This window comes from Dactylosporangium sp. NPDC050688 (genome assembly GCF_040654515.1).
Classification (GTDB): domain Bacteria; phylum Actinomycetota; class Actinomycetes; order Mycobacteriales; family Micromonosporaceae; genus Dactylosporangium.
The window spans coordinates 1-115,343 of the sequence record NZ_JBFAIC010000006.1; the positions used below are offsets into that span (position 1 = coordinate 1).

Annotated in this window: 80 protein-coding genes and 2 pseudogenes (1 of these 82 running past the window's edge); 31 read left to right on the plus strand and 51 right to left on the minus strand. The window is 72.7% G+C overall.

Features of this window, described 5'->3' with window-relative positions:
- The coding region (locus tag AB0H83_RS08095; protein WP_360089322.1) for an endo-1,4-beta-xylanase at positions 1-815 on the minus strand (815 nt) is incomplete at its 3' end.
- Positions 816-1,394: 579 nt separating this feature from the next.
- On the opposite strand from AB0H83_RS08095, the gene AB0H83_RS08100 reads away from it, so the two are divergent.
- Both AB0H83_RS08100 and AB0H83_RS08105 read left to right on the plus strand, forming a co-directional pair.
- Positions 1,395-2,267: an RraA family protein gene (locus AB0H83_RS08100; protein WP_360088788.1), complete on the plus strand. Its 873-nt coding sequence runs from the start codon at positions 1,395-1,397 to the stop codon at positions 2,265-2,267.
- 131 nt (positions 2,268-2,398) lie between these two features.
- A complete protein-coding gene (locus AB0H83_RS08105) occupies positions 2,399-3,535 on the plus strand; it encodes a diguanylate cyclase (protein ID WP_360088791.1) in 1,137 nt (378 codons plus the stop codon).
- Between the two features lie 457 nt (positions 3,536-3,992).
- Here AB0H83_RS08105 and AB0H83_RS08110 read toward each other — a convergent pair whose 3' ends face one another.
- Complete coding sequence (locus tag AB0H83_RS08110) at positions 3,993-5,450, minus strand: bifunctional diguanylate cyclase/phosphodiesterase (protein WP_360088794.1); 1,458 nt, start codon at positions 5,448-5,450, stop codon at positions 3,993-3,995.
- Between the two features lie 309 nt (positions 5,451-5,759).
- Between AB0H83_RS08110 and AB0H83_RS08115 the strand changes: the two are divergent.
- Positions 5,760-7,108, plus strand: a pseudogene (locus AB0H83_RS08115) (EAL domain-containing protein).
- A 94-nt stretch (positions 7,109-7,202) separates the two neighbouring features.
- Positions 7,203-8,609: an FAD-dependent oxidoreductase gene (locus AB0H83_RS08120; RefSeq protein WP_360088797.1), complete on the plus strand. Its 1,407-nt coding sequence runs from the start codon at positions 7,203-7,205 to the stop codon at positions 8,607-8,609.
- A gap of 54 nt (positions 8,610-8,663) precedes the next feature.
- Here the strand turns inward: AB0H83_RS08120 and AB0H83_RS08125 are convergent, their stop codons facing one another.
- The 3 genes from AB0H83_RS08125 to AB0H83_RS08135 form a co-directional block, all read right to left on the minus strand.
- A complete protein-coding gene (locus tag AB0H83_RS08125) occupies positions 8,664-9,485 on the minus strand; it encodes an NAD(P)-binding domain-containing protein (protein ID WP_360088800.1) in 822 nt (273 codons plus the stop codon).
- 103 nt (positions 9,486-9,588) lie between these two features.
- Positions 9,589-10,587: an alpha/beta hydrolase gene (locus AB0H83_RS08130; protein ID WP_360088803.1), complete on the minus strand. Its 999-nt coding sequence runs from the start codon at positions 10,585-10,587 to the stop codon at positions 9,589-9,591.
- A complete protein-coding gene (locus tag AB0H83_RS08135; protein WP_360088806.1) occupies positions 10,584-10,931 on the minus strand; it encodes a hypothetical protein in 348 nt (115 codons plus the stop codon). Before AB0H83_RS08135 ends, AB0H83_RS08130 begins: the two co-directional genes overlap by 4 nt.
- A gap of 65 nt (positions 10,932-10,996) precedes the next feature.
- Between AB0H83_RS08135 and AB0H83_RS08140 the strand changes: the two genes are divergently transcribed.
- A complete protein-coding gene (locus tag AB0H83_RS08140; protein ID WP_360088809.1) occupies positions 10,997-11,524 on the plus strand; it encodes a helix-turn-helix domain-containing protein in 528 nt (175 codons plus the stop codon).
- Between the two features lie 62 nt (positions 11,525-11,586).
- Positions 11,587-12,276, plus strand: coding sequence for a GntR family transcriptional regulator (locus AB0H83_RS08145; RefSeq protein WP_360088812.1), 690 nt, complete (start codon positions 11,587-11,589; stop codon positions 12,274-12,276).
- A gap of 296 nt (positions 12,277-12,572) precedes the next feature.
- Here AB0H83_RS08145 and AB0H83_RS08150 read toward each other — a convergent pair whose 3' ends face one another.
- Positions 12,573-13,799 (minus strand): hypothetical protein, encoded by a 1,227-nt coding sequence (locus AB0H83_RS08150; protein WP_360088815.1) that lies wholly within the window; start codon positions 13,797-13,799, stop codon positions 12,573-12,575.
- Positions 13,800-13,858: 59 nt separating this feature from the next.
- Positions 13,859-15,265 (minus strand): glycosyltransferase, encoded by a 1,407-nt coding sequence (locus AB0H83_RS08155; RefSeq protein ID WP_360088818.1) that lies wholly within the window; start codon positions 15,263-15,265, stop codon positions 13,859-13,861.
- Between the two features lie 93 nt (positions 15,266-15,358).
- Between AB0H83_RS08155 and AB0H83_RS08160 the strand changes: the two are divergent.
- From AB0H83_RS08160 to AB0H83_RS08170, 3 genes and pseudogenes are all read left to right on the plus strand, one after another.
- Positions 15,359-15,448 (plus strand): annotated as a pseudogene (locus AB0H83_RS08160) (CxxxxCH/CxxCH domain-containing protein); the annotation flags it as partial.
- Complete coding sequence (locus AB0H83_RS08165; protein WP_360088821.1) at positions 15,445-15,984, plus strand: sigma-70 family RNA polymerase sigma factor; 540 nt, start codon at positions 15,445-15,447, stop codon at positions 15,982-15,984. The pseudogene AB0H83_RS08160 and the gene AB0H83_RS08165, both read left to right, overlap by 4 nt.
- Before the next feature lie 20 nt (positions 15,985-16,004).
- A complete protein-coding gene (locus AB0H83_RS08170; protein WP_360088824.1) occupies positions 16,005-17,084 on the plus strand; it encodes an ATP-binding protein in 1,080 nt (359 codons plus the stop codon).
- Between the two features lie 181 nt (positions 17,085-17,265).
- On the opposite strand, the gene AB0H83_RS08175 is transcribed toward AB0H83_RS08170, so the two are convergent.
- Together AB0H83_RS08175 and AB0H83_RS08180 are read right to left on the minus strand one after the other, a co-directional pair.
- On the minus strand, positions 17,266-19,638 hold the full coding sequence (locus tag AB0H83_RS08175; RefSeq protein ID WP_360088827.1) for a hypothetical protein: 2,373 nt from the start codon (positions 19,636-19,638) through the stop codon (positions 17,266-17,268).
- 4 nt (positions 19,639-19,642) lie between these two features.
- Positions 19,643-20,305 carry a response regulator transcription factor gene (locus AB0H83_RS08180; protein WP_360088830.1) on the minus strand — a complete coding sequence of 221 codons (663 nt, stop codon included), beginning with the start codon at positions 20,303-20,305 and terminating at the stop codon, positions 19,643-19,645.
- Positions 20,306-20,466: 161 nt separating this feature from the next.
- Here AB0H83_RS08180 and AB0H83_RS08185 point away from each other — a divergent pair, with 161 nt between their 5' ends.
- Together AB0H83_RS08185 and AB0H83_RS08190 are read left to right on the plus strand one after the other, a co-directional pair.
- Positions 20,467-22,173 (plus strand): Hsp70 family protein, encoded by a 1,707-nt coding sequence (locus AB0H83_RS08185; protein WP_360088833.1) that lies wholly within the window; start codon positions 20,467-20,469, stop codon positions 22,171-22,173.
- Entirely contained in the window at positions 22,146-22,565 is a 420-nt protein-coding gene (locus AB0H83_RS08190) for a hypothetical protein (protein ID WP_360088836.1), read from the plus strand. Before AB0H83_RS08185 ends, AB0H83_RS08190 begins: the two co-directional genes overlap by 28 nt.
- Here the strand turns inward: AB0H83_RS08190 and AB0H83_RS08195 are convergent.
- The 14 genes from AB0H83_RS08195 to AB0H83_RS08260 form a co-directional block, all read right to left on the minus strand.
- Positions 22,562-38,026, minus strand: coding sequence for a toxin glutamine deamidase domain-containing protein (locus tag AB0H83_RS08195; protein WP_360088839.1), 15,465 nt, complete (start codon positions 38,024-38,026; stop codon positions 22,562-22,564). The two genes, AB0H83_RS08190 and AB0H83_RS08195, sit on opposite strands and share 4 nt — an antisense overlap.
- A 48-nt stretch (positions 38,027-38,074) precedes the next feature.
- Positions 38,075-38,416: a hypothetical protein gene (locus AB0H83_RS08200; RefSeq protein ID WP_360088842.1), complete on the minus strand. Its 342-nt coding sequence runs from the start codon at positions 38,414-38,416 to the stop codon at positions 38,075-38,077.
- 182 nt (positions 38,417-38,598) lie between these two features.
- Positions 38,599-39,012: a YbaB/EbfC family nucleoid-associated protein gene (locus AB0H83_RS08205; protein ID WP_360088845.1), complete on the minus strand. Its 414-nt coding sequence runs from the start codon at positions 39,010-39,012 to the stop codon at positions 38,599-38,601.
- Positions 39,013-39,080: 68 nt separating this feature from the next.
- Complete coding sequence (locus AB0H83_RS08210; RefSeq protein ID WP_360088848.1) at positions 39,081-41,630, minus strand: hypothetical protein; 2,550 nt, start codon at positions 41,628-41,630, stop codon at positions 39,081-39,083.
- Between the two features lie 2 nt (positions 41,631-41,632).
- On the minus strand, positions 41,633-42,010 hold the full coding sequence (locus tag AB0H83_RS08215) for a hypothetical protein (RefSeq protein ID WP_360088851.1): 378 nt from the start codon (positions 42,008-42,010) through the stop codon (positions 41,633-41,635).
- Positions 42,011-42,123: 113 nt separating this feature from the next.
- On the minus strand, positions 42,124-42,411 hold the full coding sequence (locus AB0H83_RS08220) for a WXG100 family type VII secretion target (RefSeq protein WP_360088854.1): 288 nt from the start codon (positions 42,409-42,411) through the stop codon (positions 42,124-42,126).
- A 47-nt stretch (positions 42,412-42,458) separates the two neighbouring features.
- Positions 42,459-42,773, minus strand: coding sequence for a WXG100 family type VII secretion target (locus tag AB0H83_RS08225; protein ID WP_360088857.1), 315 nt, complete (start codon positions 42,771-42,773; stop codon positions 42,459-42,461).
- A gap of 129 nt (positions 42,774-42,902) precedes the next feature.
- A complete protein-coding gene (eccB, locus tag AB0H83_RS08230; protein ID WP_360088860.1) occupies positions 42,903-44,213 on the minus strand; it encodes a type VII secretion protein EccB in 1,311 nt (436 codons plus the stop codon).
- Between the two features lies 1 nt (position 44,214).
- Complete coding sequence (gene eccD / locus AB0H83_RS08235) at positions 44,215-45,591, minus strand: type VII secretion integral membrane protein EccD (protein ID WP_360088863.1); 1,377 nt, start codon at positions 45,589-45,591, stop codon at positions 44,215-44,217.
- Positions 45,592-45,604: 13 nt separating this feature from the next.
- The gene (locus AB0H83_RS08240; RefSeq protein ID WP_360088866.1) at positions 45,605-47,290 is read right to left on the minus strand and encodes a hypothetical protein; all 1,686 of its coding nucleotides are present in this window, start codon (positions 47,288-47,290) and stop codon (positions 45,605-45,607) included.
- On the minus strand, positions 47,290-51,210 hold the full coding sequence (gene eccCa / locus AB0H83_RS08245) for a type VII secretion protein EccCa (RefSeq protein ID WP_360089325.1): 3,921 nt from the start codon (positions 51,208-51,210) through the stop codon (positions 47,290-47,292). Before eccCa ends, AB0H83_RS08240 begins: the two co-directional genes overlap by 1 nt.
- 150 nt (positions 51,211-51,360) lie before the next feature.
- Positions 51,361-54,759, minus strand: coding sequence for an AAA family ATPase (locus AB0H83_RS08250; protein ID WP_360088869.1), 3,399 nt, complete (start codon positions 54,757-54,759; stop codon positions 51,361-51,363).
- A complete protein-coding gene (locus AB0H83_RS08255; RefSeq protein ID WP_360088872.1) occupies positions 54,756-56,879 on the minus strand; it encodes a hypothetical protein in 2,124 nt (707 codons plus the stop codon). Before AB0H83_RS08255 ends, AB0H83_RS08250 begins: the two co-directional genes overlap by 4 nt.
- Positions 56,872-58,068: a hypothetical protein gene (locus AB0H83_RS08260; protein ID WP_360088875.1), complete on the minus strand. Its 1,197-nt coding sequence runs from the start codon at positions 58,066-58,068 to the stop codon at positions 56,872-56,874. Before AB0H83_RS08260 ends, AB0H83_RS08255 begins: the two co-directional genes overlap by 8 nt.
- A 127-nt stretch (positions 58,069-58,195) precedes the next feature.
- Here AB0H83_RS08260 and AB0H83_RS08265 point away from each other — a divergent pair, with 127 nt between their 5' ends.
- Entirely contained in the window at positions 58,196-60,241 is a 2,046-nt protein-coding gene (locus AB0H83_RS08265) for an Hsp70 family protein (RefSeq protein ID WP_360088878.1), read from the plus strand.
- A gap of 90 nt (positions 60,242-60,331) precedes the next feature.
- Here AB0H83_RS08265 and AB0H83_RS08270 read toward each other — a convergent pair whose 3' ends face one another.
- The gene (locus AB0H83_RS08270; protein WP_360088881.1) at positions 60,332-61,525 is read right to left on the minus strand and encodes a uroporphyrinogen-III synthase; all 1,194 of its coding nucleotides are present in this window, start codon (positions 61,523-61,525) and stop codon (positions 60,332-60,334) included.
- A 136-nt stretch (positions 61,526-61,661) separates the two neighbouring features.
- On the opposite strand from AB0H83_RS08270, the gene AB0H83_RS08275 reads away from it, so the two are divergent.
- The 6 genes from AB0H83_RS08275 (at position 61,662) to AB0H83_RS08300 (ending at position 68,063) form a co-directional block, all read left to right on the plus strand.
- Positions 61,662-62,150, plus strand: coding sequence for a TOBE domain-containing protein (locus tag AB0H83_RS08275; protein ID WP_360088884.1), 489 nt, complete (start codon positions 61,662-61,664; stop codon positions 62,148-62,150).
- Positions 62,147-63,478 carry an ABC transporter substrate-binding protein gene (locus tag AB0H83_RS08280; protein WP_360088887.1) on the plus strand — a complete coding sequence of 444 codons (1,332 nt, stop codon included), beginning with the start codon at positions 62,147-62,149 and terminating at the stop codon, positions 63,476-63,478. The genes AB0H83_RS08275 and AB0H83_RS08280 overlap by 4 nt, the downstream gene beginning before the upstream one ends.
- Positions 63,478-64,746 (plus strand): ABC transporter permease subunit, encoded by a 1,269-nt coding sequence (locus tag AB0H83_RS08285; RefSeq protein WP_360088890.1) that lies wholly within the window; start codon positions 63,478-63,480, stop codon positions 64,744-64,746. Before AB0H83_RS08280 ends, AB0H83_RS08285 begins: the two co-directional genes overlap by 1 nt.
- A complete protein-coding gene (locus tag AB0H83_RS08290; RefSeq protein ID WP_360088893.1) occupies positions 64,743-65,660 on the plus strand; it encodes a carbohydrate ABC transporter permease in 918 nt (305 codons plus the stop codon). Before AB0H83_RS08285 ends, AB0H83_RS08290 begins: the two co-directional genes overlap by 4 nt.
- A 92-nt stretch (positions 65,661-65,752) precedes the next feature.
- Positions 65,753-67,447: a maltose alpha-D-glucosyltransferase gene (gene treS, locus AB0H83_RS08295; protein ID WP_360088896.1), complete on the plus strand. Its 1,695-nt coding sequence runs from the start codon at positions 65,753-65,755 to the stop codon at positions 67,445-67,447.
- Positions 67,437-68,063 (plus strand): hypothetical protein, encoded by a 627-nt coding sequence (locus AB0H83_RS08300; RefSeq protein ID WP_360088899.1) that lies wholly within the window; start codon positions 67,437-67,439, stop codon positions 68,061-68,063. The genes treS and AB0H83_RS08300 overlap by 11 nt, the downstream gene beginning before the upstream one ends.
- A gap of 86 nt (positions 68,064-68,149) precedes the next feature.
- Here AB0H83_RS08300 and AB0H83_RS08305 read toward each other — a convergent pair whose 3' ends face one another.
- The 3 genes from AB0H83_RS08305 to AB0H83_RS08315 all read right to left on the minus strand — a co-directional run bounded on the left by AB0H83_RS08305 (position 68,150) and on the right by AB0H83_RS08315 (position 72,001).
- A complete protein-coding gene (locus tag AB0H83_RS08305; RefSeq protein WP_360088902.1) occupies positions 68,150-70,375 on the minus strand; it encodes an ATP-dependent RecD-like DNA helicase in 2,226 nt (741 codons plus the stop codon).
- A gap of 97 nt (positions 70,376-70,472) precedes the next feature.
- A complete protein-coding gene (locus tag AB0H83_RS08310) occupies positions 70,473-71,612 on the minus strand; it encodes a hypothetical protein (protein ID WP_360088905.1) in 1,140 nt (379 codons plus the stop codon).
- Entirely contained in the window at positions 71,612-72,001 is a 390-nt protein-coding gene (locus AB0H83_RS08315) for a hypothetical protein (RefSeq protein ID WP_360088908.1), read from the minus strand. Before AB0H83_RS08315 ends, AB0H83_RS08310 begins: the two co-directional genes overlap by 1 nt.
- 247 nt (positions 72,002-72,248) lie before the next feature.
- On the opposite strand from AB0H83_RS08315, the gene AB0H83_RS08320 reads away from it, so the two are divergent.
- Positions 72,249-73,505: a bifunctional 3,4-dihydroxy-2-butanone-4-phosphate synthase/GTP cyclohydrolase II gene (locus AB0H83_RS08320; protein WP_360088911.1), complete on the plus strand. Its 1,257-nt coding sequence runs from the start codon at positions 72,249-72,251 to the stop codon at positions 73,503-73,505.
- Complete coding sequence (locus AB0H83_RS08325; protein WP_360088914.1) at positions 73,502-74,743, plus strand: CoA transferase; 1,242 nt, start codon at positions 73,502-73,504, stop codon at positions 74,741-74,743. The genes AB0H83_RS08320 and AB0H83_RS08325 overlap by 4 nt, the downstream gene beginning before the upstream one ends.
- A 63-nt stretch (positions 74,744-74,806) precedes the next feature.
- Here AB0H83_RS08325 and AB0H83_RS08330 read toward each other — a convergent pair whose 3' ends face one another.
- The 5 genes from AB0H83_RS08330 to AB0H83_RS08350 all read right to left on the minus strand — a co-directional run bounded on the left by AB0H83_RS08330 (position 74,807) and on the right by AB0H83_RS08350 (position 81,809).
- The gene (locus AB0H83_RS08330) at positions 74,807-75,838 is read right to left on the minus strand and encodes an aldo/keto reductase (RefSeq protein WP_360088917.1); all 1,032 of its coding nucleotides are present in this window, start codon (positions 75,836-75,838) and stop codon (positions 74,807-74,809) included.
- A gap of 29 nt (positions 75,839-75,867) precedes the next feature.
- Entirely contained in the window at positions 75,868-77,010 is a 1,143-nt protein-coding gene (locus AB0H83_RS08335) for a serine hydrolase domain-containing protein (protein ID WP_360088920.1), read from the minus strand.
- On the minus strand, positions 77,007-79,745 hold the full coding sequence (locus AB0H83_RS08340; RefSeq protein ID WP_360088923.1) for a branched-chain amino acid ABC transporter permease/ATP-binding protein: 2,739 nt from the start codon (positions 79,743-79,745) through the stop codon (positions 77,007-77,009). Before AB0H83_RS08340 ends, AB0H83_RS08335 begins: the two co-directional genes overlap by 4 nt.
- Positions 79,746-79,830: 85 nt before the next feature.
- Complete coding sequence (locus AB0H83_RS08345; RefSeq protein WP_360088926.1) at positions 79,831-80,616, minus strand: ATP-binding cassette domain-containing protein; 786 nt, start codon at positions 80,614-80,616, stop codon at positions 79,831-79,833.
- The gene (locus AB0H83_RS08350; RefSeq protein WP_360088929.1) at positions 80,613-81,809 is read right to left on the minus strand and encodes an ABC transporter substrate-binding protein; all 1,197 of its coding nucleotides are present in this window, start codon (positions 81,807-81,809) and stop codon (positions 80,613-80,615) included. Before AB0H83_RS08350 ends, AB0H83_RS08345 begins: the two co-directional genes overlap by 4 nt.
- A gap of 228 nt (positions 81,810-82,037) precedes the next feature.
- On the opposite strand from AB0H83_RS08350, the gene AB0H83_RS08355 reads away from it, so the two are divergent.
- Positions 82,038-83,186 (plus strand): acetyl-CoA C-acetyltransferase, encoded by a 1,149-nt coding sequence (locus AB0H83_RS08355; RefSeq protein ID WP_360088932.1) that lies wholly within the window; start codon positions 82,038-82,040, stop codon positions 83,184-83,186.
- 61 nt (positions 83,187-83,247) lie between these two features.
- On the opposite strand, the gene AB0H83_RS08360 is transcribed toward AB0H83_RS08355, so the two are convergent.
- The 9 genes from AB0H83_RS08360 to AB0H83_RS08400 all read right to left on the minus strand — a co-directional run bounded on the left by AB0H83_RS08360 (position 83,248) and on the right by AB0H83_RS08400 (position 92,058).
- Complete coding sequence (locus AB0H83_RS08360; protein ID WP_360088935.1) at positions 83,248-84,972, minus strand: CocE/NonD family hydrolase; 1,725 nt, start codon at positions 84,970-84,972, stop codon at positions 83,248-83,250.
- A gap of 16 nt (positions 84,973-84,988) precedes the next feature.
- Positions 84,989-85,681, minus strand: coding sequence for an ABC transporter ATP-binding protein (locus tag AB0H83_RS08365; protein WP_360088938.1), 693 nt, complete (start codon positions 85,679-85,681; stop codon positions 84,989-84,991).
- Positions 85,668-86,462, minus strand: coding sequence for an ABC transporter ATP-binding protein (locus AB0H83_RS08370; protein WP_360088941.1), 795 nt, complete (start codon positions 86,460-86,462; stop codon positions 85,668-85,670). Before AB0H83_RS08370 ends, AB0H83_RS08365 begins: the two co-directional genes overlap by 14 nt.
- The gene (locus AB0H83_RS08375) at positions 86,462-87,373 is read right to left on the minus strand and encodes a branched-chain amino acid ABC transporter permease (RefSeq protein ID WP_360088944.1); all 912 of its coding nucleotides are present in this window, start codon (positions 87,371-87,373) and stop codon (positions 86,462-86,464) included. Before AB0H83_RS08375 ends, AB0H83_RS08370 begins: the two co-directional genes overlap by 1 nt.
- On the minus strand, positions 87,366-88,238 hold the full coding sequence (locus AB0H83_RS08380; protein WP_360088947.1) for a branched-chain amino acid ABC transporter permease: 873 nt from the start codon (positions 88,236-88,238) through the stop codon (positions 87,366-87,368). The genes AB0H83_RS08375 and AB0H83_RS08380 overlap by 8 nt, the downstream gene beginning before the upstream one ends.
- 103 nt (positions 88,239-88,341) lie before the next feature.
- Positions 88,342-88,821, minus strand: coding sequence for a VOC family protein (locus AB0H83_RS08385; RefSeq protein WP_360088950.1), 480 nt, complete (start codon positions 88,819-88,821; stop codon positions 88,342-88,344).
- A gap of 269 nt (positions 88,822-89,090) precedes the next feature.
- A complete protein-coding gene (locus AB0H83_RS08390; RefSeq protein ID WP_360088953.1) occupies positions 89,091-90,269 on the minus strand; it encodes an ABC transporter substrate-binding protein in 1,179 nt (392 codons plus the stop codon).
- Between the two features lie 179 nt (positions 90,270-90,448).
- Complete coding sequence (locus AB0H83_RS08395; RefSeq protein WP_360088956.1) at positions 90,449-91,438, minus strand: aldo/keto reductase; 990 nt, start codon at positions 91,436-91,438, stop codon at positions 90,449-90,451.
- Positions 91,439-91,608: 170 nt separating this feature from the next.
- Positions 91,609-92,058: a PPOX class F420-dependent oxidoreductase gene (locus AB0H83_RS08400; RefSeq protein WP_360088959.1), complete on the minus strand. Its 450-nt coding sequence runs from the start codon at positions 92,056-92,058 to the stop codon at positions 91,609-91,611.
- Positions 92,059-92,202: 144 nt separating this feature from the next.
- On the opposite strand from AB0H83_RS08400, the gene AB0H83_RS08405 reads away from it, so the two are divergent.
- From AB0H83_RS08405 to AB0H83_RS08415, 3 genes are all read left to right on the plus strand, one after another.
- Entirely contained in the window at positions 92,203-93,135 is a 933-nt protein-coding gene (locus AB0H83_RS08405) for an alpha/beta fold hydrolase (protein ID WP_360088964.1), read from the plus strand.
- Complete coding sequence (locus AB0H83_RS08410; protein ID WP_360088967.1) at positions 93,132-93,896, plus strand: SDR family oxidoreductase; 765 nt, start codon at positions 93,132-93,134, stop codon at positions 93,894-93,896. Before AB0H83_RS08405 ends, AB0H83_RS08410 begins: the two co-directional genes overlap by 4 nt.
- Before the next feature lie 78 nt (positions 93,897-93,974).
- Positions 93,975-94,910: an NAD(P)-dependent oxidoreductase gene (locus tag AB0H83_RS08415; protein WP_360088970.1), complete on the plus strand. Its 936-nt coding sequence runs from the start codon at positions 93,975-93,977 to the stop codon at positions 94,908-94,910.
- Between the two features lie 66 nt (positions 94,911-94,976).
- Here the strand turns inward: AB0H83_RS08415 and AB0H83_RS08420 are convergent, their stop codons facing one another.
- From AB0H83_RS08420 to AB0H83_RS08430, 3 genes are read right to left on the minus strand one after another with little or no spacing between them, the layout of a single operon-like run.
- Entirely contained in the window at positions 94,977-96,932 is a 1,956-nt protein-coding gene (locus AB0H83_RS08420) for an AMP-binding protein (RefSeq protein WP_360088973.1), read from the minus strand.
- A gap of 36 nt (positions 96,933-96,968) precedes the next feature.
- Complete coding sequence (locus AB0H83_RS08425) at positions 96,969-97,937, minus strand: cyclase family protein (protein ID WP_360088976.1); 969 nt, start codon at positions 97,935-97,937, stop codon at positions 96,969-96,971.
- A gap of 36 nt (positions 97,938-97,973) precedes the next feature.
- The gene (locus AB0H83_RS08430; protein ID WP_360088979.1) at positions 97,974-99,104 is read right to left on the minus strand and encodes an alpha/beta fold hydrolase; all 1,131 of its coding nucleotides are present in this window, start codon (positions 99,102-99,104) and stop codon (positions 97,974-97,976) included.
- A 415-nt stretch (positions 99,105-99,519) separates the two neighbouring features.
- Between AB0H83_RS08430 and AB0H83_RS08435 the strand changes: the two genes are divergently transcribed.
- From AB0H83_RS08435 to AB0H83_RS08455, 5 genes are all read left to right on the plus strand, one after another.
- On the plus strand, positions 99,520-102,363 hold the full coding sequence (locus AB0H83_RS08435; RefSeq protein WP_360088982.1) for a BTAD domain-containing putative transcriptional regulator: 2,844 nt from the start codon (positions 99,520-99,522) through the stop codon (positions 102,361-102,363).
- 127 nt (positions 102,364-102,490) lie between these two features.
- Complete coding sequence (locus AB0H83_RS08440) at positions 102,491-103,318, plus strand: enoyl-CoA hydratase/isomerase family protein (RefSeq protein ID WP_360088985.1); 828 nt, start codon at positions 102,491-102,493, stop codon at positions 103,316-103,318.
- Positions 103,318-104,559 carry an SDR family NAD(P)-dependent oxidoreductase gene (locus AB0H83_RS08445; RefSeq protein ID WP_360088988.1) on the plus strand — a complete coding sequence of 414 codons (1,242 nt, stop codon included), beginning with the start codon at positions 103,318-103,320 and terminating at the stop codon, positions 104,557-104,559. Before AB0H83_RS08440 ends, AB0H83_RS08445 begins: the two co-directional genes overlap by 1 nt.
- A 33-nt stretch (positions 104,560-104,592) precedes the next feature.
- A complete protein-coding gene (locus tag AB0H83_RS08450) occupies positions 104,593-105,057 on the plus strand; it encodes a MaoC family dehydratase N-terminal domain-containing protein (protein ID WP_360088991.1) in 465 nt (154 codons plus the stop codon).
- The gene (locus AB0H83_RS08455; protein ID WP_360088994.1) at positions 105,054-105,452 is read left to right on the plus strand and encodes a MaoC/PaaZ C-terminal domain-containing protein; all 399 of its coding nucleotides are present in this window, start codon (positions 105,054-105,056) and stop codon (positions 105,450-105,452) included. Before AB0H83_RS08450 ends, AB0H83_RS08455 begins: the two co-directional genes overlap by 4 nt.
- Before the next feature lie 55 nt (positions 105,453-105,507).
- Here the strand turns inward: AB0H83_RS08455 and AB0H83_RS08460 are convergent, their stop codons facing one another.
- The 4 genes from AB0H83_RS08460 to AB0H83_RS08475 are packed head-to-tail and all read right to left on the minus strand — an operon-like array spanning position 105,508 to position 110,436.
- Positions 105,508-106,677, minus strand: coding sequence for an acetyl-CoA acetyltransferase (locus tag AB0H83_RS08460; RefSeq protein ID WP_360088997.1), 1,170 nt, complete (start codon positions 106,675-106,677; stop codon positions 105,508-105,510).
- A gap of 48 nt (positions 106,678-106,725) precedes the next feature.
- Positions 106,726-107,967, minus strand: coding sequence for an acyl-CoA dehydrogenase family protein (locus AB0H83_RS08465; protein WP_360089000.1), 1,242 nt, complete (start codon positions 107,965-107,967; stop codon positions 106,726-106,728).
- A complete protein-coding gene (locus AB0H83_RS08470) occupies positions 107,964-109,523 on the minus strand; it encodes an AMP-binding protein (RefSeq protein ID WP_360089003.1) in 1,560 nt (519 codons plus the stop codon). The genes AB0H83_RS08465 and AB0H83_RS08470 overlap by 4 nt, the downstream gene beginning before the upstream one ends.
- Positions 109,524-109,527: 4 nt before the next feature.
- Positions 109,528-110,436, minus strand: coding sequence for an SDR family NAD(P)-dependent oxidoreductase (locus AB0H83_RS08475; RefSeq protein WP_360089328.1), 909 nt, complete (start codon positions 110,434-110,436; stop codon positions 109,528-109,530).
- A 176-nt stretch (positions 110,437-110,612) separates the two neighbouring features.
- On the opposite strand from AB0H83_RS08475, the gene AB0H83_RS08480 reads away from it, so the two are divergent.
- A complete protein-coding gene (locus AB0H83_RS08480; RefSeq protein ID WP_360089006.1) occupies positions 110,613-111,776 on the plus strand; it encodes an acyl-CoA dehydrogenase family protein in 1,164 nt (387 codons plus the stop codon).
- A 166-nt stretch (positions 111,777-111,942) separates the two neighbouring features.
- On the opposite strand, the gene AB0H83_RS08485 is transcribed toward AB0H83_RS08480, so the two are convergent.
- The 3 genes from AB0H83_RS08485 to AB0H83_RS08495 all read right to left on the minus strand — a co-directional run bounded on the left by AB0H83_RS08485 (position 111,943) and on the right by AB0H83_RS08495 (position 114,822).
- Entirely contained in the window at positions 111,943-113,085 is a 1,143-nt protein-coding gene (locus tag AB0H83_RS08485; RefSeq protein ID WP_360089009.1) for an amidohydrolase family protein, read from the minus strand.
- Positions 113,086-113,194: 109 nt separating this feature from the next.
- Positions 113,195-113,674: a flavin reductase family protein gene (locus tag AB0H83_RS08490; RefSeq protein WP_360089012.1), complete on the minus strand. Its 480-nt coding sequence runs from the start codon at positions 113,672-113,674 to the stop codon at positions 113,195-113,197.
- The gene (locus AB0H83_RS08495) at positions 113,671-114,822 is read right to left on the minus strand and encodes an acyl-CoA dehydrogenase family protein (protein WP_360089015.1); all 1,152 of its coding nucleotides are present in this window, start codon (positions 114,820-114,822) and stop codon (positions 113,671-113,673) included. Before AB0H83_RS08495 ends, AB0H83_RS08490 begins: the two co-directional genes overlap by 4 nt.
- A gap of 255 nt (positions 114,823-115,077) precedes the next feature.
- On the opposite strand from AB0H83_RS08495, the gene AB0H83_RS08500 reads away from it, so the two are divergent.
- Positions 115,078-115,343, plus strand: the beginning of a protein-coding gene (locus AB0H83_RS08500) for an AMP-binding protein (RefSeq protein ID WP_360089018.1). The gene runs 1,318 nt beyond the window's last position; only the first 266 of its 1,584 coding nucleotides appear in the window; it begins with the start codon at positions 115,078-115,080; the stop codon falls past the right edge of the window.

Sequence of the window (115,343 nt, forward strand, 5' to 3'; positions counted from 1 at the left end):
CGCGGCACGTTCATGCACGCCTGGGTCAGACCCGCGTACTGCGAGGTGGAGGAGTTGGTGACGTCGACCTCGGTCAGCGCCACGTCCACGCCGAGCGCGGCGAAGCTGGACAGCGTGGTCTGGAAGTTGCCCGGCAGGGAACTACCGCCGGTGAAGTGGGTCTGCAGCCCGACGCAGTCGATCGGCACGCCCCGGGACTTGAAGTCCTGGATCATCCGGTACACGCCCTGCGTCTTGGCATACGACCAGTTCTCGATGTTGTAGTCGTTGTAACACAACTTCACCGACGGGTCGGCGTTGCGCGCGGCGCGGAACGCGGCCTCGATCCAGTCGTTGCCGGTGGCCTGCAGGTTCGACTGGCGGCGGCTGCCGTCCTCGTTGAACGCCTCGTTCACCACATCCCAGTACGCGAGCTTGCCCCGGTAATGACCCATCACACCGTTGATGTGATCGATCATCGCCTGCCGCAGCGTGCTACCACTGATCCCACCCCACCACGACGGCTGCTGCGCGTGCCACGCCAGGGTGTGCCCACGCACCTTCATCCCCCGCTGGGTCGCCCAGTCGTAGATACGGTCACCGGCGCTGAAGTTGAACTGACCCCGCTGCGGCTCGGTCGCATCGGGCTTCATCTCGTTCTCAGCCGTGATCATGTTGAACTCACGACCCGCGATCGTCGTGTACGTCGAATCGCCGAGACGGCCCGCGGCGATCGCCGTGCCGAAATACCGGCCCGACTGCGCCGCCGCCGCGCCCAGCGTGCTGGCCGCCGCGTCCGCCGACGGCATCATCACCGCCGCGACCCCGACCGCCACGACCGCGACCACACCGGCGGTCAGCGCCCTGATGAGGGTGGGTCGTCTCCGCCGGGTCCCGCCACGACGGGTGGGAGGTTCTCCAGCCACCTTCGTCTCCCTTACTTCCGGTAATCAATGCATCGCGTGAGCGCTAACATCCTCAACCGGGCGGTGACCTTGACACGCCGGGGCGGCCGGCATCAGCGAGCGCCTGGCGGAACGTTCGCACCTCGGAGCGCGAGGCTTCCAGAACGGTCCCAAACATTCAAGACAGCCGACACAGACTTCTTCCGGAAAACCGGCCGATATCGTGTCGCTGCCCCATGTTCACCCAGGCCACGCCGCTACCAGGTGCGGCGGAACGAAATGGGAAGCTCCGAAATTTTCAGCCGCGACTCGACGGAGTGGTCATCCATAACAGTTTCTGGACAAGCAAATTTGGCGCCCATTTCCGGGCGCGCGAATGGGTTTCGAAAATGTTGACGCCGGCAGCGTCGCCAATCACAATTCATTCCCGCCCCCGAGCGCATCTCGCAGCACCGGCCCAGCGATGCAGAGGGGTCTCCGCGGTGCCGGGTGGTCGCCTACGATCTGGCCATGTCGCGCGCCTGGAGGGTCACCCTCACCCTCTTCGCCGCCGTCGAGTTCGCCGGCGTGCTGGCGTACCTGTGGCTGCCGATCGCGCCGGTGGCGCTGACCCCGGCCGGCGTCCGCCTGCGGCTCTCCCGGCGCGGCCGGGTCATCCCCTGGGACGACCTGGCGCCGGTGAGTGTGACGACGCGGAGCGAGCTCCCCGGCGGGTACCGTCGCAGGATGATCGATGAGATCCGCCGGCTCGCCGCCGAGGTCGACACCACCGCGCTGTGCGACGTGGCCGAGGACGTCCGGGTCATGTCGCCGGCGCTGCGGTGCCGCTCGGCGAATCCCGTCCTGTGCGGCCCGGCCGTCACGGTCCGGTGCCGCGACGACTTCTTCGGCGTGATCCAGGCGATCGAGCTCGCGCAGGCCGGTGACGTCCTGGTGGTCGACGGCGGCGGCCGGGAGACGGCGCTGGCCGGTGAGCTGTTCGCACGGGTCGCGCTCGGCAAGGGCCTGGCCGGGATCGTCGTCGACGGCGGCTACCGCGACCTGCGGTTCGTGGCCGGCTGCCGGTTGCCGATCTACAGCCGGCACGTCACCCCGAAGGCCGGCACCACGGCGAAGCCCGGCGTCCTCGGCGCCACGGTCAGCTGCGGCGGTGTCCCGGTCGCGCCGGGCGACATCGTCATCGCCGACCACGACGGCATCGTGGTGCTCGACCCGGCCGCCGCCGTCGCCCGGCTCACCGCCGCCGCCCAGGTGATGGCCACCGAGGCGCAGGTCGCGGAGCGCCTCGCCGCCGGCGCCACCCTCGCCGACGTGCTCAACACCGCGGAGCACGCCGACCGCCTGGCCCGCGGCGAGCCGTCCCGCCTGCGCTTCACCTTGTGACGCCCCCGGTGTCAGAGTTCCCGCACCTGATGCCGCCAAGGGCACGGACCGTGCCTGAGCAGTTCCGCCTGTGACGCATCTCGGGTTACGTCGGGGCTCAGGTCAGGGGCCCCACCGCCGAGTACCCTTTTATGGAGATCGACGAGGCACTCGTCCGGATGCGTCGCAACCTGGAGTGGGCCGGCATCATCAGCCGGTCTGCGGCGGTGCTGTGGATCGTCGCCGACCTGGCGTTGGTTCCCTCGGCGGCGGGCAGGTCGATGGCCGTCGGGATCACCGCGGCGTTGGCCGAGGTTCTGATCAACATCCTCGGGGTGTACGCCTTGCGGTCGGTCGGCCGCCGGCGGTACCCCCTCCTCAGCGCCGTCCTGCTCACGCTGGACACGGCCGCGATCATCGCCATGGTGTTCGCCTCGGCGAACGGGCCGGACCCGGTGTTCTGGCCGGTGCTCATCATCCCGATCATCGTCGGCGCATACCGGCACCAGCTGTCCGGCGCGCTGCTGGTGTTCGCGGCCGAGGCGACCGCAGGCGTGCTCCTCTACGTCTTCTCGCCGCAGATCATGGGCCACCGGATGGAGAGCGACCTCGTCAGCATCGCGCCCGCCCTGGAACTCATCGTCGCGCTCATGACCGGCCTGCTGTCCCGGGCGCACCGCAACCATCTCGACCAGCTCGCCGCCGCCCGCGCGGCCCTGCGCGAACAGGCACGAGAACTGCGCGAGCAGGCACTGCACGACCCACTCACCGGCCTCGGCAACCGCCATCTGTTGCACGAGCACGCACGGACGGCGCTGCGCCCCGGCCCGCCGGCCTCGGTGCTGGTGCTCGACCTGGACGGGTTCAAGGAAGTCAACGACACATTCGGCCACGCGGCCGGCGACGAACTGCTGCGGGTCACGGCGGAGCGGCTGCTGGCCGAGGTCCGCGACCAGGATCTGGTGACCCGTCTCGGCGGCGACGAGTTCGTCGTGCTGCTGCACGACACGGACACCCACCGGGCGCGCGAGGTCGCCGCCCGCCTGCGCACCGCCGTGACCGCCGCGATCCAGCTCGTCGCGGGCACCGTGTCGGTCGACGTCAGCATCGGCGTGGCATCGACCCGCGACGGCGACCTGGACGCGCTGATGCGTGTGGCGGACGCCGAGATGTACCGGGTCAAGTCCGCGCACCACCTCCTGCAGGACCCGCTCGGGCCGGCGGCGACCGCGGCCGCTGCCTGGCGTCCTGCGGTGCGAGCCGGCAGTCCGGACCGCAGCTCACACTGAGCGTCACGGTCGCCGGCGACGACATCGAGCTGCTGCAGCTCACCATCGAGGGCCCGGTCGTCGCGGCTGCGACCGGGCCGCCGCCGCGCACCGCAGTCTTCTGCCTGCCCGCCCGCCGAGGATTCAGGGCTGGACCCCACGGTGCGGTGTGCCTGCATACCGCCGTCGTCATGGGCCACATATCCGCAACGCCCTGCGCGCCCACGCCATGGACCGATGGCCCGCGGATGTGGTCCACCCGCCGCGACGCGGTTCGAGCCCACCTGGCCCTGCCGCTGGGCGTTTACGTCACCGCCCGTCGACGCAACCGCGACATCTCCATCGGCGACGGCCGCAGACTGCTGCTCAGCCCAGATGGCCCTCATCAAACGCCGCGGTGGGACGACGGAGCCGGCCGTGTCACCGTGGGCCGGACGTCCGGACGGGTGTGCGGGCACGCCGCTGGAGGCAGCGGACGTCAGCGGCCGCTGGCCGCGCCGGCGCGGGCGTCGAGGACCGCGGTCATCGTCGCGGCCGGCGCGGGCCGGGCGAACAGGTACCCCTGCGCGTAGCGGCACTGCAGGTGCTCGAGCAGCACCGCCTGCTCGGCCGTCTCGACCCCTTCCGCGGTCACCTGCAGATCGAGCTGGTGCCCGAGATCGATGATGGCCCTGGTGAACGCGGTGGCGGCGGGCTCCTGCGTGGTCCCGGCGGCCGGCAGGAGGCTCTTGTCGATCTTCAGGATGTCAACGGGCAGGTGGCGCAGCGACGCCATCGACGAATAGCCGGTGCCGAAGTCGTCGATCGCGATCCGCACGCCGTGCTCGCGCAGGCGGGTCAGGCACCCGCGGACGTCGGCGCTGCCGGTACCGGTGAGCAGCATCGACTCCGTCACCTCCAGGACCAGTGCCGCGCCGGGCAGGCCCGCGGCCGCCAGCGCGTCGAGGACGGTGTGGACGAAGTCGCCGTGCGCCAGCTGCGCGCCGGAGATGTTGACCGTGACCGAGACAGCGTGCCGGTGGTACCAGCCGGCCGTCTCCAGCAGCGCGCGACGCAGCACCCAGGCACCGATGGGCACCATGAGGCCGGTCTCCTCCGCGACCGGGATGAAGGCCGGCGGCGGCACTGCCCGGCCGTCGCGATCGGTCCATCGCAGCAGCGCCTCCACCGCCACGCAGCGGCCGCTGTGCAGCTCGACGATGGGCTGGTAGTGCACCGCGAACGCCTCCGTGGCCAGCGCGTCGCGCAGGCCCGCCACGAGCTGACTGTGCGCCAGCCGCTCGGCGCGCAGCTGCGGGGTGAACAGCCTGGCGGTGTTCTTGCCGGCGTGCTTCGCCGCGTAGAGCGCCAGGTCGGCGTCGCGCAGGACGTCGCCGGCGGTGCTGGCGCCGTCGGTCACGACCACGCCGACGCTGGTGCTGACGTGCAGGAGGCGCTCGCCAGTCGAGTACGGCAGCCGCAGCGCCGTGACCATCCGCTCGGCGAGCCCGGAGGCGGTGACCGGATCGGTGTCCTCGACGAGCACGGCGAACTCGTCGCCGCCGAGCCGGGCCACGGTGCCGGCGGCGGCGACCACGTCCCCGAGCCGCTGGGCGACCTCGACGAGCAGCTGGTCGCCGACCGGGTGCCCGAAGGTGTCGTTGACGTCTTTGAACCCGTCGAGGTCGCACATCAGCAGCCCGACCCCGGCAGGACGCAGGCTGAGCGCCGCCTCGAGGCGCTCGGTCACCAGCGCGCGGTTGCCGAGCCCGGTGAGCGGGTCGTGCAGCGCACGCCGGGTCAGCTCGGCCTGCAGTGTCTGCTGGCGGCGCAGGGCGGCGTCGAGGGCGGCACTGCGGGTGGCGAGTTCGGCCGCCCGGGTCTGGGCCAGCCGGGCCACCAGCACCAGCCGGACGATGAGCAGGACCGACAGGACCGCGACGACGCTGGCCGGCACGAAGCGGTCCGCGGCGCACCCCGGTGACGACGGCGACGACCGCAAGGGCGACCGCGGCGAGGTAACAGCAGCGGCACCTGCCTGTACGCCTCACCGTCGTTCCACCGGCAACTCGGGTATCAGCCACGCCCCGGCGAGTTTGTCTTCCAGCTCGCGCCGCCGGAGGATCTGCCGCGGCTGCGGGCGTGGCTCAGGCAGCCGGACCGTGGCGGGCGGACCGAGCACCGGCTGCGGCATGGAGCCGGGGACTGGGTGTGGGTCGAGACGGTGCTGCACCCGGCAATCCTGACGGAGTTCGACGGCGCACTGGTGCTGTCCTCCCGCGTCATCAACGACCGCAAGCGGCTGGAGAGCGAGCTGCACCACCGGGCGTTCCACGATCCGTTGACCGGTCTGGCCAACCGTTCCATGCTCGACCAGCGGCTCGCCGACGCCCTCGTGGCCGACCGCAGCGGTGGCGTCGGTCTGCTCTTCTGCGACCTGGACGGGTTCAAGGCGGTCAACGACCGCTCCGGACACCAGGTCGGCGACGAGCTGCTGTTGCAGGTGGCTGCCCGCTTCGCCGGCTGCCTGCGCCCCGATGACACCCTCGCGCGCTTCGGCGGTGACGAGTTCGTCTTCGTCCTCGACGACGTCGACGAGCTCGCCGACGTCCTCACCGTCGGGCAACGCGTCCTGCGCGCCCTCGAGGACCCGTTCACCGTCCGGGGCGAGCGGGTGACGATCACGGCAAGTATCGGCGGCGTGCTCGGCGCACCCGGCTTCGCGACCCCGAACGACATGCTGCGCGACGCCGACGCCGCCATGTTCACGGCCAAGGACCGCGGCCGGGGCCGGATCGAGGTGTTCGACGAGGCCGCGTCGCACCGGGCGGTGGACCGGCTGGGCATCCGCTCGGACCTGCCGCACGCCCTGGGCCGCGATGAGCTCTCGGTGCACTACCAGCCGGTGTTCGACCTGGCCACGGGCGTGGTCACCGGTTTCGAGGCATTGCTGCGGTGGACGCATCCCGAGCGGGGCATGATCCCTCCGGACCTGTTCATCCCGATGGCCGAGGAGACCGGGGTGATCAGCGCCATCGGCGAGTGGGTGCTGCGGGAGGCGACGGCACAACTCGCGACGTGGCAACGCCGCATGCCAGGTCGTCCCCTCACGATGAACGTGAACCTGTCGCCGACCAGTTGCGGCAGCCGGATCTCGCCGACCGGATCCTCGACGTGATCCGCCGGGCCGGCGTCGCGCCCGGCGACGTGTGTCTCGAGGTCACCGAGAACGGGTTCGTCCGGTCCGATGTCACCGAGCTCGCCCGGGCCCTGCACACCGCCGGCGTGCAGTTCGCGCTCGACGACTTCGGCACGTCGTACTCGAATCTCGGGCACCTGCGGTACTTCCCGGTCAAGGCGATCAAGATCGACCGGTCGTTCGTCACCGGGCTGACGCCCGAGAACTGTGAGCTGAGCATCGTCAGAGGCATCACCGCGATGGCCGCGGCACTGGGCCTCGACGTGGTCGCCGAGGGCATCGAGGCAGCGGAGCAGCGCGCCGCGCTGGTCAGGCTCGGCTGCTCACACGGGCAGGGCTACCTGCTGAGCCGGCCCGTGCCGGCCGCGGAGGCCGCCCGGCTGCTCGATGAGGCCTCGCCCTTGCCCGCCGCCTGACGGGGGCCGCCCGCACACCGGTCGACGCGCGTCTTGACGCCTCCCCACTTCGGCGAAACACTGTTTCTTTCAGCGAAACAGATGGGGGACACACGTGTGGTCGATCATCGTCGTGGGTGCCGGGCCGGCCGGACTGGCGTGCGCCATCACCGCCGCCGACGCCGGGGCGCGGGTGCTGCTGCTGGAGAAGGCGGGCGACGTGGGCGGTGCCCTGCCGTACTCGGGCGGCCACCTCTCCGCGGGCGGCTTCACGCTGCAGCGGGACCGGGGCATCACCGACGACCCGGAGCGTCACTTCGCCGACATCCACCGCATCAGCCGCGGCACCGGACGCGAGGACCTGACCCGCCGGTCGCTGCACGAACAGCCCGCCGTCCTGGAGTGGCTGTTCGACCACGGCTTCACCCCTGACCCCGGTACCCCCCGCATCGTGTACGGGCATGAGCCGTACCTGACGCCGCGGACCGTCCACGCCGCCGACTCCCCCGGCGGGCCCGCGATCCTGTCCGTGCTCCGTCCGCTCCTGCAGGCCCACCAGGCCGCCGGCCGGGTGGACCTGCGGTGCGGGGTCCTCGTCCGCGACCTGCTCACCACCGGCGGCGCGGTCACCGGCGTGCGGACGGCGGACGGTCAGCGGCTGCACGCGCCGTCGGTCGTCCTGGCCACCGGCGGCTTCGGCTACGCACCGGACCTCTTCGCCGAACTCGAGGGCGCGCCCCTGACCACGTCGGCGGCGCCGACCGCGACCGGCGACGGGCTGGTCATGGCCCGGGCGATCGGCGCCGGCCTGCAGGGGCTCGGTCGCTACATCCCGACGTTCGGCGGTCTGCCACCGGTCGACGGCGACCTGCGGGTGGACTGGACCCATCGGCCGCACCTCGTGGCGCCGGAGCGGCCGCCGTGGGAGATCTACGTCGACCGGGCGGGCCGGCGGTGGGTCGCCGAGGACGAGCCCAGCATCGACCGGAAGGAGCGGCTGCTCACCACCGTCGACCGGATGACCTTCTGGATGGTGTTCGACGCGCGGGCATTGCGCGAGTCGCGGCCGATGGTGCACGGCTGGAGCCCCGACGACCTCGCCGCCGCGTGCGGCCGCCGCCGCGGTGTCCACAGTGGAGCCGACCTGGCGTCGCTCGCCGAACGTGCCGGGATCGACCCGGACGGCCTGCGGGCCACCGTGCGACGCTACAACGACGGCGTGGCCCGGGGCCACGACGCGGACTTCGGCCGCACCCACCTGCCGGCCCCGCTCGCCGAGCCGCCGTTCTACGCGATCGAGAACCATCCCGTCACGCTCATCACCTTCGCCGGTGTCGACGTGGACACCGACCTGCGGGTCCGCCACGCCGCCGGCCGGACGATCCCCGGCCTGTACGCGATCGGCGAGGTCATCGGGTCGGCCGCGGTCAACGGCAACGCGTTCTGCTCCGGCATGTGCCTGACCCCCGCGCTCGCCTTCGGCCGGCTGGTCGCCCGGCACCTCACCGGCGGGAGCCGGTGAGGCCGGCGGTCCCCGTCGCCGCCGCCCGCCGTCCGCCCCCGTCTCAGGGGCGTCTCAGGAGTGCGTGAAGGCGTAGCCCTCGGCGCGCAGCTTCGCCGACGACACCGGCACGACCGGGGTCCTGATCTCGGCACGGTAGGTCAGGTCGGGCCAGCCCTCCGCGGCGCAGATCGCACCGAACACCTCGCGGTTCGTGGGCGGGACGACCGCGTCCGGCACGGCGTTGTACACCCCGGCGAGGCCCGCCTCGACCACCAGCTCCAGCGCGGCGGCCGCGTCCCGGTAGTCGATGCGGTACAGCAGCGCGTCCGGCGCGAACGGCACGCTGCCACCGAGCAGTTCGTGGGCCATCTTCACCCGGGACGGGTAGTCGAGGTCGCGCGGATGCCCGTACACGTCGGGGATGCGCACCACCGCCCCACCCGGCGCGGACAGCACGGCGCGCTCGGCGGAGATGAAGTTGCGCGGCGACGCGTCGTCGTCCTCGGTCAACGGGCTCGACTCGTCGATCACGGCACCGGTGCCGGCCCCGTAGACCGACACGGAACTGGTGAACACCACCCGCGGGTGCACCCGGGCCACGGTCGCCGCCGAGGCGGTGAGCGTGTCGGCATACTCCCGGACCCGGTCGCGGGCGTCGAACGCACGGCTGATCCGGGGACTGACGGTCAGCACGACCGCGTCCGCGTCGCGGGTCGCCCGCTGGACCGCGGCCTCGTCACTGCCGCGCAGCACCGCGACGTCGGCGCAGACCGTGCCCACCTCCGCGACCCGCTCGGCGGACGTGGTGGTCCCGACGACGTGGTGCCCGGCCGCCGACCAGCGCCTGGCCAGCTCCATCCCCACGTTGCCACATCCGATGACGACGTACCGCATCAACGACCCCCTGAGAATGGAAACAGTGTATCCATCTTGGGCGGCGCGGCGGCCCGGGGCAAGGGCCACCCGCGGTTGATGTATCGGCCGCGGGGCTCCACGCTCAGGCGCCCGGGTCGGCCTGCCGGGCCAGCCAGTCGGTGACCCGGGTGATGAGGGCCGGGTCGACGGGCTGGCGGATCTCCTTGCGGTAGGCCCGCAGGGAGGCGGGTCCGGGCTGGACGCGCAGCAGGTGGGACACGTCGGGCGCGAGCCAGGTCTGGACCGGGCCGGGCACGATGGCGGCGATGCGGGTCAGGTCGTCCGGGTTGGCCTGGAGGTCCTTGCTGCCCGTGATGGCCAGCGTCGGGACGGTGAGCCGGGTGAGATCGGTGGCCGGGTCGTGGTCGAGGAACTCGCGCAACCAACGGGCGTTGAGGCGGCTGGCGCCGATGCGGGCGGTGTCGGTGGTGGTCCGCCGGATCCGGTCGTGATTCTTGCGCACGCTGGCGACGAGGTCGACGCGCAGCAGCCGCAGCAGCGCGCGGACCGGCGGGGGGATGGAGGCGGGCAGCATGGTCGCCTGCCACCGCAGCGTGACGTCGCCCGGGGTGGCCGAGCAGGCCAGCAGGACGACACCGCGGGGCGCCGGGCGGTCCGGACCGGCGAGCGCCGAGGCGGCGACCTCCGCGGCCAGGATCGCGCCCTCGCTGTGACCGACCAGGAACACGGCGGCCCGGTCGACCTCCGGCCGGCCGGCCAGCGCGTCGAACGCCGCCGCCGCGTCGGCGGCGTTGTCGTGCAGCCCGACCCGCATCCATCCGTCGGGCCGGTCGGTGCTGCCGTCGCGCCGTAGCCGGGAGGCGGCCACGCCGCGCTTGTCGTACCGCAGGCTGGCGAACCCCGCCGCGGCGAGGGCGCCGGCCAGTTGAGCGGTGACACCGAGGCGCATCCGGCCGTGGTTGCTGTCCCGGTCGACGGGGCCGGACCCGGCGATCAGCAGGACGGCCGGGAAGGGGCCCGGGCCTGCGGGGATGGTGAGGGTGCCGGCGAGGTCCCGGTCCGGGCCCGGGAACCGCACGTCGAGACGCTGGATGCCGGTCCCGGCCGACGCCGTGGTCACGCCGGGTCCTTGAGCCGGGCGGCGAGGTCGGCCGCCTGCGGGGTGGAGACGAGCACGGCGACCCAGCGCTGGTCCCGCAGCGTGACCCGCACGGCCGGCTCGCCGCCACGGACGGCGACGAACTCGCGGCCCTTCCGGGTCCACATCGTCGCCAGCAGGCGCCGCTTGGGGATCTGCAGCCCGGGCGCACGCAGGCCACGCGCGGCGGCATAGCCGTCGGGCAGCAGCTCCACCTCGGTGATTGCGGCGCGGGGCACGCGGACGTCGCCGTGGAGGGCCAGCACGTGCTCGGCGGTGGTCAGTTCAATGGCGAGGAACTCGTTGTCGACGGTAGCGGTGGCCATGACCAATACGTTACCGTTATTGGGAACGTTGTCAACTCTGGAAATGGTCGAGTGCGGAGGACCACATGGCGTCATCGGCGGATCTGTTGCTGCACCCGGTGCGGTTCCGGATCGTGCAGGCGCTGCTCGGGGAGCGCGAGCTGACCACCGCCCAACTGGGTGAGGCGCTGCCGGACATCGCCACCACGACGCTGTACCGCCATGTCGCCATGCTGGTCGACGCGGGGGTCCTGCGCGTGGTGCACGAGCGGCGGGTCCGCGGCAGCGTGGAGCGCACGTACCGGCTCACGGTGGAGGCCGCCTCGGTCGGCGCGGAGGACGCCCGGACGATGAGCGTCGAGGAGCACCGGCAGGCGTTCACCACCTTCGTCGCCGCGGTGCTCGGAGACTTCGACCGGTACCTGACCCGGGACCAGATCGACCTGGGCGCCGATCTCGTCGGGTACCGGCAGGCGGCGCTGCACCTCACCGACGACGAGATGCGGGAGTTTCTGGCCGAGCACCGGGCACTGCTCGCCCGATGGCTCGAAGTGCCGTCGGCGCCTGACCGGACCCGGCGCCTGATCACCAGCATCGTCATGCCCGCCGATTGAACCGCGAGCGACATCGAGGCACGCCATTGATGGTCGGCGGAACACGGTGTGCAATATATTGCATGCCGGTCCCTGAGCGCCTCGGTGTCGTTGCCCGTTCCTTGTTGCGCGACGACGCGTTCCGGGCGATCCGGGACGCGATCGTCGACGGCACCCTGGCCCCCGGTGAGCGGCTCAATGACGGTGATCTCGCGCAGTGGCTCGGCGTCAGCCGCACCCCGGTGCGCGAGGCGCTGGCCCGGCTCGAAGAGGCCGGCCTGGTGCGCACCAAACCCGGCCGCTACACCATGGTCAGTCCGCTGGACCTGCGGGCGCTGCGCGGCGCCCAGTCGGTGACCACCGCGATGCACGAGCTGGCCGTGCGCGAGGCGCTGCCCAACCTGTCCGCCGCCGAGCTGGATGCGATGCGCCAGGCCAACGCCCGGTTCGCGGCGGCGTTGCGGGCCAACGATGTCGACGCGGCCCTCGCCGCCGACGACGAATTCCACGGTGTGACGGTGGCGGCCTCCGCCAATGCGGCGCTGCGATCAGTGCTGGAGCAGTTCACGCCCGCGCTGCGGCGGGTCGAGCGGCTGCGGTTCTCGTCGCTGACCGGCCGCGGCTCGGTTGCCCAGCACGAGCGCATCATCGCGCTGTGCGAGGCCGGCGACGTCGAGGGCGCGGTCGCCGCGACCCGGACCAACTGGCAGACGCTGGCGCACCTGCTGGAGACCGCGGTCGACGAGGACGAGCACGGATCTGACGAGGGCTGACGTGGAGCTCTTCGGCCGCGAGACCGAGCTGGGTCGCATCTCCTCGTTTCTCGAATCGGTGCGGCGTGGCGGTGACGTGCGCCTGGTCCGCGGTGAGCCGGGGTCGGCAAGTCCGCGCTGCTCGCCGCCGCGGCGGAGCTCGCCGCCGCGGACGGGATGCGGGTGCTGCGCGCGTCGGGTTCACAGTTCGAGGCGGACATCAGTTACTCGTTTCTCAACCAGTTGCTGGTTAGCACTCCGGACCGGCACGAGCGGTCCGGAGCAGGTTGTGAGATGGGCCCCACCGGGCCCCGCGCTCAGCGGGTCCTGGTGGGGCGGGACGGTGCGTACCAGGTCATCGAGTCCGGGCCCCGCTCGAACACGTGGACCATGGCCCGGTGCACGGCGATCTCGTCCGGCGGCCCCGCGTCGGGCCAGTTCAGGTGGGCCGCCAGCCGCGGGTCCGGCGCCAGGCCGTACTGCTCCAGGTAGAAGGCCACGGCGTCGCTCCAGACCCAGGTGCCGTCGCTGCGCAGGTGCCGCGGCACCACGGCGCCGGTGTGCGGGGCGAGCACGTCGGTCATGCCGCTGCTGGACCAGACGAGCACAGGCGCGGCGCGCAGTGCCCTGAGCAGCCACAGCCGGGCACCGGGATCCGCGACGACGGGCCGGCTGGGGGCGAACCACGGGATGCCGGCCTCGTCGGCGCCGTCGAACACCGGTGCGACGGCGACCGGCGCCGGCGGGCGGTCCGCCCAGAGCAGCGCGCCACAGCAGCGGGCCAGCGTCTGGTAGTACAGGCGGTGGAGCATGTCCCGGCTGGCCCGGTACACCTCCGCCTGGCCGTTGTGGTCACCCGCGGCGGCCAGCACCGCCCGCACCGCGCCCGCAAGCGCGGGCAGGTGACCGGCGGCCGGCGTCACGGCGAGCACGACGACCCGGACCGGGGCGTGCCAGGCATGGGAGCCGGCCGGCATGCGCCAGGCCCGCCACAGCGCCCGCACCCCGGCGGTGTCCCGGGCGAAGGCAACCAGGGCCCGGTCCACCGGGTCGAGCTCCTCCTCATCGGCGCCGGTCAGGTCCAGTGGGCGCGCCAGCGCCGGGTCCGGCCCGAACCGGGCACGCTTCGAGGCCGGCTTCGGCGCCGACCCCCGGGCGGGCGCGGTGGCGGGCCTCGTGGTGGGCTCTGTGGCGAGGGTCGACTGGAACAGCCACGGCGCCGGGTGCCGCTCGCCGCGGACCTCGTCGAGCGCGGCGGCCAGGGCAGGATCGCCGCCGCCGCCGGGCGCGCCGGTGCGCAGCTCCGCACGCAGCAGGTCGATCTCGTCGTAGGCCAGCGGCAGCGGTTGTGCCAGCGCCTCGAACGCGACCGCCCGCACGGCCTCGCCGCGCAGGCCCGCGGCCAGCCGGTCCCGCGCGGCGGTGAGGACCGGGTCCGGCAGGTGCCCGGCCAGCCGCAGCAGCAGGCTGTGCAGCGCGTCATCGGCCGCCACGCGGCCGTCCGGCGGCACGGGAACGGCCCGCTCGGGTGTCATGTCCGTCATGGGGTCCATCGCGACGCCCGGTCCCCTCCCCCGCCGGCCGAGCCGCGGGTCGTGGACGGCTACTTGTGTCGCCACCACGACTCCCGGGACTCACGGTCGAACGTGCGGAACACGGTGTTGACCTGCCGGCCGTGGGTGACCATGCCGGCGTACCAGGTGCGGGCGACGAAGTTGAACGGGCCCATGTCGATCGGGCCCGCCTCGGCGGCGTGCTGCACGCAGTAGTCGAACACGTCGCGGCAGAAGTCCAGCACGACCTGCCGGCTGCCCCCGGCCAGGCCGGCGTTGAGCAGCTGGGTGCCCCGGTTGGCGGACATGAAACGCAGCAGCGTCTCGCTGCCGCCGTGGTGGTACACCATCCACGGGATGCACAGCGGGGACGGCTCGTCGCCCAGGTAGAGGCGGTCCTCCATCTCCGGGAACGGGTCGCGCAGCATCTCCACGTCGGTGCCGTCGACGCACCACACCCGGTCGATCTCCGGGTGGTCGCGCAGGTACCGCCAGTAGCACAGCCAGCGCTGGAAGTAGGGTGAACCCCCGGCGGCTGCGGGGACACGGACGTGGGTGACCAGATCGGTGTCGGGCTCGTCGAGGCAGTCGTGCAGCACCACGAGCCGGCGCCCGTGCTTGGCCAGCGACGCCCGCAGCTCGGCCAGGTGGGCGTAGTCCGCCGTCCATGCCGCACCGCGCTGCGGGTCCGGCTGTGCGGTCAGATAGGTCGTCAGCACCACGCCGGCCGACGGATCGACCGGACGTTCGCGGAACTCGCGGTACTCGGCCGACGTGCGGCTGGCCTCGTAGCGGGTCTTGAGGTCCCGGATGAGCGTCATGCGCTCCCGGGCCGGCACGCTGGAGGGGACCGTGACGCGTTCGTCGCAGCTGTGGATCAGCTGCTCGCTGCCGACCACGTCGGCGAAGCGGAACGAGGTCAGCCCGGCGTTGTAGATCCGGTTGGACAGGTCCACGTGCTCGTAGCCCCAGCGGCCGTACCGCACGTCGTAGCCGCCGACCTCGTCCAGCACCCGCCGGTGCAGGTAGAGCATGCAGCCGCGCGGGTGCGAGTAGGCCTTGAGCTCGGCGTCGCGGTACAGCTCCACCGAGTCGTACAGGGGCCCGGCCGGCGTGTCGGTGAAGATGTACATCAGGTGCGGCTCTGGGCTGTTGATGTACGGCTGCTCCCACCCCTCGGCGACCGGCCAGCAGTCGTCGTCGAACAGGAACAGGTGGGTGCAGCCCTGCGCGACCAGTTCTTCGAGGCACTTGTTCTTGGCCCGGGCGATACCCACGTTGGTCTCGAACCGGTAGGTCGCCTCCTCCACCGGCTCGTCGCTGGCGTCGTCGACGATCACGATCGCCGCGCCACTCGGCGCGTACTTGCGGATCGCCTCCAGAGCCTGGCGGAAGACCGGACCCCGGTTGTGCGTCGTGATGCCGATACCGACCTCGGGAAAGCTGGCTGCCGTCATGCGCACCTCCTGTCTATCCAACGGTGGGGGGCAGGGCCGGAGTTCACCGCGGCGCCAGACGGTAGGCAAACGGCGCCGCGCCGGTAGGGATAACCCTCACCCAGATGGGGAGAGAACCCCGCGTCAACTGACGGGTGTGCACTGTGTCACACGGCGCACCGGACCGGCATTGTCAAGGCATGACGACGACCGTGCTGCACAACGGCGAAGCCGACCGGGACCAGCGCCTGCGCGACCTGGTGGACAGCTACCGCGAACCACTGATCACGTACGCTCGCCGGCTCACCGGCGGCGACCCGCACCGCGCTGAGGAGGCCGTACAGGAGGCCTTCGTCCGCGCCTGGCGGAACCTGGACAAACTCACCCCCGACAAGGGTCCGGTGCTGGGCTGGCTGCGCCGCGTGGTGCACAACCTGGTCATGGACGGGTACCGCACCCGCAGTGCCCGCCCGACCGAGGTGACGCTCGAACACGCCGCCGAGGTGGCCCTCGACGACCCCGCCGGGAACGTGGACACCCAGGTGCTGGTGGAGCAGATCCTGGGCGAGCTGTGGCCGCAGCACCGCGCCGCGCTCATCGAGGTGTACCTGCACGGGCGCAGCACGGCCGAGATCGGCGCGTCGCTCGGGCTGCCGGTGGGGACCGTCAAGAGCCGGGTGCACTACGCCCTGCGCGCCGCCCGGCGCGTCATGGCCGACCGCGCCCCCTGCCCCGTCTGAACTGCGGCTACAGTGACATGGTGCGCCGTCGCGACCGCGGACCGGACCGGACCGGCGCCGCGACCCGAATGGTCGAGACCGTGTGCGCGCTGCCCGGCCACGCCCCGCCGGAGCGCCGCGGTCAGGCGCTGGCCGAGGCCCTCGCCGAGGCACTCGGCGCCCACGTCAGCCTGACCCTGCAGCTGCCGGCCGGGCTCGACGCGGCGGCCGGGCAGCGGGTGCAGGAATACCGCGCCGGCCGGGCGCCGGCCACGGACCGCACTCCCCCGCCGCCGGCCACGGGTCAGGCGACGCCGGCCGCGATCCGGCTGGAGCACGACGGCCGGGTCCTCGGTGAGGTCCGCGCCGACCCGCCCGCCGCCGCGCAACGGCTCCGGGACTGGTCGGAGCTGCTCGCCGCGACCCGGCTGCTGGTTTCCGAGCTGCACGCGCGGCTGCGCACCGACGACGCCGACCGGCTGATGCGCCGCGGCGCGGGCCAGCTCGCCGACGCCCGGCTGCGGGCGGCCGGGGACATGGAGCGGCAGCGGTACCGCCTCGAACGCGACCTGCACGACGGCGCGCAGCACCACATGGTGGCGCTGCAGATGTCACTGGCGCTGGTCGAGCACCAGCTCGGGGTCGGTGACCGCGACGAGGCCGCCAAGCACCTGCGCCGGCTCAAGGAGCTGCTGGCCAGCACCGAGGAGGTCCTGCACAGCACCGCCACCGGCCTGCTCGCGCTGCCACTGGCCGACCACGGCCTGGTCACCGCGCTGACGGCCAGGCTGGGCACGCTGGACACCGTCACCGTGGACATCGACCCGCTGCTCGTCGGGCGCCGCTACCCGCCCGAGGTGGAGGCGACGGTGTACCTGGCCTGCCTGGAGGCGGTCAGCAACGCACACAAGCACGTGCCCGGCGCCAAGGTGACCCTGACGCTGCGCACGTCGGCGCGGGGGCTGAGCTTCGACGTGACCGACACCGGGCCCGGCTTCGACCTCGGCGGCGTGCAGCCGCTGCGCCAGCTCGCCGACCGGCTGGCCTCCGTCGGCGGCACGCTGACGGTGCGCTCCAGCCCGGCCACGGGCACCCGGGTCAGCGGGTTCGTCGCGATCTGAGACCGCGCCCCCGGTTCCGAGCCCGCAGGTCAGCGGCTCGCCGCGACCTGAGACCACGCTGTCAGCGGGTTCGCCGCGACCTCAAATGACGCCCCGGGTTTCGAGTTCGCAGGTGAGCGGGTTCGCCGCGACCTGAGAGAACGCCCCCGGTTTCGAGCCCGCGGGTCGTGCTTCGGGCGGCTCAGCCGCCGGTCAGGAGCCGCTCGCTGAGGCGCACCAGCGACGCGTACGCACTCCGGCCGGCCGCGCCAGGATCGGGCCGCATCGCCTGGGTGCGCCAGAATGCCAGCGCCCGGCCCGCCGCGCGGATCTGCGCCGCGCCGGCCCCCTCGGCCAGCCCCAGCCGGGCGCACGGGTCGCGGCCGTCCGCGCCAAGCAGCCGCAGGGCGTCGTCGTGCCCGGCTGGCAGCCGGATCCGCCCGCCCCGCAACGCCTCCAACAGGTCCAGCTCAGCAAGCTCGTCCGCGCCGACGGTCGCGGCCTCCACCTCGAGCCGGAGCACCTCGTCGGACCCACCCGCCGCCGCCACGGCCGTCAGTGCCCGCAGTGCCCAGCGTGCCCCCAGCAGCCCGGACCAGCACCGGACCCAACCCTCCAGCGCCGCCTCGACCGGGGCGGCGTCGCCGCCCGCCGGCCAGGCGACCGCCGTGTCACACAGCGCGTCCAGCCGGGGCGGCACGGCCGGACCGGCCGCGTGGGCGCAGATCACCACCGGCGCGAACCCTCCCGCCGCCGTGGAGGTCACCGACCGCAGGGCGCCGAGAAACTCCGACTGGGCCGTGGTCACCATCGCGTCCAGGGCCAGGATCACCACGTCGGGCGGCCCGTCCGGAGCGCTGGACCAGCGCCGCAGCGCCGCGGCCAGCGACGCGTCGACCCGCTGCCGGTGGTGCACCAGCCGCAGCCCCCGCAGCCCCGGCGACGGGCGCTCCAGCAGCGTCCGGTGCCGCTGACCGGCCGTCAACCTGTCCAGGCCGGACCAGCCACGGACCCGGATGCGCCGCCACGGCGGTGCCATGCCGATCGGCTCGACCGTGATCTGCTCGACCGGACCGTACTGGTAGCACAGCGCCGTGCCGCCCGGCTCGGACGCTGCGGCCGGCGCCGCGGTCCGGCCGCACAGCAGGCCCGTCAGCTCCTCCGCCCGGGGTCCGAGCACCGCCACCCGCACCCGGCCGTCCTGCCGGTCCACGGCCGCCCGGACCGCGGGTCCGTCGGCCTGGGTGCCGAGCGCCGACAGCAGCAGCTGGCGCAGCCGCCGTGGCAAGGTGCCCGCCCCGGCCTCGTCCCCGGGGGGCGGCCCGGCGCCGGCCACGACCGCGGAGGGTGCTGCGGTGCCCGCCACCGGCGCGCGGTCGCCGCCCCAGCGCTCCGGCAGCCAGATCTCCACCGTGACCGTCGAGCCGGGGGCGGCGCAGGTCACCATCAGCCGGCCGCCCAGCGCGGCCAGCCGGCGGGTGTCGTCACGCAGGTCGGCGGTGACCTGGTCCGGGTGCGGGCCGGCCCGCTCCAGCCGGATCGTGAGGATGTCGCCGTGGCGGGCCAGCCCGATCATGACCGGCGTGGCGCCGTCGCCCGCGCAGAGCGCCGTCAGGGCCGAGGCGGCGGCCTGGTAGAGGCCCGACTCGACCTCCCAGCCCTGACGCCGGCCGAGGTCACCGTGGAAGGCCACCGGCACGTGCGCCGCCGTGGCCATCTCGGCCAGCGCCGCGGCCACGCCGGAGCTGCGCAGCACCTGCGGGTAGACCCCGCGGACCACGGTGCGGAACTGCTCGATCATCTCGAGCAGGTTGGCGCGGATGGTGGCCACGACGGCGACAGCGGCGGTGTCGCCCGACGCCAGCGCCGACTCCAGCACCGTCGTGTGCGCCACGATCGCCCGCAGCTGCCGGCCCGACGTGGTGGTCACCGCGGCGGCGAGCCGGTCGCGCTCCACGGCCTGCACGGTCGACAGCTCGAGCTGGGTGCTGCTCACCCGCCGCAGCGCCTCGGCGCTCTCGTCCTGGGCCGCCCGGGCCGCGTCGCGGGCGGCGGCCTCGCGCAGCAGCAGGCCCAAGCACACCGCGGTGTCACCGAGCAGGTCGACCTCGGCCGGCCGCAGGCCGGCGCCGTCGCGGCCGACCAGCACCAGCATCCCGCCCCGGGAGCCGGCGACGGGCACCTCGGCGGTCGCGGCGACACCGTCCACACCGGACAGCAGTGCCGGGTCGGCCACACCGTCGCGCCGTGCCCCGGCCCCGACCGGCCGCCAGCCCCGCCACCGGATCGCCGAGCGCCACAGCACCGCGGCGCCGTCCTGAGCCGCGCCCGGCGGCCGCTGCGCACCGTCCGGCGGGTCAGGCAGCCACAGCTCGGCCCCCCGCGCGGCGCACCCCTGGCCGGCGTTGCGCAGCAGCGCCCGGATCACCGGCCGGTAACCGCCGAAGGGATCGTCCTGGCGGCCCGGCGCGTCGCCGGTGCCCGCATCGCCGACCGGCAGCAACTGGGCCAGCAGCTCCAGCGGGCGCGCGACCGATGGTCGGGCACGCTCGACGACGTCGGCGGGCGAGGCCATGCCGTCAGCCGACCCGGTCGGAGCGCAGGTAGGCCAGCACCGCCAGCACCCGCCGGTGGTGCGCGGCCGGCTCGGCGGGCAGGTCCAGCTTGGTGAAGATGCTCGCGATGTACTTCTCCACCGACTTGACCGACACGAACAGCGCCGCGGCGATGCCCGCATTCGAGCGGCCCTCGGCCATGAGCCGAAGCACCTCCCGCTCCCGCTCGTTGAGCTCGGCGAGCGGGCCGGGGGCGGCCGGGCCGGGCCGGTTGACGAGGTTCGCGGCCAGCACCGGCTCGATGACGATCTCGCCGGCGGCGATGCGCACCAGCGTGTCGGCCAGGACCGCCACCCCGGCGACCTGATCCTTGAGCCGGTAGCCGATCCGCTCGGTGCCGACCTCCAGCAGCTGGAACAGGTAGTGCGCCTCGGCATGCTGGGACAGCAGCAGCAGCCCGACCCCGGGGTGGCGCCGGCGGATCCGCGCGGCGGTGTCGAGCCCGCCCTCCGGCCCCGGCGGCATCCGGATGTCCAGGATCGCCACGTCGACGGTGGTTCGCTCGAGCAGCTCGAGCAGCCGGTCGCCGTCCTCGACGCCGCCGACCACGGTGTGGCCCGCCGCGCCCAGGAGCAGCTGTAACCCTTCCCGAAACAGCGCGCCGTCGTCGGCGACCGCGACATCCACGCGCGCCCTCCCTGTCCCGAACCGGCCCACCGACCGGCCCTCGTTTCCGAGATGTTTCTATTGCCGTGCCACGACACCGACGTATCGTGGTGGCGCAGTCATGCCGATTATGGCCTCAATCGGCAATCATACCGGCGCCAGATCAGGTGAAAGGGTTCTGCGTGCACGGAATCGGCATCGATCTGGGGAGCAGCTTCACTGCCGCCGCGAGCCTGCGCAACGGCAGCCTGGACATGATCCGGCTCAGTGGTCAGGCCTTCCTTGTCCCGTCGGTGGCCTACCTGGACGAGGCCACGGGGCTGGTGACCGGTGAGCCGGCCGACCGGCTCAGCGTGCAGGCACCGGCCCGGGCGGCCCGGGAGTTCAAGCGGCGCCTGGGCGATCCCACGCCGATGGTCCTCGCCGGCGCGCCGCACTCGCCCACGGCCCTGATGGCCGCGCTGCTGTCCGATGTGCTCAAGGCGGCCGCCGCCGACGGGCAGCCGCCGCCCGACCGCGTCGTGCTGACCCACCCGGCGGTCTGGGGGCCGTATCGGCGCGAGCAGTTCGCCGGGGTGCTGCCGCTGGCCGGTCTGCCGGCACCGGGGGCCAGCGGGCAGGCTCCGCTGGTCCGGCTGGTCACCGAGCCGGTGGCCGCGGCCACCTACTACTGCACGACCCGGCCGCTGCCGCCCGACGGCCTGCTGGCCGTCTACGATCTGGGCGGCGGCACCTTCGACAGCGCCGTCGTGCGCAACGGACCGGACGGGCTGGAGATCGTCGGCACCCCCGAGGGCATCGAATGGCTCGGCGGGGCGGACTTCGACCAGGCCGTCTACAGCCACGTCGACCAGCGGCTGGACGGGGCACTGTCGGCGCTGGACCCGGCCGACCCGCGCACCGGCCAGATCCTGTCGGCCACGCTGCGCGAGTGCACACTGGCCAAGGAGACGCTGTCGACGCGGGAGTCGGCCGAGGTCACGGTGCCGCTGCCGGGCGGCTCCCGGCAGGTGGAGATCCAGCGCGACACGTTCGAGCGGCTGATCAGCCCGGCGCTGGACACCACGGTGGAGGCGTTCCGGCGCACCCTGAGCACCGCCGGCATCGCCCCACAGGACCTGACCGCGGTCCTGCTGGTCGGCGGTTCGTCGCCGATCCCGCTGGTGTCGCAGAAGCTGCGGGCGACGCTGGGCCGGCCGATCCTGAGCAACACCCACCCCAAGCACGCGGTGGCGCTGGGGGCGGCGATGCTCACGGCGAACGCGCCGGCCCGCCGCACCGCGCAGCACAGCGCGGCAGCGACGGCACGCCCGGCGGCCGAGGCCGCGGCAGCCGCCCTCCCGGTGTCACCGCCGACCCCGTTCTCGCCGCCGGTCCCGACCTCGTCGGCCCCGACCTCGCGGGGCCCGACCTCGCCGGGCCCGGTCTCACCGGCCCCGATCTCGCCGCCGGCCGGCCCCGCACCGAACCGGCCGGCCGCACCGACGGGGCCGGCTGGAAGGCACAAGCCCAGGCGCCGCTGGGGGCGCCGCCTGGTCGTCCTGCTGACGGTCGTGGTCCTGGCCGGGGCCGGGGCCTGGGCCGGGGCCTGGGCCCTGCTGGGCTCGGGCCGGCCGACCCAGTCCTCCATGAGCCTGCACGCCGGCGCCTCGCCGTCGGCCTCGGCCTCGGCCCTGACCTCGGCCTCGGCCCTGACCTCGTCCTCCCCGCAGCCCAGCGGCGGCGACTCGGTCCCGAACATCCCGTCGGCCGGCCGGCCGACAGCCCCCCGGCCGGCTGGCCGCCCGGCCGGCCGACCGGCCCGCCCGTGGTTGCCGCCGGCGGCACCGGCCGGGTCCGGGGCGTGTCCGCCGGACTGTGCGTGGACAGCGACACCAAGCCGGCGATGATGCTCAACGGCACCCCGATGGGCGGGCACGCCTTCGCCCTCGGGTGCGACGGCCGCATGTCCCAGCAGTGGCGCGAAGGCCCACCGCTGGACAAGGACCGGCCCGGCGACCAGGTGTACCGGCTGCTGAACCAGCAGACGGGCTACTGCCTGGACAGCAACCGCGACGGCGCGGTCTACACGCTGCCGTGCCTGAACCCGAACGACTACCAGATGTGGCAACGGGTGGTGGTGGCCACCGGCTCGGGTTCCACACCCGGCACCGTGGCCTACCAGAACCGGGCCACCGGGCTCTGCCTGAGCCTGGAGCCGGCCGGCTCGGCGCTGCGCGCGGCGCCGTGCCCCACCAACGGCAAATGGCCGCCCGCGCTGCAGTTCCAGCGGGTGCCTTAAGGCCGGTCGGGCAGCAGCACGACGTACCAGATGTCCTCGTCTTTGCCGCGGGTTTGCGCCCAGTTGGCCAGCATCGCCATGCTGCCGGCGCGGAGCTGGCCGTTGATCGGCGTGTACCACTGCACGGTGGTGGCGTCGACCACGCCCGCGGCCACAGCCGAGCCGGCGACCACGATCACCCGGGCACCCGCCGGCGGGTCGGGGCGGGTCTGGGTAGGCGGCTGCACGGTGAACCCGGGCAGGGCGCCCAGGTCCGCCATGAGCCGGGCCCGGCCCGCCGGGTCGCGGTCCTTCCAGGTGTCGGCGACCCGGTCGGTGTCGGCCGCGTCAACAGGGTCGAAGGGGTCGTCAGGGTCAAAGGGGTCGGCCTCCCGGTCGGGCCAGCCCATCGGCTTCAGCCCGGCGCCCAGCCGCGCCCGCACGCCCTCCGTCGCGCTGGCCGGGTCCGGCAGGGCAAGCCATGCCCGGGCCAGGTGCGGCTGGAACCGGTTCAGGTGCAGGGCCAGTTCGGCCGCGTTGGTGGCGAAGTCGCTGTGGTTCTCGATCTCGTGGTCCTGCAGGACCTGCAGGCGGTCGGTCAGTTCCTGCGTCCCGTGCCAGGGGCGGAGGTCGTCCCACACCTTCTGGTCCAACCGCTGAATCGCCTCGGACAGGCTTTCCGGGGCGCCGGTGCTGTTGAGCCGGACCACCTCGCCGCCCGGATAGCCCAGGTACGACCGAGGGCGGGGCGAGCCGGACTCGGTCACGCGCATCTCCACCACCGTGTTCAGGGCACCGGCCAGCAGCCCGGCGAGGGACGGACGGCTCAGTCCGATCACCGCCGCCTCGTCGGCCGGCGACTTCTCCGCGACCTTCGGGTCCGGGGCGGTGGACAGCACGAGGCGGGGCGGCAGCGGGGTGCCCGCCCGTTCGCTCAGCCGGCTCGCCAGCACCGGCACCACCGTCGTGGTGTCGTGGCCGGCCCGCGCCAGGTCGGCCAGCAGGCCGTCCAGGTCGACGACCGGCTGGGTCGGCGGCACGGGCGGCGGGTCCGCCAGCAGTACCCGGTCGAGGTCGGCCTGGGCCGCGGCGTGTGCCGCGGCGCGCTCCCGGTATTGCCGATTGCGGACCTCGACGATCCGGTCGGCGGTGTCCGAAGCCACCCTGCTGGCCTCGAACGCCTCGGCGGTCTCCAGCGCCTGCCGGCGCAGGCCGGGCAGCTGCGGGTCGAGCCGGGTGATGAGCGCATTGGCGGCGTCGGTGGCGTCCTGCGAGTCCTTGACGGCCTCACGCGCCTTCGCGTCCGGCGCGCGCAGCTTCTCCACGGCGGCGCGCAGGTCGGCCAGCGCCGCGCGCGGCGGCGAACCGGCGGGTGCCGCTTCGGCGGCGGCGACCTCGGCCTGCGCCTCCGCCAGCGCCTTGCCGGTGCGCTCGGCGGTGGTCTGCAGGCCGGGCAGCACCAGGCGCTCCCGCTTGATGGTCTCCTCCGCGGCGTCCAGCTGATCGATCGCTTGCTCGAGGTCGGCGCGAGCCTGCTGGCTCAGTGCGGCGGCGGTGTCACGCGCCGTCGCGGTCTGGCCCTGGTATGCGGTCGCCGCGTCGAGCTCCGTCCGGGCTGTCTGGAGCTGCTGGGCCGCGGACTGCACCCTTTCCCGCGCGTCCGCGCGGGCGGTGCCGGTCGGGGCGGCGAGCCGACCGCCCAGGTCCTCCGGGCGCAGCCGACGGGCGATGTGGCCGAGCGCGGCGCCACGGGCGCCGGGGATGCCGGCGGCGATGTCGCGGACGATACCGGCCCACGTTTGCCGCTGCGATTCGTCCAGCGTGTCGCGTGCCTGGCGGACGGTCGCCTCGAGCTGCTCGTCGGAGACGGTCACCCCGGCGAGGGTGTTGCCGACGGTACGCAGGATCGCCGCGTCGGCGCTGTCGACCGGGCCGGGCAGGGTGGCGGCGAGGTTGGCGAGGGCGCCGATGGCGGCGGCCTCCCGCAACTCAGGCTGGCTCAGCAACTGGTGCAGGCGCTCCTGGCGGCTGGGCGGCACGGCGCCGGTGAGGTACTGGTATCCGTCCTCGATCCGGTTGTACCGCGCCAGGGTGAGCAGGCCGTTCTGCGCAGCCTTCATGGCGTCGTGTTTCTCCGCCTGGGCGAGGTCAAGCTGCAGGTCGCGGCGGACCGTGTCGGACAGCAGCTCGGCCCGGTTGCTGTCCAGGAACGCGCGGGACTCCCCCCAGTCGGTGAGCGCGGTCCACCGCCCCAGCGTGTCCGGCGCGGCCGGCGCCGGACGGGTGGGCACGGTCGCGGGGGGCGTGGTCGCGGCGGCCGCGACGCGCGGGGCGGCCTCGACCGCGGCGAGCATCTGCGCGAAGCTGTCGGCGGAGTGCCACAGCGGGGCGAGCGCGGCGGCGTCGAGGCCGGAGGCGTCGACCGCAGCGGTCAGCGCCGAGCGTTCCGTTGCGGTGAGGCCGGCCAGGACGCGCTCGTTCTGGTGGAACGCGATCCGCGTCGTCGGGTCGGTGGCGCTGTCGTACAGGGACCGCAGGTCCCTGTACGGGCCGGGAGCGGGCTTGTTCAGCTCGATGCCGAGGTCCCTCAGTGCGTCCGGCCAGTCCTGCGGGTCCGTGACGCCCCAGGTGGCTTCGGCGATCGCCTGGTACCGCGCGACGGGCCCGACGGACGGGTCGAGGATGTCGGCCACGGCGCGCAGCATCCCGGCGTCCCGGGCGGGGCCGGCGGCAGGTACGGTGCCCGCCGCGGGCGGGGCCGTCGGGGCCGGGGCCACCGTGACCAGGGCGGCCATCGCCCGCAGCGCCGCCGGTGTGCGCATGCGCTCGTCGCCGAGCAGCCCGGTCAGCACGTCGTGCCGCTCGTCCGGCGTGGTCGCCTCCAGGTACTGGTACGCCGCGCCGGGCACGTTGGCGCGGATCGCGTCCAGCAGCGGCCGGTGCACGTCGAGGACCGGGTCGCTGTGCCGGTCCGCCTCGTCGGATACGTCCGCGTCGGATACGTCCGCGGGGATCGCGTCCAGCAGCGGCCGGTGCACGCCGCGGAGCGGGTCGCGCGGCGCGTACTCGGCGAGTGCGATCACGTTCGGGTCGGCCTGCAGCGCGTGTCGGTGCTGCTGCGCGAACTGCCGCGACGCGGCCCAGTCCCCGTGGTGCACCAGCCAGCTGCGCAGCACGTCGGGCTCGACGAGCGTGACGGCCTCGGCGTCGGCGTACCGCGCCCGGAACGCCGCAGCGGTCATCGTCTCCTCGTGCGGGGCGCCCTTGCCGGCCTCGGTGGTGGCGTCCTTGCCAGTCTCCTTCTTGGCGTCCTTGCCGGTCTCCGTGGCGTCCTTGCCAGCCTCCTTCTTGGCGTCCTTGCCGGTCTCCGTGGCGTCCTTGCCGGCCTCCTTCTTGGCGTCCTTGCCGGCCTCCTTCTTGGCGTCCTTGCCGGCCTCCGTGGCGCCCGGGGCGGGCTCGGCGGCGCCCTTGCGCGGGTCGTGGACCGTGTAGTCGCCGTTGGGCAGCACCGCCGCCGCGACGGTGCCCTGTGGCCGCACGATCCATAGGTGGCTGCCGGGCAGCGGGTCGGTGGCCGGCAGCCCGGGCAGCGGCCCGGTGCTGGACCAGCCGGGCGGCAGGTCGGCGGCGAGCAGCCGGCGTGCGCGCGCGGCCCGGGAGCCGGGCGGTTGGTTGGTGCCGCGGGCGGTCCCCCGGGCCGGGTCCTTGGCTCGGGGAAGCCCGCCGGGGCGGGACAGGTGGTTACCGATCCAGGTGCGGGCGGCGTCGTCCTCGGCGTTGCGGGACCGCTCCATGCGGTGGCCCAGCTCCTCGTCGAGCTTCGCGGCCGCTTCCATCTGCAGCGGCGTGCCCGCCAGCAGCTCCTCGTAGATCGCCTCCAGCTGCCGCTGGTCGATGCCTGCCGCGAGCGCCTCGTTGCGCCGTTCCGGCGACAACGTCGCCACCACCTCGGCCGAGGTAACCGGGTTGCCCGAGCCGTTGAGGGGGACGACACGACCCTCCGGGTCGATGCGGTACCGCGACACGGTGCCGTCCTCGGCGGTGTGGGTGTAGTCGATGTGGGTGCCGAGCTCGAACGCGACGCCGCGGGCCACGGTCATCGCTTCCTGGTCGAGCAGCAGCACGGCGTGCGGCAGCGGCGGTACGGGCGTGCCGGGCGGCTGCACCCGGGCGATCCGGCCCTGGATGTCGGCGGTCCGCTCCTTGGCCAGCTCCAGGTCCGGCGGGGTGGCGTCCGCCGGTGGCGTCTGCCATTTGAGCAGCTCGGCGAGATCGGCGGCGGCCTGCTGTCCGGGGGTCGCCGAGGTGAGGTGTGCGACCGCCCAGTCGAGCACCAGCTGGTACCGCTGTTGCGCCCGGGCGGTGTCGTTGGCCGTCACCCGCAGTGGCGGGACCGTGTCGTGGTGGTTGCCCAGCTGGTCCCGGATGAGCAGGGCGACGTGCGGGGCGGTCTGTCCGATGTCGAAGTCGCCGGGCTCGACGCGGCGGCCGGCGACGGTCCCGGTGGCGCGGGTGGGCTGCGTGGCCGGGACGGGCGCGGCTGGTCCCACGGCCATCGCGGCCGGGGTGGCCCGCACCAGCAGGGCGTCCAGGTCGGCCGCGTGCGCACGGGGGGCCGGAGCGGGCCAGTGGCCGGCGACGCCGAGGTTCCAGCGCTGCGGCTGGGCGCGCATCTCCTGCCGCAGCTCGTGCACCTCGTCGGCGAGCATCTCCACGTACACGTCGCCGGTGATCCAGCCGGTGCTGGCGGCGTCGGGGCCGAAGCGCTCCGGCCCGATCGGGCCGGTGTGCGGGCCGGGGACGAATGGACTGTGCTCGTGTGGCACGGCGTCCAGCTTGAACCTGCCGCGCAGCCGCACGAGGTACGTGACTCCCTGCATCTTGATGTGCGTCTCGTTGCGCTTGTTGTCCTCGTAGGTGGCGCTGTGGCTCATCGGCGCGGTGCGGTTGGCGCCGGTGCTGAAGTTGCCCTTGGTGGTGGTGTCCTCTTGGGCGCCGACATTGCTCGGCGGCATCTTCCAGTTGGTCGAAAGTTCACCGTCGATGTTGATCCGCCACCGGTTGTGCGACTGGGTGGCCGCGGCACCGATCTGGAACTTGGCGTACCGGCCGGTGCCGGTGCTGTTGACGATCGGGCTGAGAACCTCCAGTGAGTGCAGCGAGGCGCGCAGGCGCATGGCGACGCGGCTGTTGGACGCGCCGGCCGCGAACAGGTGCGAGGCGAGCGAATAACCCTCGGGCACCAGCATGTCCGGCAGGTGGTTGTCCACGTTGAGTCGGGACAGCAGCCCGGGCAGCGCGACGCTGCCACGGTACGTGTCGCTGTCGGCGTTCGAGGTCAGCAGCCCCGCCATGAGCTTGCGGCCGGCCGGGAACAGGTCGTCGACGAGGGCGCCGCTGACGTACACGTCGCCGGGCAGCGGCGGCAGCGGACGCAGGTCCCCCGCGAGCGGGTCGTCGTCCTTGCGGGTCAGGTCCTTCAGCGGCGCCTCGGCCAGCCCTCGCGGGATCTTGAAGTCGAGTTGGGAGTCGATCTCGTGGGTGTCGGACTGCACCACGGACGCCTCGGCGAGCAGGTCAGCCAGCGCCTTGGCGCCCATGGTCAGCTTGGTGGTGAGGTCGGTCGGGGCGGGGCTGCCGGCGGCGGGCGGGGCGACGGTGAGCAGCCCGCCGGCCCAGCTGCCGGCGGAGGCCAGCAGATTGGCCGAGCCGTCCCAGACACTGCTGAGCAACGTGTTCAGCGGGCGGCGGTGCATGTTGAGCCGGCGTACACCGATGGTGATCCGGGCGCCGGTGGTGGCCCGGTAGTGCCCGGTCCAGTCGTAGACGGTCTGCTCGCGGGTGCCCTGCTCGGAGTTCTTCAGGGCGCGGCCGCCCTGCGGCGAGAACGACCCGGAGACATTGCCCGAGATCGGCACGCCGTCCTTGCTGAAGCCGAACTTGGCAGCGGTGATGTTCCAGCCGAGCGCGCGGCTCAGGCTGGAGGCGTAGGCGGCGTAGGCGTGGCCGTAGTTCTCGATGCCGTATTCGGGGACCCAGTCGGTGTACCGGGGCCGGCCTTCAAGGGCGGCGGACACCTTGACCTCGATCACGTCGGCCAACGCGCCGCCCTTGCGGTCGATGAAGTAGAACGTGACGCCGTTGTGCTGGTGCAGCATGTCCGCCAGGGTGATGTTGGCGCGCTGCCCGGCCAGGGTCGCCTGCAGCGACTCCAGGCCGCCGGGCAGCGTGCCGATGAGCTGCCGGCTGGGCGAGAACATCAGCACGCCCCAGGTGCCGTTGGCCCGCTGCCAGTCGCTGGCGGCCGCGCCGAGCAGGCCGGGGGCCACCGTCTCGATCCGCTCGACGACCGCGTCGAGCAGGGTCGTCGTGGGCCGGACAACGCCGTCCGTGGCCGGGCCGGTGAACAGCGTGACCTCGTCCACGCCGGAGTGGCCGAGCGTCCGGTCGCCGGTACGGGTCAGGTACGGGGGCACGGTGAGCTTGCGGTAAGGGTTTTTGGTCGGGTCCAGGACATGGCCGAAGTCGTCCTGGAACTGCCGGCGGTGCTCGGCGTCGAAGACGACGTCGCGGGACTTCCTGTCGTTGTGGCGGGTGGCGAGGGCGTTCGCCCAGCGCCGCAGCTCGTGCTGGACCAGGAACGTGGCCACGTCCGGGGTGCCGGTGCCGATGCGCGCGGTCACCGCCTGCTGCCAGTGGTGCAGCAGCCCGGCCACGGTGTTGCCGGGCAGGGTCAGCTCACCGCCGGCCCAGCGGCCCATGGCGTCGATGAGCTGCGACTCGCTCACCGGCAGCTTGCCGGCGGCGTACTGGGCCAGGGCCTCGGGCTCGGGCAGCAGGAAGATCATGTCCCGGTTGGTCACCGAGGTCGGCGCGGCGGCGCTGTTGCGGCTGAAGATGAAGCCGGTCTGGGTCTTGGTGCCGGTCCGCACGCCGTAGTCGACCTGGGCGTGAAACGCGTACGCCCGGTTGAAGGCGAGCTTGAGCATCTCCAGGCCGCCGACCCGCTTGGTCTCCTCCGCGGCGCTCTCGCTGATCTTGACGTTGACCGACTCCGAGAAGGTGAGCTTGAACAGGTCCTTGCCGTCCTTGGTGAACTTGCGGCCGAACCGGATGTCGGGCAGGTTCACTGTCTTGGAGAACGAGCGGCTGGCGACGTTGGCGGTCTCGGCGAGGTACAGCTCGATGAGGCCGGTGACGTACTTGTCGGGGGTGGCGCCGACGAACCTGGCCCCGCCGATCCGCTCGACCTGGATGGCCGCGGCGGCGTTGGTGTTGGCGAAGAAGCCGGGCTCGATGAGGGTGTCGGTGCTGTATTGCCCGAGCAGGGCCTCCTTGAAATGCGACTGCACGGCGACCGGGTTGGCCAGGCTCTTCAGCGGCCCGGTCATCGGCTGTCCGGTCCCGGTCAGGCTCGGCAGCTGGGCGAGGATGCCGTCGGTCAGGCCGTGCGTGTCGAGGTGGTAGACGACGCCCTGCTGCAGCACGGACGGTGACGTGTCGGTGGTGGCCCGGGCGCTGAACGTCGACGGGTCGCTGTTGAGGGGCAGCAGCGCGGCGTGGACGTTGCCGCGGACGGGCGGCGGGTTGAAGCGCCCGGTGGTGCCGTTGTCGTAGGTCACGGTGAAGCTGAACTCGTACGGCAGGTTGAACAGTCCGACGCGACCCGGGTACTCCAGCAGCTCCGGCCGGTTGACGATGCGGGTGAGCCGGTCGGCGGCGCCGACGGCGCGGCTCAGCGCGGCGCCGGTGAGCCCGATGGACTCCAGCATCTTCACCGCGGCGGGCATGTCGATCCTGAATCCGCCCTCCAGCGACCAGCCCTGGTTGCCGCTGGCGCCCTGGCCGGCGATGCCCAGGGCCATCAGCAGGTTCACCACGTGCAGCTCGTCGGTGAGCCGGTCGAAGTGCACCGAGTTGCCGTCCGGCCCGACCGCGTCGGTGGCCAGGGACCGGGCATGCAGGGTGATCTCGGCGGTGCGCAGGATGCCGTCGCGCCAGCTGTGCACCGTGAACGGCAGGCCGACCTGGCTCTGGGTGGTGAGGAACGACTCGGCGCCGTCGGTGGAGACGAGCTTGTCGACGACGTCCAGGTTGTCGACGGAGGCGTCGATGTCGAGCAGGACGGCGTCCTTCGCGCTCAGCACGACTTTGTCCTTGCCTCGCCGCGCCGCCGCTATCGCCTTATCCATCACGGTGGCGGTGGCGGGCGCGATACGGGCGTGTTTGGGCCCGGACTCGGTGGCGTCCAGCCGCGACCAGATGCGGTCGCCGTCCGGGGGCAGGAACCCGGCGGCGACGAGCTCCCGCGTCAGGTTCGCCTTGAGCTGCGCGACGGCCGCGGGGTCGACGTCGGCGAGGCTCTGGCCGAGGCCGCGGCCCGTGAGGACGTGCTCAGGCAGGAGATTGCGGCCGGTGTCCTCGGGATGCTTGCCGGTGTTGCGCAGCTCCCCGCGGTACGTCTCGTGGTCGACGGTGGCGGTGGTGGGCTTCTTCTTGAACGCGTCGGCGTCGACGCCGAAGCCGAAGTCGAACGCGTCCGGCTCCGACAGCCGCACGACCGCCGAGCCGGCCACGGTGGGGGTTGTTTGGGGCGCCTCCATCGGCTTCTTCGAGGTGGACACGTCGGCGGACAGTTCGAGCTGGACGGTGTGGCCGCCGGTCATACCCGTGTACCGCGACACCACCACGTTCAGCGACGCGTGGGTGGCGCCGCCGCCGTCGTTGTTGTTGAAGCTGACACCGCCCTTGGCGGAGATGCCGAGCTTGGCCTTCTCCTTGAACACGTTGGGGTCGCCGTAGTCGGACGCGAGCGGGAGCTCCGTCCCGCCGCCGAAGCTGACGCCGCTGGACTGCCCGAGCGTGAACTCACCACCGTGGCCGACGATCGCGGTGCGAACCTTCTCGATGTGTGCGGTGTCGCTGGTGCCGCCGACGCGGGTGGTGTCGCCGTGCCGGCGGGCGTGGACCCGGATCTGGGCGGCGGTCTTGCCCTCGTCGTGCAGGGTGAACTTGTAGCCGCGCTCGTCGGCGGTCACCGGCGCCGCTGAGGCCGGGTCCGGCGCCGGCGCTACCGCCTTCGTCTTCCCGCCGCCGGCGCCGGGCCGGCGGTTGACCGCCTCGTCCAGGTGGGTCTCGGTGTTCCAGAGCTTGCGCTGCAGCTCCTGGCGCATGGGACTGCTGACGGCCATGTTGAACCCGTCGTCGCGCAGCCGGGCCACGATGTGGTCGTACAGCTCGGTGACGCCGGTGAGGTTGCTGGCCGAGAACGTCTCCGGCAGCCGGGTCAGGTTGCCGCGGTTCGGCCGGCCGGAGCGGTCCGGGGCGGCCTCGGGCAGTATGGCGGTGACCTGCTCGGCCGGCTCCGCCAGCAGATGGTTGGGAATGGCGACCACGAGCCGGGCCGGCTCGGTGCCCTCCGCCGGCGGGAGCAGCGTCACGGCGTGCCACGGGTCAGTGTCGCCGCGGGTTTGCAGGCGCCAGCCCGGTTCGTAGGAGTAGAACGTGGAGTCGGCGCGGGTGTCCAGCACCCGGCCCTTCTCGGCGTCGAAGAGATGCGCCGAGCGCTGGTCACTCTTGTTGACCGTGAAGTTGAACTTCGGTCCGAAGTGGGCGGTCGGCCCGAGCGGCACGTCGAAGTTGAAATCGCCGCGGACCCGGTTGGCCCGCATGGTGGTGCCTTCGCCCACGCTGCGGGCGCCGGTCTGGAACACCGACTGGATGATCTCGTTGGCGTGGAAGCGTCCGTCGTCGGTGCTCTCGCGGTGCTCGAGGTCGTCCAGAGACGTGCCGGTGGCGACGGTGTCCGACGAACCGGCGGGGTTGTCGACCAGCTGCGGGTCGGTCGGGTCGAGGTGGACCAGGACCTCCATGTCCCCGAGCGAGAACAGGTAGCCGTCGGGGCCGGCGAGCAGCGGGTAGCTGTTGAGCAGCCGCTGCATTGCCAGGTCCCAGGCGTGGGCCGACACGGTGATCCCACGGCGGTCCGCCTCCGCGCGCAGCGCCGCCTCGACCCGGTCGAAGTCGGGCAGGGTGGCCTTCGGGTCGCCGAGGGCCAGGGCCAGCCGGTTCGGCTCGGCCGGCGGCACGAACGGCGTGGCGGACGGCGTGGTGTCGGGGCCGGCGCCGGCCGGGTCGAGGTCCACATGCACGTGCCGGTCCGCCTCGGGTACGCCCGACAGCAGCCGGTCGACGGCGGCGGCGACCGCCGGCGGGACCGCGCCACCGGCGGGCTGGACGACCACCCGGACCCCGCCGGTGGCGGCGAACGCGGCCGGCGGGAGCTTGTCCGGGTCGGTGCCGTACTCGGCGAACAGGACGGCGCCCTGGTGCTCGGTGACGGACCAGCCGGGCATGACGTCGTACCCGCCGTCGTCGCGCCGGCTCAGCACCTCGACGTGCTTCGGCGTCGACGGCCCGGGCACCACGAAGGCCCGGGCGGCGGCGGGGAGGGTCTGCCGGCCGCGGGCGTCGACGGGCACCAGGCCGGCGCCGGCGCCGGCCGGGGCACGGCCGAGCGCACCGACCGGCAGGACGAGTTCGACCGTGCCGCTCAGGTCGCGTTGCAGCGCGGCCGCCGCCGCGGCGGCGCGGGCCGAGACGGTGGCACCGGCACCGGGCGGGTCGGCCGCGAGCTGCACCTGCAGCGCGCCCTCGGTGTCCCCGAGGTGGTCGCGGACAGCACCGGCGACCGCGGCCGGGTCGGCGACCGACTCGTGCACGATGAGCCGGGGGCGGTCCGGATCGGCCAGGTCGCTCCAGTGCAGCTCGGCGGGCGGGGCGGTGTCGCCGGTGTAGGCGAGCACGCCGCCGGGGACGTGCGCCAGCCGCACATCGGCGGGCAGGCCGGTGACCGCGGCCGAGTCGAAGGTGTGCCGGTCGAGGCCGACGCCGGAGGTGAGCAGGCGGGCCGGGGTGCCGGGCGGCATGCCGGTGAAGATCTGGCCGACCTGCTTGCGGATGCCGGGCGGCAGCGGGGTGCCGTGCCAGCCGAGGAACACGGTCGGCTCGGTGAGCTGGCCGGCCTTCTCTGGCAGCAGCTCCTGCACGTCGGCCAGCGCGGTGGCCGGCCCGATCCACAGGTAGCTGCCGCCGTCCCAGACCACCCAGCCGTCGGACAGCTGGTAGACGCCGTCCTTGACCTTGGGCAGGCCGAACGGGGTGGGGGCGTCGACCAGGCCGGGAACGTCCGGCAGGAACAGGTAGCGCTGCGGGCGGGCGTTGAAGAAGGTCACGTTGCCGTCGGCGTCCAGCGGCAGGACCAGCGGGTCGCGTTGGGCGGGTGCGTCGGTGAGCGCCTCCCGGGGCACCGACAGCATGGCCGACTGAGTGTGCGGGTCGAGGACCTCGGTGGTGAGGTCCCGCGCCGCGGCGGCGCTGAGCGGCTGGCTCTCCGGCCAGTGCAGCACGGCCATCGCGGTGTCCTGCGGCCGCATTCCGGCCAGCGCGGCCTTGAGCACGACGGGGTCGGTGACGGTCGGGTCGAGCAGGATGGCGGGGCCGGGGCCGGTCGGGGCCGGCACCCGCGGGCTGATCGTGTTGCCGGCGGCCGCGGCGGTGTGCAGCGTCGTCGCGCCGGCGGCGCGCTGCAGCCGCAGGCCGGTGGGCAGGCCGGCGGCCATCGTCTGTAGCTGCTTGTCGGTGACCGGCGGCGCCGGCGGGGCAGCCGGCGGCTGGTCAGACGGTTTCCCGTCGCCGTGCGGTTTCGCGTCGCTTACCGGCGCTGCTGGCGCGGGCGGGACCGGCGGCGCGGACAGGACCGGCCGGGTGGGTGCCGGGGCGGCGGCGTTGTAGTGGTTGTAGTTGGTCGGGTTGCTTTTCCGGTTGCTCGGCTCGTAGTAGACGCTGACCGGCGCCCCGCCGACCGGCCCAAGCGTGTCGAGCACCTCCGGGCCGCCGGGTCCGGTGCGAAGGATGGTGACCCGGCTGTTGGTGGCATGCGCGAGCAGCGGCACCAGGAACTCGCCGGACGGGTGGCTCCACCGGTTGCCCCAGTTGGCGACGGTCCGCCGGACCTCCGCGTACTCGTCGTCGCCGAGCCGCCGGTCCGACATGGCCGTGGCGCTGACGAGGTAGTCGCCGAGCCGCGCCGGGTCGATCTCCGTCACAGGGAAGCGCGGGCCGTGCCGGTTGATGAATTCGAGCTGCAGTTGCGGCCTTGTAACCGGCGGTCCAGGGGCGGCGACGGCGTCGCGCACGGCCTCGTACCGCTGCCGGATCTGGGACACGGGCAGGAAATCGGCGTCGATGACGTACGGCTGCACGGACTGCCCGGGCGGCGGCGGGTGGGTCTGGTCGGCGGCGAGCTGATCGGCGGCGAGCTGATCGAGGCGCGCCCGCACCTGCTGATCGTCGAGGGTGCGGACCTGCCGCTCGATATCGTCGCGGAAGTGGGCGCGCCGCCGGTTCACCTCGGCCGGCAGCGTGGCACGGTTGGCCGCGAGGTACGTGGCGACGTGTTGCTGCAGCAGCCGGGTGATGCGCCTGACGTACGGGCTGGGGCTGATGGACGGCCGCATGCTCCAGCGCACCCGGTTGGGATCGCTGAGGAACCCGGCCAGGTCGGCGGGCAGGTTCGGGCCGAGCGCCGCCGCGACCTGCGCCGGGTTGCTGGCGATGAACGCGGACAGCACGCAGTAGCCGTCACTGGCGACCGTGAACATCGGCGGGTGCGGCGACGCCGTGTCCAGACCGGTCAGATCCAGACCCGTCAGATCCGTGCTGGTCAGATTCGTGCTGGTCAGATCCGCACCGGCCAGATCCTGGTGTGGCGGTACGGTCGCCGGGGTGTGCGTCGCCGCGGGGGCGACCGGCAGGCCGACCCCGTCGGTGGTGGCGACGAAGCGCAGCCGCACCGGGTTCGCCGGGCCGTGGGCGAGCCCGCCGCGCTGCCCGTCGAGGAACACCACCTTGCCGTCGGCGGTCCGGGTCACGTTGATCACGTGCGAGATGCGGCTGCCCTCGCCGGTCACCACGACGATGCCGCGGGCACCCGGGCCGGCCGCGGCGATCACGTCCCGGACCGCCGCGTAGCTCGCCGCCTCGACCAGCGGCCGGCCGGCGTAGCGTTCCAGCTGCGCGACCGGCAGGTGCCCTTCCGGCGGGACCTGGTGCCCGACACCGGCGGCCAGGGACATGTCGGTGCCGATCGCCGTCAGCACGCAGTTGGTCTCGAAGTCCAGACCGAGGCCGCGGTACGGGTTGACGTCGCCGATCCATTCGAACCGGGTGGGCACCTCCTGCGGCGTCACGTCACCCGGCAGCAGCGTGTCCGCGGCGGCCGTGTTGACCGCCGGGTTCGCGCCACCGGACGCGGCCGGACCGGTCGCGGCGGAGCCTGCCGGGCCGGTCGAGCCGGTCGTGCCGGTGGCGGCCGGGTCGATCGTGCCGAAGGCTGCCCGGTAGCCGTCGGTCCACTCGCGCCGGAAGTCGGCGGCGAGGCGGTCGACGCCGGGCAGCGGTCCGGCGTGCTGCGCGGCAAGCGCGGCGAACTGGGTCTGCGCGGCCTGCGCCGCCTCGCCGAGGTGCTGCTCGAACGTGTTCCGGCCGCCGTTGCCGCCGTTCTGCTGGATGCCCAGCTCGGCCGAGACCCGGGCCATGCGGGCGGGCAGGTCGGCCGTGGCCTGCCGGACCACGTCGACCGCCGCCGGCACCCGCGCCGCCGCGCTCTGGGCCGCCGCGGGCGCGGTCTGCGCCGCCGCCGGCGGGGTCGCGGCCGGCGGGGTCGCGCCGGTCTGCGCTCCCGCGGGCTGGACCGTGGTGGGTGCCGGCGGGACCGTGGACAGCGAGCCGCTGCTGAGGACCGCGTCAATGCCCCGTTCGACGTCCAGCCGGACCTGCTGCGCGACGGTGTCGCGGACCGTCGCCGGCACGGTGACCTTGTCCGATCCGAGGCCGGCGAAGTACTGCCCGACCCGGTGCTCGGCCGCCAGGTCGGCGAGGCCCCGCAGCGCCTGCCGGTCGAACTCCGCCGGCAGGGCCGGCAGGAGCTGCGACGGTGCCACGACGTGGGCGAGCGCCGCGGCGCTGATCGCGGCCGCGGCGCGGTTCCGGACGCCGGCGAGGAACGCGTCGTCGACCCGTGCCGGGGGCACGCCCAGCGCGGTGACCAGCCTGGCCGTGGTCTCGTCGGTCCCGTGGGCCTCGACCCACTGGGCGAACGCCCGCTCGATCGGCACCCGCAGCGGCGCCACCACCTGGGCGCGCTGGGCCGCCTCGGTGAGCAGGCCGCCGTACCGGTCGGTGAGGTCCTGCTGGAACTGCTGCCAGCCAGCGATGCTCGGCGCGGTGGGCGGGGCCCAGGACGGCGCCGGGACCAGCGGCACCGCCCCGGCGGCGTACGCCGGCGGCGGGGACGACGGCGTGGCCGGCGCGACGGCCGGGTAGCTCGGCGGGAGGTCGGCGCCGGTGGTGGTGGTGGTGGTGGTGGTGGTGGATCCGAGGCCCATCGCGTCGTCGTAGGTGGGGGGCAGCACCGGCGCGCCGGTCTCGGTGAAGCCGGTCCCGCCGGGCAGTCGCAGCCGCGGGATCGTCGGGGTGAACCCGAGGCCCTGCGCGCCGCGGCGCCCGTACCCGCCGGCGGTGGTCGCCACGGCGCTGCCGCCCGCCTCGGCGGCGCCCGAAACCGCGTCGCCGTCGGCGTTCTTCGGGTCGTACTTGTGGTCGACCATGAGGCTGGCGCCGATGCCGCCGCCGACCTCCATGGCCACCTCGAACACGGGCGCGACGGTGAACCGGGTGATCAGCTCGCGGTGGGACGCCTTGGCAACGTACCGTTCGAGGCTGACGGCGAACTTGTTGGTCGCCTTGCCGATGAGCGGCCCGGCGATGGTGCTCAGCGCGGCGACGGACAGCCCGTAGAGGGCCTGCTTGCCCACGACGCCCCAGTCGATGCCGTCGCGGATGTGGTCGGCCATCTGCGACAGCTGCGCCAGCAGCGACGATCCGGGCATGAACAGCATCTGCATCGCCGTGCTGCGGGCTGCGATGCGCAGCAGGTTGGAGCGCAGCACCGTCTGGATGATCGTGCGGGTGGTGGCCACCCGCGCGACGGCGTCCCAGGGGGCGAAAAAGGCCTCGGCGGCGGCGATGGCGAGCTCGACCATCATGAAGATGAACATGATGAGCGCCTGGCGGTTGAGGTAGTCCATCTCCACCAGGTAGCCGCGCATCATCTCGGCGGTCTGGTCCTGCAGTTCCGCCACCTGCAGCAGGGCGTGGGGTTCGATGGCGACGAACGGCGCGATCTGGGCGATGAACCGGGCGGCGGTCTGGCCGTCGACGGACGCGGACACCGCCCGGATCACCTGGATCAGCTCGGGCGCGAGCAGGTTGCGCACCCGGTCGGCCAGGGCGCTGAGGGCGGATGCGTCGCTCGCCAGCCGCGGCATGTCGACCGACGTGAGCTTGATCCCGGTGAACGCCCCAATGGCGTCCCTGCTCGACTTGTCCATCGAGATGGTGGACGAGCTGACCGTGACCATCGCCGTACCCCTTTCCTGCCGCCCTGGCGTGCCGTGACCGGTGCGCGCTCAGCCGTGCCGGCCGCCGCTGCCCCAGCCGCCGGCCACGTCGCTGTTGCTGCCCTCGGTGTTGTCGCCGATCTTGCGGACCAGGTCGAGCTTCTCGCCCTCGATGCCCACCGACTCGCCGAGCTCCGCGTAGGACGGCAGGACGTACTTGCCCAGCACCTCGCGCACGGCCCCGCGGGCCTGCAAAGCCAGCTCGTCGTCACCTTCGCAGCCGTCGGCCCAGTGACACTCGGCGATGTCCATCAGCGGCCTCAGGGTCCCGGCCAGGTCGTCACGGAACTGGCCGAGCAGCGGGACCCGCTGCGCCAGCGCGTCGCCGGAAAATTGGATCTGCCCGCTCATGCCGTCACCTCCGCTGCGCTCCGGCGCCGGCCTGAGCCCCACCCTGCGCCCACGATTCGCAACCCTCCGCTCCGCTCCGGCCCGCTCATGCCGCCACCTCCGCTGCGCTCCGGCACCGGCCTGAGCCCCACCCTGCGCCCACGATTCGCAACCCTCCGCTCCGCTCCGGCCCGCTCATGCCGTCACCTCCGCTTCGCCCCGGCGCCGCCCCCGGTGACCGCGCCCACGATGGACTCGACGAGCTCGTCCACTGAACGGGCACCGCGGGCGGCGGCGTCCAGCTGGCCCAGGTCCGGGCCGAGCGCGGTGACCGCGGCCATGGCCTTGCGCTGCGCCTCCTGGCGGGCGCTCGCGGTGGTCTTCACGATCAGGTCGGCCAGCTCGGCCGGGGCCAGATCCTGGTACGCGTCGCCGTTGAAGGTGAGCTCGACCAGCTCACCCTGGCCGCCCACGGTGACCGTCAGCAGCCGTTCCTTGTCCTGCGCGGTGGTCCGCGACTGCCGGGCCCGCTGGCGCGCCCGGTCCGACGCGCCGCGCACCTGGTCCAGCGCCGACCGCATCTGTGCCAACAGTTCCTCGTCGCCCAATGACGTCATCGGTGCACCTCCTTCGCTTGAATCACGGTCGTGGCGGGGCCCCGGGTTCACCCGGCGCCCCGCGCGGCTCAGCGTCCCCGGCTGGGGTACTGCCGCTCCTCGTACACGGTGGTGCGCTCGTCGACGGGGGTCGTGTAGTTGTCGTCGTCGTCCTGCGTCGGCCGGCCACGTCGGCCGACGACCGCCGGGGCGCAGTCCGGATCGGTGCCCCACACCCGCTCGTCCTCCTGGAGCCAGGTGCTGCGCCCGCGGTCGCGCTCCTGGCGGCCCGCGCCGGGGGCGCCGGCACCCATCATCGGCGGCATGAACGGCATGCCCCCGTAGGGTGTCCCCGTGCCGGCCGCACCGGCCGCGCCCGCGCTGCCGGGTGCGCCGATGACGCCCGTGCCGGCCGCACCGGCTCCGGCCGCACCGGCACCTCCCAAGCCGCCGCCCAGACCACCACCCAGGCCACCGCCCAGGCCACCGCCAACGCCCACGCCGGCCCCGCCGCCGCCACCGACGGTCAGGCCCAGCCCGGCCGGGCTCAGCAGGCCCGGGGTGCCGCTCAGGCCGGGCACGCCCGACAGGCCGCCGGTACCGGTGATGAACTGCGGGATCTGCGGATGGTCGGACGCGCCCGGCCGGGTGACGTCACCGAGCGGCAGCCCGCCCGGGCCGCCGAGGCCCGCCCCGTTCACGTCGACACCGTTGACCGTGGTCGGGAACGGGTTGACCACCACCGGGGAGGTCGGGCCGAGCGGCGTCAGCTCGGGCAGGCCGAGGTTGGCCCGCGCGCCCGCGCTGATCGGGGTCTGGTCCAGCAGATCGGCGCCGCGCAGCGCCTCCAGCGCCTCCGGGCTGAGCTGGCCCAGCGTCGGAGTGAGGCCGCCGGGCACATCAAGCCCGTTCTGCCGCAGGAACTCGGCCTGCTGCGGGGTGAGCGGCACGTCGTCGAGCAGCCCGGCCGCCTGGAGCTGGCGCAGCTGGGTCGGGGTGAGCTCGCCCAGGGTCTGCGGCCCGGCCGCGCCGTCGCCGAACGGGCTGTCCGGCCCGAAGAAGCCCTGGCTGCCCGGCCCGTTGGCGAACGGGTTGCCCGAGGACAGGAACTGCAGGTCCGACCCGAAGCCGGCGCCACCGGCACCGGGGCTGCCGGGGCCGTTGGCGAACGGGTCGTCCACCAGCCCTTGGTTGAGGTTCGCGAACGGGTTCTCCACCCTGCTGAACAACCCACCGGGGTCGTCGAATGGGGCGTTCGCGAACGGGTTGGCGCCGCCGACGCCGCCCCCGCCCCCCAGCCCGCCCATGTTCGCGAACGGGTTGCCCCAGTTGGCGAACGGGTCGCCGAAGTTGGCGAAGGGGTTGCCGAAGTTGGCGAACGGGTTGCCCCAGTTGGCGAAGGGGTCGCCCATGTTCGCGTACGGGTTGTTCATGTTGGGCATGCCGGCGTTGTTGGGCATCGGCAGCGGCGACACCGGCGGAGGGTCGTTCAGGACCAGCTTGTTGCGCGCGTCGCTGAACGCCGTCACCAGGGTCTTCGCCGCGGTGATGGCCGGCGCGAAGGTGGTGACGACGTTGTCGGCCCACGTGTTGCGCAGCCACTGGTCGAACTTCGTCCACTCGTGCGGCTCGAACGCGTCGAACATGTCGTATCGCAGGTAGTACGGCGGCACGAAGTGGACAGTCGTCTCGTTGCCCTTGCCGTCGGTGTCGGTGTACGTCCTGCCGCGGTCCCAGCTGTTCATCAGATCGGGGTTCAGGCTGGGGGGACCGCTCAACCAGAAGAACGAGCCGTCGTTGAACATGCTGGCGACCAACCGGAACGGGTGCGGCCAGGCGCCCTTGGGCTCCTTGTCGTACCACGCCTGGTTCGCCTTCTTCAGTTCCGTGACGAAGTCCCGGGCGGCCTTCTCCACCGCGGACAGCGCGCTGTCCCACCCCTTCTGCTGCTCGTACAGGTCGTTGAGGAAGTGGTCGGCGACGCGCACCCGCTGGTACCACGCCGACTCCGCCGAGCCCTTGAACTCCGGCGTCTTGGCGTTGACCTTGGCGATGCCGTCCTGCAGCCAACCGGAGATGCTCGCGGCGTGGCTGATCAGCACACTGAACACCTGCCGGATGGCCGCGATCGAGTCCGGGTCGAACGACGTCCCGGCTCCGGCGACCTGGTTGATCTCGCGCTGGATCAGCTCCCACGCGTTGCCCAGGACGATGACCGGGTTGGCCGCGGCGTTGACGACCTTGCTCGGATCGTCGGTATTGCTGCTCTGCCCCTGGGTGTTGTTGGTGCCGTCCTTGGTGTTGTTGACCACGCCGACCCACACGGTCAGACGGGTGATGTCCTTGGTCGCGAGCAGCCCTGCGCGGTTCTGCCACTTGTAGAACGTGACGGCGTCCTTGTTGTACTCCGGCGTCCACGAGTTGCCCGTGTACGTGAGCGTGTCCCGGTGGGCGATCAACCACTGCGCTCCGGTTTTGACCGAGGCCGGACGGTAGCCGTTGTTGATCGAGCTCTTGCCCGAGCCTTGCTGGCCACCCCCGCTTCCGGAGGTGGCCAGCGAATACTGCCCGGCCGCGCCGCCCAGCACGAGACCGAGAATGCTCTCGAGCATGTCCTCGATCGTCGTGATGTTGGTCATGGTCAGCTCGCCGCCTTCGGCATGAAGTACTCGAACTGCTCGGCGCTGAGCGTGCTGAGCTGTTCGACGGCGTCGGAGTCGGCGAGCAGGAACTTGATGCCGTACTCCAAGGTGTAGATCTCGGCCCGCGCGGCCTTGAACCGTGCGACCACGCCCGCGCGGGTCGCGTCGACGACCCCGGCGACGTCCTGCGCCTCGGTGAAGTTGGCGCCGCCGAGCTTGAAGATGAACGGCTTGGTGATGTCCACGTGCGAGCCCGGCAGGGCACCATACGGGTAGACCTTGCCGTAGAGGCGGTCGATGTCGTCCACCAGCGAGGCGTACCGGGTCTGCAGCCCCTGCAGGTAGGTCTGGTTGATGACGATCGGGTCGTTCTGCATCGTGACTCCTTCGAGCGGAGATGGTGGTCCGGGGTGCCGCCGTAGCCGGCCCCGCCGATCGTGGGACCGGCCACGGCACGGGTGGCACCCCGGCCCGGCCGGCGCCGGGCCGGTCAGGTGAAGACGGCCGCGCCCCGGTTGTCGCCGTGGATGTAGTTGTTGGTGATCTCCTGCAGCCGCTGCTGCCCGACGCGCAGCGCCTGGTGCATCTCGCGCTGGCCCTGGTCCCACAACGCCTGGGCCCGCATGTAGGCCTCCGGCGCCTGGCCGTTGTTGGCTGCGGTGAAGCGCTGCACCGAGGCCTGCAGGGCGCTCAGCGAGGCGTCCAGTTGCTGGGTGACCAGGGTGAGCTGGGACTCGACGTCCTGCAGCCCGGCGGGGTTGACGCTGTAGTTGGCCATGGTGGCCTCCTTCGTGGTTTGACGGGTCGGATGGAATGGCGGCCGGATCAGGCGGTGGCCCAGCCGCCGGCCTGCGAGGCGCCGGCCTCCTCCGTGCTGGTGGTCAGCGACGAGTAGGTCTGCATGTTGCTGTCGAGCATGTCCAGCCCCTGGCGGACCTTCTGGAAGCCGCTGAGCCACTGGTCGACGGCCTGCAGGAACCGCGGCGCGGCCTGGTCGCTCTGCCACTGGGTGACCAGGGTGCCGCGCGCGCCGTCCACGGAGGCCGCGATGGTCCTGCACTCGCCCTGGCACGTGTTGAACGCGTTGACCATGTTCGTGATGGTCGTCTGATCCGCGACGATCCCGTTGTTGAACGCCATCTCGGTCGCTCCTTGTCCGGTTGTTCGGGGTGTCCGGTTGTTCGGTTGTTCGGCGGTTCGTGAAGTCCGGTCATCTGGTCCGGTTGGTTGGTCGGGTCGGTTGCCGCACCCGGTCAGGGCGCGCGGGCCTCACCCCCCTCCCGGCCGGGCCAGCGCCGGCCCGGCCGGCAGCAGCCCCACCAGCGACGGCGGCATCACCACCGCCTGTTGCGCGCTGTAGCCGAGGGCGCCGATGTCGCGTCCGGCGAGCGGATAGGCGATGCCACGCTCGTCGACCAGGGCGGCCGGCTGCTGCGCCGGGTCCATGTCGAACCGGGACAGCAGCAGCGCTCCCCCGCCCGCCGCCACCCGCACCGTGACGGCGCTGGTGCCCGGCTGGGCGTGGTCGGTGCTGAACACCACGGCGGTGGCCTGTCCCGGCCGGCCCGAGTGCTCCACGCAGATCGCGGTGCCCGCCGGCGCGGGCCGGGGCTGGGGCGGCGTGGCGGGCAGGGAGGTGAGCGGCTTCACCGGGGTCCGTTGCGGTGCCGCGGCCAGGTCGGCCGCGCCGATCGCGGTTTCGGCGGCCGCGCCGGGGCGGGCCCGCTGCAGCAGGTACTCGGTCTCGGTCAGCGGGGCCAGGCCGCCGGTGGTCATCATGTAGTGCCCGACCTTGCCGGCACCGAGGTCGACCCGGAACATCTGCCCGACCGTGCTCGGCGCGCCGGCCACGGCCGGCCCCTTGGTTCCGGCACCGTCGACGGTGGGCGGGCCTGCGGTGCCGGACAGTGGGATCAGGTCCAGCCAGGCGCTGTCCACCGGGACCGGTGGCATCAACGCCATGCCGAGCACGTCGGTCACCCATGCCTCGCCGAGCAGCAGCCGGCGGCCGCCCCACAGCAGGTAGGTCTTGTTGCCGCTGGTGACCGGCAGCGCCTCGCCGTCACCGAGCGGCTGTTCGGCGGCCGGGGCGCCGATGTCCAGGCCGATGTGGCCCGGGCCGAGGTCGCAGGCCCGCCAGACACCGGCGTTGAGCCGGCCGGCGGCCGGCAGCACCTGGGGCCCGGCCGGGTTGCCGACGGCGGCGCCGCGGGGCACCGTGGCCAGCCGCTTGGAGGACACCACGACCGGGGTGAGCGTGCCACCGGTCAGCAGCGTGGCGGTGACGATGTCGTGGACCGGGCGCAGCTGCCCCCCGATGAGCACGTACCGGGCCCCGGTCCGGTCGTCGATGACCAGCGTGTGCGGCTGCTGCCAGCGGGTCGAGCCGGAGCCCGGGAACAGTGCCCAGATGGCGGTGACGCCGAGCAGCAGCAGCCCGAACACGACGCCGGCGATGGTGCCGGTGCGGTCACGGCGGGTCGGTGACTCGGGGGTCTCCGGCTCGGAGCGGACCAGCGCACCGGTCACCCGGCTGAGCATGAACCGCTGGGCGTCGACCTGGTCGCGGCGGGAGGACATGTCAGCCCACCCGCGCCCGGATCAGGTCGAGTGCGCCGGAGATCAGCACGACGACCGGCAGCAGCGCGGTCACCGTGACGGTGTGCGCGATGTCGCCGAAGCGGCCCAGCAGCGGGTTGAACGAGCGCCGTGGCAGGATGCGGGCCGCCACCCCCGACACGACCGCCAGGGTCAGGCAGGTGGCCAGCGCCAGGGTGGCGGCGGTGCCGGGCCGGTCCACGACGGCGGTCACGCACCAGGCGGCCATCGCGGCGAGCGCCGGCCCGGCCAGCGCCAGGCGGTGCCAGGTGCTGGTCATCGGGCGCGTGACGAGGATCTGCGCGGCCCCGGCCAGCCAGGCGGCGAGGGGTGCGGCCCAGCCGGGTGCGATGGCCAGGCACATCAGTGCGGCGCCGGAGACCGCGCCGAGGGCGGCGTACAGCGCGGTCATGTACCGGTCGGCGTCGGCCGCGGCGGCCAGCACGCCGGATGCGGGCTGGGGATCGATGTTGTTCTGCAGGTCGGCGGGGTCGTCCGGCATGTCGGGCAGGGACAGCCCGGCGAGCTTGAACGCGGCGAGAGGCACCGCCGGCCGCAACGCGGTGGTCAGGGTGACGAGCACCGCGGCGACGCCGGTCCAGTCGAGGAAGCCCTGCAGGCGAAGCCCGACCGCGAGGGACGCGAGCAGCGTCGCCGCCGCGAGCCCGGTGGCGATCTGGCGCACGCCGGTGCGGGGGAACACGAACGCTGCGGTCAGCACGGCCACGACGCTGCCGGCGGCGACGGCGATGACGAGCGTCTGCGGCAGCGGCGCGGGCGTCGCGTCCACCACGGCCAGGACGCTCGCGGCCAGTCCGGCGGCGCCGAGGATCGCGGCCATGACGCGGTCGCTGAACCGCCGCGCGGCGACGAAGCCCGCCGCGAGGCTCAGCACCGCAACGGATGCCGTCGCCACGGTGCGCAGGGTGGGGTCCGGCCACAGCTGCAGCGCCGTCAGTCCCGCGGCCAGCCAGACGGCCAGCGACAGCACGGCGGCCAGCCGGGTCGTCTCCGGCCGCCACCGCCCGGCTCGCCGGCGCAGGCCGTTGGAGACGCCGTCGATGAGGTCGTCGTACGCCAGCGGCGGGATCTGCTCGGTGCGCGGCCGCACGTGGACGACCTCGCCGTCGAGCAGGCCCAGGTCGCCGACCGTACGCGCCTCGTCCAGCGCGGGTTCGCCGAGCCGCTGGGCGATCCAGCCGCTGTGCTCCAGCCCGCGGTCGGCCAGGTCGGGGCCGAGCGCGCCGAGCAGGGCCGGCATCATGTCAGCCAACGGAATATGCGTGGGTACGCTCACGTCCACCCGGCTGGTCGGTCCCACCACCAGCAACCGGCAGACGTCCCCGCGATCGGTGTTCATATCCTTGTCACGCCTACGCAACCCGGTGGAGTTCACGGATTTGCGCGCCGGCCGTCAGCAATCGCGCCGGGACGGTGCGCTCGCCGAGGAACCAGGACTCCTCGGCGATGCCGGGGCGGTGCAGCAGCGCCTCCGCGGCGGCCGGCAGCTCGACGACGTCGAGGCTGCCGTCCTGGTTGCGGCGACAGTCGGTGACCGAGGTGACCGGCCCGAGGTCGACGCTGAGCTCGGCGAAGGCCAGCAGCAGCGCGGTCCACGCGGTGTCCGGGTCGGGCAGGCCCCGGATCAGGGGCGCGACGCCGGTGAGGTACAGGTCGCCGCCGCGGGACAGGTGCTGCCATCGCAGCTGGCCGACGCACGCGACCAGGGTGGGCAACGGATCGGGTCCGGCGCACGGCACCGCCGGGTCGCCACCCGCGGGCGGCAGCCAGCTCAGCTCGCTGTGCCCGCGCACGGCGGGTGCGGCCTTGACCAGGTCGGCCCCGGTCAGGCCGAGACGGGCGAGCAGCCAGTGGTGCACGCGGCCGCTGCGGCTCGCGGTGACCGCCCAGGTCCACGAGTCGGGCTCGCCGTGCGTGGGTGCCGGCGCCTCGGCGAAGAGCTGCCGCTGGCCGCGCAGGTAGTTGTACCGGGCGCCCTCCAGCCACAGGGTCAGCGCCGGATGGCCGGCCGGGGCGGCGACGACGTCGTTGAGCACGATCTCGTCGGTGAGCGCGTGGACCGTGAACCCGGTGCGGGAAGCGGCGACCCGGTCGAAGAGATCGGGCAGCCGGGCCGGGCCGTGCGCGTCGGGCGGGCCGAGCCAGCGCCCACGGAACAGCCGGTAGTCGCCGGGCGCCGGACCGTCCGCCGGCGGCGGCTCGGCTCCGGCGACGAGGTGCAGGTCGCCGTCGGCGTACAGGCCGCCGAAGCGGTGCACGACCTCGACCCGCAGGTGGTCGCTGGCCGCGGCGAAGGCTCGGGGCACGCCCTGGCCGAGTTCGAGGGTGTACGGGTGGTGCAGGGTCATCGGCGCGGTGGCGTGGAACACCTCGGCGACGTCGAGCACGTGGATGCCGTGCGCCGTGGCCCACGCGAGCAGGTCACGGACCGGACCGGGCCGGCCCTCCCGGGCGGCGTCGAAACGGGACCGCGGGATGTCGGTCCACAGCACGAAGTCGACCTCGCCGGCGTAGGCGTCGGCGGCGGCGCCGTAGTTGGCCCAGAAGCTGTTGCCGGCCGGCAACGGCCGGCCCAGCCAGATGCCGTGCACCACGTGCGGGATCTCGGTGCTCGCCGGCAACGGCGGCGCCGACCCGGAGGGCTCCCAGCGCCGGGACGCCTCGTCCCGCGCGTGCCGGCTCACCGGGCCGGCCTCGGCGGCCAGCGCCCGCGGCGTCAGTTCGGCGGCGGCCGGCGCCGGGCGGGTCATGCTCAGCCGGCGCAGCAGCGGCGCGACCAGCTCCGGGGCGACGGTCCGCACGTCGACCCCGGTCAGGAACGCGGGCACGGCGCGCGGGCCGCGGGTTCCGAAGATGTCGCCGCCGATCCAGCGCCGGGCCAGGCTCTCCTCGGCGGCCCACGTGTACAGCCCCGGGTAGCTCATCCGGCGCAGCCAGTCCAGCAGGGCCGGGTCGCAGGGCCAGGCGGACGGGGTGGCCGAGGTGCCGGGCAGGCACGCCGCGGCGCGCAGCCGCCGGGCGAGTTCGTCGGCCGGCATCACGGCACCGTCGTCGGCTGCGGGGCCGGCACGAGCGCGGTCTGGATCAGCCGGCCGCCGCGGCGGGTGCACAGCAGCGCCCGGCCGGGCGGCAGCGCCCGGGGCCGGACCCCGCCCAGCAGCGGACCCTCGGTGGGCGGGCAGGACAGGGCCACGTCGGGGGTGTTGAGCTCCTGCACGCGGCGCAGCATCGGGTCCATCGACAGGCGCATCGCGCCCGCCGCGGCCCGCGCGACGATGAGGTGCAGGCCGATGTCGCCACCCTGCGGCAGCAGCGGGATCAGCCCGGCCAGGGGGTTCTCGTGCCCGGCGAGCATCTCGTAGTCGTCGACGAAGATGAACAGCTCCGGCCCGTGCCACCAGTCGCGGGCCCGCAGCTGCTCCGGGGTCACGTCGGCGCCCGGCACCCGGGGACGCAGCCCGGCCAGCGCCTCGGTCGCGGCGGCGCGGGTGCTGTCCGGGGAGACCGCGTACCCCAGCCGGTACGCCTCGGGGACCTCGTCGGACAGTTGCCGGCGGTAGTCGACCGCCATGATGCGCGCCTGGGCCGGCGTGTGGCTGCCGACGACGGCGCGGATCAGCAGCCGCAGCATGTTGCTCTTGCCGCTCTCGGTGTCGCCGAGCACGGTCAGGTGCGGCATGGCGCGGAAGTCGTGCCAGACGGGGGCCAGGTGGTCCTCGTCGACGCCGATGGGCACCCGGGACTCCTCCGGGGCCGGCAGCTCGGCCAGCGGCAGCGTCGCGGGCAGGGTGCGCACGGCGGCGACGCGCTCGCCGGGCCAGTTGTCGGCGACGGCGGCGACCAGGTCGCCGGTCGCCGCGACCAGCCCTTCGACGGAGCGCACCGCGTCGATGCGCGGCAGCGCGCCGAGGAAGTGCAGCTTCGCCTCGGTCAGGCCGTGGCCGGGCTTGCGCGGCACCTGGGCGGCGGCGCGCAGGTCGATGCCGGACTCGACCGGGTCGCCGAGGCGCAGCTCGAGCCGGGTGCCGATCTTGTCGCGCATGGACATGTGCAGCTCGGACCAGCGGCCCACGGACATCATCACGTGGATGCCGTAGTTCAGGCCGCGGCCGGCGAGGTCGCGGGCCATCTCCTCGGCCGGCTCGAACTCCTGCCGCAGGGTGAACCATCCGTCGACGACCAGGAACACGTCGCCGAGGCGGTCCTGCGGGATCTGCCCGGCCGCCTGGGCCTGCCGGTAGGCGTCCCGGCCGTGCAGGCCGAGGTCGGCGCAGCGCCGCTCGCGCTCGGTCAGCAGCGAGCGCACCTCCGCGATGGTGCGCGAGACGCGCTCCGGCTCGTGCCGGCCGGCCACGCCGCCGACGTGCGGCAGCTCGGCGAGGCCGGTGAGGGATCCGCCGCCGAAGTCGAGGCAGTAGAACTGGACCTGGCGCGGCGAGTGGGTCAGGGCGAGGCCGCAGACCAGGGAGCGCAGCAGGGTGCTCTTGCCGCTCTGCGGCCCGCCGGCGATGCCGACATGGCCGCCGACCCCGGACAGGTCGGCCACCAGCAGGTCGCGGATCTGTTCGAACGGCTTGTCGATAAGGCCGACGGGGACGCGCAGGAAGGTGTCGTGGCCGGCGTCGACGGGGCGCAGGCCGTGCTCGGGGTCGGGCAGCAGCGGCGGGAGCACGTCGGCGAGGGTGGGCGGCTGCTCCAGCGGCGGCATCCACACGGGGTGCGCCGGCGGGCCCTGGCCGATGAGCCGCTCCACCAGGGCGTGCAGCACCGTGGAGCCGTTGTCGGCCGGTGCGGGGCGCGGTTCCTCGGTGGCCGCCGCCGGTGGGGTGACGGGTGCGACGTGTTCGGTCCCGAACACCACCACCTGGCTGGCGATGACGTCCTGGCGCAGTCTCGTCCCGCGCGCCCGGTGCGGGCCGGACACGTAGGCCGCCTTGAACCGGGTGATGCTGGTGACGCCGGAGCGCAGGTATCCGTTGCCGGGTTCGGCCGGCAGCTCGTAGGCGTCCGGCACGCCGATGACGGCGCGGGACTCCATCGCCGAGAACGTGCGCAGGCCGATGCGGTACGAGAGGTGGCCCTCGAGCTGATGGATGCGCCCGTCCTCCAGGCGCTGGGAGGCCAGCAGCAGGTGCACCGCGAGGGACCGGCCGAGCCGGCCGATCATCACGAAGAGCTGGATGAAGTCGGGGTTGGCCGCGATCAGCTCGCTGAACTCGTCGACCACCACGAACAGCGTGGGCAGCGGATCGAGGTCGGCGCCCTGGGCGCGGGCCTTCTCGTAGTCGCGCACCGAGCTGAAGTTGCCGGCCCGCCGCAGCAGCTCCTGCCGGCGCACCAGCTCGCCGTGCACCGCGGCCTGCATCCGGTCGACCAGCGCGGCCTCGTCGGCCAGGTTGGTGATCAGCGCCGAGACGTGCGGCAGCCGGTCCAGCCCGACGAAGGTGGCGCCGCCCTTGAAGTCGACGAGCACCAGGTTCAGCGTCTCCGAGGAGTGCGTCGCCGCCAGCGCCAGCACCAGCGTGCGCAGCAGCTCGCTCTTGCCGGAGCCGGTCGCGCCGATCAGCATGCCGTGCGGGCCCATGCCGCCCTCGGCCGACTCCTTGATGTCCAGTTCGATGGGCGAGCCGTCGGCGGCCACGCCGATCGGCACCCGCAGCCGCTCGGCCGGCGGCCGGTCGCGCCACAGCCCGTGGGGGTCGAAGGTGTCCAGGTCGTCGATGTCGAGCAGGTCGGGCAGGTCCAGCACGGCGCTGAAGCCGTTAGCGGGCTGCTCGCCGGTGACGCGGGTGCCGTGGCGGGCCATGACGCGGGCGACGGCGCGCAGCCGCGCCGGGTCCAGGTGGTCCGGCGCGGCCAGCCGGGTGCGCACCTCACGGCCCACGTGGTCGCGTTCGATCAGCTCGACGGCCTCGGCGGACACCTCGAGGTTGAGCACGTGCTCGTCGGTGCCGGAGCCGCGGCCGTCGAAGTCGAGCAGCACCGCGTTGCGGTAGCCGGAGACGGTGAGGCGGGCGCCGGCGGGAATCGCGCCGCCGTCGGAGACGATGACGACGAACGGCTCGTCGCGGGACGGCTGCGCGTCGCTCTCGTAGCGGCCGCGGGCCGCGAACTCCTCACCCAGGAGCCGGTCGAGGTCCTCCAGCGAGGAGCCCACGAGCCGCACCGGGCCGGCCGCGTCGACGTCGGCGGTGTGCTTGGTGTGCGGCAGCCACTTGACCCACTCCCACTCCGGGGCCCGTTCGGCCCGTACACACACGGCCACCCGCAGCTCGTCCGGGGCGTGGAAGGCGACGAGCTGGGCCAGCATCGCCCGGACCATGCCCAGCGTGACGTCGCGGTCGCCGCTGAGGCGCACGTGCGCGAAGCCGGGCAGGAACAGCGCGACCGGCTGGTCCTCCAGGGTGGTGTACGCGCGGATGAACCGGCGCAGTGCCTTGGCGCACACCGGCTCCAGGTCGGACACCGGCTTCGTCTGCATCGGGGTGATGCGGACCGCGAGCCGCTGGGCGCCGGTGCCGATGCGGATCTCGCCGAAGTCGGGGTGGGTGGGGCGGCGCTCCCACAGCCGGCTGGTCATCACCAGCGACCACAGTGACTCCGGGTCGGGGTGCCGCCAGGCCAGCGCGTCACGCTGCTTCTCGGCGTACTCGCGGACCTGGGTGCGGGTCTGCGACAGGTACCGGAAGTAGTCGCGGCGATCCCCGTTGATCTTGTCCTTGCGGCTGCCGGACGACGTGGTCATCTGGAAGAAGGCCATGCCGAGCATGCCGCCGCCCATCATCACCAGCATGATGATGCCCATCGGACCGCCGAGCGTGCCGCGGCCGAAGAACATGAACATGAAGCCGCCGCTCATCAGCATCGTCGGCAGGATCATCCCCAGCGAGCGGAACCCGCCCGGCTGGACCTCGGGCACGACCGGCGGCTCCTGCAAGGAGATGTCGCCGTGCGGCATTTCGGGGCCGTTGCGGCGGGCCGGCCGCCGGAAAGGTTTCGTGCTCACATACAGAACACGGCTGCGGGCGGGCCGTGGTTTGGTGCCGCGGACGCCAAAAGTGCGCGGACCCCGGGGGGCAGGGGTCCGCGCACGCTTGCGGGACGGTCGTCAGGCGGCGAGCGCCGCGTGGACGTCGGCGGCGGTGAGCTGCTGCATGTCCGCCACCGTCGGTGCCGTGGCGGTGCGCAGGCGGTTGGCCTGCCGGGTGATGGTCCGCTCCAGCAGCTGCCGGGCGTAGCGGCCGTTGCCGAACGTCTCGTCGCGGCCGAGCCCGTCGAAGTGGCGGTACAGCACCGGCAGGCTGTCGGTGTCGAACTCGAAACCGCCGTCGCGGGCCAGCGTCTGCACGATGGACACCAGCTCCGAGGCGGTGTACGACGCGAACGGGATCTGGCGGCTGAACCGTGAGGCGAGCCCGGCGTTGTTGGCCAGGAACCGCTGCATGTCGCCGGTGTAGCCGGCGGCGATCACCACCACGTCGTCGCGGTGGTCCTCCATCAGCTTCACCAGCGTGTCGATCGCCTCGCGGCCGAAGTCGTTGCCCTCCCCGGTCAGCGCGTACGCCTCGTCGACGAACAGCACGCCGCCGCGGGCCCGGTTGAACACCTCGGTGGTCTTCACCGCGGTGTGCCCGATGTACTGGCCGACCAGGTCGGCTCGGGACACCTCGACGAGCTGGCCGGTGCGCAGCACCCCCATCGCGTTGAGCAGCTGCCCGTACAGCCGGGCGACGCTCGTCTTGCCGGTGCCGGGCGCGCCCGCGAACACCAGGTGCCGGGAGATGACCGGGGTGGGCAGCCCGGCCCGCGCCCGCGCCTCGGTGCTGGCGATCAGGTCCACCAGGTCGGTCACCTCGCGCTTGACCGCGTCCAGGCCGACCATCGCGTTGAGCCGGCCCAGCAGGGCGTCCACGACCGGGGACTGCGCCCCCGACCCGGCCGGCACCGCCGTCTCGCCCAGGTCCTCGGGCAGCAGCCGGGCCAGCTCGAGGTCCGGCGCGGCGGGCATCTGCGACAGCCGGTACGCCTGCCGGCCCAGCATGTCCTCGAACACCTGCCGGGCCAGCCGGGCGTTGCCGAAGGTCTCGGTGCGGGCCATCCCGGAGAAGTGCTTCACCAGCGCCTGGCGGGTCTCGTACTCCAGCGCGTAGTGGTGGGTCCGGCACAGTCGCTCCACGATGGTGGCCAGTTCCTCGTCGCTGTAGCTGTCGAACGTGATGGTGCGGGTGAACCGCGACTCCAGGCCGGGGTTGGCGGCCAGGAACGTGCGCATGCTCGGGCTGTACCCGGCCACCACGACCACCACCTCCTCGCGGTGGTCCTCCATCAGCTTCACCAGCGTGTCGACCGCCTCGCGGCCGAAGTCGTTGCCGCCGCCGGCCGGGGCGAGCGTGTACGCCTCGTCGATGAACAGCACCCCGCCCAGGGCCTCCTCGAACCGGGCGGTGGTCTTGACCGCGGTGCCGCCGACGTGCTCGGCGACCAGGTCGCTGCGGGACACCTCGACGAGCTGCCCGCCGGACAGGACCCCGAGGGTGGCCAGGACGCGGGCGAAGATGCGCGCCACGGTGGTCTTGCCGGTGCCGGGCGGCCCGGCGAAGACCAGGTGCCGCGACATCGGCGGCACGTGCAGCCCGGCCTCGCGGCGGCGCTTGGCGATCTGGTGCAGCCCGACCAGCGTGGCCACCTCCCGCTTGACCCCGGCCAGGCCGACGAGCCCGTCGAGCTCCTGCAGCAGGGCGGCCATCGCGGCGTCGCCGCCGTCGGGTCGCGGGTCGGCGGTCACGGCCGGATCCGGCCGGTCGGGCGGCGCGGGGACCGGCGACGGCGTGGCCGGTTGCGACGCGGGCGGTTCGGCCGGGCCGGGCTCCGGCGGCGACGCCACCGCCGGATGCGGTACCAGTGGCCGGGCCGGACCCGGCACGGCGGACTCGGCACCCGCCCGGCGGCTGTTGTGCCCGGTGTCCACATCGGACAGCTCGACCGGGGCGTGGGCGCTCGGCACGTCCACGGCCACGCCGCCGTTGCCGCGGATCACGCCGCCGCTGATCCGCACCGGCCGCTGCGTCTCCACGAGCATGCCGGGGCCCTCGTTGTCGACGATCTCGCAGTCGGTGGCCGTCAGCGTGCTGCCGCCGGCGGCGTGCACCCCCGGCCCGCGGGTGCCGCTGACCCGGCTGCGCACGGCGGTCACCGTGCAGGGACCGCCGGCCAGCAGCCCGGCGGTGACGGAGTCCTCGACGGCCACCGAGGTCAGTTCGAGCCGGGCGCCGCCGGCCGCCTCCACCCCCACCCGGCACGCGGTGACCCTGGAGTTGGACAGCACCGCGACCGCGGCGTCGGCCAGCCTGGCCCCGGCGGCGCGGGCACCGGTGATCTGGCCGTCCTCGAACAGCCCGGTGCCGCCGGTGGCGTGCAGCCCGTACCGGATGTCGTCGACGGACAGGCCGTGCAGCTGCGGGGCGGCGTCCTGCTCGATCGCGACGCCGATGGCGCAGCCGGACACCCGCACCCCCTGCAGCCAGGCCCGGGAACGGCCGGTCAGCAGCACCCCCGCGTCGGCGCAGCCGGTCACCGCACCACCGGTCAGCCGGGGCGCGGCGGTGTCGGTGACCAGGACCCCGGCCGCGGCACAGTCCAGCACGTCGCAGCCCTCCAGCGCCGGCGCCGAACGGCCCGTGCACTGCAGGCCGTGCCCACCGGCGCGGGCGATCCGGGTGCCGGCCAGCGCCGCGGCGGAGGCGCCCAGGGTCACCACGGCGTGCGCCCGCGTGTCGGAGATCTCGCAGCGCTCCAGCACCGGCGACGCGTCGTCGCCGGCCACCAGGCCCACCTGGCCACCGGTGATACTGGTGCCGGTGAGCCGCGGCCGGCTGGCCTGCTGCGCCACGACGCCGTACTGCTCGATGCCGGCGATGCGGCAGTCCTCCAGTCGCGGCGCGGCCGTGCCGGCCGTCACCACGGCCGTCTCGGCGATGCCGGTGATCGTGCAGCCGCGGAACGTCGGGGCGCAGGCCCCGGTCACCATGACCGCCGAGCCGGCGATGTCGTGCAGCCGCACGCCGGTGAACTCGCCGGTGCCGGCCTCGAAGACGACCCCGGCGCCGAGGCTGTTGCTGACCGAGCCGCCCTGCATGGCGACCGCGCCGCCGCGCACGTGAACGGCGGCCGGCGAGGCGGCGTCCACCGTGCAGCCCTCCAGGCGCAGCCGACCCGCGGCCACCTGCAGCAGCGGCAGCTGCGCGTCACCGCCGCGCAGGGTGATGTCCCGGATCAGCACCACACCGCCGCCGGCCAGGATCGCGCCGCCGGCCGGCACCTCGATGACAACGGTGCCCGGGCCGTCCTCGGCGACCAGGACCACGTCGCGGCGGAACATCGGCGCCTCCCGGTAGAGACCGGGCCGCACGGCCACGGTGTCCCCGGGGGCCGCGGTCGACAATGCCCGGGAGATCTCGGTCAGGCAGCCGACGTCCCGGGCCGACACCGACAGCACGCTGGTGGTCACGATGCAGCTCCTTCTGGTCCGCCTGGTTGGTGTGATCCGCCGGCCGGGGGCTTGCCGTCCCCGGTGCCGGTGTCGAGCGGGAACCGGCGCCCGTCGACCAGGCCGAGCGGCCACGGCCAGGTCACGGACGCTGCCGGGCTGGCGGGGGCCTTGAGGACGGCGCGCAGCCGGCCCGCCACCCGCCGGCTCAGGTCGCCGTCGCGGCGGTCGAAGACCAGCTCGCGCAGCAGCACGCAGGGGGCGCCACCCGCGGCGCCTTCCGGGTCAGCCTGGTCGACCGCGAGGACCTCGAAGCGGGCGCCGGCCGCGAACATGGCCTGGCCCTTGCCGGCTGCCTTACCAGCCGCCTCGCCGGCCGCCTCGTCCGGGCCGCTGAGCTGGTCGAGGCGGCGCGCGGTGGCGGACCAGATCGCGTAGCTGGGCCCGGTGCCGCCGCCCCGCTCCATCGACACCCTGGTGAACGCCGGCTCCACCAGCACGTCACCGGGCCGGTACGAACGGGTCAGGTCGACGCCGTCGGGCGCGGCGGCGAACACCGGCCCGCTGACCACGGGCAGGTGGGCCAGCCCCGCGGCGGCGCACCGGGCCAGCGCCTGGACCTGCTCGTCGGGAGTGCCGGCGGCGCGCAGCCCGGCGTTGACCCGGGCGTCGGAGCCGTCGAGCAGGGCCAGCACGGCGACCAGGCCCGCGCCGCCGTCCTGCGTGCGGCCGGCCGAACGCAGGCCCGGATGCAGCGACATCGCCCGGGACACCCCGCGGAAGTAGGTCTGGAACTTCCAGCCCAGCGCGGCCCGGACCCGCTCCCGGTCGGCCTCGTGCGGTATGGCACGGACCGGGAACCAGGCAGGCTCGGGCGACTCGACCTGTTGTGGCAGCTTGGGTGGCGGTGCGACATCGTCCGTGACCGGGCTTTCGGCCCGGCGGGGCCCCGGGTCCGGCTCGCCGGCACCGGACGGCTCCAGCCTGACCTGCCGTACCCCGAGGTCGAACCCGCCGATCCGCATCACCGGCACGGCGAGCGCCTGCAGCCCGCCGGCGTCGCCGTCGTCGCCCACCGGGAGCGGCTGCACCTCGGCCGCGTCCGGCTGCGGCACGGCGAGCGGCTGCACCCCGGACAGGTCAGGCAGCGGCACGGCGAGCGGCTGCACCCCGGACAGGTCAGGCAGCGGCACCGCGAGCGGCTGCACCCCGGACAGGTGAGGCAGCAGCGCCGCGAGCGGCTGAGCCTCGGCCACCTCGCCGCTGCTGCCCGCCACGGGCACCTGCGCGGGCAGGTGGGGCATCAGCGGCTGACCCCAGGCCACGTCGCAGCCGACGCCCGCCAAGAGCACCTGCTCCCCGGGCACGTCAGGCAGCGGCTGCCCCTTGGCCACGTCGCCGCCGTCGCCCGCCACGAGCGGCTCAGGCGCGGGCACGTCAAGCACCGGCTCAGGCGCGGGCACGTCAGGCAGCGGCTGCACCGCGGGCACGTTCGCCTGCAGCACGCCGAGCGGCCGAGGTACGGCCGCGTCCGGCTGTGGCACGGCGGGCGGCACGGCGGGCGGGAGGGGCGCATCGCTCTCCTGCCGAGCCGCGGGCCGCTGCGGTGACGGTGCGGCCGCCGCCGGCTTCGGCGCCGGGCGGCGGGCCGGGGGCGGCAGCACCACGCCGACCGGCTCGGGCTCCTCGGGCTCGGCGCCCGGCCGCCAGCACCAGAACATGCGCTCGGCCACCGCCCGGCCGAAGATGAAGTGAAGACCGGCGTCGGACGCGTACACCGGGGCGCCCAGCGCCTCGGCCAGCCCTCGCAGCGCCGGCCCAGCCCCGTCCGCGGGCGCGTTCGGCTGGGTGACCAGCAGCACCGGCCGGCCCCGCCAGCGCGGGCACTGCCAGATCGCGTCGGCGAACGCGGCGACGTCGAAGCGGTGCCCGCCGAGGCGGAACCCGTCCGCGCGGGCGTCGACCGCCACGGTGAACCAGCCGACCGGGGCGGCGGTCAGCGAGCCGGGCGCGTCCCATGGCCCCGGGGCCAGGATCAGCTGCTGCGCCGCGCCCGCCTGCCGAGCCGCCGGGCCGGGCCCGGCCGGGGGCCGGTGCCACACCGGTGGGCGGGGCGCAGGGACGACCGCATGCTCACGCATCGCCGCCTCCGGCGCGCTCGTCCGCCGGCGGCGGCGCGGTCCAGGCGATCTGATCGGCCGAGCGGTCGAGTAGGTGCACCAGGACCCGGTGCAGCGCCACCTCGTCCAGCGGCGGTGTCCCGTCCGGGTCGAGCAGGTGCCGGGCCAGGTCTGGGTCCGGGGCCAGGCCGTGCGCAGCGAGGTAGTAGGCGGTGACCTCGCTCCAGACCCAGGCGCCGTCGGTGCGCAGGTGCAGTGGCACCACCGCGCCGCGCCGCGGCTCGATCACGTCGGTCATCCCACTGTCGCTGCGGGCGATGACCTCGGCGGACGTGAGTGCCTCCAGGAGCCGCTGCTGGAGCTGCTCGTCGGCGACCGTCGGCCGGTCGGGGGCGAACCACGGGCCGCGGACCGGGTCGACGCCGTCGAACGCGGGCGCGACCCGCACCGGCGTGGCCGGGCGCGCCGCCCACAGCAGCGCGCCGCAGGAGCGGGCCAGCGTCTGGTACAGCGGGGCGCCGAGCCCGGCCCGGCACACCTCGACCTGCACGCCGGGATCCCCCGCGCCGGCCAGGACCCCGCGCGCCCACCGGGCCAGCTCGGCCGGCCCCGGCCCCTCGTCCGTCGCCTGCTCCAGGCTCAGCACCACGACGCGCACCGGCTCGTGCCAGGTCCGGCTCGGGGAGGGCATCCGCCAGCTGCGCCACACCGCGGTCACCTGCGGCGCCGCCGCCAGTTCCCGCACGAGAACCCGGTCCACCGGGTCCAGTGGGAACGGATGCCCGGCGGGGTCACCGGTCAGATCCAGCGGCCGGACCACCGGCTCGGCCTTGGCGGGGACGTCGGGCAGCGCCGAGACGAACAGCCACGCCTCGGGCCGGCGCTGTCCGCGCAGGTCGGGCAGCGCGGCGACCAGGCCGGCGTCGGCCTCGTCGCCGACCAGCTCCGCGCGCAGCAGGTCGATCTCCTCGGGCTCCAGCTGCAGCGGCCGCGACAGCGTCTCGAACGCCACCTGCCGGGCGACATGCCGGCGCTGACCGTCGGCCAGCTCGTCGCGCAGCTCTGTCATCAGCCGGTCCGGCAGATGGCCGGCCAGCCGCAGCAGCAGCTCGTGCACCGCGGCCTCCGCCCCGGCATCACGCTCGGTCACCTGCACCGGATCCAGCACCTGGTCCACGCCCACGACCGCTCCCCTCCGCACCGTCTCCATCTGTGACACGGTCCAGCAGGGGGGCACAGTTCACCGCAGATCCGAATGGCTCTGTGACTGATGAGTTACGGCGGCGTATCGTAATGGCACTTTCGCGCCATAGGAGAGGTCGTTTCCGATGTATTCAGTGGGCATCGATCTCGGGACCAGCTTCGCCGCCGCGGCGGTCGCCCACGCCGGCGGGCTGGACATGGTCCACCTGGGCGGCCAGGCCGTGGTGGTCCCGGCGGTGGCATTCCTCGATGCGGGTGGCACGCTGCGCACCGGCGAGCCGGCGGACCGGCTCGGCCTGGACGCGCCGGACCGGACCGCCCGGGAGTTCAAGCGCCGCCTGGGCGATCCCACCCCGCTGGTGCTGGGAGGGGTGCCGCACTCCCCGACCGCGCTGATGGCCGCGATGCTGCGCGACGTGCTGGCCGGCGTCCGGAAGGACCAGCACGACGAGCCGCCGCAGCAGATCGTGCTGACCCACCCGGCGGTATGGGGGCCGTACCGGCGCGAACAGTTCGCCGCGATACCCGACCTGGCCGGCCTGTCAGGCGCGGCGGTCCGCCTGATGACCGAGCCGGTGGCCGCGGCCACCTACTACTGCTCTGCCCATCCGCTGCCGCCGGACGGCCTGCTCGCGGTCTACGACCTGGGCGGCGGCACCTTCGACAGCGCCGTCGTGCGCAACGGCACCCACGAGCTGGAGATCGTCGGCACCCCGGAGGGCATCGAGTGGCTCGGCGGGGCCGACTTCGACCAGGCGGTGCTCGACCACGTCGACCGCGCCCTGGGCGGCGCGGTGTCCCGGCTGGACCCGGCCGATCCGGGCACCTCGGCGATCCTGGCCGCCCTGCAGCGGCAGTGCATGCTGGCCAAGGAGGCGCTGTCCACCCGGGAGCTGAGCAGTATCACGGTGCAGCTGCCGGGCGCGGTGCAGCAGGTGGAGCTGGCCCGGGCCGACTTCGAGCGGATGATCACGCCGGCGCTGGAGTCGACGGTCGAGGCGTTCCGCCGCACGCTCAGCGGTGCGGGGCTCATGCCTCAGGACCTGACCGCGGTGCTGCTGGTCGGCGGCTCGTCGCAGATCCCGCTGGTCAGCACGCTGCTGCGGGACGCGCTGCGTCGACCGATCCGCATCAACACCCATCCCAAGCACGCGGTGGCGCTGGGCGCGGCGCTGCTGAGCAGCCGCGCGCCGAGCGCGAGGCCGGTGTCCCCGCCGGCGGCACCCCCCACGAACGCACCCCTGTCACCGCCACCGCCACCGCCACCGCCACCGCCGCCGGTGCTGGTGCCGGCCCATCCCGCGCCCCAGCTGCAGTCCGGTCCTCCGCCCGAGCCTCAGCTCGAGCCTCGACCCGAGCCGGTTGCCGGGTCCGCGCCGGGTCCGCGCCGGCGGCTCTCCGCGCGGCTGCGCGGGCGGGCCGGGCAGTTCGCGCTGGTCGCCGTGACGGCGGTCGTGTCGGCGACCGCAGTCGTCCTGCTGACCCAGCCCGGCGGCACCGGCACACCGTCCGGGCAGGCGCAGGGCAGGCAGGAACCCACCGGGGCGAACGCGACGGCCGCACCGGCCTCGGCGGCCTCGACGGCCTCGACGTCCGCGTCGGCCGGGCCCGCCGGGCCGGCCGTGACGGATCCGCTGGTGATGTTCGGCGGCGCGCCCAACGCGACGTACCCGCTGTTCGTCAGCTCGGCCGAGGACGGCTGGCTGGGCAAGGCGTTCGGGCTGGACACCGCCTCGGCGGGCACGTCGGTGACGCTCCGCCTGGGCGGCGGGCAGGGGCTGCGCGCCCGGTTCTCCGGCACCGCGCCTGGCCAGCTCTACTTCCAGGCCCCGCGCACCACGGACGTGCGGCCGTACGGCGGCGCCGGGACGGCGCTCGTCGTCGACCTGACGCTGCACACCCAGCCCGCCGACCGGGTCACGATCGGGGTGCACTGCCGGTATCCGTGCGCCACCCAGGTGGACGCCACGCAGCTGGTGCGTGCCCTGCCGGTCGAGCAGCGCAGCACCATCCGGGTGCCGCTGGCCTGCTTCGTCGCCGACGGCCTGGATCTGGCCAATGTGGACACGTTCTTCCTGCTCGGCACCGGCGGCACGCTGGACGTCTCGCTCTTCGACGTGCGCTGGGTGCCCGGCGCCGCCAACACTCCCGGCACCCCGGCCTGCGACACGCTGCGCTGACCGAGCGGCCCGAAAAGCCCGAACAGCCTGGACAGCCGGAGCCGCCCCGGGCGGCCCCGGCTGCCGGCTCAGGCAGCCCGGGCAGCGCCGTCAGACGGTGAGGCGGTAGCCGTGTTTGATCACCGTCTGCACGAGGCTGTGCCCGGGCACCGCCCGGCGCAGCCGCGACACCGCCATCTCGATGGCGTGCCCGTCGGCGTCGGCCAGGCCGGGCACCAGCAGCCGGATGTCAGCGCTGGACAGCACCCGGTCCGGCGTCCGCGCCAGGGCCCGTAGCACGTCGATGGGGCCGCGCTGGACGGGGTACAGCCGCCCGTCGACCACCGCGGCGTCGCCGCGCACCTCCAGGGGCAGCCCGTCGACGGTGGCGTGCACCGCCCGGTCCAGGACCGCCCTGGCCAGCAGTGCCGCCGACTCCTCGTCGAACGGCACCGACGGCACGGCCGCCTCCACGCCGTGCCCGCGCAGCGCCGCGGCGGCCAGCGGGCCGTAGCACAGCACCGGGATGTGCGCGCCGAGCTGGGCGACCACGCCGGGCAGCCGGCCGTGCCCGGCGGCGAACCGCAACACGTGCTCGGCCCCGACCGGGTCGAGCCAGGCGACGGCGTCCAGCTGCTGGCGGCTCATGAGCTCGACGACCCGGCGCACGCCGAGCACGTCGTTCGGTGGCTGCGTGACATAGGTGGGCACCTCGACCACGTCGGCGCCGGCGAGCCGTAACGAGCCGCACGCCTCTGCCTGGTCCGGCGTGTCCAGTTGGGCGGCGACGCGCCGGCCGGCCGGCGCGTGGGTCAGCAGGTACCGGTAGAGCTGGCTCGCGGACCCGGCCGCGGTCGACATGACGTCGCGCAGCCCGGCCGCCCGCAGCGCGTCCGCGGCGCGGGCGTCCGCGGCCAGCAGGCGGGCAGTGCGCAGGACGTCCAGCAGCCGGGCCGGCTCTGGCGCCGCGCTGAGCCAGGCTCGCAGGCCGGCGGCGGACGCGATGATGACGTCGTCCACCGGCCCGTCGAGCACCGCGGTGGTGGCCCGGCCCACCGCGGCCAGGTCAGGCTGAGGCACCGCCCGAACGCCCTGTACCGACACAATTCGAGCGCCGTGCCGCTCGAGCAGGTCAGCAAGGGTGTGCCGGCGGCGATGGCTGACCACGGCGATGGTGAAGCCGGTCAGCAGTGGCGGTCCGGCGGGGGTGGCGCCGGTGCCGTCGGAGTGTGCCCTTTGGACGACGATCTCCAATCTGTCGCGCGTGGCGGGGTGTCGGTCCGGATCGTAAGGCGCGCCCGGCACATCCGGGACCGGCCGAACGTTGGTGATCTTGTGAGGCGTTTTGCGGAACGGTCACACGTCGTGTCCGACCCTGGCGCGAGGCTGTCCTGGACGCCAACACTCGTCTGGACAGGCAGCAGAGCATCCGGAGGGGCCAATGCGCATCGGCAATGTGCTTGAACGCGACGCCGGCCCGCTGCCGGAGGAGACTGAGCGGCCGGTCAACCTGCTGCGGGCCGAGCTCATCGAGCGGCTCGAGATCCCCGTCCTGGCGGTGCACGGCCAGGAGGTGCCCGTACCGGGGCTGCTGCGGCTGCGTTCGTCGCTGCGGCGGCACCTCGGCCGGCCGGTCATCATCGGGGTCCGGCCCGAGCACCTGCAGGACGCGCTGGTCGGGCGGCCCGACGCCGCGGGCCCGGCCGTGATCGTGCTCCACGGGGTCGTCCGGTCGGCGCGGCCCGACGGCGCGGACCTACTCGTGCGGATCGAGCTGGCCGACGCCGCCGACGGCCGGGATCCCGCGCCGACCCTGGTCGCCCGGGTGAGCGGCCGCTCACGGGCCGCCGCGGGCGAGCCGATCATGCTCGCGGTCGATGCCCGGCACCTGCACATGTACGACGCCGTCAGCGGCCACAGCCTGTGGTGAGACAGCCGCTGACGACAGTGGCGCGGCGCGCCCGGGCCGCCGCCGTGCTGTGCTGCGCCGTGGTGGCCGTCGCGGCGGCCGGCGGCTGCGACGGCGCCGACGGGCTGGGCAAGCCCTTCGCGGGGCAGCAGGTCGAGGTCGTCGGCAGCTGGACCACGGCCGAGCAGGCGAACTTCGAGCGGGTGCTGCACGCGTTCTCGGCGCAGACCGGGGCCCGGGTGCGGTACACCTCGGGCGGCAGCGACCTCGACGTGCTGGTCTCCGCGCGGGTCGGCAACGGCACCCCGCCCGACGTCGCCATGATCCCGCAGCCCGGGGTGATCGCCCGCTACGCGCAGACCGGCGCCGCGAAGCCCGTCACCGGCGCCGCCGAGCAGGCGGTCCGGGCCCACTTCTCGCCGCAGTGGCAGCGGTTCGGCAGCGTCGGCGACCAGCTCTACGGCGTGTACTTCAAGGCCGCCAACAAGTCGGTCATCTGGTACCGTACGGACGCGTTCGCCGCCGCGGGCGTCACGCCGCCGGCGACGCTGGACGAGCTGGAGACCGTGTCACGGACACTCGTGGACTCCGGCACGGCCGCGATGACGGTGCCGGGTGCGGACGGCTGGCCGCTCACGGACTGGTTCGAGAATGTCTACCTGCGGCTGGCCGGCCCCGAAGCATATGACCAGCTCGCCGCGCACCGGCTGCCCTGGACCGACCCGACGGTGGTGGAGACGCTGCGCCTGATGGGCCGATACTGGGCCTCGCCGCGGTTCCTGCTGGGCGGCCCGTCGGGCGCGCTGCAGACCACGTTCACCCGCTCGGTCGCTGACGTGTTCGGCCGCCGGCCCGGCTCGGCGATGCTGTACGAGGCGGACTTCGTGGCCACGGAGATCGCCAAGCTGGATCTCTACCAGGTCGGTGCCGGCGCGCGGTACTTCGCCTGGCCGGCCGCGACCGCCGGCGGTGGCACCGCGGTCGTCGCCGGTGGCGACGCGGCGGTGGCGTTCACCGACCGGCCGGTGACGATGGCGCTCATGGCCTACCTCGCCTCGGCGGAGGCGGCCGCGATCATGGCTCGGCGGGGCGGGTTCCTGTCGGTCAACCTCGACCTGGACCCCGCCGCCTATCCCGATGCGACCACCCGGGCGCTCGCGGAGGACCTGCTGCGCGCGCCGACGCTGCGCTTCGACCTGTCCGACATGACGCCGAGCGGGTTCGGCGGGGGCAACGGGGCCAGCATGTGGCGGCTGCTGCAGCAGTACCTGGGCGCGCCGGGCACCGACCCCGCCGTCGTGGCGGCCCGGCTCGAGGCCGCCGCGTCCCTGGCGTACGGGGGCATGTGATGGCGCGCACCGCCCGGGTCTCCACCGCCGCCTGGTTCCTGGCGCCGGCACTGCTGCTGGTGGCCGTCCTGGTCGTGTACCCGATCGGGCAGACGGTGTGGTGGAGCTTCCACGACGCGACCGGCGACCGGGCCGTCGGGGCGGCCAACTACGCCGGCATCTTCACGTCCTCGCAGACGCGCCGCGCGCTGCTCAACAACGCCGTCTGGATCGTCGTCGCGCCGAATCTCGTCACCGCCGCCGGCCTGGTGCTGGCGTTCCTCGCCCAGCGGGTCCGCCGCAGCACCGCCTTCCGGGTCGTGCTGTTCATGCCGATGGCGATCTCGCTGGTCTGCGCCGGGATCACGTTCCGGCTGGTCTACGACCAGAGCCCGGACCGGGGCGCCGTCAACGCGGTCATCGTCGGCGTCCACGACACCTTCAAGCCGCCGTCGCCGTATCACGGCGCGCGGGCTCGCGACGGGCAGGCGCTGCAGGCCGCCGGCGGTGCCCTGCAGACCAGCCGCACCGTCGCCGCCGGCGAGACCGTGCTGCTGCCGCTGGTCGGGCTGGCGCCCCAGCAGCTGCCGGAGTCCGCGACGCAGGCCGCCGCGGGCGGCGCGGCCAGCGGCATCCACGGCGTGGTCTGGTCCGACTTCACCGCGTCCGGCGGCCGGGCGGGCGCGGTCGACACCGGCGAGCTCGGCCTGCCCGGCGTCGACGTGGAGGTGCTGCGCGACGGCGCGGTCGTCGCCCGCACCCGTACCGCGGACGACGGCACGTTCAGCGTGCCGGGGCTCACCGGGGGCGGCTACGTCGTGCGGCTGGCCGCACGAAACTTCACCGAGCCGTTCGCCGGGCTGACCTGGCTCGGCCCGTCGCTCGTGACACCCGCGATGATCGGCGCGTATGTCTGGATCTGGGCCGGTTTCGCGATGGTACTGGTGACCGCCGGGCTGGCGATGATCCCGAAGGAGACGATCGAGGCCGCCCGGGTCGACGGCGCGAGCGAATGGCAGATCCTGCGGAATGTGACGGTGCCGCTCATGCGCCCCATCGTGATCGTCATCCTGCTGACGCTCACGGTGAACGTGCTCAAGGTGTTCGACCTGGTGCTCGTCGTCCCCCCGGAGTCCGCGCAGGGCCCGGCGTCGGTCGTCGCGCTCGAGATGTGGCGCTCGACGTTCGACAACATCGGGCGCGGCAGCGCCCTCGGCGTGCTGCTGCTCGTCCTGGCCCTGCCCGGCGTGCTGTTCAATCTCCACCGGCTGCGAAGGAGCGAACGGTGAGCATCTTCGCCCCTGTCGAGGTGCCTGAGCTGCTGCCGGCCGGCACCGAGCCGCCCCCGCCCCGGCCGCACCCTGCCGTGCGGACCGCCCGGCGGATCGGCCGCGTCGCCGCCCAGGTCGCCGTCCTCGCCGTCGGCCTGTGGTGGCTGGTGCCGACGCTCGGCCTCGCCGTCGCCAGCCTGCGCAGCCCGGCCGACAACAGCGACACGGGCTGGTGGACGGTCCTGCGCGCGCCGGCCCAGCTGACCCTGGACAACTACCGCAGCCTCCTCGCCGACGGCCGCACCACCCACGCCTTGTGGAACACGGTGCTCATCTCGGTGCCGTCGACCGTGCTCGTGGTCGCGCTCGGTGCCGCCGCCGCGTACCCGCTGGCCTGGCTGGAGTTCCGCGGCCGGCAGGCGGTCCTGACGGGGCTCGTCGCGCTCATCGCCGTGCCGATACAGGTGGCGATCCTGCCTGACGCCCAGGTGTTCCGGCTGCTGGGCATCTCAGGCACCGTGCCCGCGCTGGTGGCCTTCCACGTCGCCTTCGGCTTGCCGTTCGCGGTCTTCCTGCTCCGCGGCTTCTTCACGGCCATCCCCGCCGAACTCGTCGAGTCCGCGCGGCTGGACGGCGGCAGCGAGCTCGCGATCTTCCGGCGGGTCGTGCTGCCCGTGGGCGCCCCGGCGCTGGCGTCGCTGGCGGTGTTCGAGTTCGTCTGGGTGTGGAACGACCTCGTGGTGGCGCTCGTCTTCGCCCGCTCCGACCAGGCGCCGATCACGGCGGTGCTGCAGGAGCAGATGCGGTCGTTCCCCTCCAACATCGACGTGGTCGCCCCCGGCGCGCTCGTGTCGATGACGGTGCCGTTGCTGGTCTTCTTCCTGTTCCAACGCTTCTTCCAGCAGAGCATGCTTGCCGGCTCGGTCCGGTAACCGCACCACCCCTTCCCCGCCCCGGCGGCCGACGGTCGACGACGACCGGCCGGCCCCGCGGCGTTCGGCACCCTGTAGACAGGACACCCGCCATGACACAACACGCCCTACCGGCCGAGCCGGACTGGTACCGCCGCGCCGTCTTCTACGAAGTACTCACCCAGGCCTGTTTCGACTCCGACAACGACGGCGTCGGCGACCTGCTCGGACTGGTGTCCAAGCTGGACTACCTGCAGTGGCTCGGCGTCGACTGCCTGTGGCTGCCGCCGATCTACGACTCCCCTCGCCGCGACGGCGGGTACGACATCCGCGACTACCGCCGCATCCACCCCGACTACGGCACCATCGACGACTTCGTCACGCTGCTGCGCGAGGCGCACGCCCGAGGCATCCGGGTCATCACCGACCTGGTGCTCAACCACACCTCCGACTCCCACCACTGGTTCCAGGAGTCGCGGCGGGACCCGACCGGACCCTACGGCGACTACTACGTCTGGCGCGACACCGACACCGGCTACGCCGGCGTGCGGATCATCTTCTCCGACACCGAGCCGTCGAACTGGACGTTCGACCCGGTCCGGCAGCAGTTCTACTGGCACCGCTTCTTCCACCACCAGCCGGACCTCAACTACGACAACCCGGCCGTCGCCGAGGAGATGCTCGAGGTCGTCCGCTTCTGGCTCGACCTCGGCATCGACGGCTTCCGGCTCGACGCCGTGCCGTACCTGTTCGCGCGGGAGGGCACCGACTGCGCCGGCCTGCCGGAGACGCACGAGTACCTCAAGCGCATCCGCAAGATCGTCGACGACGAGTACCCCGGCACCGTGCTGCTCGCCGAGGCGAACCTGTGGCCGACGGACCTCGTCGAGTACTTCGGCGACGCCACGACCGGCGGTGACGAGTGCCACATGGCGTTTCACTTCCCGCTCATGCCGCGCATCTTCATGGCGGTCCGCAAGGAGTCCCGCACGCCGATCTCGGAGATCCTCGCGCAGACCCCGGCGATTCCCGCGAACTGCCAGTGGGGCACGTTCCTGCGCAACCACGACGAGCTCACGCTGGAGATGGTCACCGACGAGGAGCGCGACTACCTCTACAACGAGTACGCGCACGACCCGCGCATGCGGCTCAACCTCGGGATCCGGCGGCGGCTGGCCCCCATGCTCGGCAACGACCGCGACCAGATCGAGCTGTTCACGTCGCTGCTGCTGTCGCTGCCAGGTTCGCCGGTCATCTACTACGGCGACGAGATCGGCATGGGTGACAACGTGTACCTCGGCGACCGCGACGGCGTGCGCACCCCGATGCAGTGGAACGTCGACCGCAACGGTGGCTTCTCCCGGTGCGACCCGAGCCAGCTGTACTTGCCGATGAACAGCGGCTGGGTGTACGGCTACCAGTCCGTCAACGTCGAGCGGCAGATGCAGGAGCCGGCCTCGCTGCTGCACTGGACGCGCAAGATGCTGTCGATCCGCAAGCGGCACCCCGCGTTCGCCCTCGGCGACCTGACCGAGCTCGCCGGCAACAACGAGGCGGTGCTGGCCTTCCTGCGTACCCACGACGACGAGGTACTGCTGTGCGTGCACAACCTGTCCCGGCATCCGCAGCCCGTGCAGCTGCCGCTCGGCGGCCGTTTCCACGGCCACACGCCGCTCGAACTGACCGGTGACACCCGCTTCCCGACCATCGGCCTGCGGCCCTACCTGCTGACCCTGCCGGGCTACGGCTCGTACTGGTTCCGCATCATCCCGCCCAGCCGGCGCCGGGGTCACGGCCATGTCCGATGACGCCGACCTGTTCGAGGCGAGCCTCATGCTGCTGGCCGGCACGACGCAGCTGCACCACGTCCCGGCCGGCGGGCGCGGCCGGGACGCGTGGTCGGTGGTCGGCGCCTGCGCGGACGGCCGGCTGCAGGCCGAGTTCGAGACCGAACCGGCGGCGGCCAGGTTCACCGACGTGATGCACGCGGCGCCCGAGGCGACGTGCCGGACGGGCCGCCGGGTGGCGGGCATCCGCCGGCGGTACGAGACGTTCGTCGTCGACATCGGCGGCGCCGAGCCGTCGACGGTCATCGACCGCCTGCACGACGCGTGGACCCGCAACGCCGGGCTCCTGCTCGACGACCGCTCGGCCGACGGGGCCGACCGGGCCGCCGCGCGGCAGCGGGCGGCGGTGGTGTGGCGCTCTGCGCTGCTGACGGCGGCGCCGAAGGTGTCCGCCACCGGCCTGCGGCTGCGGACGCGGGACCGGTCCTCGGCCCGGCTGCTCGTGCGGTCCGCGCAGGTGCTCGGGGTCGCCAGCAAGGTCCGCACGGCCTCGGGCTTCCAGTGCATCCACGTCGAAGGCCGCGGCGTGCTCACCCTGCTGGCGACGGTGCGGGCGATACCGGGCCCGGTCGGCTGAGCCGATCGGCGGGTCGCGCGGGTGGTACCCATCAACCGCGCGACCCGCCGACGCGTCCCACGGCGCAGCGGCGCCGGCCCGGGTGGTCAGGTGGCGAGGCGGTGGGTGAGGGCGGTGTGGCGCCGGCCGGCGCCGACGGTGCGCACGGCGGCGGCGAGGGCGCGGCGGGAGCCGACGAGGACGACGAGGCGTTTGGCACGGGTGACGGCGGTGTAGAGCAGGTTGCGCTGCAGCATCATCCAGGCGCTGGTTGTCAGCGGGATGACCACGGCGGGGTATTCGGAGCCCTGGGACCGGTGGATGGTCATGGCGTAGGCATGGGCGAGCTCGTCGAGCTCGTCGAAGTCGTAGTCGATGTGTTCGTCCTCGTCGGTGCGGACGGTGAGGGTCTGCTCGTCGGTGGACAGGGCGGTGACGACACCCAGCGTGCCGTTGAACACCCCGGCCTGGCCCTTGTCGTAGTTGTTCCGGATCTGGGTGACCTTGTCGCCGATGCGGAACACCCGGCCTCCGAAGCGCCGCTCCGGCAGCCCGTCCCGGCCCGGGGTGAGCCGCTGCTGCAGCAGGCCGTTCAACGCACCGGCGCCGGCGGGGCCGCGGTGCATCGGGGCGAGGACCTGGATGTCGCGGCGCGGGTCGAGACCGAACTTCGCCGGGATGCGGGTGCAGGCCACGTCGACGGTCAACGCCGCGGCCTCGTCGGCGTCCTCGCAGGGGAACAGGAAGAAGTCGGTCAGGCCCTGCAGCTGGGGCGGCTTCCCGGCGTTGATGCGGTGGGCGTTGGTCACCACGCCGGACTCGGCGGCCTGCCGGAACACCTGGGTGAGCCGCACCTGCGGGACGCTGTCGGCGGCGAGGACGTCGCGGAGGACCTCGCCGGCGCCGACGGACGGCAGCTGGTCGACGTCGCCGACGAGGAGGACGTGCGCGCCGGACGGGACGGCCTTGATGAGCTTGTTCGCCAGGATCAGGTCGAGCATCGACGCCTCGTCGACCACGAGGAGGTCGACGTCCAGAGGGTTGTCCCGGTCGAAGGTGGCGTCGCCGCCGGGCCGCAGCTGCAGCAGCCGGTGCACGGTCCCGGCGGGGTGCCCGGTGAGCTCGGCGAGGCGTTTCGCGGCCCGCCCGGTCGGTGCGACCAGGGTGACCTTGGCCTTCTTCGCGGCGGCGAGGGTGACGACGGAGCGGACGGTGAAGCTCTTGCCGCAGCCGGGACCGCCGGTGAGGACGGCGACCTTCGACGTCAGCGCCAGCCGCACCGCCTGCTCCTGCTCCGGTGCCAGGGTCGCGCCGGTGCGGCCGTGCAGCCAGGTGAGGGCCTTGACCCAGTCGACGTCGCGGAAGTGCGGCATCCGGTCGGCCCGTTCGCGCAGGAGCCGGGTCAGGGCGCCGGCAAGGGCGGTCTCGGCCCGGTGGAACGGCACCAGGTACACCGCGGTCACCGGCCCCTCCGGGCCGGGTAACGTCTCGCGGACGACACCCTCGTCGGCGGCGAGAATGTCGAGGCAGTCGGCGACGAGGGCGGTGGGGACGTCGAGGATCTTCGCCGCGTCGGCGACGAGGTTCGCCTGGGGCAGGTAGCAGTGCCCGGCGTCGGTGGCCTCGGACAGGGTGTACTGCAGGCCGGCCTTGACCCGTTCCGGACTGTCATGCGGGATGCCGACGGCTTGAGCGATCGTGTCGGCGGTCTTGAACCCGATCCCCCACACGTCGGCGGCCAGCCGGTACGGCTCGGTGCGCACCACGGAGATGGACGCGTCGGCGTACTGCTTGAAGATCCGCACCGCGAGGGACGTCGACACCCCGACGCCCTGCAGGAAGACCATCACCTCCTTGATCGCCTGCTGCTCCGCCCACGCCGCGGTGATCTTCGCGGTGCGTTTCGGGCCCAGACCGGGGACCTCGATCAGCCGGGCGGGTTCCTCCTCGATGATCCGCAGCGTGTCCAGGCCGAAGTGCGCGACGATCCGCTCGGCGAACACCGGCCCGATCCCCTTCACCAGCCCGGAGCCCAGGTAACGCTGGATGCCCTGGATCGTGGCGGGCAGCACGGTGGTGTACGACTCGACCTCGAACTGCCGGCCGAACTTCGGATGACTCGACCACCGCCCCCGCAGGCGCAGGCTCTCCCCCGGCTGCGCGCCGAGCAGCGCCCCGACCACGGTCAGCAGCTCGTCGCCGCCCCGGCTGGTCGCCACCCGGGCAACGGTGTAGCCGGTGTCATCGTTGACGTAGGTCAGCCGCTCCAGGACCGCCTCGAGGACGGCGCTCGGCGGGCGGGTCGAGGAGGCGGTCGCGGTCACGGCGACCATCGTGCCCGCTGACCCCGTCGACCCGCCAGCCCTGACCTGCCGGCCCTGGCCCGCCGGCCCTCACCTGCCCGGCGTCGCCGTCATTCGATGCCGGACTTCATCCGTCGTCGCCGCCGAAGATGAGGTCCTCCAGGATGTCCGCCCGCAGCGTGACCTGATAACAGTGCGCGGCCAGCTGCTGACTCGACGCACCGGCCAGCGGGGTGAACGACTGCGCGACGATCTGCGGCACCCCCGTGTCCCCGCTGACCAGGGCGATCCGCCCGTACCCCGGCCGACCCGAACCGGCGAGCAGCTGCTCCGGCGTGACCAGGACCGACATCGGCCCGACGGCGGCCTCCATCCCGCAGAGCTGCACGCCCTCGGCGAACGGCTCGGCGCCGTCGACGACGAAGATCTGCACGAGATGGGAACGCTGCTCGGGCAGCGGCACGGTGAGCAGGTAGTGGGTTTCCTGCTCCACGCACTCGGCGCCGAGGTGCTCGGCGATCACACCGATCCGCCGCTGCAGCGGGCCGATCCGCCCACTGGCCACGGCGGACGGCGGCAGGCCCGTCGTGACCGCCGCGGCCGGGATCGGATCGTCGGTCAGCAGCCAGCGCTCGATCAGGTCGTCCAGACCGACGTCGGACTCCCGGCTCGCCTCCAGGAAGTCGACGGCGCGTTCGAGGGTCACCGGGTTACCCCACCCGGCGACCAGCGGGTAGCCACCCAGCGCCGTCCGCCAGGCCGGCGCGTAGGCGCCGACGTAGCAGGCGCCGAGGACCGCCAGCCGCAGCCCCGGTGAGACGCTGGCCGTATCGATGTCCTCCGGGAAGATCACGGCGCCGTCGCAGCACTCCAGGCTGCCGTCGTCGACGCCGTGTGAGCTCCAGTAGAAGCCGGCCGGGGTGAGCCCCTCGACGCCGGCACCCTTGCCGGCGACCGCCTCCCGCAGATCCTCCCGGGTCGCCTGCTGGTCGACGACGACGGTGTACCCCGCGGCACGCAGGACCGCGACGTCGTCGTCGATCTGGGCGAGCTCCTCGTCCAGCATCGACCGGTCCTGCCCGCTGGCGGTCTTGTAGCCGAACAGGAACAGGAACGACTTCCCGGTGCCCAGACCCGTCCCCGTCGGCGGGTGCACCACCCGGGCGGCCGGATCGTCGCTGCGGGCGTCGGAGGTCCAGTGCTTCGGACCGGGCTGGGCGGCCTCCCAGCCGGCCGGCAGGAACACCTCGTCGGTCTCGTCCGGCATCAGAAGTCGTCCCGGGCGCTGAGCTGATGCTCCAGTTCGTCCGCCGTCTCAGCGATCACCCGCAGCGGCAGGGCGAACTCGTCGGGGTCGAGCGAGGCCAGCAGCGCGTGGTGGATGAGCGCGTAGTCGCCCTCGTCGTCGAGGGCGAGCGCACCGAGACTGAGCTCGTCGTTCTTGCGCAGCGCGACCCGGGGCTTCAACTCCTCGCCCTTGCAGACGAAGCTGCGGAACTCGACCCACTGCTGGTCGAACGCCTCGTAGCAGCTCACCATGATCTTCTGCGTACGCTCCGATTCGTAGGTCCAGAGCAGCGAGAACCAGTCCTCCTCGAGGTCCTCCAGCTTGTACTGGGTGCGCGCATGCTCGCGCAGCTCATACCACGTCGGCATTGTGTCCTGTCTCCTGTCGATGGAACCCATGGCGATCGCTGAGACTACAGACAAGGCCGTCCATGCCCCCATCGACGTCCGCCGAAGCTCCGCGGGCAGCTCGCGACCGTGGCAGACAGGGCCCGGATAACGCCGGACCTGGTAACGCCCGACATAACGCGGCGTTTTTAGCGTCGACTATGTGAATGGCACCGGTGCACCTTCTCCGACCCCGCCGACCCCGACCGCGCCTGACCCGCCCGATCGGTTGACCGAACGGGTCCGGGAAGCCATCGCGGCCATCACGGCCGGCGGCATGGTCCTCGTCGCCGACGACGCCGACCGGGAGAACGAGGGCGACCTGATCATGGCCGCCGGTGCGGCGTCCGCCGCCAACATCGCGTTCTTCCTGCGGTACGGCAGCGGCATCATCTGTGCACCCATGTCCGCGGCCACGGCCGACGCGCTCGAACTGCCGCTGATGGTCAGCCGGGGCACCGATCCGCTGGGCACCGCCTTCACGGTGTCGGTCGACGACCGTAACTGCGGCACCGGCATCTCGGCCTCCGATCGGGCGCTGACGCTGCGCACGCTGGCCGACCCGACGACCGCGCCCGGTCATCTGCGGCGCCCCGGTCACGTCTTCCCGCTGCGGGCCAGGCCCGGCGGGGTGCTCAAACGGGCCGGACACACCGAGGCCGCCTGCGACCTGGTGTCGCTGGCCGGCCGGGGGGACGTCGGCGCGATCACCGAGCTCGTCCGCGACGACGGGGTCACGATGTCGGGCGCCGACCTCACCGAGTTCGCCGAGCGCCACGACATCCCGTACATCACGGTGGCCGACCTGGTCCGGTTCCGCCGCCGCACGGAGCGACTGGTCGAGGCGAACGGCACCGGTCGCATCCCGACCCGCTTCGGCGAGTTCACCGCGACCGCGTACCGCTCGACGATCGACGACGTGGAGCACCTCGCGTTCACCTACGGCGACCTCCACGCGGCCGACGCCGGCCGAGGTGTGCTGGTGCGGGTGCACAGCGAGTGCACCACCGGTGACATCTTCGGATCGCTGCGCTGCGACTGCGGCAAGCAGCTCGCCGACGCGCTCGAGCTGATCGCCCGCGAGGGCGCGGGTGTGCTCGTGTACCTGCGTGGGCACGAGGGCCGGGGAATCGGCCTCGGCCCGAAGCTGCGGGCGTACGCGCTGCAGGACGCGGGGCGCGACACCGTGGACGCGAATCTGGAGCTCGGCCTGCCCATCGACACGCGCGAGTACGGCATCGGTGCGGCGATCCTCTCCCACCTGGGCGTCCACCGGCTGCGGCTGATCACCAACAACCCGCGCAAGTACGGCGGGCTGGACGGGTTCGACCTCGAGGTGGTGGAGCGGGTCCGCATGTCGACGACCGTCTGCGCCGACAACATCGCGTACCTCACCACGAAACGCGACCGGATGGGACACCTGCTCGACCTGCCGCCGGAGCTCGTCTGCTCGTCCGCCACCTCAACCCGGGAGCCCCTGTCATGACGACGCCGAGCCCAGATCGATCCAGCCCCGCCGGCCGGGGCCGGCTGCCGCTGGCCGACATCCGGATCATCGCGATCGAACAGTTCGCGTCCGGCCCGTACGGCTCGATGCAGCTGGCCGACCTCGGCGCGGACGTCATCAAGGTGGAGGATCCGGCCACCGGCGGGGACATCGGCCGGCACGTCGCGCCGTTCTGCGAGGACGGGGACTCGCTGTTCTTCGAGACGTTCAACCGCAACAAGCGCAGCATCTCGCTCGACCTGCAGAACCCCGCGGCGCGCTCCGTGCTGCACGACCTGGTCGCGGTCAGCGACGCGGTGTACTACAACCTGCGCGGTGACGTGCCGGAGCGGCTCGGGCTCACCTACGCGCAGCTGAGCCGGGTCAACCCGCGCATCGTGTGCTGTTCGCTGTCGGGCTTCGGGCTGTCCGGCCCGCAGCAGGCCGAGCCGGCCTACGACTACATCCTGCAGGGCTCCACCGGCTGGATGGACCTCACCGGCGAGCCGGGCGGCCCGCCGACCAAGTCCGGGCTGTCGCTGGTCGACATGTCGGCCGGGCTGGCGGCGGCGGTGTCGCTGCTGGCCGGGGTGCACGCGGCCCGCCGTGACGGGCGCGGCATGGACTGCGACGTCAGCCTGTTCGACACCGCGATCAGCATGCTCAGCTACCCGGCCACCTGGCACCTCACCCGGGACTTCACGCCGACCCGCCGGGCCCACTCCGGGCACCCCTCGCTGGTCCCGTTCCAGAACTTCGCCACCGCCGACGGCTGGATCGTGATCGGCTGTGCCAAGGAGAAGTTCTGGCGGCGGCTGACCGAGGTCATCGAGCCGGCCCTGGCAGACGACCCGCGGTTCGACACGTTCGCGCTGCGGCGTGAGCACGAGGACGAGCTGCTTCCGTTGCTGCGCAAGCGACTGCTGACCCAGCCGTCGGAGTTCTGGCTGGCCGGGCTGCGGGCGGCCGGCGTTCCGTGCGGCCCCATCAACGACATCGCATCGGCGCTGGCCGCGCCGCAGGTGGCGGCTCGGGACATGATCGTCGAGACCGAGCACCCCCGCTTCGGCACCGTCCGGCAGGTCGCCGGGGCGGTCCGGGTCGGCACCACCCGGCGCGAGCACCGCCGGGCCCCGATCCGCGACGAGGACCGGTACCAGGTGCTGCGCGAGTGCCTCGGGTACGGCGAGCCGCGCATCGCCGCGCTGGCCGCCGACGGCGCGTTCGGCCGGCCGTAAAAGACAACCCGGCGCGCCGGTCAGCAAGGGCTGGCCGGCGCGCTGGGCCACCAGCGGGTCGCTCTACAGGCGGTGCGGGTGCGGGCGGAACCGGGGTCCGGTCAGCGGGTCGTACCAGCTGGCCACCTTGTCGCCGGGCGGCGCCACCGCGTCGAGCGCGGCGAGCGACTCGGCGTCCCAGGTGATCGCGAGTGACTCCGCGCACGACGTGAGGTCGGCCAGCCGCTCCGGGCCGCACAGGACGCTCGTCACCCCGGGCTGGCGGACGACCCACGAGAAGGCCAGCTGGGCCACGGTGACGCCGCGCTGCCCGGCCATCTCCGTCAGCACGTCGAGCACGTCGAACACGGCGTCGCTGAACCGGTCCCCGGCGAAGCCGGCGAGCACGCCGCCCCCGCCGTACCGGCTGCCGTCCGGCGGTGGCGTCCCGCGCTGGTACTGCCCGGTCAGCACGCCGCCGCCCAGCGGCGCCCACGGGTTCACCGCGAGCCCGAACGTCGCCGCCATCGGCATGAGCTCCCGCTCGACCCGCCGGTCGAGCAGGTTGTAGGGCGGGGTCTCGGCCACGATCCGGTTGAGCCCGAACTCCTTGGCCACCCACAGCGACTCGACCACTTCCCACGCGGCCGACGTGCTCACCCCGAGATAGCGGACCTTGCCCGCGCGCACCAGGTCGTCCAGTGCCCGCAGCGTCTCGTCGACGGGCACGTCGGGGTCGAACCGGTGCAGCGTGAACACGTCGACGTGGTCGGTCCGCAGCCGGCGCAGGCTCGCCTCGCACTGCTGGATCAGGTGCCGGCGGCTCACCCCCCAACCGTTGACGTCGTCCGCGTCGACCGGCATGTACGCCTTGGTGTTGATGACCACCCGGTCCCGCTTGGACGACTTCTCCAGCGCCGCCCCGACGATGGACTCGCTGCGGCCGGGGGCACCGCCGTAGTTGTTGGCGGTGTCGAAGAAGTTGATGCCGAGGTCGAGCGCCTGGTCGATGATGCGCGCCGACTCCGCCTCGTCGGCCCGGTCGCCGAACATCCAGCAGCCCAGGCCCAGCGCGCTCACCCGCACCCCGGTCCGTCCGAACGGGCGGTACTCCATGGTGGTCATTCCTTCCCGTCGCAACGACTTCAGTCCAGCCCGGCGACGGCGCGTACCGCGTCGGCCAACGGCACGAACGGCTCCGCCCCCGGCGGGGCACCGAGGAACATCCGGTTGTGCGTGATCACCACCGCCAGGCCCGTCGCCAGGTCGGCCCAGCCCATCGATCCGCCGATCCCGGCATGGGCCAGGATCCGCGTCGAGCGCCCGAGCACCGGGTCGGCCGGAGGCGACTCCCCGCCCAGCCAGTAGCCGCCGGTACCGAGCCAGATCGTGCCCTGGTACACCTCGTCGAACTCGTGCGGGTCCGGTCGCGGCGTGGTCAGCGCGAGCAGCCGGTCGGCGCCGATGTACCGGCGACCGCCAACCTCGCCGCGGTTTGCCAGCAGGCTGAACACCCGCGCTCCGGAGCGGGCCGTCATCACCGCGCCGGCGGCGGGGATCGACGCCGCCCGGAAGCGCGGATCGTTCCAGCGGTCGGCGTCCGGGCGGATCTGCGGCGGCATCGACAGCAGCGGCACCCCGGTCATGGCCGCCCGCTGCGGCGGGTTCGGGCCCCACGTCAGGTGCGCGACCCGGCCCTCGTGCTCGGCCGGGAGCACGTCCCAGACGTCGTCGGCGCCGAGCGGCAGGCACAGTTCCTCGCGCAGGAACTGGGCGTACGGGCGGTGCTGCGGGTCGGTGCGGCGGATCACCTCACCGAGGATGTGGCCGAAGCTGACCGAGTGGTACAGCGAGCGCTCGCCCGGCGCGTGCAGGGGCTCCACACCGGCGAGCCAGGTGGTGATCGCGTCCCAGTCGGCCAGGCCGGCCGGGTCGAGGTCCGGTGGCATGTGCGGCACCCCGGCCCGGTGGGTGAGCACCTGACCCACGGTGATGCCGTGCTTGCCGCGCTGGGCGTACTCCGGCCAGTAGGTGGCGATCGGCTCGTCCATGTCGACCAGACCCCGCTCGCACTGCAGCTGGATCGCCGTGGCCACCAGCGCCTTGCTCACCGAGAACACCGGGAACAGCGTGTCGCCGTCCACCGCCCTGCCGTCGCGCTGGTCGGCGGTGCCGATCCACGCGTCGACGATGAGCTCGTCACCGAGATAGGCGGCGACCTGCACGCCGACCTCCCCGAGCTCGACCGCGCGGGCCAGCGCGGCCGTGATCCGATCGTCTGTCTTCATGCCCGCATCCCTTGTCCTTGTTCTTCCGGCGTCGCCTGTCCGGCCTGCGCCGGCGCGGCCGGTGCGGTTTCCCCGCCGGTGTCCTCGTCACCCAGATACGCCGCGATGACCCGCGGGTCACGGCGGACCTCGCTGGGTGTCCCGCTGGCGATGACCCGCCCGCGCTCCATCACGATCAGGCGGTCGCAGACCCGCATCACCAGCTCCATGTCGTGCTCCACCACCAGCACGCCCATGCCGCGCTCGTCGGCGAGCCGGCGCAGCAGCACGCCGAGCTCGGCCGACTCGGTCGAGCCCAGACCGGCGGCCGGCTCGTCGAGGCACAGCACAGACGGCTCAGCCGCCACCGCCCGGGCGATGCCGACCAGCCGCCGGCGTCCGTAGGGCAGCTCGGTCGGCAGGCGGGCCAGGTCGGGCGCCAGCTCGAAGAGCTCGACCGCGGCGAGCGCCCCGGCGGTGAACGCGGTCTTGCGCGGCCAGACGAGGTCGGTCAGGTACGCGCTGTTGGACCGGGCGTCCACAGACGCCTTGAGGTTGTCGGCCACCGTCATGTCGTCGAACAACTCGAGGCTCTGGAACGATCGCCCGATGCCCTCGCGGACCCGCCGGTACATGCGCATCGACCCGATCGGCTTGCCGCCGAGCGAGACCGTGCCGGCCTTCGGCCGGTTCGCGCCGGTGATCGCGTCGATCAGCGTGGTCTTGCCCGCGCCGTTCGGCCCGATCAGGCCGACGATCTCGCCCGGGCCCACCCGCAGGGAGACGTCGTCGACCGCGACCACGCCGCCGAACGCGACGGTCAGGCCGTTCCCTTCGAGCACCCGCACCGGTACCCGGGCGGACGAGCCGGGCGTCACCGGCTGGGCCGCCGCCGGGCGTGGGCGCCGGCGGGGCAGGTGCAGGTGGCGCAGCATGCCCTCGACCGCACCGTCGGGCCGGTTCTGCAGGTACCAGATGGACAGCACGCCACCGACCAGCGCGATCCACAGCGGCAGCGTGACGCTGCGCGAGTCGAACAGCGTGGGCACCAGGCCGCCCGGGTGGCCGAGCACGCCGAGGATCGGGCCCGCGATGAACCCGACGCTGCCGAGCACGACGTAGAACATGCCCTCGATCGAGGCGAACGCGTCGAAGCCGCGCTCGAACACCATGGTCGGCTGCCGGAACACCACCAGGATCCCGCCCAGGGCGGCGATCGCCCCGGACAGCGCGAACGCGTACAGCCGCACCCGCCACGGGTTCAGCCCGACCGACTCGGCGGCCCGCTCGTTGGTCCGGACCGCGATCATGCGGCGTCCGACCCTGCCCCGCCGCACGTTGGCCACGACGAGGGCGACGAGCACGAACGCGACGAGGCAGAAGATCGCCCACCGCTCGGGGTAGCGCAGCGAGTCGATCCGCCAGCCGAACAGCGACACCGGGCCCGGCAGCGGCGTGTACGCCCCGGAATACGTGGGGTTCTGCAGCAGCACGCCCTGGATCGCCACCGCCGAGCCGAGGGTGGCCACCGCGAAGTTGACCCCGCGGGTCCGCAGCAACGGTACGCCCAGCGCCGCGCTGACCAGGAACGTGGCCAGCATGCTCAGCGGGATCGCCAGCAGGAACGGCATCCCGGTCCGGGTGATCAGCTGACCGGCGATGACCGCGCCGACGCCGGCCAGGCTGAACTGGCACAGCGCGAGCTGACCGGTGTACCCGGTGATGACCACGCTGGACAGCAGGATGATCGCGTAGGTGAAGGTGATCGTCGTCGCCGTGACGTAGGACCGGTCGAACACCCAGACGACCGCGAACACCGCGACACCGATCAGCACCGCCAGCAGCCAGGGGCGGACGTATCCGTCACCGACCCTCGGCCGGCGTTCGACCAGCGTGGTCCGGCTCTGACGGCCGGCTCCGCGCCACACCATGACGACCACGATCAGCACGAACGGCACGGCGTCGGCCCAGCCCGGCGTGTGCACGTACCGGGTCACCTCGGCCTGGGTGACGCCGATCAGCAGGGCGCCGACGTAGGTCAGCGGGAACGAGCGCAAGCCGCCGATGAGCGCCGCGGCGAGCGCCGGCACGAGCAGGTGGGTCAGCGTGACGATCTGGACGCCGACGATCGGCGCGAGGAAGACCCCGGCGATGCCCGCGAACACCGAACCGATCACCCAGTTGGTCGTCGCAATCTTGACCGGGGAGACGCCCAGCGCGGCCGACGCGACCGGGTTCTCGGCCTGCGCCGAGGTCGCCAGGCCGAACCGGGTCCGGCCGTACCAGAGGGACAGACCGACGACCAGCACGGTGGCCAGCACGAACGTGATGATCCGGTCCTGGCCCAGGTTGATGCCGAACAGCGACACCGGCGTGGTCGGGAAGATCGAGGCGACGATGCGCTCCTCCGCCCCGTAGCGCAGCGTCAGCGCGGACTGGATGACGATCAGCACGATCAGCGAGACGACGGTGCGGCTCAGCGCCGACTGGCGGGCCATCCGGCTGATCGCGAGGCGGTAGGTCAGGAAGCCGCACAGGGCGGCCGCGAGCAGCGCGCCGGGCACCGCGACCAGCGGCGGGAGGCCGTGCTCGGCGTTGAGCTCCCAGTAGGTGAACGCGGCCACCGTGCCGACCACGCCGTGGGAGAAGTTGATGATCCCCGAGCCGCGGTAGCCGATCACGATGCCGAGCGCGGTCAGCGCCAGCAGCGCCCCCGACGACATCCCGACCAGCGCGAGCTGAATCGCACTGCTCATGCCGTCACCTCCGCTGCGCTCCGGCGCCGGCCTGAGCCCCACCCTGCGCCCATGATTCGCAGTCCTCCGCTGCGCTGCGGACCGCTCATTGTTCGATGCTCCGGGGACCGGACACCGCGGCGTCCGCCGTCTCCGAGAGGTAGCTGGCCTCGATCTCGGCCACCCGTGAACTCATCTCAACCGCCGTACCCTCCATCACGATCTCTCCCCGTCGCAGCACGCAGACGCGGTCGGACACCTGCAGGGCGCGCTTGGCCCGCTCCTCGACGATCAGCACGCCGACGCCGCGGTCGGCCGCGGTGCGCAGGCAGGCGAGCAGCCGGGCCACGATCAGCGGCGCGAGCCCGAGCGTCAGCTCGTCGGCCAGCAGCACGGAGGGCCGGCCGGCCAGCGCCCGGGCCAGCGTGAGCATCTGCTGCTCGCCGCCCGACATCAGGCCCACCTTGCGGTCCAGCAACGGCTCCAGGTCGGGCATCAGCTCCAGGCTGTCCTCGATGCTGCCCCGCCCCAGGCGCAGGTTCTCCCGGCAGGTGAGGCCCATGAACACCGAACGGTCCTCGCAGATCAACGCCAGGCCGGCGGCGGCCCGGCGGTGCAGGCCGACCGGCGCCGGCCGCCCCGACATCAGGACCGAGCCGCTGATCGGGCTCAGTACGCCGGCCAGGGCGAGCAGGGTGGTGGTCTTTCCGGCGCCGTTCGCGCCCAGCAGGGAAACGATCTCGCCCGGCCGTACGGCCATCGACAGGCCGCGCAGCACGGGCAGATGGCCATAGCCGACCTCGAGGTCGACCGCCTCGATCGCCGCGGTGGCCTCAGGGACCGCGGCCCCCCGCAGGGGATCGGGCACCGCCCGATCCCCTGCGTCACTCACTTGCTTTCCTTGAGGGCGCTCAGCACGCTGAACGGCGTGGCGGCCGGGCCGTAGGCACCGTTCACAACGGTGTAGGTGACCACGTTCGTGTTGAGGATCCGGTCGAAGCCGGAGATGCCCAGCGGGGTGGTCATGTTGAGGTCGGGCCCCACGCCGGTCTTGACCGAGCTGAGCTTGCCCAGCGCGGCCTGCACGGCCGGGCCGTCGATCTTGCCGCTGATCGACTCGATGGCCGCCTTGAGCACCGCCACCTCGGACCAGGCCACCACGCCGGCCGAGGTCGGCGTCGCCTCCGGCTGGTACTTCTTCAGCGCGTCACGGAACGCGGTCATGCCCGCGCTCGTGCTGTTGACCGGCTCGAACGAGTCGGAGAGCAGCACGCCGTCGGCCGCCTTGCCGATCTGGTCGATCAGCGCCTGCGTCAGCGAGGCCGCGGCGAGCCCGATCTTCACGTTGGGGGCGCCGGCCTTCAGCGCCACGATCGCCTTGCCGGCCTCACCCGGCGGCAGGGCGAGCACGACGCAGTCCGAGCCGCTGGAGGCGATCTGCGCCGCCGCCGGTCCGTAGTCGGCGTTGGTGGTCGCCACCGCGAGCTTGGCGCTGAGGCTCATGCCGAGGGACTTGAGGCCCTGCTCGGCGAAGTCGGCCGAGGCCACCGACGAGGGCAGTGACTGGGTCAGCGCGGCGACCTTCTTGCAGTCGTACGTCTTCACCAGGCCGATCGCCGCCCCGCTGAAGGAGACCGGCGTGCCACCGGGGATCGGCCAGGAGTGCTTGCTGGTGAACTCGAGCGGGTTGATCGGGTGGCTGAGCAGCGGGATGCCGGCCTGCTCGAGCACGGGCACCGCGCCGCTGCCGCCGACCGACAGGCCGCCGAGCGCGGCGATCGCGCCGTCGGTGACCGCATCGGTGGCGCAGGTCGCGCTCGTGTTCGGGTTGGCCGCGTCGTTGCACACCTCCAGCTCGAGCCGGTGGCCGGCGACGCCGCCGGCGTCGTTCACCGCGGCGACCGCCGCCTTCATGGCCGCGGCCTGGTCGGGGAAGCCGACCGACGGTGCGGACACGGTCAGGATGCCGAGCACCTTCAGCGTGGGTAAGGACCCCGGCGCGGAGGTGTCGTCGTCAGCATCCGAGCATGCGCCGGCCATGGCCAGCGTCAAGGCCACCGACGTGACGGCCGCGAACCGTCGCACGATGGAACTGGACCTGTTATTGGTCATTGTGAGAATCCCGTCGACCGGTCGTGGCGCGGGTCGCCCGACAAGTGGTCGTAGCGTCACCACACCCAGTTACGCTCCGCGTTACCGCGGCTGCGCGCGGGTGCGGATAACACGTCGGCCGGCCGATGCGTACCGGTGCGGGTAACGCGTCGCCGGAGACGGCGGCGGCGGCGTTAACGCCGCGTCCGTAGCGTCACAGAGATGACTGAGGCATTCATCGTCGACGCTGTCCGCACCCCGGTGAGCCGCCGGGGCGGACCACTGAGCACGGTCCATCCGGCGGACCTCGGGGGCCACGCCATCCGCGCGCTGATCGAACGGACCGGGATCGACCCGGCGCTGGTCGACGACGTGGTGTTCGGCAACGTGGACTCGGTGGGGCCGCACTCGTTCGACGTCGCCCGCACCTGCGCGCTGGCCGCTGGTCTGCCGCTGCACGTCCCCGGGGTCACCATCGACCGGCAGTGCGGCTCGGCGCAGCAGGCGGTGCACTTCGCCGCGCAGGCCGTGATGAGCGGCACGATGGACCTGGTCGTGGCCGGCGGTGTGCAGAACATGAGCATGGTGCCGCTGGGGTCCGCGGCCAACGCCGGGCAGGCGCTGGGCTTCGACGACCCGTTCTCGACCTCGACGCGGTGGATCGAACGCTTCGGCGAGGGCGAGGTCAGCCAGTTCCGCGGCGCGGAGATGATGGCCACGCGCTGGGACATCTCGCGGCAGGACATGGAGGAGTTCGCGGTCGAGTCGCACCGCCGGGCACTGAAGGCCAACGCCGACAACCTGTTCGCGGCGGAGATCGTGCCGCTCAACGGGCTCACCGCCGACAACGGCCCGCGCGAGCCGGACTGGGACAAGATCCGGTCCCTGCCGACGCTGCGGCCCGGCGGCCGGATCACCGCCGCCGTCGCCAGCCAGATCAGTGACGGCGCGGCCGCCCTGCTGATCGCGGGCGAGCGGGCGGTGCGCGAGCACGGGCTCACGCCACGGGCCCGGATCCACCACATGACCGTGCTGGCCGACGACCCGATCATGATGCTCTCGGCACCGATCCCGGCCACCAAGCGGGCACTGGAGCGGACCGGGATGACGCCCGACGACATCGACGCCGTGGAGATCAACGAGGCGTTCGCGCCGGTGGTCCTGGCGTGGTTGAAGGAGACCGGGTTCGATCCGGCGAAGGTCAACCCGAACGGCGGGGCGATCGCGCTGGGGCACCCGCTCGGGGCGACCGGGGGGCGGCTGATGACGACGCTGCTCAACCACCTGGAGCGCACCGGCGGGCGGTACGGGCTGCAGACCATGTGCGAGGGCGGCGGCCAGGCCAACGTCACCATCATCGAACGGCTGTAACCGCACCTCTGTCACCGGTGAGACAGCCGGGGGAACCCGCGCTGTCTCACCGGTGGGAACATCACGGCAGGGTCGGCAGCATCAGCCGCGACGGGTGCGCGCTGGTGTGGAAGACCCGCTGCGTGGCGATGACGGCATCCGCGGCGGTGGCCCGGTGCGGATGGACCGTGCTGTTCAGGTTGCGGGCGAAGCGCGGGAAGTTCGAGCTCGACACCTCGAGCCGGATCCGGTGCCCGACCCGGAACGCGTGCGCCACCTCGAACAGCCGGATCGTGAACTCGTACACCGTGCCGGGTTCGAGGAGCTCGTCGCCACCGTCGCGGTGCCGGGCCCGCACGATGCCTTCGGAGATGTTCGCGCAGAAGCCCCCGGGCTCGACGTCCACCAGCTTGGCGGTGAAGTCGGTGTCGACCGCGTCGCTGGCGGCGTGCAGGATCAGCTCGATCCGGCCGGCCACGACCACCTCGGCGGCGAGCGGTTCGGTGGTGTAGACCAGCACATCGGGCCGGGCCTCGACCCGGGCCTGGTCCTGGATGCCGTCGCCGCCCAGCTCGACCGGCGCCAGCGTCGCCCCGCCGCAGGTCGGCACCGGGTCGAGCGGGTCGTACCGGAAACTGTCGGCCGGTTCGTCGGGGCCGGCCGGGACCGTGCTCAGCATCCCGTCGCCCGACGCGGTGTTGGCCGCCCCGCCGCCGCGCAGGTGCAGGGCCAGCGGCGTGGACGGCGGCGGCCAGCGGTCGGCAACGCGCCAGGCGCCCTCGCCCATGACGAAGTACCGCACCCGCGGCGTGCCGGGTGCTTCGGCGATCCCGGCCATCCACGTGTCGAACCAGTCCAGCAGCAGCGGCGTCATGCTCCGCGGGCTGCTGTCGGCGACCGGTCCCCAGTTGCGCGAGCCGGTCGAGGTGGTCTGGTTGCCCAGGTACGACGAGTGCGTCCACGGTCCCAGCACGGCCCGGCTGCCCTCCCTGACCCGCTGGTCGGGGTGCGTGGCCAGGGCCCGGCCGACCGCGAGCTGGCCGGGCATGAACACGTCGTAGTAGCCGCCGACCTGCAGCACCGGCACCGTGATGCGGTGCGCCTGTGCGGCCGAGTCGACCGCCGCCCAGTACTCGTCGTAGGTGGCGTGGGCCAGCCACTCCTCGTACCACGGGGACAGCTCGGCCGGGATCGGCCCGTCGACGAGCGGCAGGTGGCGGGCCGTGGCCCACCCGTCGCGGGCCCGTTCGAGCCGCTGGGCCAGGGCGTCGCGCTCGGCGCCGACCGGCAGCCGGGCCAGCCGCCCGGCGCCCATGACCCGGGCCCACCACTGCGCCCAGGACAGCTCGAGGACCCCGCTGGTGTAGGCCCAGCCGTCGTGGTACGTGCCGCCGGTGAAGGCGAGCATCGCCGCCCGCAGGTGCGGCGGCGCGGCGATGGCCGTGCGCAGGGCGGTGACGCCCATGCCCGAACTGCCGTACACGCCGACGTCACCGTTGCACCACGGCTGCTCCGCGCACCACTCGACGGTGTCGTAGCCGTCCTCGCCCTGGCCGTGGAAGGGCTGCCACTCCCCGTCCGAGCCCCAGGTGCCCCGGGTGTCGGCGAGGACGGTCGCGTAGCCCCGGTCGAAGGCGTTGATCGGGTTGACCATCAACGCCAGGCTCTCCTTGGAGCGCCGGTTCTGGTACGGCTGGTGCACCAGCACCGGCAGCGGCCGGTTGTCGGCGGCACGGTAGATGTCCGCGCGGAGGCGGGTGCCGTCCCGGAGGGGGATGTCGACGTTGGTGTCGACCCACATTCGCATCAGGGCCTCGGCCGGGTCATGCCAGGTAGGTTTCGATGAGTTTGTCCTCGAGATCCGCGCTCTTGCCGGACGCCACGACATCCCCGACGACCATCACGTACGCCCGGCTGGCCACCTCGAGGGCCAGGCCCGCGTTCTGCTCGGCGATCAGCACGGACGTCCCGGTGGCGACCACGCGATGCAGCGCGTCCAGCACGTCACCGACCACGCGGGGCGCCAGCCCCATCGAGGGCTCGTCGATCATGAGCAGCCGCGGCCGCGCCATCAGCCCGCGGGCGATCGCCAGCATCTGCTGTTCACCGCCGGAGAGCACGCCGCCGAACGAGTCGAGCCGCCGGCCCAGGAACGGGAACAGCTCCAGCATCTCGGCCAGCCGGGCGTCGACCTCGGCCCTGGGCAGCCGGTGGCCGCCCATGAGCAGGTTGTCCTTCACCGACAGGGTGGACAGGATCGCCCGGCCCTCCGGTACATGGCTGATCCCGAGCCTGGCCACCCGGAACGGCGCCGTCCGGCCGATCTCGCGACCCTCGAACTTCACCGATCCGCTCGCCAGCCGGACCAGGCCCGAGATCGAGCGCATCAGGGTGGTCTTGCCGGCGCCGTTGGGGCCGACGATGGCGACCGCCTCGCCGGCGCCGACCTCGAGGCTCACCCCGTGCAGCGCCTCGACCGCGCCGTACCGGGCGATCAGCGACTCAACGACCAGCATCTGGTGCCTCCAGGTGGGCGAACTTGTGCTCCTTGGTGCCGAGGTAGGCCGCCTTGACCCGGTCGTCCTGCCACACCTCGGTCGGCCCGTCCTCGGTCAGCACCTGACCCCAGTCCAGGACGACGACCCGGTGGCAGATCTCGGTGACCAGGCGCACGTTGTGGTCGACGAGCAGCACCGTCACGCCTTCGGCGTTGACGGTCTGGATGAGCGCACCGACGTCGTCGGACTCGGCCCGGGTCATCCCGGCGGTGGGCTCGTCGAGCAGCAGCAGCTTGGGCTCGGTCGCCATCGCCCGGGCGATCTCGACCCGCCGCCGCATGCCGTAGGACAGCTCGGCCACGTCGACGTCGACCACATTGGACAGCCCGACCCGCTCGATCAGGTGGCGGGCCTTCTCGTGCTGCTCGATCTCTTCCCGCCGCCGCGTGCGGCCCAGCTGCCACCGCTTGCCCCGGAAGGCCATGTGCCGGCCGATCAGGACGTTCTCCAGCACGGTGCTCTCGTCGAACAACTGCAGGTTCTGGTACGTGCGGGCCACGCCCACGTGGGCCAGCCGGTGCGGGCGCAGGCCGACCACGTCGGTGCCGGCCACGCGGATGTTGCCGGCGGTCGGGCGCAGGTAGCCGCTGATGAGGTTGACCACCGTCGTCTTGCCCGCACCGTTGGGCCCGATGAGCCCGCAGATCGACCCTTCGGCCACGGCGAACGACACGTTGTCGACCGCCTTCATGCCCCCGAAGGACTTGCTGACCCCGGTCAGCTCCAGCAGCGCGGCCATCAGGAACTCACCTCGGCCGGTGCCGCCGGGGCGGCGGTGTCCGGTTTGTGCCGGCTGCGCAGTGACCGCAACCATCGCCGGGGCTTGCGGTAGAGCGAGCGGTCCGACAGCCCGTTCGGTGCGACCAGCATGATGACGACCAGCAGCGCGCCGTAGATGATTTCCTCCCAGTTGGAGCCGGCGAACTCGAGCTTGTCGCGCAGCAGCGTCATGCCCCAGGTCACCAGGATCGGTCCGGACCAGTGCCCGTTGCCGCCGAGCAGCACGTAGGTGAACACGATGATCAGGGCGCCGAAGCCGTACTGGCCGGGGCTGATCACCGTGGTGCGGTGGGCCTCCAGGGCACCGGCCAGGCCGGCCACCGCCGCGGCCACGGTGAAGCTGGCGAACCGGACCCGGAACAGGTTGATACCCAGGCCCTCGGCGGTGCGCTCGTCCAGCCGGACCGCCTTGGCCGCGCGGCCGAAGTAGGAGCGGTGGCTGAGCTGCAGCAGCACGAAGGTCACCAGCAGGATCGCCAGCAGGTACTCGGTGTCCACCTTGGCCGGGATGCCGGCGATGCCGTTGGGGCCGTTGGTCGCGTCGCTGATCCGGATCAGCACGAGGATGGCCTGTGACAGGGCCAGGGTGCCCAGGGCCATGTAGATGCCGCGCAGCCGCAGGATCGGCGGGGCGAACAGCGCCCCGATCGCGCCGGCCAGCAGCGGGGCCGCGACCATGCCGACGAGGAACGGCTGGTCGGTCTTGGTGGCGATCAGCGCGGCGGTGTAGCCGCCCACCGCGGCGAAGCCCAGCGGTGCCAGCGAGAAGATGCCGACCCGGAACGTCAGGTGCACGCTCACGACCAGCAATGTGAGGATCAGTGCGGTGTCCAGCTGGAAGTGCTGGAGCGGGTTCATCCAGTCAAACACGGGTGGCCTCCTTCTTGCCGAAGAAGCCGGACGGCCGGGCCACCAGCACTATCAGGATGGTGGCGAACGCGACGATCTCCCGGAACACGCTCGACACGTAGGCCGTGGCGTAGACCTCGATGATCCCCAGTACCAGGCCGCCGACGATCGCGCCCCGCACCGAGCCCATGCCGCCGAGGATGACGACGGCGAAGGCGATCAGCAGCAGGCCGTCGCCCGAGGAGTACGAGACCTGTGCGGTCGACACCGCCACGAAGATGCCCGACACCGCGGCCAGCCCTCCGGCCACGAAGAAGCAGATGGAATAGACCAGTTGGCTGTTCACGCCGAGCAGTTCGGCCGTCTCGCGGTTGTAGGCCACCGCCCGCACCGAACGGCCGGAGCTGGTGCGGTTGAGCCAGTAGCCCAGTCCGACCATGGCCACGACGGCGAGTAGCAGCATCACGATCTGCAGCCGCGGCACGTTCTGGCCGGCGAACTGGAGGGCGCCGACCGGGAACCCCTCGCGCGGGAAGTTCTCGATCTGCGCGTCGGTCCGCCAGCGCAGCACGGTCACCAGGATCAGCCCGGCGCCGATGGTGGCGACCACGTATGAGAACTCCGGCGCGTTGCGTTTGCGCAGCGGGGCGAGGACGGCGAGGTCGACGACGGTCGACAGCACGCCGGCCGCGACCATGCCGACCAGCACCGCCAGCGGCGCCGGCAGCCCCATGTGCAGCGCCAGCAGTGCGCCGAAGGTACCCCAGGTCAAGATCTGCGCGTGGGCGAAGGTCAGGATACCGAGCACCCCCCACACCAGGGTGACGCCGACCCCGAGCAGTGCGTACGTGCTGCCGACGGCTAGGCCGTTGATGGTTTGCTGCACACCATCTCCTGTCTCCTTATGGCCAGGTTCTGCGGGTCAGTCCGGCCGGCGTCGCTGGCGTTACGGGGGCGACAGCATCGCTCCCCCGCCGTTAACATGGGCGTTACGGCTGTTCGGTGAGTTCCGGAAACTGCATGAGGTTGATCAGCGTCCCGTCCGGGTCGCGGATCGCGAGCACGGGACGGACCCGGCCGCGCAGGGGCGTGAGCGTGACCGGCCCGCCGACCAGCGGGATCCGGTGCTCCTCGATGAAGGCCAGGGTCTCGGCGATGTCCCGGACCCGGAAGGCCAGCCGGGCCAGCCCGGCGTTGGTGGGTGTCCGCGGGGCGGCCGCCCCGCCCCCGGCGAAGTGCAGCAGATCGACGTAGGTGGCTCGATCGTCGTCACTCCAGGTGAGCAGCGCGGCCTTGCACCGGGTCGGGCCGGTGACCCCGAGGATCGACATGAAGTCCGCGCCGGCGTCGAACTCGAACGGCGCACCGAGCACCCGGCCGCCGAGCAGGCGGGTGTAGAAGTCATACGATCGGTCGAAGTCGGAGCAGACGACGTTGGCGTGCACCAGATGCGCGATGCCGAGACTCATGCGGCCTGTCCTCTCGTGGCTCAAGCGGTGACGACGCCGCCCAGGGGACACCAGCGACGTGGCGGGCCTGGGCGGCGATCGCGACTCAGACGGTGCACAGTGGACTGACACTCGATCGGCCGGGTGCGGTGAACGGCGTCAGGCACTGTTCGCCGGGGGCTGCAGGAACGCGGTCAGCGGTGGCTCGCAGCCCGGCCGCGGATGGTCCGGCGTGCACCGGTCCGGGGCCTGGTGGAATTTCGCGATGTGGCCGGTCCGCCCGACCGGCGCTAGCGCTTGCAGCCAGGCGCCGTCTTGGCATCGTAGATGGTGATCTTGCTGTCGAGAATCTGCAGCTTGGTGCCCTTGACGCTGGCCGCCCGGTTCTCGGTGAAGCCGATCTTGCCGAACGGCGAGTCGATGTCCTTCAGGCCGGCGATCGCGTCGCGAACCGCCTTCTTGTTGGTCGTGTTCGCCGTCTTGAAGCCGTGTGCCACCGACCACATCGACGCATAGCCGGCCGCCTCGAACACGGTGGCCGAGCGCGCCTCGCCGTTGGCCTTCCAGTAGTCCAGGAAGTGCTGGTTGTTGCCGACCGTGCTGGCACCGTTCCACGCGCTGACGTACACGAAGCAGCGCATGGCCTTGCCGGCCGCCTGCAGGTTGGCGTCGCTGTAGTCGGGCGCGGCCAGCACCCGGCCGGTGAAGCCGATCTCGTCGAGCTGCAGGTACAGCGGGTTGATCATGCCGGGCAGCGGCATGGTCACGATGGCGTCGGGGTTGGCGTTCTTGACCTTGGTGAGCTGCGCCCGGACGTCGGTGTCGGTGCCGACGAAGGTCTCCTCGGCGACCGTCTTGATGCCCATGCCCTCCAGCACCGCCCGGCGCTTCGACATGACGATCTTGGCGGCCTCGGAGTCGCTCTGGTACATGTACGCCGCGGTCTTGATGTCGCCGAACGCCTCGGCGAACTCCTTGTCGGCCGGGGGCATCACGTTGGCCATGTCCGGGTAGAGCCGGAAGATGTAGTCACCGACCTCGGTGACACCGGCCGCGGAGAGCCCCACCGCCATCGTCGGCACGCCGGCCTGCTGCAGCTGCCCGCCGGCGGCCAGGAAGGACGCGGTGAGCGTGAAGCCGACGATCGCGTCGACGTCCTGGCCGATCATCTTCAGCGTCGCCGCCACGGCCTCCTGCTTGTCGGCCTTGGTGTCGACCTCGACCAGCTTGATCTTCGTGGCACCGAGGAACCCGGTGTCGTTGATCTCCTTGGCCGCCAGCCGGACCCCGTCCCGCTCGCTGGTGCCGACGCTCGCGACACCGACCGCGCCGCTGAGGTCCAGCGGTACACCGATCTCAATCTCCGCCGGGAGCCCGCCTGAGCCGGATCCCTGGTCGTTGCCCTCGGTGGAGCAACCCGCCATCAGCAGTCCCGCGCACAGGATGATGCCGAAACGACTTTTGCGCATCTGACCCCCTTGAAACATAGGCTCTGTATCATCGGCTCCACCGCGGAGCCTTCTTGGGACGACGGCGAAGGGCGCCGGCAGGTCAGATACTCGGTGAGCCGTGTTAACAGGGCCGTTACGTTGGTCTGCTAACGCCGATGGCAGCGGCCCGAAGGGTCCAGGCCGTCCACATGCGACAGTCAGGCGAGCCCGAGCCGGTTCTCGGTCGGGCGGTCCGCGCCGGCCAGGATCTCGTCGACCTGCGCGAGCAGGTCGTCCGGCAGCGGGACGGAGAGGCCGCGCAGACCGTCGTGCACCTCTGCCGCGTTGCGGCAGCCGAACAGGGCGATGTCCGAGTGCGGTTGCCGGACGGTGACGGCCAGCACGAAGGCTGCCAGCGACAGGCCCAGGGGTTCGGCCAGCCCGCGCAACTGCCGGGCAATCGCGACGTTGGCCGCAAAAGCCGCACCGGCGAAGAAGACGTTGCCCGAGGTGCCGGAGCGCCCCTCGCGCCGGCTCCGGCCGCGCCAGTCGTCGGGGCCGAAGTCGTGGTCCTCGCTGAAGTTCTCGGCCAGCAGCCCGTGCACGTACGAGCCGTAGGTGATCCGGAGGCCGCCCCGCCGGCCGGCGTCGGTGAGCTCGTTCAGGTACCGGTGGTCGAGCAGGCTGAAGCTGTACTCGACGGCGGTGGGGATGCCGGTGGCCAGCGCCCGCCGGCTCGCCTCGGCGCCGAAGTTGCAGAAGCCGACGTCGCGGACCAGTCCGTCGTCCTTGAGCCGCTGCAGGTTCTCCATCTGCTGCTCCGGGCTCAGCGCGGGGTCGAACTGGTGCAACAGGTACACGTCGACGTAGTCGGTGCGCAGCCGGGCCAGGGACTGCTCCATGAACCGGCGCAGCCCGTCGTAGGACGAGTCGCAGACCAGGCTCAGCAGGTCACTCGGGTCGGTGTAGCGCACACCGCCCTTGGTGCAGAGCCGGACCTGGTCCCGCCGGCCCTGCAGCATCTCGCCGACGATCGCCTCGGACTGGCCCGAGCCGTAGAAGTGCGCGGTGTCGAAGAAGCGCACCCCGGCCCCGTACGCCGCGTCGACCGCCCCCCGGGCGGACTCCAGGTCCACCGCGCCGTACCCTTGCGCGATCATCGTGCCGCTGCCGAAGCCGACCCGCTCAATCGCCGACACGCCCTGCATCGCCACTCCTCGCGCCATCTGCGTCTGCTGCCGCCCCGGCACACGGGGCGTTGGACCGATCATGCGCGAGCCTGACCGGGCGGCCGTACACAGGATGGTTACCGGCGCTGCCTAACGCTGTCAGTAACGCGGTGCACACGTATCCGGCAAGGACCCCGGGGCCTCGGGGCTCAGCGCCGGGCCGTCCGGGCGAAGTCCCAGCTCGCCTGGCGGTCGGCGTGCACGATGATGCCGACCCGCGCCCCCGACAGCGCCATCTGCCGGTAGTCGGGCCGGTCTTCCGGCGGGTAGTTCCGCGGCACCAGCACGGCGCCGATGCGCAGCAGGCTGTCGTCGTCCTCGACCAGCTCCGCCCGGCCTGACACGGTCAGCCCCTTCAGGCTGGCGTAGTCGTCACCGGACTCGACGAGGCAGGCCACCCGCGGGTCGTGCCGGAGGTTGCGCGCCTTCACCGACGTCCGCTGGGTCCACATCACGATGTCGCGGCCCAGCAGCCCGAACCACATCGTCGCCAGGTGCGGGGAACCATCCGGGTTCAGCGTGGCCAGCTGCAGGCTCTTGCGGGACGACAGGTAGGTGTGCACTTCGTCCGCCTCGATCGGCAGCGGTCCGTTGGCCATGTCGGCCTCCCTTCTCCGCCGGCCAGTACAGCGGCCCTGGCGCACCCGGGCGCGACCGGCGACGACGTAACGCGGCAGGTAATGGGGGGCCGCGTTACGTGGCTATGACAAGCACCGACACAGACGAACTGGAGCCCGGCCACGATGATCGTGCCAGCCGACAACGAGATCCGGCTCGACCTGTCCGGCGGGCCGGAGGTGATCGCCGAGGTCGTGCACTTCGACAGCGACGGCCTGCGCCTGCGGGGGGTCCTGGTCGAGCCCAAGGAGCGTCCGGGCCCGCTGCCCGCGCTGGTGGCCAGCCACGGCTGGAGCGGCGCGGTGAACTTCCGGGTGCTGCCGTTCGCCGCCCGCCTCGCGCAGCGGGGCTACGCCGTCCTGGCCATCGACCACCGCGGCTTCGGCGGCAGCGAGGGCGCACGGCTGCGCTGCGACCCCGCTGAGCAGGTGCGCGACGTGTCGAACGCGGCCACGTACCTCGCCGGCCTTCCCGAGATCGACCCGTCGGCGCTCGGCGTGGTCGGCGCCAGCTTCGGCGGCGGCATCGCGGTGGCCGCGGCCGCCGCCGACGAGCGGCTCAAGGCCTGCATCGGGATCGTCGCGCTCGGCGACGGGCAGCGCTGGCTGTCGGGCCTGCACGGCCCGGCCGGCTGGCCCGAGCTGGTCGACCGGCTGGCCCGCGACGAGGCCGCGCGGCGCAGCGGGCCCGGCGAACGGGTCGACCTCTCGGTGCTCATGCCCGTCGCGCCCGGCCCGGCCGCCGACGCCGAGGCGGCGCTGATCGCCGAAACCTACCCGGAGGGTTATCCCTTGGAGAACGCCCAACTGGCGCTGGACTTCTCGCCCGAGCGGGTGGTCGCGGCGATCGCCCCTCGCGCGCTGTGCCTCATCACCCCGACCGACGACACGATCATCCCCGCTGAGCACTCCGTCGCCATGTACGAGCGAGCCGGCGAACCCAAGCTGCTGCGGCTGCTGCCCGACGGGGGGCACGGCGGGCCGCTGGGTCCCCAGGTCGACAGCACCACGGAGACGGCCGTCGCGTTCTTCGACGCTCACCTGCGGGCCGCGTCATGACCGCCCCGCTGGGCGGCCAGGTGGCCGTGGTGACCGGGGGCGGGTCAGGCATCGGCCGGGCCGTCGTGGAGCGCTTCGTGGCCGACGGCGCGTCGGTCGTGCTGGCCGACGTCACCGAGGCGGCGGCCGAGGTCGCCGCGCAGATCGACCCGACCGGCCGCACGGTGGTGTTCCAGCGCACCGACGTGAGCCGGGCCGAGCAGGTGACGGAGGCGTTCGCGGTGGCGATGACCCGGTTCGGCCGGTGCGACATCGCGGTCAACAACGCGGGCATCGTGGCCGGCGGCGAGATGCACGAGGACGGCGCGGACGAGGCGCTGGAGCGGCTGTGGCAGGTGTGCGTGGCCGGGGTCTGGTACGGCTGCCGGTCGGCCCTGGCCGTGATGCGCCCGCAGAAACGCGGGGTCATCCTCAACACCGCCTCGACGGCCGCGCTCTGGCCCACCCCCGGGTTCCCGGCGTACGGCATGGCCAAGGCCGCGGTGGTGCACCTGACCCGGTCGCTGGCGATCGGGTACGGCCGCGACGGGATCCGGGCCAACGCCGTGCTGCCCGGCCCGACCCGCACCGGCATCTTCCCCGACGACATCGCCGGCGACGACAGCCTGGACCAGCACTACGGCTCCCGGATGTCGCTGGGCCGGATGATCGATCCGGCCGAGACGGCGGCCGCCTTCGCCTACCTCGCCTCCGACAGCGCACGCTCCGTCACCGGCACGGTACTGCAGGTCGACGGCGGCTACCGCCCGATCTACACCTGAGCCGACCAGCCCGCCACACCTGGGCAGACCGGCGCGGAGCGCCCGAGCCACACCAAAACGATGCAAGGAGAGCATGCGATGACCTATCTGGTGACCGGCGCGACCGGCTTCATCGGCTCGTACGTGGTCGACCAGCTGCTGGACCAGGAGCACCGGGTCGTCGCGCTCGACCGCCGGCCCGGGTGGGCGGCGGCACCCCGCGCCTCGGGCACCGGCGCGCTGACGTTCGTCGAGGGTGACGTCACCGACTTCTCGTTGATCGCCGACCTGCTGGCCACGCACAAGGTCGACCGGATCATCCACCTGGCGGCCGAGCTGCACGACCGGTCGGCCGCCCAGCGGGGTCAGTGCATCCAGTCGAACATCGTGGGCACATACAACGTCCTGGAGGCGGCCCGGCTGTTCGACGTCGAACGCACGGTGCTGGCCAGCAGCGCGGCCCTGTTCAACCCGGCCGACATCGACCCGGCGGTGCCGCTCACCGAGTCCGCCCGGGTCCGCGCCGGCGACGTGTACGAGGGCAGCAAGATCTTCGGCGAGACCATGGGTGAGTACTACTGGCGCACCCTGGGCGTGGTGAACACCTCGATCCGGATCGGCCTGGCCTACGGGGCCGCCTGCCTGATCGGAGTCGCCCGCCGGCTGGTCGACGAGGTCATCACCAAGCCGCTGGCCGGCCAGCCCGGCCGGACCGCCTACGGGGCCGACTCGATGATGAACCTCGTCTACATCCATGACACGGCCGACGCGTTCGTCCGGGCCAGTCAGGGTCCCGCGCCGACGAGCCCGGTCTACCACGTGCGCGGCGACTACCGCAGCATCGGCGACATGGTGGACATCGCCCGGACCCTCATCCCGGGGGCGAGCATCGAGGTCGGCGACGCCGGCCACCGGTGGCCGATGAACTTCGACGACTCGCAGTTCCGCAAGGACTACGGCTTCACCCCGCAGTGGACGCTCGAGGCGGCGCTGGCCGACATCGTTGCCGAGAAGCGCGCGGCGCTCGGTTCCTGAAGGCCAACCCAGCAGAGAAGGGCGCGGCGCCAGCAACCTGGCGCCGCGCCCTTTCCCGTCGGATCGTCAGGCCGGCTGGCGGGGGAAGTCAGCCAGCGGCTCCGGGCTCTCCAACGCGGTGATGTCGCCGAGCTCGGCGCCGATGTACGCCGCCCGGGCCACCCGCCGCAGCACCTTGCCGTTGCGGGTCTTGGGCAGCCCGGTCACCGCGTGCACCGCCTTGGGCCGGGTCGCCTTGCCCTCGCGGGCGACGATCGACTCCGTCAGGCGGGGCAGCACCACCGACGGGTCGGCGCCGTCCATGAGCACGACGAAGCAGACCAGCGCCTCACCCTTGGACTCGTCCGGGATCCCGACCGCCGCCGCCTCGACCACCGCCGGGTCGTCGACCAGCAGCGACTCGATCTCGGCCGGGCCGACCCGCTTGCCGGCCAGCATGATGGTGTCGTCGGAGCGGCCGAGCAGGAACCAGTGCCCGTCAGCGTCGACGTAGGCGAAGTCGCCCTGCAGCCAGCTGCCGGGGAAGCGGGACCAGTACGTGCTCAGGTACCGCTCCGGCCCGTCCCACAGCCCCTTGGTCATGCCCGGCCACGGGCCACGCACCACCAGCTCACCCACGGAGCCCCGCAGCGAGTTGCCGCCGGCGTCCAGCACGTCGGCCGCCATGCCCAGGGTGGGCCCGGAGAACCCGGCCGGCTTGATCGGCCGGTGCACGGTGCCGCTGACGATGGACGCGCCGCATTCGGTGCCACCGCTCATGTTCACCAACGGCAGCCGGCCCTTGCCCACGTGCTTGAAGCACCACCACCACGGCTCGACGTTCCACGGCTCGCCGGTGCTGGCGATGACCCGCAGATCGGGCAGATCGTGCGCATCGGGCCACTGGTCGCCCAGCCCGGCGAGGATCCGGACCACGGTCGGCGCGATGCCGAGCACGGTCACCCGGTGCCGTTCGACGACCGACCACAGCCGGTCCGGGGTCGGATAGTCGGCGGTGCCCTCGAACAGCACCGCGGTGGCGCCGTTGTTGAACACCGCCGACACCACGTAGGCGCCCATCACCCAGCCCATGTCGGTGAGCCACATCAGGCGCTCACCGGGCTGCATGCCGTACCCGTGCCGGGCCTCCTGGGCGAACTTGAACGGCAGCCCGGAGTGGGTGTGCAGGCAGCCCTTGGGCCGTCCCGTGCTGCCCGACGAGTAGAGCAGGATGCACGGGGTCTCGGCGTCGAAAATCGGCGCCTGGGTCACCGGCTCGGCGGCGGCGAGGGCCTCGTCCCACCATTCGTCGCGCTCGGCGACGAGCGGGATGTCGCGCCCCAGCCGGCGTACCACCAGCACGGTCCGCAGGGCCGGTGCGTCGGCGGCGGCCTCGTCGGCGGTCTCCTTGAGCGGCACCAGCTTGCCGCGGCGTTCGAACCCGTCCGCGGTGACCATCAGCTTGGCACCGGAGTCCAGCAGCCGCTCCCGTACCGGCGTCGGGCCGAACCCGCTGAAGAACGGCGCGACGATGGCGCCGATCTTCGCCGCGGCCAGCATCACCACGACCGCCTCCGGCACCATCGGCAGGTACAGCGCGACCACGTCGCCGACCCCGACGCCGCGCGCGACGAACGCGCCCGCCGCCAGGTCGATCTGCGCCTTCAACTCGCCGTAGGTGACGGTGCGGACGGAGCCGTCGTCACCCTCCCAGACGATGGCCTCGTCGTCGGCGCGACCCTGCTCGATCCAGCGGTCGATCGCGTAGTCGGCCCAGTTGAGCCCGCCGCCCTTGAAGAAGTGCGGGAACTGGGGGCCGTCCGACAGGTCGAGCACCTGCTCGTACGGCCGCAGCCAGCGCAGCCCGACGTCGTCCGCGGCCGCGGCCCAGAACCACTCCGGGTCCTCGGCCGCGCGCCGGGCCACCTCGTCGAAGGTCGTCAGGCCGTGCCGGGCCGCCATCACGCCCAGCGGCGTGCCGGCGAAATCGGCCGGGTCCGGCTCCCACGCGACCGGCAGCCGGTTCAGCTCATCGATGTTCACGGCCACCGCCATCCATTCCGGGTGCTGCGTACCGGGTCATTTGATCGCCAGCGGGTTCAGCGGCGAGCCGACCGCCTTGGTGAACGGCAGGGGCCCGGCCACGAACATGAACTCGTACACACCGTCGTCCGCGCAGTCCTGGGCCAGCTTCTCCAGGTCGAAGATCTCCCCGATCAGCAGGCCGGCGTTGACCAGCAGCACGATGTGCACCGGCTGGAAGATGTCGGTGAGCTCGTTGGGGCGCACCTCCATGCCCCAGGTGTCGGTCGCGATGCCGGCCACCTCGTTGCCGCAGATCCAGTGCGCCGAGTCGAGCGCCAGCCCGGGGGCGTCCCCCGCGGCGTAGGTGCCCCACGAGCCACGGTCGCGGCACTGGGCGATGTGCCCGGTGCGGATGAGCACGAAGTCGCCCCGGCCGACGGTGACGCCCTGCGCGGCGGCGCAGGCCGCCAGTTCGGCGCTGCCGATACCCTGCCCCGGCTCGAGCCACGGGACGCCGCGATGGCGGGGGATGTCGAGCAGGACGCCCCGCCCGACCACCTTCTCGGTCGTCTTGTCGATCGAGTTCTTGCTGGCGCCGGTGCTGGAAACCGTCTCGATCCCGTAGCCGTTGTACATCTTGCCGTCGTAAAAGACGTGCGACAGCGCGTCCCACTGCGTGCCGCACTGCAGCGGCATGTAGATGGCGTCGTCGGCGTAGCGCAGCTTGGCCATGTGGTCCTGCGCACCGATGACCGCGTCCCCGCCGTCCTGGAGCATGAAGTGCAGCGGGTTGACCCGCCCGCCCCAGCCGTTCTGCGGACCGTTGCCGTCGTACGGCAGGGCACAGGAGATGACCCGGCCCTGCTTCACCAGCTTCGCCGCGGCGGTAATCATCTCGGGCTCGATGTAGTTCAGCGTGCCGAGCTCATCGTCGGGACCCCACTTGCCCCACGTCCGGTACCGGTCGCACAGGGCATGCACGTCGTCAATGGTTACCGGAGCGAGATTCTCAACCTCAGTCATGCCCGTCTCCCTGTCATGACAATGGATACCGAAGGGTCAGGCCGGTGGGAGCGTGCCCAGGCGCTGCCCGAACCAGTCCGCGATCAGCTGCCGCGCCGGGTCGGGCTCGTCGGTCTGGCAGTGCTCGGCACCGCCCTCGGCGACGGTGAAGATGCGCAGGGTCTTGTCCTTCGAGCCGGCCGCGGCGAACGCCTTCCGGGCGTCCTCGACCGCCACCTGCCGGTCGTTCTCGCCGTGCAGCATCAGGAACGGCTGGGTCATCTTCGGCAGGTGGTCCACCAGGGTCCACTGCTTGACCCGCTCGAGACCGGCCTCCATGGTGTCGGTGCCCATCACCCACGGCAGCTGGAACCACGGCACGGACACGGTCTTCGAACGGGTGCCCCAGCGCTTCTCCCAGGTGGCGCCCCAGTCCCAAATGCCGCCCCAGGCCACGCAGGCCTTGATCCGCGGCTCGTAGATCGCCGACCGCGGGGCGTAGTAGCCGCCGAGGCTGATGCCCATGACGCCGATGCGGTCGGCATCCACGTCCGCACGGGTCTCCAGGTAGTCGATGACCGCGCCGGTCGGGACCTCGTAGTCCGGGCGCGAGGCCACGTTGCGCAGGCGCAGCGGCTCACCGACCCCCGGGCTGTCCATCACCAGGCAGGTGATGCCGCGCTTGACGAACTCCTCCTCGACGAAGCAGTAGAGCAGTTCCTTGGTCACGTCGAAGCCGCCGTAGAAGATGACCACCGGCGCCGGCTGCTCGGTCTTCGCCGGGATCAGGTACCCGGGCAGGATACCGTCGGGCGAGGGGACCTCGATCCGCTCGACGTTCAGCGGCATCAACTCGGCCGCCTTGGCGAACGCGTCCAGCGAGGCCTGGTAGCTGGCCGACTTCTCCGGCCCCGGGGCGATCTGCCGCTCGCCGCTGTGGTGGTACACCGAGGCGCGCAGGTAGCGCGCGCCCGCACTGCGGCGCAGGCCGTTGGCGAGGTCCTCGGCCGCCTGGGCCTCCTGCTGCTCGGCCATTCCGGTCCAGGCCTTGGCCCACACCTCGGGATCGGGCTCGCCGTCGCGCAGCGGCGCCAGCCAGCGGTTCATCTCGCCCAGCGACCCGCCTGACATGAGGGCCAGGTTGAAGGCCGACGACCACGTGTAATTGTCGGCGAAGTAGTAGTACAAGACTGGTCTCCGTTCGCGGCTGATCCGATCTGTGCCGACCAGTTCAACCGGCCCGCGTTACCGCCACCGTTATGGACCCCGGCCGGTACGCGCCGGCCGACCCGGCATCGATCCGGGACGACATGTCCAGCTGATGGGATGCCAGTTCAAGGTCACGACTTGGCACACGGGAGAAAAAGTCCAGGTAGGGGGTTCCGAATCCGCAAAGTCCTGAGGCAGTATGCGAGCCACGGATGTTACGCCGAGGTGAACTGAGACCGATATGATCCTGAGTCACAAGGTGTTACCTCCGGGGCTGCCACGCGGGACGATCGCCAGGCCGAGGCTGGACAGGCACCTGACCGGACTCCTGGACGATTACGAGACGATCGCCGTCTTCGCCGCCGCTGGCTCCGGAAAAACGGTGCAGACACGAATGTTCGCGGCACAGCACGGCTGGCCGCTGGCCTGGGTCACGGTGGACGCCGGCGACCGCAGCCCCTCACGTTTGGTGACCTACCTCGCCGAGGCGCTCGCAGTGGTCAACCCCGAGGCCCCGATCATGGTCGAGACCTGGCTGGAGTCGGGGTTTCCGGCCGCCGAGGTGGCGGCGATGCTGGCCGAGAGCATCGCCGACCAGTCCCTGCTGCTCGTGCTGGACGACTGCGAGTGGCTGGTGTCGGCCGACGAGTCACTCACCGTCCTGGGCGTGTTCCTGGACTACCTGCCGGCCGGCGTGCGCACCATCATCATGAGCCGCGACGATCTCGACGGCCCGATCGGCCGGATGATGCTGCAGGGACGCATCGCCCGGGTGAGCGGCGACGACCTGGCCCTGAACCTCACCGAGGCGCGCACGCTGCTGACCTCCAACGGCCAGGGCGACCGCGATCCGGCCCCGCTCATGGAGGTCACGAAGGGCTGGATCGCCGCCGTCGCCTTCGACATCATGCCCGGGCTGCAGCCGGAGAACGGACCGGACTCGCTGGCCGGCTTCGTCAGCCGCGAGATTCTGGCCCGCCTGCCGGAAGCGGAGCAGGAGTTCCTGCTGCGCACCTCGGTCCCGGCGACCGTCACCGCCCGGGCCGCGGTGGCCCTGTGCGGCGAGCAGGGTTACGCGCTGTGGCACTCGCTGGGCTCGCGGCACCTGCCGGCGACCAAGGTCGACCGGGCGCTCGTGTACCACCCGCGGTTCCGCCAGTTCCTCCGCGAGCAGCTGCAGGTGCGGCTGCCCGGCGAGCTGCCCACGCTGCAGAGCCGTTACGCGCGGCTGCTCGACGAGCTCGACATGTGCGAGGAAGCGGTCGAGACCTTTCTCGAGGCGGGCGAGCTGGAGAGCGCCGCCAACGCCGCCGAGCGGGCCGTCGCGACACTGTCCGCCCGCGCGGACTGGCGCGTGCTGCTGCGCTGGATCGACGCCTTCGGCTCGGAGGCGGTCGAGGCCCGGCCGATCCTCAACGGCGCGGCCATCCGCGCCCTCTACGGCGTCCGCCGCATCCCGGAGGCGCAGGCGCTCATCGACCGGCTGCACCAGCAGGGGACCCTGGAGGAGGTGGCCAAGGCCGACCCCGGGGTGGTGGCCTTCATCGGCTACACCATGCAGTGGCGGCCGGCCGACGCCCTCGAGCTGATCCGCAACTACGAGGGCGACTACCGGGCCGACGCGGTACGTTACGAGCTGGAGGCGGTGGCCGGCCGGCAGGCGGTGGCCCCGCCGCCCGGCACCGACTGGGTGGACAGCGAGCGCGTGTACACGTGGGGGCTGCTCGTCCAGGGCCGGCTGGACCAGCTGCTGCGGCTGCTCCCCCACGACGACGACTGGCCGCCGCGATCGTTCTACCGTTCACCGCACCCGGTGCTGGCGCTGATCTGGCGGGGCGAGCTGACCCACGCCCGGGAACTGCTCGACGAGGTCCCCGAGGCCATCAAGTCCGGCTCACACACCGACCTGTGGTTCTTCCACGAGGCCTGGCTGCTGTGGGCCGAGGGGCACCCGGAGGAGGCGCTGGTCGCCGCCGAGGCCGCGGCCGAGCACAGCCGCAAGACGCGCTTCGGCTGGGAGCCGTGCTTCGAGGTGGTCGTCGGCGCGCTGCAGCTGGCGCTGGGCCGGGTCGACGACGCGCGCATGTCGCTGGCCGACGCGATCAGCCGGTCGGCCGCCAGCGGCAACCGCTGTTACGTCGAGTGGGGCCAGACCTTCCAGGGCCTGGCATACCTGCGCATCGACCGGCCCGAGGACGCCGCGCGGGTGCTGCGGGCCGCGACCGCCGGGATGCAGACCGCCGGCCGCTCGTTGATGCTGCCGTTCGCCGCGGCGTATCTCGCCGAGGCGGAGGCCCGGCTCGGCCAGGCCGACGCGGCGAGGTCCGCCATCGACCTGGCCTACGAGACGACGCGCGCCATGGACTGCCTGTTCATCCTCAAGCGTGCGCTCGACGACGTGCCCGGGGTGCTGCGGCGGCAGATCGAGAGCGACACCAGCGGGACGCGCTGGCGCCAGCTGGTCGGTCAGCGCCCGCCCGAGCAGCGCAAACGGCCACCGTCGGCGCCCTCGGAGCGCCTGGTCATCGTCGACGTCCACACGCACGGGCCGGTGCCCGACCTGATCGTCGACGGCGTGCCCCGCTGCTCGCGCCGCATGAAGGTGCTGGAGCTGGCCGCATTCCTCACCCTGCACCCGGACGGCGTGGAGCGGCACCGGTTGCAGGAGAAGCTGTTCCCCGACGCCGATCCGCGCAGGGGCGGCAACTACTTCCGCCAGGTGGTGTACAAGCTGCGGCAGGCGACCGGGGTGAACCTCGCCCGCTCCGCGCTGGGGCACGTGCGCTGGGCCGACGACCTGCACGTGGACAGCACCGACCTCCGGTTCGAGCGGATGCTCAACGACGCCTACGGGATGCAGGGCGTGGAGCGCCTGGAGCACCTGGAGCAGACCCTGGCCATCGTCGAGGGCCCGTATCTGCCGGAGAGCGAACTGGAGTGGGCCGAGGAGCGCCGCCACGAGCTCGAGGTGAAGGTCGTCGACGCCGCGCTCAAGGCGGCCCAGACGGCACTGGCCCTGGGCCTGCACGAACGCGCCCGGCAGGCCGCGTCGTTCGCCATCAACCGGGACCCGTTCTGCGAGTCCGCATACTGTGTCCGCATGCGGGTCGAGGCGGCCCTGGGTTCGCCGCATGCCGTGCTGGCCGAGTTCCAGCGGCTGACCGCGGCCCTGGCCGAGCTCGGCGTCGAGCCCGCGCCCGCGACCAGGCAACTGGTCCGCGAACTGCGCGGCACCTGAGGATCCGCGCGGGTGACCAGGCATTACTGGCCTCGTTACCCGCCGTCCCAGGCCCGGTCCCGCGGGCAGAGTAACTCCGGTCGTGCACGATCGAGCGCGCGCAGTGCACGAGCGGATGGAGGACCTCATGCAGCTGGACGAGAACGCTTTTCCCTCACTGGTTTTCGAGCAGGACGGGCCGCGCCTCACGGTGAAGATCCGGCCCTATGACGAACCAAAACCGTCGCACGCGGACATCCACTGGGAGATGGGAAAGTTCTTCAGCGACATCCGCAGCGCGGACGACGTGCGGGTCATCGTGCTCACCGGCCTGCGCGACGGGACGTTCTGCGTCGGGAACAAGACCGAGGTGATCTCCACCCGTCACCACAACCATTACATCGACGACCCGCACGGCATGTGGCGGGCCTTCATGGGGATCACCCGCACCCATGAGGCGCTGCTCGCGCTCGAGAAGCCCGTCATCGCCCGGGTCAACGGTGACTGCTTCTCGTTCGGGCAGGCGATCATGTACGGCTGCGACATCGTCGTGGCCGCCGAGGACGCCCGCATCGCCGAGGTCCACCTCTCCCTCGGCGAGGGCGGGGTCGAGCCCTACGGCCCGCGGTACGGGGTCGCCCCCGGCGACGGCGGGATGGTCTACGTCCCGCTCTACATGGCGCCGCCACTGGCCAAGGAGTACCTGATGCTCTCGCCGGTCGTGACCGGCCGCGAACTCGCCGACCGCCGTCTGATCAACTACGCGCTCCCGCTGGAGCAGCTCGACAGCAAGATCGACGAGCTGGTCGCTGCCCTGCTCAAGCGGCCGGCGCACGCGCTGGCCTGGACCAAGCGCCTCGCCAACCGGCACCTCGTCCAGCAGGCGAACCTGACGCTGGACGCGGCCGCCGCGCACGAAATGATCTCGTTCTACCAGGCGGAGAAGAACAACTGGGAAAACCGGCAGGAGCTGTGATGGGCGCCGCGGCTCGCGACCTGACCGGCGCCGTCGTCTGCATCACCGGCGCGGGGCGGGGAATCGGCAAGGAGGCCGCCCTGCTGATGGCCGCGAAAGGCGCCGTCGTGCACGTCGGCGACGTCGACATCGACGCCGCCCGGGAGGTGGCCGGAGCGATCTCGGCGGCGGGCGGACGCGGGCACGCACATGCGTGTGACGTGTCGTCCGAACAGTCGGTGGCAGCGCTGTTCGCCGCCATCGCCGCGGCAGGCGGCCGGCTCGACGTCCTGGTCAACAATGCCGGCATCTACCCGAAGCTGGACTTCTTCGCCACCACGGTCGCCGACTTCGACCGGGTCATGGGTGTCAACGTCCGTGGTGCCTTCATGTGCACCATGGCCGCCGCCGAACTCATGGCCGCCTCCGGCGGCGGCAGCATCGTATGCCTGAGCTCGAGCGCGGGCACGCTCGAGTCGCTGCAGCACGAGACCGCCCGGACGTTACCGCTGTACGGCGCCGCCAAGGCCGCGCTCGACCGGTGGGCGCTGAACGCCGCCGGCTACCTGGCTTCCCGCAACATCGCCGTGAACGTGCTCTATCCGGCCGGCATCCTGACCGACGGGTCACGCGCGCTCGGCCTGCGCGAGGACTACGTCGCGACGATGCGGCCCCCGTCGGTCGTGGCGCCGGCCATCGCCTGGCTCGCGCGGCAGACCCCGGCGACGTTCACCGGGCAGCTGGTGCGGTCGGCGGAGTTCGGCACCGCGTGGGGCGGACCGGATCCAGGGCCCGCCGGAAGCGAGACAGGCGCCGGAAGCGAGACAAGCGCCGGAAGCGCGGCGGGCACCGCAGGCAAGGCGGGCGCCGAGCCGGAGGTGCTGCTCGCCATCCACGAGGTGCTGTCGCGCTACGCGCAGGTCATCGACGACGGCGCCTGGGACGCTCTGACCGAGGTGTTCACCGACGGTGCGGTCATCGACCACACCCCGATCGGCAGCGCGCACATGACCGGTATCGACGAGGCGGCGGCCGCGTTCGCGGCGGGCATGCGGCGGCGCGCGATCGCGCACCACCTGACGAATCCCGTCGTGCTGGCCGTGCGGGACGGCGGGCGCACCGTTCGCGTTCGCAGCAAGTGGTTGGTGGTCGACGCCGACGGGCGCGGCCGCAGCGGCTACTACCTCGACGACTTCGTCCGTACGGCCGGCGGATGGCGGATCTCGAACCGCCGCGCGACGCCGCGGTTTCCCGCAACCTGACCTGACTCGTTCCAGAACTGAGGAGATGCATAGATGGCGGTGGCACGATTCCCCGTCGAGGGAGGCCACATCATGATGTTCGCCCGGGCGATCGGCGACCCGAACCCGGCGTACCACGGGGCCCTGACGGGAACGCCCGCGGTGGCCCCGCCGACCTTCGTGTGGGCGGCCGAGCACTTCGACCCGGACAGCGCGGTGCGCCCCCGCCCGGATGTGCCGTGGATGGGCTCCGGATCGTCGGACACGGGCGTCCCGGACAGCGTCGCGCAAGGGGGCCTGCACGCCGAGCAGCGGTACGACTTCCACCGCCCGGTGCGCGAGGGCGACATCCTGTCCGCGGTGTCCCGGACCGGGCGCACCTGGACCAAGCAGGGTCGCCGAGGTGGCCTGCTCACCTTCACCCAGACCATCACCGAGTACCGCGACCAGCACGGCGAACTCGTCGTCACCGCCGTCATGCTCGGGGTCGAGACCGAGAAATCGGTGGGTGCGCCATGACCGGGGTGCGGCCGGGAGACACCCGGGAGCTGGTCGTGGTCAAGGACCTGACCCGATCGCAGATCGTCCAGTACGCCGGCGCCTCGGGCGACTTCAACCCGGTGCACACCGATGAGCGGTTCGCGACGCGGGTGGCCGGTCATCCGTCGGTGTTCGCGCACGGCATGCTCACGATGGGGCTGGCCGGACGGATCCTGACCGACTGGTTCGGCGTCGAGGCGCTGCGGATGTACGACGCGCAGTTCCGGCGGCCGGTCTATCCGGGCGCCACGCTCACCGTGCTCGCCCGGGTCGAGAGCGTCGACCCGGACGGCACCGCCGGGCTCAGCCTCGTCGTCCGCGACGAGGCCGGCAACACGGTGATGACGGGCAACGCGGTCGTCGGCACGGACTGAACGAACGCTCGTGACCCCGCCGCCGCGGCGGCGGGGTCACGCCGCCGTGCTGGGGTCAGGGCCGGCCCTTGCCGAGGATCACGGTGCCGATCGCGGACAGCCAGCCGCCCGATCCGCAGGCAAGTGCGAACTCGGCGTCCTTGACCTGCGCCTCGCCACCCTGCCCCCGCAGCTGCCGGACGGCCTCGATCAGCAGGAAGATGCCGCGCTGGCCGGGGTGGCACGAGCTCAACGCGCCGCCCTCGGTGTTCATCGGCAGCCGGCCACCGAGCTCCAGCGCGCCGGATGCGGCGAACGGCCCGCCCTCACCCTTCTTGCAGAAGCCCAGATCCTCCAGCATCAGCAGCGCGGTGATGGTGAAGCTGTCGTACAGCTGCACGGTGTCGATGTCGTCCGGCGTCAGGCCGGCCATCGCGAACGCCTCGGCCCCGGAGCGCGCGGCGCCGGTCGTGGTGAAGTCGGGCATCTGGCTGACGTTCCAGTGCGTCACCGCGTTGGCGGCGCCCAGGATGTGCACCGGCGGCTGTTTGAGGTCCCGGGCCCGCTCCTCCGTCGTGATGATCAGCGCGCCGCCGCCGTCGGAGACCACGCAGCAGTCGAAGAGGTGCAGCGGGTCGGCGATCATCCGCGAGTTGACGACGTCGGCGACGCTGAGCGGCTTGCGGTACATCGCGTTCGGGTTGAGTTGCGCGTGCTTGCGGCAGGCCACCGCGATCGCGGCGAGCTGCTCGGACGTGGTGCCGTACTCGTGCATGTGCCGCTGCGCGGCCATCGCGTAGGCACCGATCAGGGTGTTGCCCCACGGCGACTCGAACTGCAGCGCGCCGGGCACCTTCGCCCCGGGCTCCTTGCCGCCGAAGTTCGGGTTGTTGCCCATCTTCGTGTAGAGGTCGGACCCGTAGACGATCAGCACCGTCTCGCACATGCCGGCGGCGATGGCGGCCATGGCGTGCTGGACGTGAAACTCGAAGGCCGAGCCGCCGATCGCGGTGTCGTCGAACCATCGCGGGTTGATGCCGAGGTACTCGACCAGCGTGCCGGCGTTCTCGGGCTCGGCGAAGTCGGTCGCCGCGCAGAAGAAGCCGTCGATGTCCCGCTTGGTGAGGCCGCAGTCGGCCAGCGCACGTTGCGTCGCGAGAATGTGATGACCGAGGGCGTCAAGGTGCGGCGCCTTCGGGTAGTCGCTCAGACCGGTGCCGACGATGACCGGATTGCGGTTGACCATGGAGCAGTTGCCTTCCTCTTGACGTGCTCACCGGCGACCAGGGGCAGGTCAACGGTTGAATTGGGCGTCGCGCGGCAGGCCGAGGATGCGCTCGGACATGATGTTGCGCATGATCTCGTCAGTGCCGCCGGCCAGGCGGCGGGACGGCGCGCTGAGCAGCAGGTCGGCCCAGACGTAGGTGCCCCACTCGCCGGTGTCGGCCATCATCCGCGGGCCGAGGATGCGTCCGGCCAGTTTGCCGACCGCGGTGACGTTGACCGAGTCCATCAGCTTGATGATCGACGCCTCCGGTCCCGGCTCGCCGCCGGCGGCGAGGCCTCGGGCGGCCCGCGCGGCCATCCACCGGATGGTTGTCTTGCGGATGGCGATCGCCGCGAACGCCTGCCGGATCACCGGGTCGTCGGCCAGCCCGAAGTGCTCGATCATTGCGGCGAGGCGCTCGACCTCGTCCGTGGCGACCGGTGCGAAGCGGAAACCGATCGTCGAGCGCTCGTTGCCCAGCGTGGTCATGGCGACCTTCCAGCCGTCGCCGGGCCGGCCGAGCACGTGGCTGTCGGGCACGAAGACGTTGTCGAGGAACACCTCGTTGAACGCCTCGCCGCCGTTCATCTGCTTGAGCGGCCGGACGTCGACGCCCGGGTCGTGCATGTCTACGACGAGCATGGTCAGGCCGCCGTGCTTGGACGCGCCCGGATCGGTGCGCACCAGCATCTCGCCGATGTCGCTGAAGTGGGCGCCGGAGGTCCAGACCTTCTGCCCGGTCACCAGCCAGCCGCCGGCGACCCGCTCCGCCCTGCTGCGTACGCCGGCGAGGTCGGAGCCGGCACCGGGTTCGGAGAACAGCTGGCAGGCGATCAGGTCGCCGCGGTAGATCGCCTGGAGGTACCTGTCCTTCACCTCGTCGGTGCCCCACGCGACCAGGGTGGGCCCGACGATGTGGTGGCCGACGATGAAGCAGGTCTCGGACGGGATCTCGTAGTCCTGGACGATCTGTTCGAACAGCTCCTGGTGCCGCGGGCCCTTGCCACCGCCGCCCCACTCGACCGGACCGGTCAGCCAGCCGAAGCCGGCGTCGTACAGCTCGCGGCGGAACGTGACCGCGGCGTGCACCAGCCGCAGCTCCTCGTCCCGGCCCGGCTCCCCGCCGACGGCCAGCTCGTCCGTGCCGACGCCCCAGCCGACGGCCTGCGGCGCGGCCGGCCTGGCATGCGCGTCCAGGAAGGCGACCGCGGCCCGGCGGAACTCGTCCTCGTCGTCGGGCGGTACGGGACCGGGGACCAGATCCGTCATGCCGGACCCCGCAGGAGCCGGCGCAGGATCTTGCCACTCGCGTTCCTGGGCAGCGGCTCGTCGTGCACCACGATCGCGTCCGGCACCTTGTACTTGGCCAGCCGGGCCCGGCAGAACGCCTGGACCTCGGCCGGGTCGATGACGGTGCCCGGGCTCAGGTACAGGTGGGCGTGCACCACCTCGCCCCAGTACGCGTCGGGCGCGCCGACGACGACGCCCTCGACCACGCCGGGATACGCGGCCAGCACCGACTCGATCTCGTTCGGATAGATGTTCTCCCCGCCCCGGATGATCATGTCGTTCTTGCGGCCGGCCAGGTACAGGTACCCGTGCTCGTCCAGATAGCCCAGATCGCCGCCCTTGAACCAGCCGTCGACGATGACGTCCTTGGTCCTCTCGGGCTGGCCGAGGTAGCCGCTCATCACCATGTCGCTCCGGGTCACGATCTCGCCGACCGTGCCGACCGGGACCTCCTGGTTGCGCTCGTCCCAGATCTGCAGGTCCACGTTGTAGCCGGGCCGGCCGACCGAGCCGAGCAGGTGCGGGTGGCCGTTCATCGCCTTGCGGTGGTCCTCCGGCGAGAGCACGCTCTGCTGGCCGGCCTCGGTCCCGGCGCCGAAGGCGTTGAAGAAATCGCAGTCCATGATCGCCATGGCCCGCTCGAGCAGGGCCGGCGACATCGGCGCGGCACCGTAGACGACCGACTTGAGCGTCCGGAAGTCCTCCGGCGTGACGCCTGGCTGCTGCAGCAGGTCGGCGACCATCGTCGGCACCAGGAAGACGTCGGTGAGCCCCTTGCGGAACCACGGCAGGATCTCGGCGGCGTTCCACTGCGGGAGGATCAGCAGGGTCGACCCGCGGTCGAGCGTCTTCAGCATCACGTTGAGGCCCGCCACATGGCACAGCGGGGAGGCCGAGTAGCGGAACTCGTCGCGGCGGAACTGGTACTCCAGCGTCGCGTTGGAGCACATGTTCTTCCACATGCGGTGCGACTGCATGACGCCCTTGGGCAGCGCGGTCGTGCCGCTGGTGAAGGCCAGCGCGATGATGTCCTCGTCGCCGATCTCGGCCGTCTCCAGCGTGCCGGTGGCGCCGGCCTCCAGCAGCTCGGTGAACGGCGTGGTGCCTTCGGTGTCGTCCAGGCCGATCACCTGCCGCAGCGCCGGGAGCTCGGACCGCAGGCCGGTCAGCATCGGCACGTAGCGGGCGCCGATGAAGATCCACGCCGCCTCGGCGGTGCGCAGCAGCGTGCCGATCTCGCGCGCCGACAGCCGGAAGTTCAGCGGCACGACGATGGCGCCGACCTTGAACAGGGCCAGGACCGTCTCCACGTACTCGATCGAGTCGGTGGCCAGGATCGCCACCCGGTCGCCCTGCCGCATGCCGGCGGCGTGCATGCCCCGGGCGAGCCGGTGCACCCGGTCGCGGACCTCGGCGAAGGTCGTGGTCCGTTCGGGCGTGACCAGGCAGGCGGCGTTCGGGCTCTGGCGCGCGGCGAGATCGATCCACTCGTTGATCTGGACCCGGGACAGCTTCTCCCCGGTGAGACGGGTCATCGGGTCACCTCCCCAGCATCGAGGAGAGGATCCCCACCTCGTCCATGCTGTTGCCCGGCGTCGCGTAGTTGGTGTCGTCGAAGATCTGGTCCAGGTGGTCGCGGACGTCCTCGGCGGACAGCGCGGGGTTGAGGTAGCCCTGGGTCACGCCGAGGAACACCCGGGCGACCCGGCCGCCGCCGACGCTGAGGATCTCCCCCGAGAGGCCGCACGACTCGTGGCCGAGGTACGCGACCACCGCCGAGGCGTGCCCGGGGTCGAGGAACTCGTTGAGCGGGTTGTCGAAGCCGGCCGTCATCCGGGTCGCGGCCACCGGGCCGATCGCGTTGGCGTTGATGTTGTACTTGCGCCCCTCCTGGGCCAGCACCTTGATCAGGCCGACGAGGGCGAGCTTGGCCGACGCGTACGACGCCTGGCCGAAGTTGCCCCAGAACCCGGCCGACGAGGAGGTGACGATGACCCGGCCGTAGCCCTGCTCGCGGAACCTGATCCAGGCCGGCCGGGTGACGTTGAACGCGCCCTTCAGGTGCACGTCCAGGACCGGGTCGACGTCGTCCGGGCCGGTGTTGTGGAAGGTCTTGTCCCGCAGGATGCCGGCGTTGTTGACGACGACGTCGACCCGGCCGAACGCCTCGATCGCCGTGTCGATGATGGCCTGGCCGCCCTCGACAGTGGCCACGGAGTGCGTGTCGGCGACCGCGGTGCCGCCGGCCGCGGTGATCTCCTTGACCACCAGTGCGGCCGGGCCGTCGTCGGTCCCGTCGCCGGAGAGGGAGGCGCCCAGGTCGTTGACCACGACCATCGCGCCCCGCCGGGCCAGTTCGAGCGCGTGCGCCCGCCCGAGGCCGCCACCGGCGCCGGTGACCACGGCAACGCGGCCTTCGTAGCTCAGCCCCACAACTGTCTCCCTCATGTCCACGGCCAACTCCCGGCACGCGCCATGGCGCGCTCCGGGACGTCGAAATCCGCCGGTCCTGAACCACCACCGGCCGGTGGTGAACTCCCCGACCTTGGCCGGTCGCCGGTTACGGCAGGCGTTACGCCCGGCAGTGAGGTCGGGGTAACGCCCGGTTCCTAGGGTCGGCCGGCATGAGTCGATTGCAGTCACTGGCCGAGGCGACCGGCGATTTCGAGGGTCTGACCACCGACCACGAGGACTTCCGGCACAGCCTGCGGTCGTTCCTCAAGCGGGTGTCGCCTGAGCCCGAGGTGCGCCGGCTGATGGCCACCGAGAGCGGGTTCGATCCGGCCCTCTGGCGGCAGCTGGCCGACCAGCTCGGGCTCCAGGGCCAGACCATCCCCGAGGAGTACGGCGGCTCCGGGTACGGCTACCTCGAACTCGGCGTCATCCTGGAGGAGCTGGGGCGGGCGGCGGTGTGCGCGCCGTTCTTCGCCACTGTCGTGCTCGCCGCCAACGCGCTGATGCTCGTCGGGGACGACTCGGCCAACGCCGACCTGCTGCCGGGCATCGCGTCCGGCGAGACGGTGGCGACCGTGGCGGTGACCGAGGAGAACGGGTCGTGGCAGCCGTCGGACCTCACCATGACCGCGCATCCGGCCGGCGACGGCTGGACGCTGGACGGGACCAAGGCGTTCGTCCTCGACGGCCTGTCGGCGTCGCTGATCCTGGTGGTCGCGCGCACCGCCGGCGGGCTGTCGCTGTTCGCGGTGGACGCATCGGCGCCCGGCCTGACCCGGGAGCCGATGCCGACCATGGACGAGACGCGCAAGCAGGCGGTGCTGGACTTCGCCCACACCCCGGCGCGGTTGGTCGGCGGCCCGGGCGGCCTCGAGCCGGTCTTCGACCGGTGGCTGGATCTGGCGGTGGTGGCGCTGGCCGCCGAGCAGGTCGGTGGGGCGCAGCACTGTCTGGAACTGTCGGTGGAGTACGCCAAGGTGCGCGAGCAGTTCGGCCGGCCGATCGGCTCATACCAGTCCATCAAGCACAAGTGCGCCGACATGCTGATCCAGGTCGAGTCGGCGCGGGCCGCGGCGCACTACGCCCTGGAGGCCGCCGCCACCGGGTCGCCCCACCTGCCGGCCATCGCCAGCCTGGCCAAGGCCTACTGCTCCGAGGCCTACTCGTTCGTCGCCGGTGAGACCGTCCACATCCACGGTGGCATCGGCTTCACCTGGGAGCACTCGGCGCACCTGTACTTCAAGCGGGCGGCCGCGTCGGAGCTGCTGTTCGGCGATCCGGACCGGCACCGCGACGCCTTCGTGCGGCGGATCGGGCTCGGCTCCACCCGCTGACCCCCCACCCGCTGACCCGCCGGCCGGCGACCCGGCCGGCGACCCGGCCGGCGGGTGACGGACGCGGGCCGGCGCCTGGCGGGGCGCCGGACCGCCGCAGTACGCCAAAGTGGGCACCGGCGCACCACACCGATGCCCACTTTGACCACGGGTCAGACGGGCAGGGTCAGACCCAGGCGGGCAGGTTCAGGTTGAACAGGTTGACCGCGTTGTTGTACGTGATGTCGCGGACGGTGGCCTCGTCCACACCCTGCATGTCGTACGCGACCTGCTCCTGGGCGTAGGGGAAGTTGCCCTCGGTGTGCGGGTAGTCACCGGCCCACATGAGGCGCTTGGAGTCGAGCAACGGCAGGGTGAGGATGCCGGGGCGGTCGTCCTCGAACGTGGCCCAGAAGTTGCGGTTGAAGTAGTCGCTGGGCTTGAGCGCGAGCTCGGGCACGGTCCAGCGGTGGTGGTCGGTGAACATGTGGTCCATCGTGTTGAGCTGGAACGCGATCCAGCCGATGCCGCCTTCGACGAGGATGAACCGCAGGTTGGGGTGGCGCTCGGGCACGGCCCCGTAGACGAGCTGCATGAACACCCAGCCGAGGCTGATCTTGTTACCGATGGCGTTGGTCCAGAAGACGCCCGGGGTGGTCTTGTCGTTGAAGACCGCCACCTGCCCGGCGGCCTGGTGGAAGCCGACCGGGAGGCCGATCTCCTCCAGCGCGGCCCACAGCGGCTCGAAGTGCTCGTCGCCCCACGCCTTGCCGGGCACCGACTGGGGCAGCAGGAACGTCTTCGCCCCGTGCGAGGCCCAGCGGTACGCCTCGTCGACGGCCGGCTGGATCGGGCCGTTGCCGACCGGCAGCGCGGCCGCGCCGACCAGGCGGTCCGGGTTGTACGAGCAGAAGTCCTCGAAGAGCCACTCGTTGTAGGCACGCACGCACGCGGCCTTGAGCTCGAAGTCGGGGATGCTGTGCACGATGAGCCAGCCCGGGTACACGATCTCGGCCTCGATGCCCTGGCTGTCCTGGTCGAGCAGGCGGGCGGCGGGGTCGTAGGCACCGGGCCGCTGGTCCTCGAAGCGGTAGCCGGTGGCGCGGGTGATCACCCCGTTGATCTTGGTGTTGATCATGGCGCCCTCGGTGCCGACCGGCTTGGGCGGCATGCCGGTGTTCGGCACGACGAACCAGTCGCCCTTCTCCGTCGATTCCACCTGCGGCGCCTGGTGGCGGAACTTCTGCGGGAGCCGCTTGAGCCACAGGTCCTTGGGCTCGACCACGTGAGAGTCGACCGAGATGAGTCGACGGGCGTTTCCGGTTGACATCGTCAGACACTCCCCAACGTTGATCCAAGCCACCGGATCACGGCCGATCCGGTGTCACGCTCCACAAACACGGACGCTAGGCGCCCCGCGTTAAGCCAGCCGTTATCCGTCAGAACAGGCGGTAGCTGCTGCGATAGAACAGCAGCGGCAGCGCCTGATGGTCGGTGCCGAGGTCGAGCACCCGGCCGATCACCAGCGTGTGGTCCCCGGCTTCGTGGGTGTCGACGATCTCGCACTCGAGGTGGGCGTGGACGGCCCGCAGGACGGGCGCGCCGGTGACCCCCGAGCGGTGCACGACGCCGGCGAAGCGATCGCCCTTCCGCGCGAACTGGCGGGCCAGCTCCTCCTGGTCGGCCGACAGCACGTTGGCGCAGAAGTGCCCGGCCGCGGAGATCGCCGGCCACGTGGTCGACGTGTTGGCCGCGCAGAACATCACCAGCGGCGGCTCCAGGGAGACCGAGACGAACGAGTTCACCGCCATGCCCACCGGCCCGTCGGGCGCGGCCGCGGTGACCACGACCACCCCGGTCGCGAAGCAGGCCATCGCGCTGCGCAGGGCGTCGCTGGCGATCGCCGGCTGCGCGGTCATACCCCGACCCGATCAGCGAAGCGGGCCCGGTGCTGGTCCGGATCACCGAACAGCAGGGCCGAGGACGTGGCGCGCTTGAAGTACAGGTGCGCCGGGTGTTCCCAGGTGAAGCCGATGCCGCCGTGGATGTGGATGTTCTCGCCGGCCGTCAGGCTGTACGCCTCCGAGCAGTACGACTTGGCCAGGCTGGCGATCGCCGGCAGCTCAGGGCCGTCCACGGTGGCCGCGTAGAGCGCGAAGTGGGCGGCCGAACGGGCCGTCTCCACCGCCATGAGCAGATCGGCACATTTGTGCTTGATCGCCTGGAACGACCCGATCAGTCGCCCGAACTGGGTGCGCAGCTTCGCGTAGTCGACCGCCATCTCCAGGCAGCGCTGGGCGCCGCCGACCTGCTCGGCCGCCAGTGCGACCGCGGCGAGGTCGAGCAGCCGTTCCAGCACCGGACCCGCGCCGCCGTCGACGCCGATCAGCCGGGCCGGCGTGCGGTCGAACTCGAGGACCGCCTGCTTGCGGGTCAGGTCCATGGTCGGCAGCGGCGTCCGGGTCAGGCCCGGCGCGTCGCCGGTGACCGCGAACAGCGAGAGCCCGGCCGGCGTCCAGGCCGAGACGAGGATCAGCTGGGCCGCCAGACCGTCGAGGACGAACGCCTTCGCCCCGGTCAGCTCCCACCCACCGGCCACGGCGGAGGCGCGGGTCGCGGTGTCGTCCATCCGCCACGAGCCCGAGCGGCCGGTGGCGGCCACCGTGGCGACGGTCTGGCCGGCCGCGATGCCGGGCAGGAAGTCGGCCTGCGCCGCCTCGTCGTCGGCGAGCAGCAGCGCGTTGGCGGCCAGCACCACGGTGGCGAAGAACGGCGAGCAGAGCAGCACCCGGCCCAGTTCCTCCAGCACCACCCCGAGTTCGAGGAAGGACAGGCCCGAACCGCCGAACCGCTCCGGGATGGCCGTGCCCTGCAGCCCCATCTGCTCGGCCAGCTGCCGCCACACCGCCGGGTCGTACCCGTCGGCGGTCTCCATGAGCCGGCGCACCTGCGCTTCCGGCGAGACCCGCTCGACGAACGAACGCACGCTGCGCCGGAACTCCTCGTGCTCCTCGGTGAGCCCGCTGAAGGCCGCGGTCGCGTCGGCCACTTGTTGAAGTCCGCTCATGATCGCAGACGGTATGCCGCGCGCGTGCCGCCGCCGTCAGCGTGCGTGCAGTAACGCCTGCCGTAACTACCGCTCGGCGATCGTGCTGGCACGAGCCGGTGCTGAACCTGCCCGCACGGAGGAGGAGCGTACCAGTGGATCTCAGCTTCGACGGCCGCGTCGCCGTCGTCACCGGCCCCGGTGGCGACCACCTTGACAAGGCGTCGGCATGCAAGCGATGAACCTGCTCGCGGCGGTGCCGAAGGAGTCCACGCCGTGACGACACCGACCTACCGCCCGGCCCGCCTCGTCGGTCAGGCGGGCCTCTCCCGGGTCCAGATCGGCGAATGGATCGACATGGCCGCCCGGCGCGCCCCTGAGCGCGCCTGCTTCGTCAGCGCGGCCGGCCAGCGCACCTTCGCCGAGGTCCGCGACCGGGTGCACCGCCTCGCCCGTGGCCTGCAGCAGATGGGCATGACGCCGGGCGACCGGGTCGCCATCCTGGCCACCGACTCACCCGAGTACGTCGAGACGTTCCTGGC

What these genes read in the sequence shown, in the direction of transcription:
- AB0H83_RS08465 (WP_360089000.1), bottom strand. Translation starts at nt 107,967, where the DNA reads ATGACGGATCTGGTCCCCGGTCCCGTACCGCCCGACGACGAGGACGAG.
- AB0H83_RS08385 (WP_360088950.1), bottom strand. Translation starts at nt 88,821, where the DNA reads ATGAGTCTCGGCATCGCGCATCTGGTGCACGCCAACGTCGTCTGCTCC.
- AB0H83_RS08440 (WP_360088985.1), top strand. Translation starts at nt 102,491, where the DNA reads ATGCAGCTGGACGAGAACGCTTTTCCCTCACTGGTTTTCGAGCAGGAC.
- AB0H83_RS08365 (WP_360088938.1), bottom strand. Translation starts at nt 85,681, where the DNA reads ATGCTGGTCGTTGAGTCGCTGATCGCCCGGTACGGCGCGGTCGAGGCG.
- AB0H83_RS08220 (WP_360088854.1), bottom strand. Translation starts at nt 42,411, where the DNA reads ATGGCCAACTACAGCGTCAACCCCGCCGGGCTGCAGGACGTCGAGTCC.
- AB0H83_RS08215 (WP_360088851.1), bottom strand. Translation starts at nt 42,010, where the DNA reads ATGCAGAACGACCCGATCGTCATCAACCAGACCTACCTGCAGGGGCTG.
- AB0H83_RS08255 (WP_360088872.1), bottom strand. Translation starts at nt 56,879, where the DNA reads ATGCGTGAGCATGCGGTCGTCCCTGCGCCCCGCCCACCGGTGTGGCAC.
- AB0H83_RS08390 (WP_360088953.1), bottom strand. Translation starts at nt 90,269, where the DNA reads ATGCGCAAAAGTCGTTTCGGCATCATCCTGTGCGCGGGACTGCTGATG.
- AB0H83_RS08470 (WP_360089003.1), bottom strand. Translation starts at nt 109,523, where the DNA reads ATGACCCGTCTCACCGGGGAGAAGCTGTCCCGGGTCCAGATCAACGAG.
- AB0H83_RS08300 (WP_360088899.1), top strand. Translation starts at nt 67,437, where the DNA reads ATGTCCGATGACGCCGACCTGTTCGAGGCGAGCCTCATGCTGCTGGCC.
- AB0H83_RS08125 (WP_360088800.1), bottom strand. Translation starts at nt 9,485, where the DNA reads ATGCGGTACGTCGTCATCGGATGTGGCAACGTGGGGATGGAGCTGGCC.
- AB0H83_RS08105 (WP_360088791.1), top strand. Translation starts at nt 2,399, where the DNA reads ATGGAGATCGACGAGGCACTCGTCCGGATGCGTCGCAACCTGGAGTGG.
- eccD (WP_360088863.1), bottom strand. Translation starts at nt 45,591, where the DNA reads ATGAACACCGATCGCGGGGACGTCTGCCGGTTGCTGGTGGTGGGACCG.
- AB0H83_RS08425 (WP_360088976.1), bottom strand. Translation starts at nt 97,937, where the DNA reads ATGACTGAGGTTGAGAATCTCGCTCCGGTAACCATTGACGACGTGCAT.
- AB0H83_RS08225 (WP_360088857.1), bottom strand. Translation starts at nt 42,773, where the DNA reads ATGGCGTTCAACAACGGGATCGTCGCGGATCAGACGACCATCACGAAC.
- AB0H83_RS08335 (WP_360088920.1), bottom strand. Translation starts at nt 77,010, where the DNA reads ATGAAGACAGACGATCGGATCACGGCCGCGCTGGCCCGCGCGGTCGAG.
- AB0H83_RS08485 (WP_360089009.1), bottom strand. Translation starts at nt 113,085, where the DNA reads ATGTCAACCGGAAACGCCCGTCGACTCATCTCGGTCGACTCTCACGTG.
- AB0H83_RS08445 (WP_360088988.1), top strand. Translation starts at nt 103,318, where the DNA reads ATGGGCGCCGCGGCTCGCGACCTGACCGGCGCCGTCGTCTGCATCACC.
- AB0H83_RS08455 (WP_360088994.1), top strand. Translation starts at nt 105,054, where the DNA reads ATGACCGGGGTGCGGCCGGGAGACACCCGGGAGCTGGTCGTGGTCAAG.
- AB0H83_RS08135 (WP_360088806.1), bottom strand. Translation starts at nt 10,931, where the DNA reads ATGGCCACCGCTACCGTCGACAACGAGTTCCTCGCCATTGAACTGACC.
- eccCa (WP_360089325.1), bottom strand. Translation starts at nt 51,210, where the DNA reads ATGCCGCACGGCGACATCTCCTTGCAGGAGCCGCCGGTCGTGCCCGAG.
- AB0H83_RS08240 (WP_360088866.1), bottom strand. Translation starts at nt 47,290, where the DNA reads ATGCCGGCCGACGAACTCGCCCGGCGGCTGCGCGCCGCGGCGTGCCTG.
- AB0H83_RS08490 (WP_360089012.1), bottom strand. Translation starts at nt 113,674, where the DNA reads ATGACCGCGCAGCCGGCGATCGCCAGCGACGCCCTGCGCAGCGCGATG.
- AB0H83_RS08325 (WP_360088914.1), top strand. Translation starts at nt 73,502, where the DNA reads ATGACGACGCCGAGCCCAGATCGATCCAGCCCCGCCGGCCGGGGCCGG.
- AB0H83_RS08450 (WP_360088991.1), top strand. Translation starts at nt 104,593, where the DNA reads ATGGCGGTGGCACGATTCCCCGTCGAGGGAGGCCACATCATGATGTTC.
- AB0H83_RS08275 (WP_360088884.1), top strand. Translation starts at nt 61,662, where the DNA reads ATGCGCATCGGCAATGTGCTTGAACGCGACGCCGGCCCGCTGCCGGAG.
- AB0H83_RS08200 (WP_360088842.1), bottom strand. Translation starts at nt 38,416, where the DNA reads ATGAGCGGGCAGATCCAATTTTCCGGCGACGCGCTGGCGCAGCGGGTC.
- eccB (WP_360088860.1), bottom strand. Translation starts at nt 44,213, where the DNA reads ATGTCCTCCCGCCGCGACCAGGTCGACGCCCAGCGGTTCATGCTCAGC.
- AB0H83_RS08340 (WP_360088923.1), bottom strand. Translation starts at nt 79,745, where the DNA reads ATGAGCAGTGCGATTCAGCTCGCGCTGGTCGGGATGTCGTCGGGGGCG.
- AB0H83_RS08480 (WP_360089006.1), top strand. Translation starts at nt 110,613, where the DNA reads ATGAGTCGATTGCAGTCACTGGCCGAGGCGACCGGCGATTTCGAGGGT.
- AB0H83_RS08495 (WP_360089015.1), bottom strand. Translation starts at nt 114,822, where the DNA reads ATGAGCGGACTTCAACAAGTGGCCGACGCGACCGCGGCCTTCAGCGGG.
- AB0H83_RS08315 (WP_360088908.1), bottom strand. Translation starts at nt 72,001, where the DNA reads ATGCCGACGTGGTATGAGCTGCGCGAGCATGCGCGCACCCAGTACAAG.
- AB0H83_RS08355 (WP_360088932.1), top strand. Translation starts at nt 82,038, where the DNA reads ATGACTGAGGCATTCATCGTCGACGCTGTCCGCACCCCGGTGAGCCGC.
- AB0H83_RS08460 (WP_360088997.1), bottom strand. Translation starts at nt 106,677, where the DNA reads ATGGTCAACCGCAATCCGGTCATCGTCGGCACCGGTCTGAGCGACTAC.
- AB0H83_RS08395 (WP_360088956.1), bottom strand. Translation starts at nt 91,438, where the DNA reads ATGCAGGGCGTGTCGGCGATTGAGCGGGTCGGCTTCGGCAGCGGCACG.
- AB0H83_RS08405 (WP_360088964.1), top strand. Translation starts at nt 92,203, where the DNA reads ATGATCGTGCCAGCCGACAACGAGATCCGGCTCGACCTGTCCGGCGGG.
- AB0H83_RS08145 (WP_360088812.1), top strand. Translation starts at nt 11,587, where the DNA reads ATGCCGGTCCCTGAGCGCCTCGGTGTCGTTGCCCGTTCCTTGTTGCGC.
- AB0H83_RS08155 (WP_360088818.1), bottom strand. Translation starts at nt 15,265, where the DNA reads ATGACGGCAGCCAGCTTTCCCGAGGTCGGTATCGGCATCACGACGCAC.
- AB0H83_RS08205 (WP_360088845.1), bottom strand. Translation starts at nt 39,012, where the DNA reads ATGACGTCATTGGGCGACGAGGAACTGTTGGCACAGATGCGGTCGGCG.
- AB0H83_RS08410 (WP_360088967.1), top strand. Translation starts at nt 93,132, where the DNA reads ATGACCGCCCCGCTGGGCGGCCAGGTGGCCGTGGTGACCGGGGGCGGG.
- AB0H83_RS08400 (WP_360088959.1), bottom strand. Translation starts at nt 92,058, where the DNA reads ATGGCCAACGGACCGCTGCCGATCGAGGCGGACGAAGTGCACACCTAC.
- AB0H83_RS08150 (WP_360088815.1), bottom strand. Translation starts at nt 13,799, where the DNA reads ATGACGGACATGACACCCGAGCGGGCCGTTCCCGTGCCGCCGGACGGC.
- AB0H83_RS08435 (WP_360088982.1), top strand. Translation starts at nt 99,520, where the DNA reads ATGTTCGCGGCACAGCACGGCTGGCCGCTGGCCTGGGTCACGGTGGAC.
- AB0H83_RS08370 (WP_360088941.1), bottom strand. Translation starts at nt 86,462, where the DNA reads ATGGCCGCGCTGCTGGAGCTGACCGGGGTCAGCAAGTCCTTCGGGGGC.
- AB0H83_RS08310 (WP_360088905.1), bottom strand. Translation starts at nt 71,612, where the DNA reads ATGCCGGACGAGACCGACGAGGTGTTCCTGCCGGCCGGCTGGGAGGCC.
- AB0H83_RS08415 (WP_360088970.1), top strand. Translation starts at nt 93,975, where the DNA reads ATGACCTATCTGGTGACCGGCGCGACCGGCTTCATCGGCTCGTACGTG.
- AB0H83_RS08210 (WP_360088848.1), bottom strand. Translation starts at nt 41,630, where the DNA reads ATGACCAACATCACGACGATCGAGGACATGCTCGAGAGCATTCTCGGT.
- AB0H83_RS08195 (WP_360088839.1), bottom strand. Translation starts at nt 38,026, where the DNA reads ATGGTCACGGTCAGCTCGTCCACCATCTCGATGGACAAGTCGAGCAGG.
- AB0H83_RS08285 (WP_360088890.1), top strand. Translation starts at nt 63,478, where the DNA reads ATGGCGCGCACCGCCCGGGTCTCCACCGCCGCCTGGTTCCTGGCGCCG.
- AB0H83_RS08175 (WP_360088827.1), bottom strand. Translation starts at nt 19,638, where the DNA reads ATGGCCTCGCCCGCCGACGTCGTCGAGCGTGCCCGACCATCGGTCGCG.
- AB0H83_RS08165 (WP_360088821.1), top strand. Translation starts at nt 15,445, where the DNA reads ATGACGACGACCGTGCTGCACAACGGCGAAGCCGACCGGGACCAGCGC.
- AB0H83_RS08100 (WP_360088788.1), top strand. Translation starts at nt 1,395, where the DNA reads ATGTCGCGCGCCTGGAGGGTCACCCTCACCCTCTTCGCCGCCGTCGAG.
- AB0H83_RS08330 (WP_360088917.1), bottom strand. Translation starts at nt 75,838, where the DNA reads ATGGAGTACCGCCCGTTCGGACGGACCGGGGTGCGGGTGAGCGCGCTG.
- AB0H83_RS08475 (WP_360089328.1), bottom strand. Translation starts at nt 110,436, where the DNA reads ATGAGGGAGACAGTTGTGGGGCTGAGCTACGAAGGCCGCGTTGCCGTG.
- AB0H83_RS08140 (WP_360088809.1), top strand. Translation starts at nt 10,997, where the DNA reads ATGGCGTCATCGGCGGATCTGTTGCTGCACCCGGTGCGGTTCCGGATC.
- AB0H83_RS08360 (WP_360088935.1), bottom strand. Translation starts at nt 84,972, where the DNA reads ATGCGAATGTGGGTCGACACCAACGTCGACATCCCCCTCCGGGACGGC.
- AB0H83_RS08305 (WP_360088902.1), bottom strand. Translation starts at nt 70,375, where the DNA reads ATGGTCGCCGTGACCGCGACCGCCTCCTCGACCCGCCCGCCGAGCGCC.
- AB0H83_RS08260 (WP_360088875.1), bottom strand. Translation starts at nt 58,068, where the DNA reads ATGGAGACGGTGCGGAGGGGAGCGGTCGTGGGCGTGGACCAGGTGCTG.
- treS (WP_360088896.1), top strand. Translation starts at nt 65,753, where the DNA reads ATGACACAACACGCCCTACCGGCCGAGCCGGACTGGTACCGCCGCGCC.